102 protein-coding genes and 1 pseudogene (2 of these 103 cut by a window edge) are annotated in these 115,343 nt (G+C 39.3%); 43 read left to right on the top strand and 60 right to left on the bottom strand.

All coding sequences use genetic code 11. The features are described from left to right. Positions 1 to 367: the 3' portion of a carboxypeptidase-like regulatory domain-containing protein gene (locus OM33_RS20370; RefSeq protein WP_040136339.1), read on the top strand. The gene continues 2,078 nt to the left of window position 1, outside the view; the window shows 367 of its 2,445 coding nt (coding positions 2,079-2,445); its start codon lies off the left edge, out of view; its stop codon occupies positions 365 to 367. A 337-nt stretch (positions 368 to 704) separates the two neighbouring features. Next, on the top strand, positions 705 to 845 hold the full coding sequence (locus OM33_RS22665; RefSeq protein WP_199922570.1) for a hypothetical protein: 141 nt from the start codon (positions 705 to 707) through the stop codon (positions 843 to 845). A 188-nt stretch (positions 846 to 1,033) separates the two neighbouring features. Here the strand turns inward: OM33_RS22665 and OM33_RS20375 are convergent, their stop codons facing one another. The 4 genes from OM33_RS20375 to OM33_RS20390 form a co-directional block, all read right to left on the bottom strand. Then, entirely contained in the window at positions 1,034 to 2,494 is a 1,461-nt protein-coding gene (locus OM33_RS20375; protein WP_040136341.1) for an aerolysin family beta-barrel pore-forming toxin, read from the bottom strand. Positions 2,495 to 2,681: 187 nt separating this feature from the next. Beyond that, positions 2,682 to 3,563: a LysR family transcriptional regulator gene (locus OM33_RS20380; RefSeq protein WP_040136342.1), complete on the bottom strand. Its 882-nt coding sequence runs from the start codon at positions 3,561 to 3,563 to the stop codon at positions 2,682 to 2,684. A gap of 401 nt (positions 3,564 to 3,964) precedes the next feature. After that, positions 3,965 to 5,053 (bottom strand): S41 family peptidase, encoded by a 1,089-nt coding sequence (locus OM33_RS20385; protein ID WP_052141217.1) that lies wholly within the window; start codon positions 5,051 to 5,053, stop codon positions 3,965 to 3,967. Between the two features lie 14 nt (positions 5,054 to 5,067). After that, positions 5,068 to 5,532 (bottom strand): MarR family winged helix-turn-helix transcriptional regulator, encoded by a 465-nt coding sequence (locus tag OM33_RS20390; protein WP_040136344.1) that lies wholly within the window; start codon positions 5,530 to 5,532, stop codon positions 5,068 to 5,070. A gap of 410 nt (positions 5,533 to 5,942) precedes the next feature. Between OM33_RS20390 and OM33_RS20395 the strand changes: the two genes are divergently transcribed. Together OM33_RS20395 and OM33_RS20400 are read left to right on the top strand one after the other, a co-directional pair. Further along, positions 5,943 to 7,007: a hypothetical protein gene (locus OM33_RS20395; RefSeq protein ID WP_040136346.1), complete on the top strand. Its 1,065-nt coding sequence runs from the start codon at positions 5,943 to 5,945 to the stop codon at positions 7,005 to 7,007. A gap of 55 nt (positions 7,008 to 7,062) precedes the next feature. Continuing rightward, positions 7,063 to 8,121: a hypothetical protein gene (locus tag OM33_RS20400; RefSeq protein WP_040136347.1), complete on the top strand. Its 1,059-nt coding sequence runs from the start codon at positions 7,063 to 7,065 to the stop codon at positions 8,119 to 8,121. A 93-nt stretch (positions 8,122 to 8,214) separates the two neighbouring features. Here OM33_RS20400 and OM33_RS20405 read toward each other — a convergent pair whose 3' ends face one another. Then, complete coding sequence (locus OM33_RS20405; RefSeq protein ID WP_040136349.1) at positions 8,215 to 9,957, bottom strand: amidohydrolase; 1,743 nt, start codon at positions 9,955 to 9,957, stop codon at positions 8,215 to 8,217. A 110-nt stretch (positions 9,958 to 10,067) separates the two neighbouring features. Beyond that, positions 10,068 to 10,961: a LysR family transcriptional regulator gene (locus OM33_RS20410; RefSeq protein WP_040136350.1), complete on the bottom strand. Its 894-nt coding sequence runs from the start codon at positions 10,959 to 10,961 to the stop codon at positions 10,068 to 10,070. 112 nt (positions 10,962 to 11,073) lie between these two features. Between OM33_RS20410 and OM33_RS20415 the strand changes: the two genes are divergently transcribed. The 7 genes from OM33_RS20415 (at position 11,074) to OM33_RS20445 (ending at position 15,300) form a co-directional block, all read left to right on the top strand. Next, positions 11,074 to 11,595, top strand: coding sequence for an NADPH-dependent FMN reductase (locus tag OM33_RS20415; RefSeq protein ID WP_040136352.1), 522 nt, complete (start codon positions 11,074 to 11,076; stop codon positions 11,593 to 11,595). A 204-nt stretch (positions 11,596 to 11,799) separates the two neighbouring features. Next, the gene (locus OM33_RS20420; protein WP_040136354.1) at positions 11,800 to 12,135 is read left to right on the top strand and encodes a PadR family transcriptional regulator; all 336 of its coding nucleotides are present in this window, start codon (positions 11,800 to 11,802) and stop codon (positions 12,133 to 12,135) included. A 12-nt stretch (positions 12,136 to 12,147) separates the two neighbouring features. After that, on the top strand, positions 12,148 to 12,882 hold the full coding sequence (locus OM33_RS20425; protein ID WP_040136356.1) for a hypothetical protein: 735 nt from the start codon (positions 12,148 to 12,150) through the stop codon (positions 12,880 to 12,882). A gap of 19 nt (positions 12,883 to 12,901) precedes the next feature. Next, positions 12,902 to 13,726 carry a MotB family protein gene (locus OM33_RS20430; protein WP_040136357.1) on the top strand — a complete coding sequence of 275 codons (825 nt, stop codon included), beginning with the start codon at positions 12,902 to 12,904 and terminating at the stop codon, positions 13,724 to 13,726. A gap of 8 nt (positions 13,727 to 13,734) precedes the next feature. Further along, on the top strand, positions 13,735 to 14,523 hold the full coding sequence (locus OM33_RS20435) for a motility protein A (protein ID WP_040136359.1): 789 nt from the start codon (positions 13,735 to 13,737) through the stop codon (positions 14,521 to 14,523). 53 nt (positions 14,524 to 14,576) lie between these two features. Further along, the gene (gene fos, locus OM33_RS20440) at positions 14,577 to 14,975 is read left to right on the top strand and encodes a fosfomycin resistance glutathione transferase (RefSeq protein ID WP_040136360.1); all 399 of its coding nucleotides are present in this window, start codon (positions 14,577 to 14,579) and stop codon (positions 14,973 to 14,975) included. Positions 14,976 to 15,000: 25 nt separating this feature from the next. Beyond that, positions 15,001 to 15,300, top strand: coding sequence for a DUF3088 family protein (locus OM33_RS20445; protein ID WP_040136362.1), 300 nt, complete (start codon positions 15,001 to 15,003; stop codon positions 15,298 to 15,300). Positions 15,301 to 15,364: 64 nt separating this feature from the next. Here OM33_RS20445 and OM33_RS20450 read toward each other — a convergent pair whose 3' ends face one another. From OM33_RS20450 to OM33_RS20465, 4 genes are all read right to left on the bottom strand, one after another. Then, a complete protein-coding gene (locus OM33_RS20450) occupies positions 15,365 to 15,715 on the bottom strand; it encodes a VOC family protein (RefSeq protein ID WP_040136363.1) in 351 nt (116 codons plus the stop codon). Between the two features lie 154 nt (positions 15,716 to 15,869). Next, entirely contained in the window at positions 15,870 to 16,907 is a 1,038-nt protein-coding gene (locus OM33_RS20455) for a hypothetical protein (protein ID WP_199922571.1), read from the bottom strand. A gap of 49 nt (positions 16,908 to 16,956) precedes the next feature. Then, on the bottom strand, positions 16,957 to 18,315 hold the full coding sequence (locus OM33_RS20460; protein WP_040136367.1) for a Na+/H+ antiporter NhaC family protein: 1,359 nt from the start codon (positions 18,313 to 18,315) through the stop codon (positions 16,957 to 16,959). 67 nt (positions 18,316 to 18,382) lie between these two features. Further along, positions 18,383 to 19,426 carry a PLP-dependent cysteine synthase family protein gene (locus tag OM33_RS20465; RefSeq protein ID WP_040136369.1) on the bottom strand — a complete coding sequence of 348 codons (1,044 nt, stop codon included), beginning with the start codon at positions 19,424 to 19,426 and terminating at the stop codon, positions 18,383 to 18,385. A 132-nt stretch (positions 19,427 to 19,558) separates the two neighbouring features. Between OM33_RS20465 and OM33_RS20470 the strand changes: the two genes are divergently transcribed. Beyond that, positions 19,559 to 20,122 carry a DUF4136 domain-containing protein gene (locus tag OM33_RS20470; protein ID WP_040136370.1) on the top strand — a complete coding sequence of 188 codons (564 nt, stop codon included), beginning with the start codon at positions 19,559 to 19,561 and terminating at the stop codon, positions 20,120 to 20,122. 68 nt (positions 20,123 to 20,190) lie between these two features. Here OM33_RS20470 and OM33_RS20475 read toward each other — a convergent pair whose 3' ends face one another. After that, on the bottom strand, positions 20,191 to 20,439 hold the full coding sequence (locus OM33_RS20475; protein WP_040136372.1) for a YkgJ family cysteine cluster protein: 249 nt from the start codon (positions 20,437 to 20,439) through the stop codon (positions 20,191 to 20,193). A 277-nt stretch (positions 20,440 to 20,716) separates the two neighbouring features. On the opposite strand from OM33_RS20475, the gene OM33_RS20480 reads away from it, so the two are divergent. Both OM33_RS20480 and OM33_RS20485 read left to right on the top strand, forming a co-directional pair. After that, on the top strand, positions 20,717 to 21,916 hold the full coding sequence (locus OM33_RS20480; protein ID WP_040136374.1) for an efflux RND transporter periplasmic adaptor subunit: 1,200 nt from the start codon (positions 20,717 to 20,719) through the stop codon (positions 21,914 to 21,916). A 3-nt stretch (positions 21,917 to 21,919) separates the two neighbouring features. Then, positions 21,920 to 25,078, top strand: coding sequence for an efflux RND transporter permease subunit (locus tag OM33_RS20485; protein WP_040136376.1), 3,159 nt, complete (start codon positions 21,920 to 21,922; stop codon positions 25,076 to 25,078). Between the two features lie 276 nt (positions 25,079 to 25,354). On the opposite strand, the pseudogene OM33_RS22850 reads toward OM33_RS20485, so the two are convergent. The 5 genes and pseudogenes from OM33_RS22850 to OM33_RS20505 all read right to left on the bottom strand — a co-directional run. Next, positions 25,355 to 25,598, bottom strand: a pseudogene (locus OM33_RS22850) (transposase); the annotation flags it as partial. 162 nt (positions 25,599 to 25,760) lie between these two features. Further along, positions 25,761 to 28,919 (bottom strand): hypothetical protein, encoded by a 3,159-nt coding sequence (locus tag OM33_RS20490; protein WP_040136378.1) that lies wholly within the window; start codon positions 28,917 to 28,919, stop codon positions 25,761 to 25,763. A 1-nt stretch (position 28,920) separates the two neighbouring features. Further along, positions 28,921 to 29,262 (bottom strand): hypothetical protein, encoded by a 342-nt coding sequence (locus OM33_RS20495; protein ID WP_040136379.1) that lies wholly within the window; start codon positions 29,260 to 29,262, stop codon positions 28,921 to 28,923. 4 nt (positions 29,263 to 29,266) lie between these two features. Next, positions 29,267 to 30,040, bottom strand: coding sequence for a hypothetical protein (locus OM33_RS20500; RefSeq protein ID WP_040136381.1), 774 nt, complete (start codon positions 30,038 to 30,040; stop codon positions 29,267 to 29,269). A gap of 22 nt (positions 30,041 to 30,062) precedes the next feature. Then, positions 30,063 to 30,851 carry a hypothetical protein gene (locus tag OM33_RS20505; RefSeq protein WP_040136383.1) on the bottom strand — a complete coding sequence of 263 codons (789 nt, stop codon included), beginning with the start codon at positions 30,849 to 30,851 and terminating at the stop codon, positions 30,063 to 30,065. A 707-nt stretch (positions 30,852 to 31,558) separates the two neighbouring features. Between OM33_RS20505 and OM33_RS20515 the strand changes: the two genes are divergently transcribed. Further along, on the top strand, positions 31,559 to 31,861 hold the full coding sequence (locus OM33_RS20515; RefSeq protein ID WP_040136387.1) for a PPC domain-containing protein: 303 nt from the start codon (positions 31,559 to 31,561) through the stop codon (positions 31,859 to 31,861). 109 nt (positions 31,862 to 31,970) lie between these two features. Here the strand turns inward: OM33_RS20515 and OM33_RS20520 are convergent, their stop codons facing one another. Both OM33_RS20520 and OM33_RS20525 read right to left on the bottom strand, forming a co-directional pair. After that, a complete protein-coding gene (locus OM33_RS20520; RefSeq protein ID WP_040136388.1) occupies positions 31,971 to 32,597 on the bottom strand; it encodes an outer membrane protein in 627 nt (208 codons plus the stop codon). A 176-nt stretch (positions 32,598 to 32,773) separates the two neighbouring features. Beyond that, positions 32,774 to 33,757 carry a hypothetical protein gene (locus tag OM33_RS20525; RefSeq protein WP_040136390.1) on the bottom strand — a complete coding sequence of 328 codons (984 nt, stop codon included), beginning with the start codon at positions 33,755 to 33,757 and terminating at the stop codon, positions 32,774 to 32,776. 225 nt (positions 33,758 to 33,982) lie between these two features. Here OM33_RS20525 and OM33_RS20530 point away from each other — a divergent pair, with 225 nt between their 5' ends. From OM33_RS20530 to OM33_RS20540, 3 genes are all read left to right on the top strand, one after another. After that, the gene (locus tag OM33_RS20530) at positions 33,983 to 34,684 is read left to right on the top strand and encodes a transposase (RefSeq protein ID WP_040136392.1); all 702 of its coding nucleotides are present in this window, start codon (positions 33,983 to 33,985) and stop codon (positions 34,682 to 34,684) included. Between the two features lie 337 nt (positions 34,685 to 35,021). Next, complete coding sequence (locus tag OM33_RS22855) at positions 35,022 to 35,198, top strand: hypothetical protein (RefSeq protein ID WP_234402746.1); 177 nt, start codon at positions 35,022 to 35,024, stop codon at positions 35,196 to 35,198. Positions 35,199 to 35,203: 5 nt separating this feature from the next. Continuing rightward, complete coding sequence (locus OM33_RS20540; protein ID WP_040136397.1) at positions 35,204 to 36,202, top strand: pPIWI-associating nuclease domain-containing protein; 999 nt, start codon at positions 35,204 to 35,206, stop codon at positions 36,200 to 36,202. A gap of 93 nt (positions 36,203 to 36,295) precedes the next feature. Here the strand turns inward: OM33_RS20540 and OM33_RS20545 are convergent, their stop codons facing one another. Genes OM33_RS20545 through OM33_RS20560 form a run of 4 tightly spaced genes read right to left on the bottom strand, consistent with a single transcriptional unit; the run spans position 36,296 to position 45,742 of the window. Further along, a complete protein-coding gene (locus OM33_RS20545) occupies positions 36,296 to 36,619 on the bottom strand; it encodes a hypothetical protein (protein ID WP_040136399.1) in 324 nt (107 codons plus the stop codon). Between the two features lie 7 nt (positions 36,620 to 36,626). After that, positions 36,627 to 36,908 carry a hypothetical protein gene (locus tag OM33_RS20550; RefSeq protein WP_040136401.1) on the bottom strand — a complete coding sequence of 94 codons (282 nt, stop codon included), beginning with the start codon at positions 36,906 to 36,908 and terminating at the stop codon, positions 36,627 to 36,629. Between the two features lies 1 nt (position 36,909). Further along, positions 36,910 to 41,625, bottom strand: a complete 4,716-nt coding sequence (locus OM33_RS22860; protein ID WP_040136403.1) for an RHS repeat domain-containing protein — start codon at positions 41,623 to 41,625, stop codon at positions 36,910 to 36,912. A 4-nt stretch (positions 41,626 to 41,629) separates the two neighbouring features. After that, complete coding sequence (locus OM33_RS20560) at positions 41,630 to 45,742, bottom strand: fibronectin type III domain-containing protein (RefSeq protein ID WP_040136405.1); 4,113 nt, start codon at positions 45,740 to 45,742, stop codon at positions 41,630 to 41,632. Positions 45,743 to 46,134: 392 nt separating this feature from the next. Here OM33_RS20560 and OM33_RS20565 point away from each other — a divergent pair, with 392 nt between their 5' ends. Further along, positions 46,135 to 47,910 carry a hypothetical protein gene (locus OM33_RS20565; protein ID WP_040136407.1) on the top strand — a complete coding sequence of 592 codons (1,776 nt, stop codon included), beginning with the start codon at positions 46,135 to 46,137 and terminating at the stop codon, positions 47,908 to 47,910. Positions 47,911 to 47,922: 12 nt separating this feature from the next. Here OM33_RS20565 and OM33_RS20570 read toward each other — a convergent pair whose 3' ends face one another. From OM33_RS20570 to dapB, 6 genes are all read right to left on the bottom strand, one after another. After that, the gene (locus OM33_RS20570; RefSeq protein ID WP_052141220.1) at positions 47,923 to 48,618 is read right to left on the bottom strand and encodes a potassium channel family protein; all 696 of its coding nucleotides are present in this window, start codon (positions 48,616 to 48,618) and stop codon (positions 47,923 to 47,925) included. A 111-nt stretch (positions 48,619 to 48,729) separates the two neighbouring features. Next, positions 48,730 to 49,896, bottom strand: coding sequence for an SPOR domain-containing protein (locus OM33_RS20575; RefSeq protein ID WP_040136408.1), 1,167 nt, complete (start codon positions 49,894 to 49,896; stop codon positions 48,730 to 48,732). A 44-nt stretch (positions 49,897 to 49,940) separates the two neighbouring features. Beyond that, positions 49,941 to 50,417, bottom strand: a complete 477-nt coding sequence (gene greA / locus OM33_RS20580) for a transcription elongation factor GreA (RefSeq protein WP_040136409.1) — start codon at positions 50,415 to 50,417, stop codon at positions 49,941 to 49,943. Between the two features lie 103 nt (positions 50,418 to 50,520). Continuing rightward, on the bottom strand, positions 50,521 to 53,739 hold the full coding sequence (carB, locus tag OM33_RS20585) for a carbamoyl-phosphate synthase large subunit (protein WP_040136411.1): 3,219 nt from the start codon (positions 53,737 to 53,739) through the stop codon (positions 50,521 to 50,523). Positions 53,740 to 53,756: 17 nt separating this feature from the next. Continuing rightward, positions 53,757 to 54,887: a glutamine-hydrolyzing carbamoyl-phosphate synthase small subunit gene (carA, locus tag OM33_RS20590; protein WP_040136413.1), complete on the bottom strand. Its 1,131-nt coding sequence runs from the start codon at positions 54,885 to 54,887 to the stop codon at positions 53,757 to 53,759. A gap of 217 nt (positions 54,888 to 55,104) precedes the next feature. Further along, entirely contained in the window at positions 55,105 to 55,905 is an 801-nt protein-coding gene (dapB, locus tag OM33_RS20595) for a 4-hydroxy-tetrahydrodipicolinate reductase (protein ID WP_040136415.1), read from the bottom strand. Between the two features lie 338 nt (positions 55,906 to 56,243). Here dapB and OM33_RS20600 point away from each other — a divergent pair, with 338 nt between their 5' ends. From OM33_RS20600 to OM33_RS20610, 3 genes are all read left to right on the top strand, one after another. Continuing rightward, on the top strand, positions 56,244 to 57,560 hold the full coding sequence (locus OM33_RS20600; RefSeq protein WP_040137055.1) for a Na+/H+ antiporter NhaC family protein: 1,317 nt from the start codon (positions 56,244 to 56,246) through the stop codon (positions 57,558 to 57,560). A gap of 118 nt (positions 57,561 to 57,678) precedes the next feature. Next, positions 57,679 to 58,062, top strand: coding sequence for a hypothetical protein (locus tag OM33_RS20605; RefSeq protein ID WP_040136418.1), 384 nt, complete (start codon positions 57,679 to 57,681; stop codon positions 58,060 to 58,062). Positions 58,063 to 58,264: 202 nt separating this feature from the next. Continuing rightward, a complete protein-coding gene (locus tag OM33_RS20610; RefSeq protein WP_052141221.1) occupies positions 58,265 to 59,548 on the top strand; it encodes a hypothetical protein in 1,284 nt (427 codons plus the stop codon). 127 nt (positions 59,549 to 59,675) lie between these two features. Here OM33_RS20610 and OM33_RS20615 read toward each other — a convergent pair whose 3' ends face one another. Next, positions 59,676 to 61,019 carry an FG-GAP repeat domain-containing protein gene (locus OM33_RS20615; protein ID WP_052141222.1) on the bottom strand — a complete coding sequence of 448 codons (1,344 nt, stop codon included), beginning with the start codon at positions 61,017 to 61,019 and terminating at the stop codon, positions 59,676 to 59,678. 117 nt (positions 61,020 to 61,136) lie between these two features. On the opposite strand from OM33_RS20615, the gene OM33_RS20620 reads away from it, so the two are divergent. Further along, a complete protein-coding gene (locus OM33_RS20620) occupies positions 61,137 to 63,116 on the top strand; it encodes a winged helix-turn-helix domain-containing protein (protein WP_040136420.1) in 1,980 nt (659 codons plus the stop codon). Positions 63,117 to 63,154: 38 nt separating this feature from the next. Here the strand turns inward: OM33_RS20620 and OM33_RS20625 are convergent, their stop codons facing one another. Then, complete coding sequence (locus OM33_RS20625; protein WP_040136422.1) at positions 63,155 to 63,673, bottom strand: GrpB family protein; 519 nt, start codon at positions 63,671 to 63,673, stop codon at positions 63,155 to 63,157. A 278-nt stretch (positions 63,674 to 63,951) separates the two neighbouring features. After that, the gene (locus OM33_RS20630; protein ID WP_040136423.1) at positions 63,952 to 64,824 is read right to left on the bottom strand and encodes an AraC family transcriptional regulator; all 873 of its coding nucleotides are present in this window, start codon (positions 64,822 to 64,824) and stop codon (positions 63,952 to 63,954) included. A 418-nt stretch (positions 64,825 to 65,242) separates the two neighbouring features. Here OM33_RS20630 and OM33_RS20635 point away from each other — a divergent pair, with 418 nt between their 5' ends. From OM33_RS20635 to OM33_RS20650, 4 genes are all read left to right on the top strand, one after another. Beyond that, entirely contained in the window at positions 65,243 to 66,487 is a 1,245-nt protein-coding gene (locus tag OM33_RS20635) for an MFS transporter (RefSeq protein ID WP_040136425.1), read from the top strand. A gap of 8 nt (positions 66,488 to 66,495) precedes the next feature. After that, the gene (locus tag OM33_RS20640) at positions 66,496 to 67,362 is read left to right on the top strand and encodes an ROK family protein (RefSeq protein WP_040136427.1); all 867 of its coding nucleotides are present in this window, start codon (positions 66,496 to 66,498) and stop codon (positions 67,360 to 67,362) included. Then, positions 67,355 to 69,898 carry a family 20 glycosylhydrolase gene (locus OM33_RS20645; RefSeq protein ID WP_052141223.1) on the top strand — a complete coding sequence of 848 codons (2,544 nt, stop codon included), beginning with the start codon at positions 67,355 to 67,357 and terminating at the stop codon, positions 69,896 to 69,898. Before OM33_RS20640 ends, OM33_RS20645 begins: the two co-directional genes overlap by 8 nt. A 330-nt stretch (positions 69,899 to 70,228) precedes the next feature. Next, positions 70,229 to 70,669 (top strand): energy transducer TonB, encoded by a 441-nt coding sequence (locus OM33_RS20650; RefSeq protein WP_040136429.1) that lies wholly within the window; start codon positions 70,229 to 70,231, stop codon positions 70,667 to 70,669. 46 nt (positions 70,670 to 70,715) lie between these two features. On the opposite strand, the gene OM33_RS20655 is transcribed toward OM33_RS20650, so the two are convergent. The 3 genes from OM33_RS20655 to OM33_RS20665 all read right to left on the bottom strand — a co-directional run bounded on the left by OM33_RS20655 (position 70,716) and on the right by OM33_RS20665 (position 72,508). After that, positions 70,716 to 71,015, bottom strand: a complete 300-nt coding sequence (locus tag OM33_RS20655) for a hypothetical protein (protein ID WP_052141224.1) — start codon at positions 71,013 to 71,015, stop codon at positions 70,716 to 70,718. A gap of 56 nt (positions 71,016 to 71,071) precedes the next feature. Continuing rightward, the gene (locus OM33_RS20660; RefSeq protein WP_040136430.1) at positions 71,072 to 71,836 is read right to left on the bottom strand and encodes a type 2 periplasmic-binding domain-containing protein; all 765 of its coding nucleotides are present in this window, start codon (positions 71,834 to 71,836) and stop codon (positions 71,072 to 71,074) included. Between the two features lie 69 nt (positions 71,837 to 71,905). Next, positions 71,906 to 72,508 carry a TetR/AcrR family transcriptional regulator gene (locus tag OM33_RS20665; RefSeq protein ID WP_040136432.1) on the bottom strand — a complete coding sequence of 201 codons (603 nt, stop codon included), beginning with the start codon at positions 72,506 to 72,508 and terminating at the stop codon, positions 71,906 to 71,908. 178 nt (positions 72,509 to 72,686) lie between these two features. Here OM33_RS20665 and OM33_RS20670 point away from each other — a divergent pair, with 178 nt between their 5' ends. Next, positions 72,687 to 73,751 carry an MBL fold metallo-hydrolase gene (locus tag OM33_RS20670; RefSeq protein ID WP_234402747.1) on the top strand — a complete coding sequence of 355 codons (1,065 nt, stop codon included), beginning with the start codon at positions 72,687 to 72,689 and terminating at the stop codon, positions 73,749 to 73,751. Positions 73,752 to 73,963: 212 nt separating this feature from the next. On the opposite strand, the gene OM33_RS20675 is transcribed toward OM33_RS20670, so the two are convergent. The 3 genes from OM33_RS20675 to OM33_RS20685 form a co-directional block, all read right to left on the bottom strand. Beyond that, positions 73,964 to 74,392 carry an acyl-CoA thioesterase gene (locus OM33_RS20675; protein ID WP_040136436.1) on the bottom strand — a complete coding sequence of 143 codons (429 nt, stop codon included), beginning with the start codon at positions 74,390 to 74,392 and terminating at the stop codon, positions 73,964 to 73,966. Positions 74,393 to 74,505: 113 nt separating this feature from the next. Then, the gene (locus OM33_RS20680) at positions 74,506 to 74,910 is read right to left on the bottom strand and encodes a TspO/MBR family protein (protein WP_040136438.1); all 405 of its coding nucleotides are present in this window, start codon (positions 74,908 to 74,910) and stop codon (positions 74,506 to 74,508) included. Between the two features lie 133 nt (positions 74,911 to 75,043). Next, positions 75,044 to 75,445 (bottom strand): hypothetical protein, encoded by a 402-nt coding sequence (locus tag OM33_RS20685; protein WP_040136440.1) that lies wholly within the window; start codon positions 75,443 to 75,445, stop codon positions 75,044 to 75,046. Positions 75,446 to 75,911: 466 nt separating this feature from the next. Between OM33_RS20685 and OM33_RS20690 the strand changes: the two genes are divergently transcribed. Then, on the top strand, positions 75,912 to 76,724 hold the full coding sequence (locus OM33_RS20690) for a hypothetical protein (RefSeq protein WP_040136442.1): 813 nt from the start codon (positions 75,912 to 75,914) through the stop codon (positions 76,722 to 76,724). A 120-nt stretch (positions 76,725 to 76,844) separates the two neighbouring features. Here the strand turns inward: OM33_RS20690 and OM33_RS20695 are convergent, their stop codons facing one another. The 5 genes from OM33_RS20695 to OM33_RS22225 all read right to left on the bottom strand — a co-directional run bounded on the left by OM33_RS20695 (position 76,845) and on the right by OM33_RS22225 (position 81,867). Beyond that, positions 76,845 to 77,900, bottom strand: a complete 1,056-nt coding sequence (locus OM33_RS20695; RefSeq protein WP_040136444.1) for a hemin-degrading factor — start codon at positions 77,898 to 77,900, stop codon at positions 76,845 to 76,847. A gap of 10 nt (positions 77,901 to 77,910) precedes the next feature. Continuing rightward, positions 77,911 to 80,013 (bottom strand): TonB-dependent receptor domain-containing protein, encoded by a 2,103-nt coding sequence (locus tag OM33_RS20700; protein WP_040136446.1) that lies wholly within the window; start codon positions 80,011 to 80,013, stop codon positions 77,911 to 77,913. Between the two features lie 194 nt (positions 80,014 to 80,207). Further along, positions 80,208 to 80,615, bottom strand: coding sequence for a biopolymer transporter ExbD (locus tag OM33_RS20705; protein WP_040136448.1), 408 nt, complete (start codon positions 80,613 to 80,615; stop codon positions 80,208 to 80,210). Next, positions 80,608 to 81,117: a MotA/TolQ/ExbB proton channel family protein gene (locus OM33_RS20710; RefSeq protein WP_040136450.1), complete on the bottom strand. Its 510-nt coding sequence runs from the start codon at positions 81,115 to 81,117 to the stop codon at positions 80,608 to 80,610. The genes OM33_RS20705 and OM33_RS20710 overlap by 8 nt, the downstream gene beginning before the upstream one ends. 15 nt (positions 81,118 to 81,132) lie before the next feature. Further along, the gene (locus OM33_RS22225; protein ID WP_052141225.1) at positions 81,133 to 81,867 is read right to left on the bottom strand and encodes an energy transducer TonB; all 735 of its coding nucleotides are present in this window, start codon (positions 81,865 to 81,867) and stop codon (positions 81,133 to 81,135) included. Positions 81,868 to 81,929: 62 nt separating this feature from the next. Here OM33_RS22225 and OM33_RS20720 point away from each other — a divergent pair, with 62 nt between their 5' ends. Genes OM33_RS20720 through OM33_RS20730 form a run of 3 tightly spaced genes read left to right on the top strand, consistent with a single transcriptional unit; the run spans position 81,930 to position 84,696 of the window. Next, complete coding sequence (locus OM33_RS20720; RefSeq protein WP_040136451.1) at positions 81,930 to 82,847, top strand: heme/hemin ABC transporter substrate-binding protein; 918 nt, start codon at positions 81,930 to 81,932, stop codon at positions 82,845 to 82,847. Then, positions 82,848 to 83,903 (top strand): FecCD family ABC transporter permease, encoded by a 1,056-nt coding sequence (locus tag OM33_RS20725; protein ID WP_040136453.1) that lies wholly within the window; start codon positions 82,848 to 82,850, stop codon positions 83,901 to 83,903. A gap of 1 nt (position 83,904) precedes the next feature. Next, positions 83,905 to 84,696 (top strand): heme ABC transporter ATP-binding protein, encoded by a 792-nt coding sequence (locus OM33_RS20730; protein ID WP_040136455.1) that lies wholly within the window; start codon positions 83,905 to 83,907, stop codon positions 84,694 to 84,696. Positions 84,697 to 84,739: 43 nt separating this feature from the next. On the opposite strand, the gene OM33_RS20735 is transcribed toward OM33_RS20730, so the two are convergent. Further along, on the bottom strand, positions 84,740 to 85,762 hold the full coding sequence (locus tag OM33_RS20735; RefSeq protein ID WP_040136457.1) for a metal-dependent hydrolase: 1,023 nt from the start codon (positions 85,760 to 85,762) through the stop codon (positions 84,740 to 84,742). Between the two features lie 98 nt (positions 85,763 to 85,860). After that, positions 85,861 to 86,139, bottom strand: a complete 279-nt coding sequence (gene ppiC / locus OM33_RS20740) for a peptidylprolyl isomerase PpiC (protein WP_040136459.1) — start codon at positions 86,137 to 86,139, stop codon at positions 85,861 to 85,863. A 119-nt stretch (positions 86,140 to 86,258) separates the two neighbouring features. Between ppiC and OM33_RS20745 the strand changes: the two genes are divergently transcribed. Next, a complete protein-coding gene (locus OM33_RS20745) occupies positions 86,259 to 87,026 on the top strand; it encodes a substrate-binding periplasmic protein (RefSeq protein WP_234402748.1) in 768 nt (255 codons plus the stop codon). Positions 87,027 to 87,141: 115 nt separating this feature from the next. On the opposite strand, the gene OM33_RS20750 is transcribed toward OM33_RS20745, so the two are convergent. The 4 genes from OM33_RS20750 to OM33_RS20765 form a co-directional block, all read right to left on the bottom strand. Next, complete coding sequence (locus OM33_RS20750) at positions 87,142 to 87,783, bottom strand: hypothetical protein (RefSeq protein WP_040136461.1); 642 nt, start codon at positions 87,781 to 87,783, stop codon at positions 87,142 to 87,144. After that, positions 87,780 to 88,382: a sigma-70 family RNA polymerase sigma factor gene (locus OM33_RS20755; RefSeq protein WP_040137069.1), complete on the bottom strand. Its 603-nt coding sequence runs from the start codon at positions 88,380 to 88,382 to the stop codon at positions 87,780 to 87,782. The genes OM33_RS20750 and OM33_RS20755 overlap by 4 nt, the downstream gene beginning before the upstream one ends. Positions 88,383 to 88,425: 43 nt before the next feature. Next, positions 88,426 to 90,141, bottom strand: coding sequence for a vWA domain-containing protein (locus OM33_RS20760; protein WP_040136463.1), 1,716 nt, complete (start codon positions 90,139 to 90,141; stop codon positions 88,426 to 88,428). Between the two features lie 214 nt (positions 90,142 to 90,355). After that, positions 90,356 to 91,213 carry a chitodextrinase gene (locus OM33_RS20765; RefSeq protein WP_040136465.1) on the bottom strand — a complete coding sequence of 286 codons (858 nt, stop codon included), beginning with the start codon at positions 91,211 to 91,213 and terminating at the stop codon, positions 90,356 to 90,358. A 268-nt stretch (positions 91,214 to 91,481) separates the two neighbouring features. Between OM33_RS20765 and OM33_RS20770 the strand changes: the two genes are divergently transcribed. Beyond that, positions 91,482 to 92,474, top strand: a complete 993-nt coding sequence (locus OM33_RS20770) for a tetratricopeptide repeat protein (RefSeq protein ID WP_199922574.1) — start codon at positions 91,482 to 91,484, stop codon at positions 92,472 to 92,474. A gap of 157 nt (positions 92,475 to 92,631) precedes the next feature. Here the strand turns inward: OM33_RS20770 and OM33_RS20775 are convergent, their stop codons facing one another. Further along, positions 92,632 to 93,390, bottom strand: coding sequence for a MipA/OmpV family protein (locus OM33_RS20775; RefSeq protein WP_052141227.1), 759 nt, complete (start codon positions 93,388 to 93,390; stop codon positions 92,632 to 92,634). Positions 93,391 to 93,641: 251 nt separating this feature from the next. Here OM33_RS20775 and OM33_RS20780 point away from each other — a divergent pair, with 251 nt between their 5' ends. Beyond that, positions 93,642 to 94,241, top strand: coding sequence for a M23 family metallopeptidase (locus OM33_RS20780; protein WP_040136471.1), 600 nt, complete (start codon positions 93,642 to 93,644; stop codon positions 94,239 to 94,241). An 87-nt stretch (positions 94,242 to 94,328) separates the two neighbouring features. Here OM33_RS20780 and OM33_RS20785 read toward each other — a convergent pair whose 3' ends face one another. Continuing rightward, positions 94,329 to 94,658: a DMT family transporter gene (locus OM33_RS20785; protein ID WP_040136473.1), complete on the bottom strand. Its 330-nt coding sequence runs from the start codon at positions 94,656 to 94,658 to the stop codon at positions 94,329 to 94,331. 351 nt (positions 94,659 to 95,009) lie between these two features. On the opposite strand from OM33_RS20785, the gene OM33_RS22415 reads away from it, so the two are divergent. Next, positions 95,010 to 95,189, top strand: a complete 180-nt coding sequence (locus OM33_RS22415; protein ID WP_081991240.1) for a hypothetical protein — start codon at positions 95,010 to 95,012, stop codon at positions 95,187 to 95,189. A 201-nt stretch (positions 95,190 to 95,390) separates the two neighbouring features. Here the strand turns inward: OM33_RS22415 and OM33_RS20790 are convergent, their stop codons facing one another. Continuing rightward, on the bottom strand, positions 95,391 to 96,197 hold the full coding sequence (locus OM33_RS20790) for a DUF5694 domain-containing protein (protein WP_040136475.1): 807 nt from the start codon (positions 96,195 to 96,197) through the stop codon (positions 95,391 to 95,393). Positions 96,198 to 96,377: 180 nt separating this feature from the next. Continuing rightward, positions 96,378 to 97,250 carry a LysR family transcriptional regulator gene (locus OM33_RS20795; protein ID WP_040136477.1) on the bottom strand — a complete coding sequence of 291 codons (873 nt, stop codon included), beginning with the start codon at positions 97,248 to 97,250 and terminating at the stop codon, positions 96,378 to 96,380. 104 nt (positions 97,251 to 97,354) lie between these two features. Between OM33_RS20795 and OM33_RS20800 the strand changes: the two genes are divergently transcribed. Beyond that, positions 97,355 to 97,729: a YybH family protein gene (locus OM33_RS20800; RefSeq protein ID WP_040136479.1), complete on the top strand. Its 375-nt coding sequence runs from the start codon at positions 97,355 to 97,357 to the stop codon at positions 97,727 to 97,729. Positions 97,730 to 97,878: 149 nt separating this feature from the next. Here OM33_RS20800 and OM33_RS20805 read toward each other — a convergent pair whose 3' ends face one another. After that, positions 97,879 to 98,763 carry an ATP-grasp domain-containing protein gene (locus OM33_RS20805; protein WP_040136481.1) on the bottom strand — a complete coding sequence of 295 codons (885 nt, stop codon included), beginning with the start codon at positions 98,761 to 98,763 and terminating at the stop codon, positions 97,879 to 97,881. Between the two features lie 171 nt (positions 98,764 to 98,934). Between OM33_RS20805 and OM33_RS20810 the strand changes: the two genes are divergently transcribed. After that, positions 98,935 to 100,128 (top strand): DUF418 domain-containing protein, encoded by a 1,194-nt coding sequence (locus OM33_RS20810; protein ID WP_040136486.1) that lies wholly within the window; start codon positions 98,935 to 98,937, stop codon positions 100,126 to 100,128. A 135-nt stretch (positions 100,129 to 100,263) separates the two neighbouring features. Here the strand turns inward: OM33_RS20810 and OM33_RS20815 are convergent, their stop codons facing one another. Both OM33_RS20815 and OM33_RS20820 read right to left on the bottom strand, forming a co-directional pair. After that, a complete protein-coding gene (locus tag OM33_RS20815; protein ID WP_040136487.1) occupies positions 100,264 to 101,223 on the bottom strand; it encodes a hypothetical protein in 960 nt (319 codons plus the stop codon). A gap of 342 nt (positions 101,224 to 101,565) precedes the next feature. Beyond that, positions 101,566 to 102,975, bottom strand: a complete 1,410-nt coding sequence (locus OM33_RS20820; protein WP_040136488.1) for an ATP-binding protein — start codon at positions 102,973 to 102,975, stop codon at positions 101,566 to 101,568. Positions 102,976 to 103,455: 480 nt separating this feature from the next. Here OM33_RS20820 and OM33_RS20825 point away from each other — a divergent pair, with 480 nt between their 5' ends. Together OM33_RS20825 and OM33_RS20830 are read left to right on the top strand one after the other, a co-directional pair. Further along, positions 103,456 to 104,094, top strand: coding sequence for a dioxygenase family protein (locus tag OM33_RS20825; RefSeq protein ID WP_040136490.1), 639 nt, complete (start codon positions 103,456 to 103,458; stop codon positions 104,092 to 104,094). Positions 104,095 to 104,326: 232 nt separating this feature from the next. Then, on the top strand, positions 104,327 to 104,812 hold the full coding sequence (locus tag OM33_RS20830) for a hypothetical protein (protein ID WP_052141228.1): 486 nt from the start codon (positions 104,327 to 104,329) through the stop codon (positions 104,810 to 104,812). A gap of 88 nt (positions 104,813 to 104,900) precedes the next feature. Here OM33_RS20830 and phaC read toward each other — a convergent pair whose 3' ends face one another. The 3 genes from phaC to OM33_RS20845 all read right to left on the bottom strand — a co-directional run bounded on the left by phaC (position 104,901) and on the right by OM33_RS20845 (position 107,943). Next, positions 104,901 to 106,664 carry a class I poly(R)-hydroxyalkanoic acid synthase gene (gene phaC, locus OM33_RS20835; protein WP_040136491.1) on the bottom strand — a complete coding sequence of 588 codons (1,764 nt, stop codon included), beginning with the start codon at positions 106,662 to 106,664 and terminating at the stop codon, positions 104,901 to 104,903. 119 nt (positions 106,665 to 106,783) lie between these two features. Then, positions 106,784 to 107,128, bottom strand: coding sequence for a phasin family protein (locus OM33_RS20840; RefSeq protein WP_040136493.1), 345 nt, complete (start codon positions 107,126 to 107,128; stop codon positions 106,784 to 106,786). A 65-nt stretch (positions 107,129 to 107,193) separates the two neighbouring features. Beyond that, the gene (locus OM33_RS20845) at positions 107,194 to 107,943 is read right to left on the bottom strand and encodes an SDR family oxidoreductase (protein ID WP_040136494.1); all 750 of its coding nucleotides are present in this window, start codon (positions 107,941 to 107,943) and stop codon (positions 107,194 to 107,196) included. 428 nt (positions 107,944 to 108,371) lie between these two features. Here OM33_RS20845 and OM33_RS20850 point away from each other — a divergent pair, with 428 nt between their 5' ends. After that, a complete protein-coding gene (locus OM33_RS20850) occupies positions 108,372 to 109,490 on the top strand; it encodes a serine hydrolase domain-containing protein (RefSeq protein WP_040136496.1) in 1,119 nt (372 codons plus the stop codon). Between the two features lie 197 nt (positions 109,491 to 109,687). Here OM33_RS20850 and OM33_RS20855 read toward each other — a convergent pair whose 3' ends face one another. Further along, on the bottom strand, positions 109,688 to 112,720 hold the full coding sequence (locus OM33_RS20855; protein ID WP_040136498.1) for an FG-GAP-like repeat-containing protein: 3,033 nt from the start codon (positions 112,718 to 112,720) through the stop codon (positions 109,688 to 109,690). Between the two features lie 259 nt (positions 112,721 to 112,979). Here OM33_RS20855 and OM33_RS20860 point away from each other — a divergent pair, with 259 nt between their 5' ends. After that, positions 112,980 to 113,162 carry a hypothetical protein gene (locus OM33_RS20860; RefSeq protein ID WP_040136500.1) on the top strand — a complete coding sequence of 61 codons (183 nt, stop codon included), beginning with the start codon at positions 112,980 to 112,982 and terminating at the stop codon, positions 113,160 to 113,162. 110 nt (positions 113,163 to 113,272) lie between these two features. Here the strand turns inward: OM33_RS20860 and OM33_RS22230 are convergent, their stop codons facing one another. Continuing rightward, positions 113,273 to 114,352, bottom strand: coding sequence for a hypothetical protein (locus tag OM33_RS22230; RefSeq protein WP_052141229.1), 1,080 nt, complete (start codon positions 114,350 to 114,352; stop codon positions 113,273 to 113,275). Between the two features lie 273 nt (positions 114,353 to 114,625). Between OM33_RS22230 and OM33_RS20870 the strand changes: the two genes are divergently transcribed. Further along, positions 114,626 to 115,343, top strand: the 5' portion of a protein-coding gene (locus OM33_RS20870) for a helix-turn-helix domain-containing protein (protein ID WP_040136501.1). Its footprint extends 305 nt past the window's final position; only the first 718 of its 1,023 coding nucleotides appear in the window; its start codon is at positions 114,626 to 114,628; its stop codon lies off the right edge, out of view.

A 115,343-nucleotide genomic window follows, 5' to 3' on the forward strand; every position in this document is an offset into this window, starting at 1 on the left:
CGCTCATTGTCATTCAGAAAGCTGGGAAACAAATGCTAATAGTGAATGTATTTTGTATATTGAACGCCGTTGGCAAAATGTACAATTAACGGCTCAGCCAGACAATCAGCATGTTGTATTGCAAAAAACGCATTATTACATGGATTTTCAACGCTCGTACTTAGATCCTGACAATGAAATACCCGCAAATGAGCATATTTACTGGGATATTTCACAGCGCGTAACTGAGTTTACTAGATCCAATGAAAGGCCTGTTCAATTACCTGAGGATTATATTCCTATAAAAGATCGTACTAGCAGTAAAGCGACATCAGTCAAAACTAACGATCCTCTATTCAATGATAAGTTAGAACTTGGTTTAAATTAAGACGTTTTGAGCAGCTGAATAAATCAGCTGCTCAGCTTTTCTAAAACGGTACGCATTTCTAACTAAATTCCAATACTCGCTCATCGCTAAAAAAACAAAACTCTCTAACTCAACTATCTAGCTAATTTCAATCTTTGCTAACTTAGCGCAAAAAACTTTTTGTTATATTAAAATTTAAGCCATTGTTTTATCAGTGTTTAAATATCGTCATTTCACAGTTCAATGTAACAAATTCAAAATTTTTTGTTTCTTTTTTAAACCTTTTTAAGCCTTGCTTCGACTTAATAAATAACCTAAGCGAAAAATGCTTTACTTAACACACAATAGGAATAGAGATATGAACACTTCAAACGCATTTGATTTATTATTTACAGCGGGTTTAACCACTTTTGTTGTAGCAAGCCTGATTACGGCAGGTATGACAATGGCACTTGTAACTGGAACATTAATTGGCGCTACTTACCTAGTGTTTAAATAACCAAATAAAGAGATAACCCAAGAAAACAAGGAATTGCTTATGCACAAAAGTATACGTTATTAAAAAGGCACTGAGTTTAAAACTGAGTGCCTTTTTATTTAAGAGTTTTCAAAAGTATTATTCGGGGATGGATTTAATTTATTCTTAATAAATAAAACTTAACAACACCACTCCCAAAGACCTTTTGATTAAATGTCTTTCATTTCAATTTTAACCACCACATTTGTAAAGCCTGCTTCTTCTAGTTGCTGCTTTAAAAGTGCCTGATGGGTGCGAGCATCGTAAGCACGCGATGTATTAAAAGTACGTGCGCCATTATTAAGAGGTGCCTCGTCTCCAAAGTAAACATTACCGGCAAATTGGCTTTGCGCATAGAAGTGCCCTGTTAGTGTGGTTTTCTTTGGTCTTAATACACGGCTTAACCAGTATTGCATGGTTGTTAAACTTGTTTGTTCTATCATCCAAGGCCAATCCCACTTTTTGTTTTCTCCTGGAATATTTCGGTGCTCCCACTGATAAGGGATACTTTTCTCTTGCCCTGCCCATCGACCAATAACAAAGTTAGCTGTTTCATTTGGACGGTTATCAGGGTGCGTTAATAAACCATTGCCACTCCATCGCATAAACCCATTAATTGTTAGGTCATAGGTAATGTCAGTATCAAATTCATAGGGATATGAGATAGAAGACTTAAAGAGATCTACTTTGGCATTTAAACGTGTGAATGGTGGCACATTCGTACGCGCCTGCACAACAACACGTTCGCTCTCAGAACCACCATTACTTTCACCCCAAGCTTGGTTTGCCGAGATTGTGACCGACAGCGAAGTATCCGATCCCCCTGTCACCGATGGTGATTTCCAAGTATTTGATAATGTCACCGATTCAGAAATGCTATAGTCGTTGGTCTTAGACCAATTTGTTGACGTATCGTACTCTATGGTTACAACCGACATCTGATCTGCTGAAGTATTGTTAATTGCTGGCACAGAGACCGTTCTAATTAACTCTTTCTCAGTCGCAATCACATCACCAGTAATCTTATAAGAATCGGTATCCATTACGTATTCGAAGTTAGATACATTAATGGTACTTTTCTCACCACAGCGATAACCAGAACAACTGCCCCCATTATAACCTCGGATATTCCAGCCATCACCTGCCCGCGTAACCTCCATATCCTCACCAACATAACTAGAACGATTACCTCCCACCCAAGCAAAACCCATATAATGAGCAAGATAGGAAAGCGGCTTAATAAAAGCTTCTTTTTGGTTTACCAATTGCCATTCAATTTGACTTTGGCTGCCCGGAGTAACATTAATAGCGCTTAATGTTGGGATTTCAGTCATCGGATTTTTCGGGTAACACCATGAGTTTGACGCTGTACCGCGTTTAATTTCACCTGAATATCCCGGCCCCATAATTACCCAACCATCATCAAGACCTGTGATTTGCCATTTACCCATTTTTTTAACAATATCATTTCGGTAAATCTCAGCTTCACTTTTGGTGATCAGCCTATTTTGAGCAGAGCAAACACCTTCGCCTAGCGCTTCATATTGAATTTGATCGAGATAAATAACCGAAGAGTTTGCATGGGTAAGACCTGCTTGGCCAATGAGCATTAACGCGAATAATTTTTTCATTTACTACTTCCTTTTTAGTCATATATAAATTCAGTCCATGTATTTATAAACATCAGAAATAATGGACTGTTTGGAATAGTAAAAATGGCTAAAGCAGATTAATAGAGGCATCAATGAAAGTTAAATTTTCAAAAATGTTAGTTGTAATTTAGCTTTTTGGTTGGCAAATCAAACCTGGCTGACGACGTTAAATATCTATGCCACTCAAAGAACAGGTCAAAAAATCAATTAAATAACGCGTACTTTTAGGGATTAATTTATCAGGCCAAATTAAATTAATGTCACGCTTAATAGGCTTAACATCGTCAAGGACATTTATGAGACGATTAGTGTTTAAGAATGGCTTTACACAATAAGCGGGACCGTAATAAATTCCGCGCCCTTCAACTGCAGCTAATGCGCACATTTCAATGTCATTTGAGACAAAATCTGGATGAGGTTGGAACACATGGCGTTCACCTGTGAGCGTGATAAAACCCCAATTCTCAAAAGGTGAGCAACAAATATGTGGAAAATGAGCCAGGTCATCAAAGTTTGCAGGCTTGCCATATTTCTCAATAAGAGTGGATGAGCATGCCATGACAAAATGCATCTGATTTATCACCTTACACATATACTGCGAATTTTCGAGCTGGCCAATTCTAATAGCCAAATCGAACTCGGTGGCTTTTAAATCTAATCGCTCATCAGACAGTAGCATATGTATCTTTATATTGGGGTGTAAGGTATTGAATCGGCTTATCAAACCTGTGAAGTAAACACTTTTAATAAAGTTCTGTGGTGCAATCAGTTTAATTGTACTTACCTTATCTTCACCAATATTCTTAAAATCACACAGAATACTTTGTAAATCTTCAACATGATTCAAACAATGCGCGTAAAAACTTTTACCCGGCTCAGTTAACCTTAAACTACCTCGCTCACGATAAAACAGGGCTAGAGATAAATCGTCTTCAAGTTTTTTAATGCGTCTTTGTAACGTTGGCAATGGGATATTAAGTTTAACTGAAGCTTCATGAAAAGTTTTAAATTGGTTTGTTTTGATGAACAATGCCACGATATCTAGCAAGGTATACCTCCTGTAACGATTGAAGATAACTGCTCAGTCATATCTAAAATAAACAATTTATTTAGCGCAAATGTAAAACTGAGTTTTTATTCAAACTACTTAAGCGTACCTATTTAGGCAACAACTTTTTATTACTGTCATTAGTCAAACCGAAAGAAGAGCAGAAAATTCAAGGGCAGCGACATTGTGAAGAAATGAAAATGGCGGCTGATCTTTCCTGCAAGTATGACTATGGCTCATGTTGCAGGAACCTAATTTGGCGAAACTTGTTTAGTGGTTAAATAACCTAATAAACAGATAGCACCAGAAAACAAAGAATTGCTGATGCACAAAAGTACATCCTATAAAAAAGGCACTGAGTTTAAAACTCAGTGCCTTTTTTATTTACTATTTAGCATTGCTTATAACGCTAATCGCTCTATGCGCTTTTGCATTCTGTCGGCACGGGCAAGGTTTGTTTCGTTAGCTTTTAACTTCATTAATATGTGTTGTTGCGCAGCATTAAGCGCCTTATCAGCAGCTGTTTTGATATTTGGTTGCACACCGACACCTTCCCAATTAGTTTTTGTAATTGGATTAATCGAACGACCATTTGGTATAAAACTTTCAAAGTGACTTGTTAGCTTGATCATATCGCCTGGGTGGGCGCCGCCCCCCGTGACTTCACCAATAATGACAGCACGATTCAAATGCTTTAGCGTGTAGGCTAAATCCTCAGCTGCCGAAAACGTATCTTGACTAGTTAATATATAAACGGGGCGCTGTTGTCCATAGTGCTTACCACTCACTTGGTTGACAGTAAAACGTTTTTCCAGACGGTCTTCTTTACGGTAATAAATATCGCTGGTATTAGTACGCTCGTCCATAAAGTAGCTGGTAATTAAATCCACCATAGCCGGTTCGCCACCGCGACTTTCTCTTAAATCAAGAATAAGCGCATTAGTATAGCTAAGTAAATTCATGGCTGACGCAAGTTGAGGCCCGCCTTGGGCTGTTTCAGCAAATAACAACAAGTTGATATAACCAATATTAAACGGTAAACGCTGTACTTTTTCAAAACCATAATTTAGCGACTTCATAAATTCAGCTTCATGCGCGGCAAATGCAGCTTTAGATTCTGGTGTTTCATCTGGGATCGGATGTGGGCTATACACAACATGTAAATGTTTATCATCCGTAATTTTCATCAATTGCTCATTAATAATATTTGCGAAACTATCGCAATCATTGATTTTTGCAAATGCCTTTTGTGCTTGCTGCGCCTTTATATGAATCGCGAATTGCTCAGCCTTTTTAGGAAAAATATACCCATTCGTTAGCTGCTGTTGCAATGCATCTAATACGTTCTGCTGCACTTGGTGTGATGCGCAATTTATTTCTGCTGCTTCAGCATCTGATTGTGCTTTGGCTACACCGCTAAAAGTCAGTAACGATAGTAGTAATGAGGCTAAAAAGCCCGGTTTTCTTGCATAATTGATTGTGCGTTCCATAGTGTTCCCCTTGGTTACTTTAGTTTTTGATGTGCTTGTTTTATTCGTTCTAGGAATGAGTGCCTTTCTAATGCTTCAATCGCTTGTTCAGCAATAACACTCAGTGGTATTTGTAGTTCATTGTCGAGTGATTCAGCAGCAATGGCCGTTGCTCGCCAACACTTTTCAAGCTGCGTCATCATCGACTGGCCCTTTGTCGATAAGCTTATTTGCTTTTGCCGACTGTCTTTTTTGCTCACAGATATAGTTACAAGGCCCTTTTTTGCCATTGCTTGTACCGTTTGTGTAGCTGCTGGCTGCGTTATACCCACTTCTTTTGCTAGCTCACTTACCGAAGCAAGTTCATTTTTTGCAAGCATGCGCATAATAGGTGTGAAACGCGGCTTATAATCTAGTTCAAAGTCACGGTAGACCTGCTCTACCGAACCATCTAACAGTTCTATAAGGTGTCTAAGTGTCGTGCCTAATGTTCGTTTCATTTGTTGCCTCAAAATAATACATAAGTGCTTATGCAAATAAATATATAAGTGCTTATGAAATATTAAAAGAGCTAGATTGTTACTAAATGTAATACATGCTCGGTTTTATCATCTGCAATACGTTTAAAGCTAGGTTCGAGCATTTTTTATGTTCACTACCCCATACTAAATCATCAACAAAACACAACTCATTTACATCTATTAACAAATAAACAGCAAAATACATCTCAATGAAATAATTGAAATAATTACTCTAAAATCACCTTCGACTGTGCTTACTGCTGTTTTTTAAACCACTTTTTGGACAAAAAACATTGAATTGTTAATTTTTAGTAACAATACTGAGTTGACCTCTGAGGTCTGACAACCCAGAAAAACACACAATGACAACAATTAGCTTGGAAGTTGATATGAATAAAAATAAAAGCAGTATCACGTTAAGCAGTATCTTTGCATGCGCAGCAGCGCTTTCAACAAGCTTTGCAGCAGCAAGTAAAGAATATAAAACAATCCTGATCCATGGATTTCAACCCGCACAATTACTTAATGCAGCAGGCACTGATGTGACAGCTGATGGTGCTAACTATTGGTCATCTTACTGGGATCAACTGGCAGATGAACGTATAGACTGGCCGTCTTATGAACGTGTTGAAGGTAAAATTGCATCAGATTGGGTTTGGCCCAAACTAAAACAATTTTCCCAATCAGGGTTATGTGACGCAGGCTGCGTTTTTGTCACCCACTCAACTGGAGACTTAGTTGCTCGTTATATTATCGACAACCAAGCAAATTGGTTGCAAAATGCCGGATTAAAGCCGTTGAATATTGTTGCAACCTTTGATATAGCTGGCGCCGGTGGTGGTAGTGAGTTGGCAGATATTGCTGTCAGTGCATTATCAGGGGCAGCCTCTTGGAACCCACTTGTTGATGCTGCGCTCGAGTGGTGGCTAGGCAGCAATATTAATGAGGCAGTGGGTGTATTACACGACTTAAAAGTAAACAACGCACGTAACCTTGCGCCTATGCCCGATAGCAGAGCCCCCCGCTTACGCTTTGTTGCCGATGGTGATGACTTTTTTGGCGCAACTTCGTTATTTATTCGTGGCAATGATGATGGCGTTGTAGCCACTCATTCCGCATGTGGTGCAAGTAGTGTTGCAGCTTATGGTAGCTGCAGTACAGATGTTGACACAAACGGCCGAATCAAAACTCAAAACGACGCTGTATCTGGTTTTATGCCTTATCACTATCCAATGTTAATGTCTGACAATTACAGTCATAATAATATTCGTGATGGCAGACATCGTGGTGATGTAACTGTTGCGATTAATCGTGTTGGGATTGCTGCAAATACAGTGTCATTTGATAGCTATGAAAAAACAACCGGCGCGTGGTTTTGGAAAAAAGAGTATCGCCTTGTTAATCAATCCGATCAGCTAAGCGCATCAGAATTAATTTATAACGCGATTCCCTAACCCCTGGGCCCTGTTAACTTGCGGTTGGCAGGGCTATTTCTAGATGTGATATTTTATGAAAAAACCTATTATTGCACTTGCACTTACTACGGTATTCGGTCTTTTAATATGGCTGTTTTTCTCTGATAAAAGCGTTGCACAACCTAATACATTTAAAACATTACCGGCAAAAGCATCTGTTATAACACCAGCTGTTCAACCAAAAGCTTCAAACGTTACCCAACAAAATTTGACGATTGCACAAGCAAAAAAGCACTTTGATGAATCCATTAAATCTGCGGCAAAACAGGTATCCCACCAATATGCTGCCGCACTGAATTTTCCTCCTTATTCGCAACCACTTACTTCGCTTGATACAGACCGGCTAGAACCCAACAAGTTTAACCCTGTCGCCGTACCTATTAACAACGATGGCGCTGACTTGGTATTAAGTTTAAGTAAATATCGCTTTGTATACCCAGAGCCAATAGTTGTGCGTATTGAAGGCGAAAATATCGGCGCGGTGACATTAAGTTTAATGGACGTCGACAGCAAAAAAGTGTTGGCATCACAACGAATTAATAATGCTAAACAGAGCTATGACTTTTCATTTTCGGCCCGCGAAGATTACCCGAGAAATTTGCAAATCTTAGCTGAGGCACAAATTAATGCGGAGCAAGTACCGATTGTTGCGCACTTACAATATATGAATCCGAGCGCTGTGTTGATGGGGTTTGATAACGCTTGGCCTAACAGGGATAAAATGACCATTCCCGCCAAGCTAAAAGTTTACAAAGCAGGTATGTACCGCATTAGGGCCAACTTGTATATCGGTGAGCAACCCATTGCGCATTTAGTCTCGCGAGAACGCTTAGAAACTGGCAGCCAAACTATTGCATTAGATGCTCATTGGTCAGTGTTGAAAGCCACTGATCAACCTATGCATCTGCATGGTTTTGTCATTGAATTAATGTCACCCGCACCTGGAGAGCCAAGTGTTTTTGGCCATAGCGAAATAAAATCGTTCACGATTAGTGAGTTTCCAGTTGATAGTTTAAATAAAACCCCATATCACCCCACAAATGCTGAGCGCCAAAGTTTACAGTTTCTAAAAAGCTTAGGCACAACCAGTTAGTAGGGCTATTAAACGATTAGATGAAATAAAAATAGGGATCACAATCGATCCCTATTTTCTTGTAGAAACATTTATTATGCATTTTCCCACAATTTAACGGGAATAAACTGTTTTTCCTCGACTAATTGTTTGCTCTACGTATAAATCTTTTAATGTTTCAGGCGCTACTTTTAATGGGTTTTTATTCAAAATAATCAAATCCGCTTGTTTACCCACTTTCAAACTGCCTTTAATATTTTCTTCAAAATGTTGATAGGCAGGCCATAGCGTCATTGACTTTAAACCTGTATAGGCATCAACGCGCTGCTCAGGTCCAAGCACTTTATTTGTGCGCGTGGTGCGATTAACCGTTGCATCAAGCACTCTAAAAGAGCTTGGCAATGCCACTGGCGCGTCATGATGACTGCTGAAAATCAGTCCCGCATCAAGCATGGCTTTGGTTGGTGAGATAAAATCGGCACGTGGTTCACCTAGCACCGAATCTCGGTGCCAATCTCCCCAATAAAAGGTATGCATAGGGAAAAGCGCCGGGAAGATCCCCGCATCTTTTAATCGTGCAATTTGATCTTGGCGAATGGTTTGGCCGTGAATAAGCACTGGGCGTCTATCTTTCTTGCCAAGTTTTGTATTCGCCTTTTCTACCGCAGTGATAAATTGCTCAATTGCCGCATCACCATTGGCATGGGTTAATACCTGCCAATCGTTTTTAAATGCAGTTTCAACATAATTGTAGGCTGTCTCATCTTTAAATGTTGAATAACCTGCATACTCTTTATCCTGGCCATGAGGGGGATGAAAATACGGCTCAGTCAGCCATGCCGTTTTGCCCTGTGGTGAACCATCAAAGTTCAGTTTGACACCACCAATACGAAAATGATTAGTATAAGTCGGCCCATGATAAGGTGAATTCATAAAGTCACTGCTCGATACCATATCAGCGTAGGCGACCACATCAATCAGTAATTCACCTTTAGTAGATGCACGCTTGAGCGCTTCATAACCATCGGTCGTTGCACGCCCTTCTTGTGCCGTTGTATATCCGAATTTGGCATACATCTTTTGCGCAGCCTCAAGCATCGTATCTTGCAAGGTTTGATCAATTAATTTATTAAGCCCAAATAACACCGCAAAATGGGCATTTTCTTCAAGCACACCATTTGGTTCTTGGCTGCCTTCGATACGACGAATAACACCGCCTGCTGGGTTTTTTGAATCTGCATTAATGCCGCTTAATTCTAGTGCTTTGCTATTTGCCACACTTAAATGGCCGGAAGTATGCACAATAAGTACTGGTTTTTCTGTACTCACCTTATCAAGGTCGTCTTTAGTTGGGTAGCGGTCAAGCTCGGCATCGTCATAACCAAAACCCAAAATCCAGCCTGTTTTTTCAATAAATAAACGCTGTGTCTCATCTTGGTCAGCAGCTTTTAGGATTTCAACAATGCTATCAACAGTATTCGCATTACCGTCAGGTGGCGGTAAAACATTGGCAACGACTGCTTGTAAGCCCACACCATATACATGGCTGTGTGGGTCAACAAAGCCAGGTAAGAGTGCTTTACCCTTTAAATCAACTAACTCTGTTTTACCAAATTTATGGGACAGGGCGCTTTGTTTGTCGCCGACATAAATAATCTTTTCACCAAGGGTAGCAATTGCTTCTACATATTCAGGCGCATCACCGTCCAGTGTTAATATATCACCACCGAAATAGATTTTATCAGCCGCAGTTACAGCAAGCGGTTTAGTAGTAGCATCGCTTTGTGTTGGTTTTTCTGAGAAGCACCCAGTCAACGACAGTCCTACCACACTCGCCATCATCCAATGCCATTTCATACTGTATTCTCCTTTACACAATTTTGACTAATTTACACCCAGTAAAACGCATCTCAAGCAAAAAAGGAACAGCTTTATTAAGCGCTTGTTATTCCATATCAAAAAAGCGTTTATGTCAGCTTGTTTTGCAATAACTCAACGAACTTTCTTACCTTGGGCGATAAGTGTTTTCGGCTAGGATAAACCGCGTAGACATGCACTTCTTTTGCAGGAAAATCTGCAAATAGTACTTCAATATCCTTGTTTTCTAATGCCTCAGCTAAAAAGAACTCAGGTAACCGAACAATGCCATGGCCATCTAACGCCATTGCTAATTCCATATGGCCGTTATTGCAGCGAATGCGTTCTTTTACGGGCACTGTAAATTCACTGCCATTTTTATCAATAAACTCCCATTTATCAGCCTTTTTCAAGTTGCTATAGCAAATGCAATGATGATTAGAAAGTTCCCGTGGATGATGGGGTTTACCATACCGTTCAATATATTTTTTACTAATAACGGTATAGGTCGGCACACTGGTCAGTCGTTTACAAATTAAGGTTGAGTCATCAAGTGCTGGTGTAGCACGAATGGCTAAATCGTAACCTTCGTTTATTAGGTCGACTTTTTCATCGCTAATGTTCCATTCCAAACTGACATTGGGATAAAGCGATAAATACTCCGACAATGCAGGTTGTAACAGCCCCTTACTTAAGCCGAGTGGGCAACTCACCTTTAAGCTTCCTTTGGGTTTTTCATCACTTGGCGAGATCGATTGTAATGCTTGCTCAGTATCATTAACCAATTGTTCACAGTGATTAAAAAACACTTGTCCCTCTGGCGTAAGTGAAATTGAGCGCGTTGTACGATTTAGTAAACGAACGCCAACACGTTCTTCTAACTTACTAATGACTTTACTGACATGAGAGTTAGAATGATTCATTGCTTCGGCCGCTGCGCCAAAACCACCGAGTTTTACTACTTGCACAAAGATGGGAATACCATCAAATATATTATTAGCCATATGGAAACAGTATTTTAATTTTAGAGATATTAATGTCGTTAAGGAATTAATATAACCTTATATTCAACAAGTCAAGGTAACTACTTATTTAGAATTCGTGTCGGAGAGCATTATGAAACTTTTAGCATTTGCAGCAACAAACAACAGTCAGTCTATTAACAAGCAATTAGTACAATACGCAGCATCATTAGTGAATGCAGACGTTGAAATTTTAGATTTAAACGACTTTGAGATGCCAATTTACAGCCAAGATCGTGAACAACAAGGCGGTATTCCCGAGCAAGCACAAACCTTTTACAAAAAAATCGGTGATGCAGATGCGGTTGTAATTTCATTTGCTGAGCATAACGGCTCTTACACAGCGGCTTACAAAAACTTATTCGATTGGACATCTCGCATTAATATGAAAGTTTACCAAGATAAACCTGTGGTATTAATGGCAACATCACCGGGTCCAGGTGGTGCGCAAAGTGTCTTAGGTGCAGCAACAGGTTCCGCTGGTTTCTTTGCGATGGATGTTAAAGGCAGTTTTTCACTACCAAGCTTTTTCGATAACTTTGATGTAGAAAAAGGCCAAATCACTAACAGCGAATTTACCGATAAATTATCAACCATTATGGCGCAACTTGGTTAATAAATAATATTAAACACCCCTCCCTTTAACAGGTGCATTGCACCTGTTTTTTATTTTTACTGCTCGTTATTTCATTGATAGCTAGCTAATACCTTTTACTCATTTTTCAGTTTTTACTACAAAATAGTAAAAACTATTTGCATCTTTTATTTTAAAAACCTATTTTGTAGTAAATTAAGCATTAATGGCTTTTATAGGTGGTTTGTGGGTAAAAGTGATAAATTTTTAGGTGAGTTTGAGCAAATGGTATTGCTCGCTTTATTGCAGCTAAAAGATAACGCGTATGGCGCAGCTATTCGCCAACTGTTAGACCAACAAATTGCACGCACGGTTGCCCTAGGCGCACTTTACGCCACCCTTGAACGTCTTGAAAAGAAAGGCTTAGTGTCATCAAAACTAGGGGAAGCAACCCCCGAACGCGGCGGTCGTCCAAAACGTTTTTTTAAAGTGACCAATGATGGATTAAATGCGTTACAGCGGGCAAAAGACGCCATGGATACCCTTTGGCAAAACGTTCCAAATCAACCTTTTGAAGTATAAACGGTAAGTATCATGGCTAATAATAACTCTACCCCGCCAAAATTCGCTGCATGGTTAATCGAGCGTTTCACCCCGAAGCACCATCAAGATGCGTTGTTAGGCGATTTATATGAAGAGTATTTTGTACTAAAAGAACAAAACCTTTCTATTGCTAACCGCTGGTTTTGGCTGCAAACCTACCTTAGTGGCAAGGCCGCCTTTAATCGCCTGTTAACGAATGCACATGTTATTAAAGCCTTTATCTTTAGTATCGGACTTAGTGTTTTTACCATTATAGCCCTACTAGTAATGTGGCTAAGCAGCATGGATAACGTTGATGGCTTTAGTGACGGATTTTGGCAATCACTTTTAAATGGCAATATTCACCTCGCCCTGTTGGAAGGTGCATTTTGGTCAGGCACACCCGAATACATTATGAAAAGTACCAATGAAGGTATTTGGCAGTTTATTGGACTGTTTATTCACCTACCAGCACTGATCCTAGCATCAGCTTCACTTCTTGCTATTCACTATTTAAGTAAAACAGCCAAGCTCAAATCACTTATTTTAAGCAGTGTGGCACTGGTTTTAATGCCTTACCTTTATGGGATGTTTTTGCTTAATAACTATGATTATGCCGCAACCCAAACTGGGCCTATTCTCGCAAGCATGCTGCTGAGTGTGCTCTATTTAGTGCTGCCAAGCTGCTATGTTATTGCCAAACGATTCCGTTCAGAGCACACCAATATCTGGCAATCTGATAGTTAACAAAAGCAGAAGTATCATCATGGAAAATCACGACTTTATTGATGAAAAAGCTAAAGGTGCGCCGAATTGGATGACGACGTTTGCCGATTTAATGTCACTGCTCATGTGTTTTTTTGTTTTGCTGTTATCTTATTCCGTAATGGATGTTGAAAAGTTTAAACACATTGCAGGTTCAATGAAAAAAGCCTTTGGTGTGCAATCTGATGTGATATTAGAAGACATACCAAAAGGTACATCAGTTATCGCCACTGAGTTTTCACCAGGAGAACCAAAACCTACCCCCATTGAGTCTGTAAAACAGCTCACAACTGACAGTGAACAGCGTAATTTACAAACGCAAAAAGCGGAGAATGAAGCATCTAAAATCAATCTTAAACTAAAAGAAACACTCGAACACTTACTAAAAAGCGAGATTGAAAACGAGTTAATTGAACTTGAAATGCTTGGACAGCAACTGATTATTCGATTAAACGAGCGTGGTAGTTTTCCCTCTGGTTCCAGCTTTTTACAGCCACGATTCAAACCTGTTTTAACAACCATTGCCGAACAACTTGGACGTATTCCGGGGCAAATTTCGGTTTCGGGTCACAGTGATGATTTGCAGGTAAGTAACGAGCTGCATGGCAACAATTGGGAATTATCTTCAAAACGCGCTAATGCGGTGCTGCAAACTTTACTTGGTACAAACCAACTGGAGAGTCACCGTATGCATATTGCAGCTTATGCTGACACAAAGCCCTTGCTACCAAATACATCGCAGCAAAACAGAGCTAAAAATCGCCGCGTTGAAATCGCAATTTCACAAGGCAATGCCTTCGAACTTCAACCTTCTCACTCTTTTTAGGAGTTTCTATGGATTCAGCAAGTGGCTTTGGCCTATCAACTATTATTTTGGCACTGATATTTGGTATTTTTGCCAGCGGCGCTGCACCTGAAGCTTACGCGAATTTATCATCCATTTGTATTGTGCTTGGCGGCACCTTAGGTGCGGTGATGCTAAGTTACCGTTTATCCAAATTCGTTGCTGCCATCAAACACATTAAATGGGTGTTTAGTAAATCCACGCCCGATTTATTTAGTACCATGGATGAATTGGTAGAACTGGCCGAGGTTTCACGTAAAAGCGGCTTTTTGGGCTTAGAAGAAAAACCCATTAACGACCCATTTATGGCCAAAGCAATTAATTTATTAGTGGATGGCCACAGCCCTGAAGCCATTGAGTTTACAATGAATCGCGATATTTTACATACGCGACAGAACAATAACGATGCCATTAAAGTGATGAATAGCTTTACTGAACTTGCCCCCGCTATGGGTATGATAGGCACATTAATTGGCTTAGTTGCCATGCTAATCGCCATGGATGACCCAAAAACCATCGGCCCACAAATGTCTGTTGCGCTATTAACGACCCTGTATGGTGCACTGATTGCCAATGGCATTACAGGACCTTTTGCGAACAAACTTGGTGAGCGCGCAGAAGAAATAAAACACCATATGTGCTTAGTGCGTGATGGAATAATGCATATTGCTAAAGGCGATAATCCAAAAACCATGATGAATTTATTAGCCGGCTATTTAGGCGAAGACTTAACGTCAAACTCAGGATTGCTCGATGAAAAAACAGAGGTTAGCCAGTAATCATTTTGTTATAGTAACGACTTGATAAAAAACCAATTACGGGTTGGCCAACAATGATTTTAGGGCTCAATCATATTACTATTGCGGTGAGCGATTTACCTCGCTCCCTAGCGTTTTATATCGACATCCTCGGTTTTAAAGGCCATGTTAAATGGCTGAACGGCGCCTATTTGTCTGTTGGTGATTTATGGTTTTGCCTGAATGTTGATAAACCGTCAACTCAAGCTGATTATTCACATATCGCGTTTGATATCGCTAAAGCTGACTTTGACGCCTTTAAAACACGAATAGCGCAGCACAATATTCCCCTTTGGAAAAACAACAAAAGCGAAGGCGATTCTCTGTACTTTTTAGACCCAGATGGTCATCAATTAGAAGTGCATGTAGGCTCGCTGGCTACCCGCTTGCAAGCACTTAAACACTCCCCTTACAAAAACCTTGAATGGTTATAAACACTCAGATTGAATGGAATAAACAATGAAACCAATTTTATTTATTTTAAACATGCCATTTGAAGATGGACCAGGAAAGATGTGGGTATGCTCTCATTGCGCCATGATCGAGGGTGCATTGCAATTTAACCTGCATTGGCAAGAGCATGTGGATATTCGCCGTATTGATTTTGCTAAACCAAGAGAGCAAGTGGTTGAATTATTGGGTGAAGATAATCAGTGGTTGCCAGTGCTTATTTTAAAAGACAAACGCACAATTACCGATCCAGTGGCAATTATTAATCACCTAGCAAATGAATTCGGTGGTGCTGCAGCACATCCATAATCCAATACTCAATAAAAGAAGGCATGCTACTTATTGCATGCCCTTTTGCAACAAATGCTTGTTTTTATTTATCACTCCACACAGCAAACTCATTGCCACAGGGGTCACTAAAGTGAAAACGTTTACCACCTGGAAATTCAAACGTTTCAACCACCACTTTACCACCAGCAGCGATAATTTTATCTTGTGTTTCAGCTAAATTTTCACTGTAAAACACCACCAGTGCAGAGCCCTTAGTTGTTGCCATCACATTCTTTGAGTAGTAAAAGCCGCCATCAATACCTGCGTTATTAAACGCCGTATACTCCGGGCCATAATCGGTAAATTCAAAAGCAAACACTGTTTCAAAGAAGCCTTTTACTTTAGCTAAATCGCTGGCTGGAAACTCAAGATAATTAATTTTTTCGTGTTGCATATCGCATCCTTGTTATTGTTATGTTCAATTCACTAAAACCATTGTCAAGCCTCAGGTACAGCCATCTAAATAAGCATCGATTTATAAAACAATGGCATACCATCAATAAAATAATCAACAACACTTTTCTTTCAACTAGTTAAACAACATACACTCAAATAATGGGTGCTGTCTCAGCCAATGTTGACAAATTTCTCTCTAAACAACTAAGTTTGTTGAATGAAAACTCATCTGATACATTAAACTGTTCAACTTTTTTAAACTCTTCAGGGGAAATCTTTTTCATAATTGCGACATTAAACTCAAATTCTTTAACTGCAACGTTTGGTGGCTGCTGAACGTCTATCCCTTTGGACTCTCTTTGAAAAGACACCAACTCCTTAATCTTTGATAATTTTAATCGTATGTTTTCATTATGCTCACGATTGTGCTCGTCCAAATTGATAAACGATAAGAACGGTTCCTTTGAAGTAATCGCCCCAAAAGCAATTAGCCCACTTTCATTTACGTTTTCTAACCCCCACAACACAAATGCTAACGCATTTTCAATGTGATGTTTGGCTTTATCTCTCGATTTAGTTTGTTTATATATAGTTTTAGCTATTACTAACTCATCTCTTACAAAATAACTTAAAGCGTAATATGACATTCCTTCAACAAGTAACTCTTTAGCTATTTCAAGTTTTTCTTGCCGATATTTTGGATTAGTTGTCTGTTGTACATAAGCCACTTTAGCCCATTTATTATCCTTCAACGCCAAAGATAATAATTCCTCAGTATTTAAATGTTCATACGGCGCCACTAAGGCATTGAGTGGATACCAATCTTCATCAGCATAAGCAGAAGGATTTTCGTTTAGTCTTGATTTTCCTATAACTTCATACCAATTGTTTAACTCACTTTTATACAATTGATAGTCTTCTTCACTCAGTTGCTTTTTTGCGTGGCACCAATTTCCTTCCAATGGGACTTTACTCGTATTTTTGTTCGTATCCTGATCATCGTTGTTACTTGTTCTATTACTTGTCAAAAGCTTCACTGGAGCGTTTTGAATACTGTTATAACTTTCCTGAGTTTCAGTAACAGTTTCAAACTCAAACCCAATATCTAAGCTATTGCTATATATAAAAATCTCTAAGATCAACAGTGTTACAACAACGCACAATAAAATAATTATTTTACTACTTTTCATTACATGTTTTTTAAGGCTGTGGCATTTAAACACAGCCCTGTTCATTCACTTAAATAATAACGCTGCCAACCACAACGTAAAGCACTAAGCTCACTAGAGCAATCGCCATACAATACGGTAACTGTGTTTTAACGTGTTCAATATGATCGCACCCACTGGCGATTGACGCGACGATTGTAGAGTCTGAAATTGGTGAAGCATGATCGCCAAATACTCCCCCACCAAGCACCGCGGCGAGTAAAAACGCTGGTTCAATGCCTGTTTGTAACGCAATTGGTAAGGCTATTGGGAATAAAATTGCAAAGGTTCCCCAAGAAGTACCGGTAGCAAATGCCATGATCCCAGCAGTAATAAACAGTAGCGGCGCAATCCAAAGTAGAGACACCTCAGAGCTCATCAAACCACTAACATAGGTGCCTGTACCAAAGGCTTTTACTGCATCGCCGAAGGCAAACGAAAGCACTAAAACCATCACGGCTGGCACCAAATTTTTAATGCCCTTAATACTGTGCGTTAACAGCTCTTTACTAGAAAATACCTTATCTTTTAATAGCATTAAAATTAAGATTAGGTAGCTCGTTACAACCGCCCAAAGTACTGAAAACGAACCACTGCCACGGCGTAAGTCGCCATCACCAGTGTAATAAAGTAAGCCTAAAGTAATAAAAATAATGCCCATCATAGGTACCACTAGGTAACTTGCTTTGCCTCTGGTATCGCTCTTTTCGAACTTTGATTCAACCATGCTGTTGGCGTCTTTCAGCGGGCCAAATACACGGCCACTGAGCGCGGTATAGTAAACCACACACACCACAATAATCGGGTAAAAGTTATAGCCAATCGTACTTATCAATACACCGACTTCATCTGATAGGTTATAGCCATCAAGCAAACCTAAAATATACGCACCCCAACCATTTATTAGCAGTAAAATACTGATAGGCGAACAGGTAGAATCGAGAATAAATGCAAGGCGTGCTCGCGATAGTTTGTATTTATCAAAAATGCTTTGTGATGCAAGGCCCGCGGTAAACATACTTAAGTTGGTATCAGTAAAAATCGATGAACCAATCAAGGTCGGAACCATCGCCGCTTTTCTGTCGTTATCAACCCAGTGCTTTTTATTAAGGGCATGTATAAAGCCGGTTACACCACCACTGGCATTCACTAATGCCAGCACAGCGCCAATTAATAAACTAAATATAATAATACGTTGGTTATAGGTGGATGTTGCCACATCAATTACACCCGTTGTCATCGCTGAAATACTAGTGAGTGGTGCAAAACTAGACGACATAAAGTAGGTAAGTACTAACCCCACCAATAACGCTTGAATCGCGCTTTTACGCCAAATGGCAACTAATATGGCCACGATCGGCGGGATAATGGTATAAATTGAATCGTTCATTATTATTCTCAGGACGCAATAAGCGGCTTATTTTGAACAGTTAAAATTATAATTGCAAAAAAATGCTTTAAACTAAGCTACAAAGCCATTTCTGATATTCAGAATCAATTGGAATATGTGCTTGCTGCCAGTTTAAATCATAATAGGTATTTAAATAGCGCTCACCGCTATCGCAAATTAAACTGACAATCGAGCCCGACTCGCCAGCTTCTTGCATTTGATTAGCTAGGTGTAACATACCTACTAAATTAGTGCCTGTTGATGGCCCCACTTTGCGTCCGAGTAAACTGCTTAACCACTGCATTGCCGCAATACTTTGCCCATCTGGTACTTTTAGCATGTCGTCAATCACACCCGGAATAAATGAGGGCTCTACCCGCGGTCGTCCAATACCTTCAATGCGGCTACCGGTTTGGTTTGTTAAAGTGTTATCACCGTTTTTATAAAAATCATAAAAAACGGAATTATCTGGGTCGACCACCAATAATTGCGTATCAACACCTTGATAACGCACGTAACGACCGATAGTGGCCGAAGTACCACCGGTACCAGGGCTCATTACAATCCATTTTGGAATTGGATTGGGTTCGTTTGCCATTTGAGTATAAATACTCTCAGCAATATTATTATTTCCACGCCAATCGGTTGCTCGCTCAGCATAGGTGAATTGATCCATATAATGACCGCCGAGTTCATCGGCTAAGCGTTCAGACTCTGCGTAGATTTGCGTTGTGTTTTCAACTAAATGACATTTTCCGCCATAAAATTCAATTTGTTTTATTTTCTCTTTCGCTGTGGTTTTTGCCATAACAGCAATAAAAGGCAAGCCCAATAACTTAGCAAAATAGGCCTCAGAGACGGCGGTTGAACCACTCGAAGATTCAATTATTGGGGTACTTTCATTGATCCAACCATTACTTAGCGCATATAAAAAAAGTGAACGTGCTAAACGGTGCTTTAACGAACCGGTAGGATGGGTACTTTCATCTTTAAAATAAAAATCAATATTGGGGTAGGCATTTAAACTAAACGATATTAAATGGGTATCAGCTGAACGAGTGTAGTCTGCAGCAATTTTAGCAAATGCTTGTTTTGTCCAATTGTTATTCATTATTTCCCCGTTCATTCTCTATTAATTTAAAAGCTGTAATCTTTACCTTAGGATAGAGATTACAGTTTTTAATTTCTATGTTATCTTTCCTTAGCAAAACACAAATTTGTTAGCTAGCCAAGGAGCTTGATTATGAAAAACCTTTTTTTAGCATGTGGCATATTACTTTTAGCTGCCTGTGCCAAAACCCCTGATTGGGATTATGACCGCACAGCCAATTTTGCAAGTTATAAAACCTTTGCATTTGTTGATAATGCAAATCTTGCAAAAAATACAACCAATTACCAAATTAGCCCGCTTATGGAACAGCGCGTTCGTGAAGCGGTAACACGCGAACTAAAAGCGAAAGGTTTTTCACAAGTTGCATCGACTCAAGCTGACGTTTTAATCAATTACCATGCATCAGTCGAAAAGAAAATTGACGTTGATACTATTTCATACAATGCTGGCATGGGACACCCTTACAGCGCACGCTGGGGTTATTGGGGTGTAGGTTATGAAACTCATACATCAACGCGTGAGTATGAAGTGGGTACGCTAGTGCTTGATGTGATTGATCGCAACGAAAAAGCCTTAGTGTGGCGTGGTGCGAAAGGCGGCAAACTTAAAAAGAACCAATCACCTGAACAGCGCACTCAAGTTGCGAATGAGCTTATTGCTGAAATTTTATCAAACTTCCCACCAGAACTTATGTAAGTCAGTTCAGGTATGATAAAAAAGCCATCATTTAGATGGCTTTTTTGTATCTTTTCTTATTTGGTGTATCAAGTAGCACCTTCTAAATAACTAATAATCTTCATGGCTTCATCATTCGTTTTACCACACACATCTTCGGTTGGTTTGAAGTCTAAGCACACTTTTGGTCGAGTTTTATCACCAAACAACCGGCATAGATTGTTTTCGTCTAATTGCACACAGCGTACACCTGCAGGTTTGCCAAGTGGCATACCTGGAATTGAAGATGAGATACTTGGTGCAATGCAACATGCGCCACACCCTAAACGACACTCCACGTTTTAACCCCTTTAATTTCTCGCTGCTAGTATAAAACATTCTGTGCGCGCTTGCGATAATTCAACAATATCTTCAGTTAAACGAGTTAATTGTAAAAAAATATGTATTTATGCAATCTTTAAATTAAGTTTAGAAATTATATATTTCATATAGTTATGAGCTTATTAGTAATCATTATCATGTAATAAACACAGTTTGTTACATCTGGGTCATCTCTATAAACATTCTCTTTTCTATAGTAAGCGCGTCATCAATAGAAAAATGTAGGGATTTACAATGGCGAGCAAACTAAAACTGACCGGGATCACCCTAGCCGTTTTGCTAGGCTCTGTGGGCATTGCAGCTGGTTTAGGTGCGATGAAAAAGCCACCGGAAAAGAAAGAAGAAAAAGAGTCAATTCCAGTTGTGGTAGTTGAAGATAATAGCGTTGAGACAATTACACTTAACGTTAATTCTTACGGACTGGTTAACCCGAAATACCACACATCACTTACTGCACAAGTTACAGGGCAAGTTACTGAAATCTCAGAAGCCTTTGTTAAAGGTGGGTTTGTAAAAGAAGGCGATGTGTTAGCGCGTATTGATCCAAATGATTACGAAGCGGCACTGACAGAAGCTGAAGCAAGTCTTGCGCAAGCACGCGCAGCGCTCGAACTAGAGCGCGCACAAAAACGCGTTGCTGAATCAGAATGGGAACGCATCAAAGAAAGTGCTAAAAACGAATTTGTGCCAACTGAGCTTTATCTACGTAAACCACAGTTAGCTGAAAAAGTTGCGCGTTTTCGCGCTGCAGAAGCAGGTGTTAAACGTGCTAAACGCAATTTAGAGCGCACGTACATCAAAGCCCCTTATGACGCAATCATTACTGCTCGTACAGTGGCACTGGGTTCGGTAGTTAACTTTGGCAGCCCTATTGGCGAATTAAGTAACACTGATTATGCCGAAGTTCGCTTACCGGTAGCTGACAAAGAATTACAATTCTTAATGCAAGGCGGTATTGATGCTGATGTTGACTTGGTAACAAATTTCCAAGGTAAATTACATCACTGGCAAGCAAAAGTAGTACGCAGCGAAGGTCAAGTAGATAACAAGAGCCGTATGTCGTACTTAGTTGCTGAAATTAAAGACCCTTACGGCCTAGTGTCAAATAATACCCCACTTCGTTACGGTTCGTATGTTAATGCTGCTATTTCAGGTTTATCTGTTGAAGGCGTTAGCCGCGTTAAGTCTCACCTTGTAAAGGATGGCAAAATTGCTGTGCTAGAAGATGGGGTGTTAGCCTACCGTGCCGTTGAAGTGCTGCGAGAAGAAGGCCGCGACTTCATTGTAAAAGGTGATCTTGCTAATAACGAACAAATCATTGCATCTAATATTAAGCGCCCTAAAGCTGGTATGAAATTGTCTAATGCGGCGTTATCAGAGGCTGCAAAACCTGCACAACCGGTTGCAGAATTGGCGATGAAAAAAGAGGACTAAACCATGATCGATACAAATAAAGGTATCATTGCATGGTTTACTCGCAACCCTGTTGCTGCAAACCTGTTAATGATCATCATTTTGGTGGGCGGTTTATTTACTGCCATGACCATTCGCAAACAAATGTTTCCGCAATTTGAAAACAGCTGGATGTCAATTCAAGTTGCATACCCTGGCGCTGCCCCACAAGAGGTAGAAGAAGGGATAACCATGAAGATTGAAGAGGCATTAGAGGGGATGCAAGGCTTAGAGCGCTTGATCACTTACTCTAATCGCGGCTTTTCACAAACATGGATCCGCATCGATGAAAGCTACGACACCAAAGAAGTGCTAGATGAAGTTAAAATGCAAATTGACTCCATCTCAACGTTTCCTGATGGTATGGAGCGCCCAATTGTTGCGAAGGAAAAATACCGCCAAGAAGTGATGTTTTTATCGCTGCACGGACCGTTATCACAACGCGATTTAAAAGATTTAGGCTCTAAAGTACACGATGAGTTACTTGCCTTACCAGGAATTAATATTGCCGAATACTACAGTGGCTTACGCTATGAAATCGGCATCGAAATCAGCCCTGATAAATTACGTGAATATGGCTTAACATTTAGAGATGTGGCCAATGCGGTACGTGCATCCTCAGCAAATATGTCAGCGGGTCAAATTCGCGCTGAAAATGGCTATATTTCAATGCGTGTTGAAAACCAGGCTTACCGTGGTAATGAGTTTGAAAAACTACCGTTACTTAGCTTACCTGATGGTAGCCAGATCTTATTAGGTGACGTAGCCACGATTAACGATGGCTTCCAAGAAGGCATTCAATTCTCTAAATTTAATGGTGATAACTCGCGCACCTTCTTTATCGGTGCATCAGAAGATCAAGATATCACTAAAGTAGCGGATACAATTAACACCTACCTTGATAAAAAAGCAAAAGAACTTCCTGAGGGTGTGACGCTAGAATCGTTTGTTGATATGACCTACTACCTTGAAGGTCGATTAAATATGATGATTGAAAACATGGCATGGGGTGGCTTATTAGTTATTCTCAGCTTAGCGCTATTCTTACGCATCAAACTCGCGTTTTGGGTAATGATGGGTTTACCTGTGTCGTTCCTGGGTGCATTGCTATTTATGCCTTTAGGCGGCTTAGATATCACCATTAACATTATGTCGCTATTTGCCTTTATATTGGTACTGGGTATTGTGGTGGATGATGCCATCGTCATCGGTGAGTCGGCCCATAGTGAAATTGAAAAGCACGGCCACTCAACCGAAAATGTGATTCGTGGTGTAAAACGCGTTGCCGTACCTGCAACCTTTGGTGTGTTAACCACTATTGCAGCTTTCTTACCAATGATGCTAGATACTGGTCCTGAAGCCGCTGTATCCAAATCAATTGGTGGCGTAATTATTTTATGTTTAATTTTCTCACTCATTGAATCTAAACTGATTTTGCCTGCGCACTTAGCGAAGATGAAGTTAAAACCGCACAACCCTAAAAATCCACTTCACCGTATGCGTGAGGGTTTAGATGGCGGGTTAAAACGCTTTATTGATAACTACTACCGTCCAATGATTGTTAAATTCATTGAGTTCCGTTACCCAGTTATCTTCGCATTTATTGGCTTAATGATTATCAGTGGCGGATTATTCGCAGGTGGTTTCGTTAAATTTGTTGCCAACCCAAAAATCCCCCATGACTTTGCCAATATTAATATTGATATGGAGCAAGCAACCGCAGAACGCACTACCCTTGAAACCGCACTGCAAGTTGAACAGCTTATCTTGAACGAAGACAAACTAATCGAACAAGAGTTTGGTCAAAAGATGGTTGAAGATATTTCGGTTCGCCTACAAGGCCGCACCGGTGCACGTATTATGGCTAAACTAGTCGACCCAGATCTGCGCCCTATGGATACCTTTGAACTAGCTGATCGCTGGCGTAGCAAAATGCCAGAGTTCTCAGCAGTAAAAACACTTAATATTCGTGACAGCATTGGTGGCAATGACCGTGATGATGGCGATATTAGCTTCCGCTTGGAAGGCAAAGACATGGCTGAACTACGTTTAGCTGCTGCTGAATTAAAAGCTCACCTCAATACCATTAAAGGTGTGGGGGATGTGAACGATTCAATGCAAACAGCGACCGATGAAGTGCAGTTTGAACTAAAACCTGTAGCCTATAGTTTAGGCCTAACGCTCGCGGATGTTGCATCACAAGTGAGCTTTAGTTTTTACGGCCTTGAAGCGCAACGTATTTTACGTGACGGTGAAGAAGTACGCGTAATGATCCGTTACCCAGAAGAAGAGCGTAACGCGGTGAGCCGAATTCATGATGTACGCATTATCACCCCTCAAGGTGCTGAAGTGCTACTTTCTGAAGTTGCTGAAGTGAAACTGGTTGATGGCGTAAGCAGCATTCGCCGTGAAAATGCGCGCCGTACAATTAACGTGTGGGCGAGTATTGACGCTGAACAAGTAGAACCCTTCAAAGTGGCTGAAGATATTCGTGAAGAATACATTCCAACATTACTTGAGAAATACCCAAGTATCACTACGAACTTAACAGGTCGTGTACAAGAAGAAATGGATTCTATCTGGGAGCAAATGAAAAACTTCATTATCTCGTTAATGGTTATTTATAGCTTACTGGCAATTCCACTTCGCTCGTACTCGCAACCACTGCTGATTATGTCGGTTATTCCATTTGGTATTATTGGCGCCATGTTTGGCCACATGTTCTTAGGCATGACAATGAGTGCACTATCGATGTTCGGTATCATTGCTGCGGCGGGTGTAGTTGTAAATGACTCATTAGTTATGGTGGACTTTGTGAACCGTGCGCGAAAAGAAGGTGTAGCACTTAAAGACGCTGTGGTAGAAGCCGGTTGTAAACGTTTCCGCGCTATTTTACTAACATCAGCAACGACGTTTATTGGTTTAATTCCAATTTTAAGTGAAACCAGCTTACAAGCTCAGCTTGTAGTGCCAATGGCGGTATCGCTGGCATTTGGGGTACTGTTTGCAACGGTGATTACACTAGTATTAATTCCATGTCAGTACGTGGCATTGGAAGATATCAAAGGTCTTATTAGACGAGGCAAAGAGAAAAAGGAGCTTTCTCAATCAGACATTGATGACGACGCTACTGTAAAAATCTGATTACTTGTCTAACCTACCAAAGCCCACACTCTGTTGTGGGCTTTTTATTGGGAATAATCATTAGAAAGAGTGAAAAAAGCAAAACATTACTAACTGAGTTCAAAATATGCTTCAGCGAATGGCTTAATGGATATTTCATTTAAAGAGGTGTTTTAGTAACAACTTATGCAACGAATAATAACGGCTTTTGATTGAGACGGTATGCTATTTTCTCATCAACGCATAATATAATATGAGTATACTTCAGGCATCCTGCCTTTCGCTCTATAGGGCCAGCTTGCGCTGTTGTAAAACATTCCCGATGTTTTGCTGGTTACTCATCACTGCATAGGCGCCTAAATCAATGCAAAGTACTTTACCGAGTGCGAGTAATTTGTCTTTCACCCACCCCTTAGGTAATCATAACTCTTGCATAATACTTTATCTTCGCCACATAAAAACGCTCTGCGTACACAACGAGGAATACAATGTTAATATGGTGTGTCAACAAGCTCTCCTGCTGTTTTCTAGGAAACGCCATACATGAGCACAAATGAAGTAAAAAAGAACTCCTCGATAAATAAAAAAACACCCAAACTAAATCAAATTAGAGTGGGAGTCTTTGTTATTTGTTGGTGTTCCGATATTTAAACGCGACATTTTTATTTTGATCAAAATATTGAAAAAAGAGTAATGTAACCAACTATAGTGTTTCGGCAACTGGACTACCTAACAAATCCGTGTGGATATAGATAATTTTCTTTTTAGATAATGGTTCCCAAACATTACTCCATGCAGTACAACTTTCATCGGCAAAACAGGCTTTAACACGGTAGGCTCGTTTTACTTCATCGGCCGGTAAAATATATGAAGTTGCTGTGTCAGACTGCGCAGGTTGCGCAGGTTGCCAATTAATTTCAATATAGTTGCCACAACTTTCACCACATGCGTAATACTGAAGTTCATAACTTTCTGCATTAGCGATGATTGACCAGGTTAATGTACCTTCAGTTTTTTCAAGTAATGGAATCGTGACGCCGTCAGGTTCAGTAATTACAAAATCACCATCACTATTTTGAATTAGCACAAGATCGTTACTGCCATCGGATAAGGTTATATCCACTAGACCGTCTTGGCTCAAATCTGTAACCGTTACAGAATAACTACTCAAACTAAAATTGCTATAAGCATCCAAGGCATGCCATGCATCTTCAGTTAATGAGTTAATTTGCCATTCATCATTGACTTGAATTAATGACAAATAACGCACGCCAGCTTCAGTGGCAATCACTACATAATGGGTATTACCGCTTTGCATCACCCCTGAAACATAAACATTGAGTTTGGCTTTGTCATTGCCACAGCCTTTATCAGCATTGCAAGCTTCAAGATAAAACTGATGTTTACCTGGCATGTTAATTTGACGATTGTGCTTTGTCGCCTCACTATTTTGCAAAAAGACAAAATCATTACCGTTAGGCTTAAGCACCCCAAGATTAAAAGTCACTGCTTCTTGGTAATTTGGACTCATAGTCCAAGTAAAACTAACAATATCTCGAACAGTAATATTAGCGTTATCAACGGTAAACGTATGCGGTGCAGGTGGTGGCCCTTGCACTGTCACTTCTACTTGCTGAAGTTGCTCGCTACAGCCATGTGCATTACATGCTCGAATATCGATAGTTTGAGTGCCGATGCGTTGAATACCAGTATCTCTTCCACGACTAATGGCATGAACCTTAACGTTATCTTCCCATAAAAATCTTGGCACAGTAGGATACCCATCACCACTTGGCTTAGTGACATGAAGTTGATAGTAAAAATCTTTGCTGTAGTTATCAGGTCGCTCCCAAAATAATTGAATCGACTCACCTGGCTCAATGGAGGTTTTATCTACAAAAAAATTATTTACCGTTAATGGCTTTTCCGTGAATGAGTAAATGCCGTTCGATACCCGAAAACGCCCTTTACAACCTGCCCAGCGGCACGCTTTAACACGGTATTTAGTCCCAGCTGTTGCTACGCCAGTAAAAGCTAATGCAGTTGTATCAAAAACTGTTAATGTGGTTAAAGTTTCACCATCATTTGCAGTATAGGTGCGTTGAGGATCGCCGCTTTGTGGCGTAACTGGCTGCCAACTTACCCCGTTATCGGTACTTTTATCTAACAAATATCCTAGTGCAGATGCAGTTTCCGACCAATCGAGATAAGTCTTATTGTCATCAACTTTTACAGTTAAATGATATGGTTCACGAACGATCACAGTTGTCGCGGTAACATAGCCAGGCTCTGGACAATTACCTATCCCTGAACAGGCAATACGAAAATCATAAATCCCCGTTTCTAAAGGCACATCGCTTTCAAACTCAGTATTAACGCCTTTATAAAACGTTTGCCACGCGGACTGCTTACGTTCCTTATACTCAAGATGGTATACGGCATTGGGTTGATAAAATTGACTCCAGCCCGTTTTCACTAAACCCGAATAGTTAGAATAATACGACGTTAATGTTGGGTCTGTTTGTGCTAAGCCACCACCTTCGTAAAGCTGCACATCATCTAAGGTGATATTAGCGCTCCCTTCGTCCATTAAACGCACTGAAAAATATAAACGCTTAATTTTATTTTCAGGCTTATCTTCACTGTCTAACCACACAGCGCCTTTAAGTTGAATATTTCGCCCGATATCACTGGCGTCAAACTCAAGTTTTTGCCCTTCAACACGATGGTTATAACCATCGTAATAAGCAATCGGTAAAATGCTAATGCGGCTGTCTTTATCAATACTGTTAATGCGTAAACGGCCAGTGATAGTTGCACCGTTTAAAATAGGATAATCTTCTTCTGCATATCGATGAATATACTGTACTAAACCGTAATTTTTTAAATCAATGGTTAAGCTTTTTTGTTGGTTGATTGGTGCGCTACTATCAATAGCGAGCGTTGCCCCGACATCAGCCTCAAATTGCACTTGCCCTTGCTCAAAGCCAGGATCTGAAATTAATCCATTCAAGTTAACAATGGGTAATACTTTCGAGTATTCATCTTCGCCACATTGCTGTGTTGCACAGGCGCGCACTCGGTATTGTAATTCTGAGCCCACTTCATAAGCGCTATTAGTGCTGGTTGCTGAACTCGTCATTTGGCGGGTGTTATCTGCCCCAGAAGCTTGGGTTTTCTTGGCGTTAACCCATTGTTTGTGTAATGCTTTTGCCGCTTGAATACCTTGAGTAACCACCTCGTTAGATAATACCACGTGGTTTTGGGTATGAATTTGCCCAGAATAGTTATCACCCTGATATTCAACTCCTGTTCCCTGCTCAGGGTTCATCGCTTGCCAGCTTTGGCCATTATCTGCGGTTTGCTCAACGGTGTAACCAGCAACTTGGGCTAAATCACTCCAATAAACGTGAACGCTTTGTTGTTGGTGATCAAATTCTGCATTGACAAAACTGGGTTTTTGTACAATGTCGATAGTACTAGTGATATAGCCTTCGGCTGGACAACCTTGCACCCCATCACAGCTTAAGCGAAATGTATAGGTGCCCGACGCTAAGGTGTTAGCCGTAGCAAAATAACTTTGCTCACCTTGATATAGCTCTACCCACTCATTGCTACCTGCCAACTGAAAAGACAAGGTATAGATATACCCTTCGCCGCCAAAGTTATGCCAATCAATCAATGAACTTTCTTGAAAGTTATTGCTTATTAGTGCTATTTCAGGTTGCGGTGCCGACAGCGGGGTATCTGCGTTAATGTAGTGAACAACATTTGGTAGCCACCCCATCGACGCGTAACCTGAAAAACTAAACACAAGTAAATTGGCCAAGCCTAACAGCTTTAGTAATTTATTCCTTGTCATGTTACGGCTCCTGATCTGCAATTAACGCCACAGATCGTGGTCGTTCAATACCGGGCGCGTGCTTGCAATCTCCCGCAGTTTTTACCTCGACCGATAACTGGTTTGCTACCGCAGTAAGTAAAGTCGCATACATCATTTGACCTGAGCGAGTACTGAGCGCCACCGCCCAACGGTTATTCGTTGCAACAGAAACGCATTCAGGGCTAGCTTCTGTTTTTGAAGAATTGATAGAAAAATACAAGACATCCGCTTCAACATTGATGTAATCAACGGTACTGGCATGAAGACTAAATACTGGCAATGCCACTAATGCAGTGCAAGCCAAAGTTAACAATCGCTTCATCAGGTTATTCTTCCTTGAATATGCATGGGCCATTGCCGCAGATAGGATCTTGGTGAGGTGTGGCTATTGTTGCCCGCTGATTAGGATAATTATATGAAACACATTCACCACTATTATTCTTAATGCTTTTAAAGTTATAATAGGAGCTGCTACCTGTAGCCGAAAGCAAATTCCCATCGTTATAGCCAATATTTTTGACATATCTTGGAGTATTCGCTCCATGATATTGAACTAAAGCAGCTCCCTGACATTCCGTTTCGCTAAAATATAGCTGGTGTTGAGGGCTGTAATATATCGTCCAAATTGTATTTCTATATTCTCTTAGTTTTGTATTATCATCTAACGGGAAGTAATAGAAATGATTAATATTCTCAGAGTTATAAATACGCCCAAGCTTTGTGACACCATCGCTTTTGTATAAGTACATGGCTTTGGCTGAGCCTCCAGCGGCACTAACATCTGGCATTAAACTAATACTCTGTGCTCGTTCAACCCCAGCAACATCGTTACAGTCATTGCCACTCACGACACTTACCGCTTGTTTGCTCGACATCGCAGTGATTAACAGCGAATACATTGCTCGGCCTGCTTCAGTTAACAAAGAAACGCCATAGTGCTGATTGGTTTCAGCGATTGCACAACTGGGGATTGTATGCGTTTTATCGGCTGCTAACGTAAAATGGACATTGTTGCCATCAACATTTAAGTAAGAAATTTTAGCATTTGCCTGAGCAATTATTGGCGCAAATAGTATTGCCAGAGATAAAAGAAGTTTCATGAGAATCCTTGTCAATGACTTATCATTTAACACACGAAATTTTTAAAGAACTGCTGCAACTTTCTATAACTAACTTACCCACTGCGGTTAAAGAAATACCCTTTGCACCGTTAGAGTTACTTTCCCAATCACTACACGAAGCATTTGCTCGAAGAGACCAGTAGCTAAAATTTCGACTAGATCCAGAGGATTCATAAATGAGGGTTTCGCTCGATTTCAATACTAACGTTTCTTGAATACCATAATGGCCTGAATTAGCAACGCCGATCGTTTGAATGGCATCAAGTAACCATACGCTTTCACTATGTGGGTACTGATTAATAACATTAATATAGTCATCCCAAAGCATGACTCGTGAACCTTCATACTGTGCAGCACACATTTCTGATGCTGTTCTTATTGCACCACTTCCTGTACTTCGATTAAAAGCACCATTAACTGGAGTGGTATAACCAACCCACCGTAACTTAGCACTTTCTGTTGACTCGACTTGAGGCGTTAAAATAACACTCTTTGCACGCTCAACCCCTTCAACATCACTACAATCGTTACCACTAACTACACTAACTGCTTGTTTGCTTGACATGGCAGTGATCAACAGCGAGTACATCGCGCGCCCCGCTTCAGTTAACAATGAAACGCCATAATGCTGATTGGTTTCAGCGATTGCACAACTGGGGATGGTATGGGTTTTATCGCTTGCCAAGGCAAAATGGACATTGTTGCCATCGACATTTAAGTAAGAAATTTTGGCATTTGCTTGAGCGATAAATGGCGCACATAGGATGGCCAGCGATAAAATAGTTTTCATGATGTCCTTTAAAAATATTTTGATGATTTTTTACAGAAAAAAGGGGGCAAAATTTATTGGCTACGCCTGTTATAAATCATTCCACAACCAAGGCTTTCGCTTCTATTACAACGACAGAAACATACCCAATGAATTGAAACCAATAGTTGGATTACACGCACTTATGTAAAAGCTGTGGACTCCATTTTTATTAATAAAGCGATTAAAAGAGTTTGAAGTATAACCTCGCCTAAATGTTAACCAATGAGATGCTCCTGGTTTTAAAACATTTAGATCATAATATGTGGCATTTTGTGGTGTGTTCCACGACAGCGTGACTGTATTTCCACGATAGATACTAGTTTTATCAATTGTAAAGTTAACAGAGCCAATACTAGCTTGAGCCTGGAAAACCGTTAAGAATAAAACCCAATAAAAAAAAGCTTTCAAACCTATGACTTTAAACACAAATTTCCCTTTACTTATAAGCTTTCAAAATTTTCGCTATGATAGAGCACGTTAAATACTTGTCAATTTTTTATTTACAAAAATGTAAGCAAATGTAAAAGGTGTCGCTTTAAACTTAAAGAAGCTGTGGAAGAAGCAAGTTGTAAACGTTTACGCGCTCTTATTAACATCAGTAACGACTTTTATTGGCTTAATTCCAATTTTAGGCAGTTGTTTTTGTTATTTCTTAAAATTGTAGTTTTAGAAACCCTGCGGCTAGTATGAGTTTTGAAAGACTAAGATGTTACCCGGCATACTCAAATGCAAATCTTGTTGCCTCCTACCATCAAAGCGCTGGGTGTACAGATTGTTTAGATAATGGCGTACCTGTTACAGATTTATCTGGTGCAGCAAATAGCCAAACAATCTACAAGATTGAAGTACCAGCCAATCAAACACTCACAGTATCTACTGCTAATGGTTCTGGTGATGTTGACTTATATGTTAAAAAGGGAAGTCAGCCTACGACATCTGATTACGATTGTAGACCTTATCGCTGGGTAATAATGAAACTTGCAGCTTAACTTACTACATTATGCTCAATGTTTACAGTACGCTTGCTGGTGTTACACTTACGGCAAGCTATTAAAAAGGTAATGCCGGCAAACTAATTTGCCGGCATTATTTCATTTATTAAAAACTATAACGTGCAGAAATACCGATATCATTAAACTCATCTGCATCTTTGTACGACAAACCAACACTAAATTGATTAGTAAAGTAATACTGCGCACCTACTCGATACACAAAATTATTTTCACTTTCATCGTCATGCAAACGCTCATAACCAACCAGTGCGTTCACTTCAAATTGGTCGCTTAAGAGGTGGCGAATTTGAGCATGTGTAAAAAATGTATCTGTAGTGTCTGAATCAGAGCCCATATCATTATAACTTGATTTAACTTTAAACTGGCCTAGCTGCGCGCTGAAATCCAACGTTGTACTCTCATTAATTGGGTAAATATAACCACCACCAAATGAATAACGTGAAAAGTCAAAATCAACTGTGAAAGTTTCTGAGTAATCTCCGTATGTAAACGTCTCTCTCATTTCATCTTGTTGGTTAGCGTATGAGCCTGTGATGTACCAGTTTTCAAATTGTTTACTAGCGACTAGGTTAAAACCTTTAGGTTCAACAAAACCTGAAATGTCAAAATCTGTTTGTAGGTAACCCACTTCAACGTGATTAAAATTTAATGTATTTGCAAAAGAAGAAAAAGATAAAATTGATACTGCAATACCTGAAAAAATATATTTCATAAAATCCCTGAAATCGTATATTAAAAGCGGCGTAGAGTTTAATGATGTTTCTATTTAAGGTAAACAAAACAAGTGTAAGTTATTGTAAAAATTAAAATAAGCTTGAGAGAAGCGTTTAGAATTGAAAATGGGCTGATAGCCCATTCAAATTCATATTCATTTTTCCGATTCAAAACTTATTTATAAATGGCAGGTAATGCCGAAAAGTAACGATTTGAATGTATTTCATCAATGAATAAAGTTATATCTGAACTTGCGCTGCCATAAATACCAAATTCCAATGAGTGTGATACATGTCCATCGGGTCTAACTTTACCCCCTAGCACAGCGCTAATATCATGAGTAAAAGTAGAAAAGGTTGGGCGCTTTCCACCTTTTGTATCTAAACCATGATACCAAAACATCTGCCAACCCTCGTTCTCTTGCTTAATTGCTGCCGATAAACTGCCTGAAGCAACCTCGTTCTGATATTCAGAATTGTTAGGCCAATCAGCTCGAATATTGTATCGAATATGATTCCATTTACCGACGGTAAAAGGTACACGCTTAAATGCAACGGTTACTTTTTCAGATGTCTGTATTGGACATAATTTATCACCATCTGCGTTTACTAAAGAATCCCAATTATTATCTCGACAATTTGCTAAATATGCGAAATTAACATAATTGATGCCATCTACAACAGTCAAATAAAAGTGTATTTTAGGCCCATTTGATGGGGCGCTGTAAAGCTGATGGATAATAAGTGGCATACCTGGTGTTAACTGGCTGTCTAACTTAAAACTAAATGCATTCCAACGTGACTGCCCTTTTTCGAGATCAACGAATGAGTTTTGTGTTCCATCGCAGTAGCTATTTTTGTAGCCCATAAACTCTGAAGCAAATACTTCGACTCTACTGCCACCTTTAGGCAGATGAAATTTTAACCCTGGACCATTATTCACACCATAATTATCTCCCCACTTCACAAAGCTAGATGAAGAGTTCCATACTTTTGCTACAAATGGTCCCTCAGGGTTTCTTGTGTGGGGTGCCGCATTAAATGCGTTACAGGTAGTAATTTCGACAGGGTTATTAAAATTACCGTTATATACAAATTCGTTTGCATGTGTGTTGAATGCACTAAACACTAACAGTGTTGAGAAGATCGTTTTTTTCATTTTATATCCATATAACAAAAATAGGTTTTTAAACCGGGCACCCAGATGGGCGATAACTTTAAATAGCATGTCAAACGGTACAAAAAAAACTTACACAAGTAAATAAAAACATATTTAAATCATATAATTAAATAATTTAATAGCGTTCGAAATGAATAAAACCTCATATATGACTTTTACACTACACTTATAATTTTAATGCAGTCTGTTTCGAGGGATTATGAAATGGCAAGATTAAAACGGATTTGCCCTCCAAACATTTCACAACATATTATTCAGCGCGGCAATAATCGACAAATATGTTTTGCGTGCGAACAAGACTTTGAAGCCTACATCGCTTGGTTAAAGCAGTATAGCGAAGAATACAATGTACAGGTACATGCATGGGTTTTGATGACAAATCATGTCCACTTATTGTGTACACCTACTTCTCAAGAGGGAATTAGTAAGTTGATGCAGTCTCTTGGCCGACAATATGTCAGGTACTTTAACAACACTTATAAGCGCACTGGTACACTTTGGGAAGGCCGCTTCAAATCATGCCTAGTCGATAGTGACAACTACTTGCTCACACTTTATCGATATATAGAACTAAACCCTGTTCGCGCCCATATGGTCAATCACCCAGCCGAATACAAATGGTCGAGTTATCAAATAAATGCTATCGGGAAACCAAGTTCACTTTGCACAGCACATGCTGCTTATGAATCTTTAAGTAGAACCAAAATTCAATGGCTCAAAGTTTATACGCTGCTTGTAAATGAGCCATTGTCACACAGTCAGATCGAGCAGATTAGAATTCAAACTAACAAAGGAATGGCGATTGGAAGTGAGAAATTTAAGGAACAAATTACCGCTTTAACTGGACAACGCGTACAACCCTCCAAGTTAGGCAGGCCAGCAAAAAGTAACATGGCGACAGACTAAATCAAAATCAGCTAGAGCTAACTATTTTGATTAAGTTTACTCTGGCCCTAGTTTTTAAGTTTACTCTGACCCTAGTTTTTATGAAGCAATCTTTTCTTCTGTCGTTGGATTAAAAATACAGGTAGTCCCGGTCAAGCAGACCAACAAAAAGAATCAAGGTGGCAGAGTAAATCAAAATCAGCAATAGATTACTATTTCAATTAAGTTTACTCTGACCCTAGTTTTTAATCTAGTTTTTAATCAATCAGATCTTGTCGGAAAAGTTTTATGGGGCATTGTTATTGATGACCCTACTTGCCGATTCGCTGGAGAAGATTATGTTTGTACATCTCAGATTATGAAGGTCTATATCGACAAGCAAGTTATTGAAACCGCATCAGGTAGTTTTTACAAAGCTATTGGCAAAGGCCAAGAGGCAATAGTAGAATTTGAAGATTTTGAACTATTGAGAAACGGCTTTAGTCCAAAACAAATTTGGCAAATGAACCGTAACTCTGGTGGTAAACTTCATTAGCGAACTTGCTTAAAGCTAATCGCAAACCACCAAAAGTAGAAAGCAAAGAATTGAGTTCTGCCAGCCATTTAGCGAAAAAATTTATTGGTAAGTACTATCCCAAGATACTCTTCGTTAATATAACAGCAATTGAAATAACACCGAAATTAACCAATCAAAGGAAGGATATGATACACATCAAAGACAAATACCAAAGTTCAATCTCTAGCATTTTACTCAATGGGTTCGAAGTTGAACTTTTAGACTCAGCATTTATAAATCTATTAACCCCGAACCCATTAAGGTTGAATAACTTTGCATATGCGCTGCGAGAGTTGACTCGCCACATACTGCATCGACTTGCTCCAGATGAACAGCTAGAAAAGTGCTGTTGGTTTAAACCTGATAGCACATCTTCAAATGGAATCACTCGTAAACAAAGAATCAAGTTTTGTATTCAAGGTGGCTTATCAGATTTCTATGTAGAAAAGAAATTACAAATAGATGAGATAGACATAGTTGCAACTGATTTAGTTCAAACAATCTCTCAACTAAGTAACTATACGCACATAGAGCGAGCAACATTCAATACTGATGAAGCTGAGGTTGAGAGAGTTGCTATTGAATGTCTAGAAACCACATTAGCTTTTGTAAATAAAATATATGAGCTTAGAGAATTAGTTGCAGAAAAACTATTTGGTGATGTTTCAGACAAGCTAATGAATCGGATTAATAGCGAATCTGTTGTTGAATTGATGGAGATTTCAACTCATCAATTTGTTGAAGATATTGCCCCTGAAACTATCTCGAATATTTCCATAAATTCGGGTTCACTAGAAATGGAGGTAGTGGGAACCATTCATGCTCAACTCATATATGGATCAGCTTCTGATAGACGAAAAGGTGACGGTGCGGAGATACCTGTTAGCTTTCCTGTAAAAAGCAAAATGGAAGTACTATTTAAGCAGCCCTTAGGAAGCGAAATCACCCTCCATAGTTTTGCTGTAGATATCTCCAGTTGGTAAGAATAAGTTATTAAGCCTTTTTTCATACAAGTTAACACTTAAAACAAAGCCCCGCGAGTGCGAGGCTTTGGATTCAAAAAGTAACTGATGCCATTATTCAGAGTCTAAATTTAACACTTCATCTACTGACAAGTTGTACACCCCAGCTTCCCCTTCAATGAATAGTTCTTTCCAATATTCATAGCCTTCTACAAAGTCTGCTATATCAATATTTGACTGAACCAAGTCCAATACAGAGTCTTCAATTGCTTGTTGAGAAAAAGGCATAAAAGGAGAATCTCCCATTTCTGAGTCAACGACAGCTACGCCTACAATTTTTTGATCGTCAAGTTCCTCAGCGCTGACCACTAACAAATTATGCAGTTTTTCGTTATCAGCAGCCTTACAAGTCCATAACTGACCTACTTCGAAATTCATACTTTATCTAATCTCCAGTGTAACTAATCCATAGCTTATTATTATAACTATACTGAAGCAGTTCTTTGAAACTAATACAGTTAGAAGCTTTTGGAAGCGAAATATGCTCATCTATAAAGTCATTCAATATACCAGCATGGTCTGGGCTTATTTTTCCGTCTGAATACTCATCAACCCTAATTCCTGTTTTTGATCTAAGAGCTTCAAAAGCCGCATAGAAAACCTCAAAATCTTTATGATTAAGAGACACCTTTTCCGATTTTGAGTCAACTTTGAATTCAACACTCATATTACGGTTCCTTCTTTGTCGGGAATTGAGTAACTCTCTTACCCGAACTCTTATCAATTACAGTGACATTTGTTTTTTCACCATTTGTGCCGATCTCGCGTTTAAAGTCCTTTTCGACTCTTACTCTATCACCTTGATCTTGCACCCGATCAGGCTTTTTGACTGTTTTTTCGCTTAACTTATCCATTTGATTTGGCTTTTTAAATTTGCTCTTATCTGGATATTTATTTCTATCAACATGACGGTTATCGGTATGCTTAGTCTTTCTTCCACCACCTCTAATTTTATCCGCAACTTTTTTACCAGCTTTTATTACAGCTCCACGACATGCTGCATTTGTAGCGCATCTTCCAGCTACAACCAAAGGAACTACGGGTAGCTTTCCATCGGGATCTACATATTTATAAGGGTTGTTATTTGCGTATGCGTACCTATTGAACCCATGTATTGGATTTCCTTTTTCTGCATGGCCTAAATAACCCACCGGATCATTTGAGTAGAAACGACCTATGACTGGATCATAGTATCGTGCCTGCATATAGCTTAACCCAAGCGCTTTATCAAACTTGTGGCCTGTATAGCCTATATCGTCCTTTGCATCTGCTAATGTTTCACCATAAGGACGATAATGCTGGCGAGATTCATCAATCGATGCAGCTGGTTCTACATCACCGTATTTCGCAATCAGCTTTTTACCCAAGTAAATATAACTCACTCCGTTACCGGTAATTGTCTCACCTTTCTCACGATAAATCAGCGTGCCATCTTGTGTATAAACAGAATAGCTGCCGCCATTATCTGATTGATACACCCGACGATTATGGCCATCGTATTTATACGTGAAACCATTAGCTGATTTAACTTGGTTAGCATCGTTAAAGGTTAAGCCAAACTGACCATTATTCGTGATATTGCCTTTGATATCGTAACCAAAACTGGAGTATTTACCCGCTACACCCGTTACTTTAGTTAAACGGTTAGTTGTATAGTTGTAGGTATATTCGAGTGAACGGTCTTTGCTGGTATAAGACGTGATATTACCAAAACCATCGTATTTAATGGTACTGTTGCCAATGCCTGAGTTACCATAAACATTAGTTAAACGATCGAGCCTATCATATTGCAAGTCAGTAAGACTGAAATCAGAATTAACACCATCGATAATTGACGTGACGTTGGCATTATTATCAAAGGCATACGTTAAGCTCACTACATTGCCAGATGTATGAGTATCAATCAGCGCTTCAGGTAGTTGGCTAGTCGGATCCAATGTCAGAGAATGAGTAACACCATTGCCATAGGTGAAGCTCTTTAACATACCATTCGGGTAATATTTAGCATTAGAGGCAAAATCGTGTGTTATTTCATTATCGTTGTAAACTCGCGCCTCTGTGGGTTCACCAAACGCATTCGGGTTGTAACGAACCAAAATGTCTGAAACATCCGGATACGCCATCCAACTACGTTGCATGAGTGCATTATATCCATAATCTGTGAACAACGCATTTTGACCACTAATGATGAGTGTTTCATCTTCCAATAAGTTCTGATTGTTATAAGTATAAGAGTGGGTCACATCGCCCGCTTCTAAAGTTAAAACATTGCCATTATTATCTCGCGTATAAGTTACATCACCTGAATCATCTGGGTAATCGACCTTATATAAGTCACCCAGATTGTCATAGGTATAATTTATCGCACCAGTTGGTTTAGTGGTGGTGCAGGCCGTGTTGCTGACGCCTGCTTTAGACCACGTCATTTCACCAAGGGCATTACGGCCATAAATTGTATTACCCACATCGGGGCGGGTAACCAAACATAGCTGTTTGGCATTATTGTAATAACGATTCTCTGTGAGTGTTATACTGTTTCCGTCTTTGTCTAACCCCGTTTGTGCAATGCTGCGCACTAAACCTAAGACGTCTACATTAATATCTGTTGTTATATCTTCTGGTGATACTATCTTTGTTGCAACTTCATAGCTCGGTTCGCCAAATGCTTGATAAGTCGTCGTTGTCACATTATTTTCAGCATCAGTCACCTTAATTTTATTACCCTGAAGATAATCATAGTCAATGGTGCCACGCCCTGAGGTAGTCACTGATTTAACGCGGCCGAGTGCGTCATATTTCGTGGTAGTGCCTAACCCATTATCAATAGCAGAATCAGTTAAAAACGATTTGTAGGTCAGTTGGTTGTTATGGTTATACGAAAAGTGCTGATAGCGTTTAATATCATTAAGCTCATCACTCATCTCTTTTTTAATTAGGCGGTAGAGTGGATCAAAGTATTCAATGGTTTTAAAACTCGTTGACCCATTGCACTTTGTTCTATGCTCGTCAAGCACACATCGCGATAAAGTACGGGTATTGTTTGCGTCATTCCAGGTGATTAGCGTGTCTAGCCAATCAACTCCAGATGGTACGTCATTTTCTAAATCAATTGCCTTTAAACGGCCTATGCTATCGTATACGTAGTAACTTGATACATTATTAAAATCATTAGTTTCTTTTACCTTTCCGTTATTATTTACTAGTGTTTGTCTATTCAACTTTTTATCGGCATTATAACGGTTAGGCACATTAATAGCTTGGGGCACTCCTCTTTTATAATTTGTAAACTCAATCTCTCTTTTCTCTTTAGCGTTTGAGTAGAGTGATGCATTATATTCCACATGTTCAACATTTCCTTCTCTTGAGAAGGTTTTATAGTACTTTTTTTCTACTCCTAAGCTGGCTTCTTTCGTTACCATTTGAACATCAACGTTAAATTTTTTTGCTGCGAAAGTATTTGTCAGAATATTAAATTCATCAGCGGTATCGCTTGATTTTACGTCTACTGTTTGGGTTTGATTTAAATGATTATTCTCCAAATCATGTTTAAACCCTGTTTTAATTCTTTTGTAGGTCGTTGAGTTTGGCTTGTAGTAACGAACCAATTGTGCTTTGTTAAATTCATTAAATTCGGAATAATCTGTTTTATATATTGTTTCCTGGCTACTATCCATTCGAGTTGTTTTGACAATTCGCTGTCTTTTCGTTTTCCCGGCCGCTGGAGATTGCAGAGGAAGTGTATCTAATTCATCCTCTGTCACTCTAATATTATGATATCTATTATTAGTTCCTACTGATTCGCTAAAATCATATATGTATTTTTTTGTTTCTAACAAAGTATTTTCAGAATCTAAAATTCTTTCTAACAGTAAATGTAAGTATGTTTCACCAAAGCGCCTATCAAAAATATATACTTTTTTAGTGTTGTTCGGCTCTATTTCAATAGTATAAGAAAGGTCACTAAGTGAATAATTTTCTACTGCATATTTTTCATCGACCTTTTGGTTTTGCACTATTTCATCACCTGAAAATGCGCCTAAATTTGAAGAATATTCATAATTCCATCTATAAGTGTGTTCGCCAACAGTTATGTTTTTCTTCGTTACTGAGTAAACATTATATTGCAAAGGGATCCAGTACTTTTCAACTTGATCTTGTTGTGGATTAGGCAATCTGAATTTAGGGACTTCTGATCTCGTTTGGCATCTTCCCGTCACATAAAAATCAGCTTGTACCCCTTGCGGTGAGGTAATGTGAATAAATGGAATGTCGCCAGAATGTGCCAAACAAACATCTGTTTTAAATGAAACCGAAGGCGTTTGATTAAATAATGGGTAATTCCAAAATATGCCACTTTTATTATGTGTGTAAACCCATTCTTTATCGTTTTCAAATTTTACTTTGTTTAACGTTATTATTTCTGTCTCATCGTATTCATATTTGACAGTTTGAGTACCGTCAGTTGCTGAGGCCACCCTTCCTTTATCCGAATCCAAATAAATATTAATTGTACGTTGATCACTGCTGCTTATTGTAATTTTTTCATCTGTATAACTGTAAGTAACATAATTGCCAAACTTATCCTCGATACGAGTTACCATCAAAAAAATATAATACATTGGCAATCTTGCTGCATCAGGGGCATCACCAATTGGCTGAGCTACAGGTGGAGCCTCACATGGAAGCTGACAACTTGATTGAGGAGTGGTAGACATATTGTAGTCTTTAATAGACCGAACTATTTTTTTGTGTGAGAAAGTATACTTATTGCCACGATCATCAGTAACTATAATCACCTCTTTCTCATCGACTTCACCACAATCAATCTTCCATCCATTTTTTAATACGCGTTCTTCCTTTGTGTTTGAAAGAATGTCGTAATTTTCATTTCTTGAAATGAAGAGTTTCTCACCTATCCAGTATTCCTTACTAAATGCAAAATACCAACTTCCTTCAACTATTGTGTCAAAATCAGGATTGATATTTTGTTTTTTACTGCAATACTCTCCAAGTGCCCAAGCACTTGTTCTAACATCACCATTTTTTTCAGTAAGATAGTTTGTTTTAATATGCGGGATTTCAAGGCTCCAATTAGAAAATTCTCGCGTGCCGGTAGCCCAATCTTCACCACCGTTCAACATCCGTGTAACCGAAACCGGTATATTAAAATTCCCCGGTAGGTTCAAATCAGTTACGCTAAAATTTAAACTACCTGAAGTCACATCTATTTTGTCCCCCAAGACTTCTGTTGTAAAAGAGGTGATGTTTTCTCTCACTGGTTTGGAATCGTTGTAGTTGTATGCATAATCTTTAAGCTGACTTGATACACTAAAGTTTGAAAAACTTAAAAACAACGTGATTAATAAGAATCTATAAAACTTCATAATATTATTCCTTTGTCTCAGCCACTGGACTTCCTAACAAATCCGTATGTATAAAAATAATTTTTTTCTTCTGTATAGGTTGCCACACATTACTCCACGCACTGCACCGGTCATCAGCAAAACAGGCTTTAACACGATAGGCGCGCTTAGTATCATCATTTGGAAGTGCAAAGCTTGTAGATGCGCTCTTTTGAATAAGTTGCCAATTGGCTTCAGTATAGTTGCCACAAGTTTCACCACATGCGTAATGCTGAAGTTCATAACTCTCAGCATTAGCGATGGTTGACCAAATTAATGTACCTTCAGTTTTTTCAAGTAATGGAATCGAAATACCGTCAGGCTTACCCAAAACTTTCAATGGTGCGCTGATAAATAGAGAAGAGTCAGATGGATATCTAGTTGTTAAATCATTGATATCTTTAAAGCACTCCCAAATAGTGTTTCTTTCAATTGGATTTTCATAAATTTGTAATCCATTATTCCCTTCTGTGCCACGCCATCCCTTTTTATCATCCGGGTCTGCTCTACGACAGTTTTCAACACCCGATATGTCCCAATAAAAAGTTGTCGGCTGACCAGCCAGAACTACATTTGGTACCCATTCAAAACGATTGACATTAACTGTGTCGTTAGTCGTTACTGTTATGCTATTACTATGCGCGCCACACTCTTGCTGCGCATTACAAGCCTGGATACGATAAACTTTATTCTCAACTATTTCAGGCAATAAATAACTTTGCTCTGTTACATAGCCTTCCAACTGCCATGCTGTGTAAGGGATCTCTGTACAACTCGCCCCGCACTTTGCTACCTCTAATTTGTAATTGTCAGCGGACGAATTATAAGTCCATATTAAACTGTCTGAGTTTTTACTGAGGATTGGCATATTTACACCATCAGCTTCTTGCAAAACATCAAGCTGCGCTGTAATAAATTTAGAATTATCAAATGGATATCTTACTCCTGATTTAGTAAAACATTCCCACTTCGTTTGCTTTTGCTGAACTTCAGTAAATATTTGAACACCGTTATTACCAACATTAGTTCTCGGCCCTTTCGGGTCGACTTCAACATCTGCTCTTTGACATGTTTCAACACCCGAAATGTTCCAGTAGAAAGTTGATGGTTGGCCCACTACAACTTTATTCGGAGTCCATTCAAATCGATTAACCGTAACTGGGTCGACAACCTCAACTTCAGTTACAACTCCCGTAGTACAAAGGGTTTCATCATTACAACTTAATACTTTAAATGTATGTTTACCTTTTTCATTGAGTATTGGGCTAGCTATCAGGTGATTTTCAACAAAAGCTTTTTGAACTACCTTTGGTTTATACGTTGTATTAAGCGTGCCATTTGGTAACGTATGTACAACTGTGTAATAACCATCTACGCGAATACCACTTGCCCACTTCCAACTGATAGTCACATTATTACCTGCGTTGACATATGTTTTGTCTACTGTAACTGCTGTTGCTTCTCCTGATTTACCGTAAACATGTATGCGTAACTCTGGACCATATTCACTGCATACACCGTTACTACAATGGGCATACGATAAGAAATAATAGCCTGTCGATTGAGGTGTGAACTTGGCTATATTCCCTTGATATGTGATTGATTCGGTTGCTGGTTGCTTATTTGTGCCTTCAAGGTTTCCAGTTTGCAACTTTAATTTATAACTTTGCGCACCCGATATTATCGGCATAGTTACTGAAACACTACTATTCACACGCTGATAGTTGCCACCTGCGACATCTGGCATTTCTTCAGGTTTTGCAGGAAACACATCAACCGTAATATTGACATCACCACTACAATGGGAATCGTCATTACACGAATCGATTTTAAAGGTGTGTGGGCCAGCTAATGTTAGTGACTCTGTTGTTTGCTCAAAATCAAAAACACCTGTTGGTTGCGTAATATTTGCATATTGTTTGGTGGTACCATCTGGTCTCATTTGTTTCAGTTTATAATGACCGCCAACACGAACACCATTAAATGCCCATTTAATATTTGCGCTACTACCAACACTTGTTGAAACAGGATCTGCCACCACGTTTTTGGCATACCCCGGCCTACCATATACAACAATTCTCTGTGTTGGGCCAAATTCACTACAGTAATTACCTTTACATTGTGCATATGATACAAAATGATAACCTGTTTTAGATGAGGAAAAACTGGTGTTAGAGCCGGTAAAGTTTTTAGTAAGTAGAGGTTGTTTATTGACCCCTTCAATCGGTCCAGTCTCAACTTTTAAACGATAGCTTGTTGCACCATCTATCGCTGATATATTCACATTAATAGTTGAATTAAGTGGATAATAGTGGCCGCCCACAACTGATGGTATTGCTGTTGGCGCAGTAATTGGGGTACCTTCAATACTGACATTTCGTGCACTACCGCATCCAACGTTTTCTGGATTACATGCAACAATCGAAAAAATATTTTGTGAGCTTGTTACAGTTACATCCATATACTGGTTGCTCGTACGGCTTAGTTCAGTCCCTTCTTTTGAAATAACATATGAAATCCCAGGTACATTTCCACCAGGTAAATCCCAAGTAAGTTTACTATTACCGCCAACTTCCACACTCGATGGAGTTGCTTTAAAATTATTTACGCCACCAGGTGCAGTATAAAAATAAATTGGTAAAGAGGTTGAATATGGTCCACACCCAATTTCATTACATGCACGTACCTTGTAGTATCGTCTGCCGTAATTTGCGTGGGAAACAGAGTCTGTTAGCGACTTATAATCATGTATTTTTGAACTATCTTCAAATAATTCATAACGATTTGCACCACTAATGCTCGACCATTTTATTTCTTTCGAACTATTTACGGGGTGGTACGCATAACCAATATCTAAGTTTGGCGCTTGGGTGATAGCTTCAGCTACATTGACATTTGCACTGCCCCACGGCCCACACGGAAGACTTGGATTACATGCCCTCACCTTAAAGATATAAGTGCCGGTTTGGCTAAGCGCAGAGGAGGTGAAACTTGTTGAAGTTGCCCCTGACGTATGATTTAAACTTGGTAAGTTTTCAATATGACCCGACGGTGCTACAACTTGCCTTTCATAATATGAACCAGAATAAATAATGTGCTGTGGATTAGGCCAACTAATATCAACAGTGTTATGTTTAATGACTGTTGTGTTACTCGCACTTGGGGAAGCTTGTTTAGGCGAACCATAAGAGTGTGTTCTACGCCAAGAACTTAATCCACTACAACCTGCATTATTACAAGCACGATATTTAATATAGTTATAACCCCAGTCACTCCTCAAAGTTACTTGGTTAGCACTTGATTGTAATTGATAATTACTGTCAGTTGTGCTCATAAAAACTTGGTAATATGTGGCATTCGCTACTGTCGGTAAACTCAGTTGAACTGATGTACCATACGGGTGATAACTGCCGCCAACTACATCAGGAATGGAGCTAGGTGTTGACGGTTTGTCGTAAAAGCTGACATATCGAGTGCTCGATAAAGGACCACAACCACCATCGTTACAAGCATTGACACGGTAACTATTAGTGCCACTCGTGCTGCTGGAAATCGTTGTAGATGTGCGATTCCCCTGATAATAAAGACTGCCGTTCTGGTAAAGGTTAAAATAATCAGCACCACTTGTGGATGACCATGAAATAGTCTGATTACTATTAATCGGTGCATTACTTGGTGCACTCGGGGTGCTTAACCTTCCTGGCGCCGGCGGTAAAACTCTAACATTTGCTGTCAAGTATATTCTATCACCACTGCTGTCTTGACAATACCAGCTAGTTGTTCTGTTTACTGGGCTTGAAAAAAGTTGGCGCCCATTATTTCCAACAGCTGTGCGGCGCTTGTTATTACCAAAACAAAACTCTGCTCCTTCAATATTCCAATAAAAGGTTGTCGGAGTGCCAAGCGTAACAACAGAGGGTGACCATTCAAATCTATGCACTTTCATTGCTGCAAAAGAACTAAATGAAGCAAACAACAAAATAAAGATGAAAAAGCAAACAAAAGGACTTTTTAGCTTTGCGTAAAATTGACTAGATAAACTAGTAAGTAACGTCGACGATGAGAATTCGCCATTTTTAAGAACAGGCATTGATTTCACACAATCATCCTTGATTTATTTTCCATTTTAAAAACAGGGCATTATATTGAGGAGAACTTTATTTTCAAGAATAACTGTAACTAAATGTAAAAAATTAAGTGATAGAACATACTTTTTAGTAACAACACTTGAGTGATACAGTTTATAGAATTGAAGATTAAATAAATTTGTTTGAATTACTTCTCAATCAGACATTAATGACGACGCTACTGTAAAAATCTGATTACTTGTCAAACCTACCAAAGCCCACACTCTGTTGTGGGCTTTTTATTGGCTGAATACGTTAGATTACATGCCAAAAAAGCAAAAATTTCATATAATTAAAAATCTAACTGAAAAGTAGAATAGCCATCTTAAATTGATTTTTATTTTGTTTTGCTCATGGAATTGGTGTGACTAAGAAGTTTTTAATATTTTCTGTTCTTGTATTATTACTCGTACCACTTATTTGGTTTGCTAACTTCTACTCCCCAGCTGACATTGACGTAAACACAACTCAAGTACTTGTTCACTCAGATAGCCCGTTACCTCAATACCCAACAGATAGCACGCCTCAAATACAAACTAAAAACGAAGAGAAACCGTTATCAGTAGATGATAAAACGCCGAGCTATTGTAAAGATCAACCGCGTTATTTCGCTAGGTTTGAGCGTGATAAAATTAACTATCTGAGCCAAATTGCCATTGCCTGGCATATGCAAGGTGAATCATTATTTAAAATAAAGCATGCATTAGAACATACCGTATCGAAAGACGCTGCAGACCGTTTCTTACAAAATGTTAAGCTTGTTTCTTCATATAATGAAGCAAATCAGCGTAAAAGCGTACAATTTATCAATGAAGGTATTCGTTTTGCCGATTATGTAAAAGAAAAGCATCGTTATCGTTTTGAAAAATGGCGAAAAACTAGTTCTAAAAAACCGTTTATTGAAAATTATCGCGAGCAAATAGCACGCTACCCTGATATCGCTGTCGATATTTTACAAACAGCCTTTGTCCAAGCTGTTAATCGTGATAACCCTAAGCCTAATTTTGACGACTTGTTATTACTTTACGATAGCTATTTTTCGCTTAACCCATCTCCCAATAAGTTTATTCTATCTGCGCAATTACCCTATGTACTCAACGGCCTCACTGGCGAAAAAGCGCTTTTGGCCCTTTCTCGTTTGTTATTAATCGAACAATTACATTCAAGCGAAAGTCAGTCTCTGTTGCTATCGCGCATTGGTGGGCTCAACACACAATTTGCAGATATTATAAAAGGCGCTTCGATAACCAACCCGGCAGACATCGACAGTAATGCCCTGCAGTTACAAATTAAGCAAATCATCAAGCAACAACAGCTTTCTTTAAAGGAACAAAATGTTTGCCAATTATATGGTGTTGACGCAATACAAAGTGACATAAAAGTTAGCTATGTCGACGCGAAGGATCTGCCATACCCTCATCCTAGTTGTGATAGATTACTCTCTGTAAAAGCAAAAGAAGTGGGAATGCTCGCACTCTTTACTGAGTTATCTGCACAGTTTTTAGCGCTTGATATTGATCTCAATAACTTATCCGATGCAGCCCAAATCAAGCGTGCAGATTTAATGCAAGTTTACGAATATCTTGAGAAAAAATCGCCATTTGAACGCGAGCTTGCATACTTGTTATTGTATTCTAGGCCAATGCAAAATAAGCGCCTTGAAATCATTGACGCACTCGTGAGTCAGGGGCTTTATCCAAAAAATACCAATGCGGTTGCAGTAATTCAACGGCTTAAAAATGACGAAGCATTAAAAATACTCGCGCGCATGGAAAACATTGACCTGCCCAATCAGCGCGGTGAAAGTATCATTTACAATTTAATGTTTATGAACCCGACATTGACCAGTGAACTTATAAATCGTGGATTTACACAAAAGCATACAGAACAGAGCCCTGATCCACTGCTAAAAATGTTGCATTATTTACGTGAAAATCGTGAATCTGAAAAATGGATCGCTGTTATTACTGCACTCATCAATAACGGTGCAAAGATTGAATCACAGCATTTAAATGAAGTGTATCGATTGCAACTCACGCTACCGGAACTTTATTCGCAATTAGTTGGCCGCCACCCAGAGCTAAAACCATCGGAGCCTTCAGAACTTAAAGTCGTTCAATGTCATAGCTCTGAGAAATAATAGCCCTAGCAGTTATTCGCTTTTTTGCTTAGCTGATGTGTTATTACCGACATGATTTTGCTGCAAAATGTTGAGTCTCGCCCCCACCAAGCTGGCCACTAAAATTGTTAAATAAAGCTGCCCAACCACTGCTTCAAAATAAACAAAAACACGTGACAAAGGGATATTAGGAGAAATATCGCCAAAACCTAAGGTGGTGAGTGTGACAAAAGAAAAGTAAATGAACTCAGGAAAGAGTGCATACCATTTTGTTGTTACAACAACGTTGTTAAAGGCAGGCGCAAAATTGATATGGATAAGGCAATAAATAAGCGCCCATATCACCCCCATCATAAAATACAGGCAAATGGCACCCAGAATTTTATTACTGTCAATAATGCCTGAGAAAAGCACTTGCTTGGCAGTTTTAAACGCGGTGAATAAAAAGAATACTAACATTAACGCTAGAGTCACGTTATCACCCATGCTGTTATCGATAAAAAGGGTAAACCAAGACATTGCGATAATTACAAAGGGGAATAGCATCTTATACTTGAAAAATGGGCTTTTAGAATCAATTCCCCAAACAGAAAGCAACAGGGTAAACATGGTGCTAGCCTGCATAACATGCTGTAATTTTGCACTAAAAAACTGATGACAAAGTGCTGTGCCGAACAAAAGGAGTGTTAGTGCAATGGTAAGATAGCGAAAGTTATCCCGATGGCTCATGCTTTCATCCAGAAAAATTTATTATTATAAACACGTTATTCTACGTACAGCTTTAATAAAAGCTAGCCAAAGACAGTGAAATAAATTTTAGGCCGCTGGAAAAGACCGGTTTTATTGAGCGATATTAACAGCAAGATTAAAGTCGCTTGCCACACGAATGTAAGGCATGGCGATATCATGTTTTGCAACCAGCATTTCGGCATGTTGTTTGGCCAAGTGATATGACTCAAAATCAAAGGCAACGCTATAGTAGGCCCCATTCATTTCAACAATACTCGCCCCCACTTTTTCCGCTAGAAACAACGCATTTTCACGCACACTAAATTTGCCAAACTGTAAAACAAATCCACTTAAATTTTTTGCTTTGGGTGTAGTTTCAACAGTTGCAACTGCGAGCGCAACAGGCTTAGCGGTACGTTGTTTTGGTGCGCTAGGTTTTTCCGTTTCAAGTAAAAATAATTCTGCCTGAGGCACACCATTTGCCACAGCAATCTGAGCGTAGGAATGCGCTTTATTGCTATTTTGTGAAACATGCTCACCTTTAAAATAAAGCGATGCAAGATTATGTGCAGCAAAGCCATTCCCTTTTTCGGCAGCTAATTCGTAGTAATTAATGGCTTGCTCTGGGTTATTTTTGAAAATAAGCGTGGCGTAAATAAATTGCGCTTTATCATAGCCACTCTCAGCAGATTGTTTTATTAAACTTAGGCCATGACTTTGGTCGCGAACAACGCCTTCACCTTTTAGATAAAGTGCGCCTAATTCCAGTTTGGCTTTGTCATCTCCGTTTTCAACAGCAGTTGTTAACCACTCTACAGCCTTTTGCGGTTCATACACTAAGCTTGCATCATCGCTGTATCGACTTGCGAGTTTGCGTTGTGCGTTTGTCGAACCATTTCGTGCCGCTTTTAAATAGTGTTCAAATGCCAAACGTTTTCTTTTTTCAACATCAACACCGACCACTTTGCCAAGCTCATAGGCTAATGCAAGATTAAATGACCCTTCGCCATGTCCTTGCTCATCTGCCAAAATCAGATACTCAAGGGCTTTTCGTTTGTTTTTAACAACACCTTGCCCTTTGGCATAAAGGGTTGCCAAAATGAAACTCGCTTCACCATTATTTTCTTCAGATAACTCGGCACACTCATAACGCGCATTAACAAAATCAGCGCTATTAAATGCTGTTGTACAATCGTTATCTAATTCTGTCACATACTGTGCATGTGCACTTATAAAAGGTGCTAGCAGTGTTAAAAATAAAAGAGAGCGTATTTTCATAATTTACAAACAAAAAAGCTCGGTAATAACCGAGCTTTTGTAGATTAAATGTATTCTACTTCAGTGATTTCGTACTCAACCGCACCATTTGGGGTTTTGATTGTTACTGCATCGTCGATTTCTTTACCAATCAAACCGCGAGCAATTGGTGAGTTAAATGAAATCAGATTATTTTTAATGTCAGCTTCATCGTCACCTACGATGCGATAAGTCGTTTCTTCGTCGGTATCTACGTTAACGATAGTAACAGTTGCACCAAAAATTACTTTGCCGTTATTTTGCATTTTAGTAACGTCGATGATTTGCACTGTTGAAAGTTTTGCTTCAATTTCTTGAATACGGCCTTCACAAAAACCTTGTTCTTCACGCGCTGCATGATATTCCGCGTTTTCTTTTAAGTCACCGTGTTCACGTGCTTCAGCAATATCAGCGACAATTTTTGGACGGCGTACCGTTTTTAATTCATTTAACTCTTCACGCAGTAGTTGTTCACCACGAACTGTCATAGGTGTTTGTTGCATTCTTCTTCCTAGAACTTTTCAGAATCAAAAGCCCGGCATAACCGGGCTTTTTCGTTTCTATTTTAATTGTCTTAGTCTATATCAAAAAATATAGACGGGGCAATTAATTTACACGTTTGTGTAGCTCTTGCACTGAAGAAACCGTTGAACGGTCATCAGCAGCATGTGCTTTACAGTTTGCAAATGCAGCATTAAGCGTTGTTGTGTAGTTCACTTTACCTTGCAGTGCGCCACGACGAAGTACTTTTGAGTCTTCAATCGCTTGGCGACCTTCTGTGGTATTTACAATGTAGCTGTACTCGCCATTCTTGATGCGGTCAAGAATATGAGGACGACCTTCGTAAACTTTATTTACGCGGCGTGCTTCAATGCCAGCATCTTCTAAAGCCTTAGCAGTACCGCCAGTAGCGTCTAGTTCAAAGCCTAAATCACGCATGGTGCGTGCAAGCTCAACAATACGTTTCTTATCGCTGTTACGAACAGAAAGTAGTGCGCGACCACCACGAGGCATTACATTACCTGCACCAAGCTGTGCTTTAGCAAATGCTTCAGCGAATGTTTCACCCACACCCATTACTTCACCTGTAGAGCGCATTTCAGGACCACGCATTGGGTCAACACCAGGGAATTTAGCGAATGGAAGTACCACTTCTTTTACGCTGTAGTAAGGAGGAATGATTTCTTTTGTTACACCTTGGCTTGCAAGTGACTGACCCGCCATACAACGTGCAGCTACTTTTGCAAGTGCAACACCTGTTGCTTTTGAAACAAAAGGTACAGTACGCGCAGCACGCGGGTTAACCTCGATTAGGTATACTTCGCCATCTTTAACAGCAAACTGTGTATTCATTAGACCTACAACACCAAGTTCTAACGCCATGCGTGTTACTTGGTCACGCATACGGTCTTGGATTTCAGGGCTTAGTGAGTATGCTGGTAGTGAACATGCTGAGTCACCTGAGTGAACACCTGCTTGCTCGATGTGCTCCATGATACCGCCGATGATCACTTGCTCACCATCACAGATTGCATCTACGTCGATTTCAATTGCGTCATCTAGGAAGCGGTCAAGTAGAACTGGCGCTTCGTTAGACGCTTGTACCGCTTCTGTCATGTAACGACGTAAATCGTCTTCGTCGTATACGATTTCCATCGCTCGACCGCCCAATACGTATGAAGGGCGTACAACTAGTGGGAAGCCGATTTCAGCTGATTTAGCAATTGCTTCTTCTAGTGAAGTTACTGTTGCGTTTTCAGGCTGAAGTAGATCTAAACGCTCAACCATTTGCTGGAAGCGCTCACGGTCTTCAGCACGGTCGATTGCATCTGGTGAAGTACCAATGATTGGCACACCGTTCGCTTCAAGTTCACGTGCTAGTTTAAGTGGCGTTTGACCACCGTACTGCACGATAACGCCTTTTGGCTTTTCAACACGTACGATTTCTAATACGTCTTCTAGCGTGATTGGCTCGAAGAATAAACGGTCTGACGTGTCGTAGTCAGTTGAAACTGTCTCAGGGTTACAGTTAACCATGATAGTCTCGTAGCCGTCTTCACGCATTGCAAGGGCAGCATGTACACAACAGTAATCAAATTCAATACCTTGACCGATACGGTTAGGACCACCGCCGATAACCATGATCTTATCTTTGTCAGATGGGTTTGCTTCACACTCTTCATCGTATGATGAGTACATGTACGCTGTGTCTGAGCTAAATTCTGCCGCACACGTATCTACGCGCTTGTACACTGGTAATACTTCTAACGTATGACGCTTCTTACGTACTTCTGACTCGCTCACACCTAATAGTTCAGCGATACGTGCATCCGCAAAACCTTTACGCTTTAAGCGGCGAAGGAAATCTTTGTTAAGGCCAGCCATGCCGCCTTCAACGATTTTTGCTTCGTCTTTGATGATGTCTTCGATTTGAACTAAGTACCAACGGTCAATCTTAGTCAGCTCAAATACATCTTCAACACTCATACCGTGACGCATTGCATCAGCAACATACCAAATACGCTCTGCACCTGGCTCGCGTAATTCGCGTACGATTTTTTCATTCGCGTTAGGGTCATCCAGTGCAACAACTGGGTTGAAACCAGTCGCGCCAACTTCTAGCCCACGTAATGCTTTCTGTAGTGATTCTTGTTGGTTACGGCCAATCGCCATCACTTCACCTACCGACTTCATCTGTGTTGTTAGACGGTCGTTAGAACCTGCGAATTTTTCGAAGTTGAAACGAGGGATCTTAGTAACAACGTAGTCGATTGACGGCTCAAATGATGCTGGTGTTGCGCCACCTGTGATGTCATTTTGTAGCTCATCAAGGGTGTAACCTACTGCTAATTTTGCAGCGATTTTTGCAATTGGGAAACCTGTTGCTTTTGATGCAAGTGCAGATGAACGTGATACACGTGGGTTCATTTCGATGATAACCATACGGCCGTCAGCTGGGTTTACACCAAACTGAACGTTTGAACCACCTGTTTCAACACCGATTTCACGAAGAACCGCCATCGATGCATTACGCATTAGCTGGTATTCTTTGTCAGTTAGCGTTTGTGCTGGTGCAACTGTGATTGAGTCACCTGTGTGAACACCCATTGGGTCGAAGTTCTCGATAGAACATACGATGATACAGTTGTCGTTTTTGTCACGAACAACTTCCATCTCGTACTCTTTCCAGCCTAGTAAGCTTTCATCGATAAGAAGTTCGCTTGTTGGAGAAAGGTCAAGACCACGCGTACAAATCTCTTCGAACTCTTCCATGTTGTAAGCAACACCACCACCGGTACCACCCATAGTGAAAGAAGGACGAATGATACATGGAAAGCCGATACGCGTTAACGTGTCACGTGCTTCATCCATTGAGTGTGCGATTTCTGCACGAGGACACTCAAGGCCAATCGCCTTCATTGCCGCATCAAAACGCTCACGGTTTTCTGCTTTGTCGATTGCATCAGCAGTTGCACCGATTAACTCAACGCCGTGCTTTGCAAGTACGCCGTGCTTGTCTAAATCGAGTGCACAGTTAAGTGCAGTTTGACCACCCATAGTAGGTAGTACTGCATCTGGCTTTTCTTTTTCGATGATACGCTCAACCACTTCCCAGTGAATTGGCTCGATGTAAGTTGCATCAGCCATTTCTGGGTCGGTCATAATCGTAGCTGGGTTAGAGTTAACTAAGATTACGCGGTAACCTTCTTCTCTAAGTGCTTTACACGCCTGCGCGCCAGAATAGTCGAATTCACATGCCTGACCGATAACAATCGGGCCGGCACCTAAAATCAAAATACTTTTTATGTCATTACGTTTTGGCATTTTAGTCTCAGTCCTAATTATTTACGTTCTTGCATTAAGTCGATGAAATGGTCAAATAATGGCGCCGCATCGTGAGGACCAGGGCTTGCTTCAGGGTGACCTTGGAAGCTAAACGCTGGCTTATCAGTACGGTGAATACCTTGTAATGTACCATCGAATAATGAAACGTGCGTTGCACGTAAATTGTCAGGAAGTGTGTCTTGATCGGCAGCAAAACCATGGTTTTGCGCTGTAATCATAACCACATTTCTGTCTAAATCTTTAACTGGGTGGTTACCGCCGTGGTGACCAAATTTCATTTTTACTGTCTGCGCGCCTGAAGCAAGAGCAAGTAACTGGTGACCTAAACAAATACCAAAAATTGGCGTATCTGTTTCAAGGAAAGTTTTAATTGCTTCAATCGCATAGGTACATGGCGCCGGGTCACCAGGACCATTTGATAGGAAGATACCGTCGGGGTTTAACGCCAATACATCTGCTGCAGGAGTTTCAGCAGGTACTACAGTTAATTTACAACCGCGGTCTACTAACATACGTAAAATGTTACGTTTTACACCGAAGTCATAAGCAACTACGTGGAATTTTGCATCTTCATCGCTCAGAGTCTTAAACCCTTCGCCTAACGTCCAACTTGTTTCATTCCATGTGTACTGCTCTTTAGTACACACTACTTTAGCAAGGTCCATACCTTTAAGACCTGGGAATGCTTTTGCCGCTTCAAGCGCTTTCGCTTCGTCAACATCACCGGCAATGATACAGCCGTTTTGTGCACCTTTGTCACGTAAAATACGGGTTAACTTACGTGTATCGATATCTGCAATACCTAAGATATTGCGAGATTTTAGGTACTCATCAAGTGATTGTTCATTTCGGAAGTTACTTGCCAGTAATGGCAGGTCACGAATTACTAGGCCTTTCGCCCAGATTTTATTCGCTTCTTCATCTTCGCTGTTGGTACCTGTGTTACCAATGTGTGGGTAAGTTAAAGTAACAATTTGTTCAGCATAAGATGGATCAGTTAAAATTTCTTGATACCCAGTCATTGAAGTATTAAAAACTACTTCACCAACTGAGATACCCTCAGCACCAATGGCAGTACCGCGAAATACCGTGCCGTCTTCTAGGACTAACAAAGCGGATTTAGACAAGTTGACCTCCTAACAGTAAAAAACGGGCGAAATTTGCGTAAATTTCAACCCGTTCAATCGATCTAACGCCCTAGAGAAAGCGCTAGATTATAAAATTTTGGCAAATTCCAAGTATTTTAGATGAAATCTGAAAAAAGGTCTAATAAAAATTGAGAAAAAATTAAAAATAACGCTTTTAACAGAAATTTTACTTAAAACAGCCAAAAAATTCAGTTTTCTACCTAAAACCGAGCACATCTTGCATAGTATAAAGTCCAACCGGTTTATTATGTAACCACGCCGCAGCCCTTACAGCACCTTTAGCAAAGGTCATTCGAGAGCTTGCTTTGTGAGTAAGTTCAAGCCTTTCGCCTTCAGCTGCAAAGTAAGCCGTATGTTCACCAACTATATCGCCACCTCGCATCACCGAATAGCCAATTTCTTTTTGACTTTTAGCCTGCTCATCTTTTGAACGGTCAAAAACTGCAACGTCATCATGTTGCCAGCCTTTCGCTTCTGCAATGGCCTCACCAATCATTAAAGCAGTGCCAGAAGGCGCATCAATTTTATGTTTGTGGTGCAATTCAAAAATTTCGATATCAATATCATCAGCTAAGGTTTTTGCCGCTGTTTTTACCAAGTTTTCAAGCAAATTTATGCCAACAGAATAATTACGCGAAAAAACGATAGGGATTTCTTTTGCAGCTAACTCAAGCTCTGCCATATCAGTAGGTGTTAATCCTGTTGTGCCAATTACCATAGGTATTTTATGTGCAACTGCGTATGCCAAATGCTTTTTCATACCCACTGGTAACGTGAAATCAATTATCACATCGGGCTGACTCTCTAAGGTATGTTCACTTGAAAAGCGTACTTGTGTATCGCCCTTTGCAATAAAGTGCTTTACTGCTTGGCCTAGTAGCTCGTTATTATCTCGCACCGCTGCACAGACAAGATCGGTTGTTTCGCTATTAATACTGGCTTCACAAAGCGCGCGGCCCATTCTGCCATTGGCGCCATACACAGCAATTTTAGTCATACTTTTCTCTACTTTTGTTCGTTTAAATGCGTTAAACCTGACGCTTTCATAATTTAGGATAAAGTTTGTTTGATATTACCCTTTTAAGAAAGCCGACCTTAGCATTTTTTCGCGATTAATTTTATTCCTTTGCCGATTATAGCAAGTTCAATTTGACAAAACATCTAGACATCTATACATTCGCACATCCATTTTTATTCATGCGGTTTTTTCACGTTATTTGCTTAAAACTTGCGCTCAAGTGCAAAACGTGGAACTAATAGTGCTGAATAAGAAGAAGAAATTTCAGTTTCGTGCACTTATGCATGCAACATGTAAAGTTTCCGTTTGAGGTTTATATGGATACTCATATCAATAAAACAGCAGCAAAATTATCATTGCTACCACTACTAACATTTGTTGGACTATTTTTAGGCGCCGGCCTTTACTTGCAATCGCAAGGGGTAGACTATGCGTTTTATCAGTTGCCAGCTCCTGTTGCGATTTTGCCGGCAATCCTTTTGGCATTTCTACTCAATAAGAAATCCATAAACGAATCAGTTGAAACCTTTATTAAAGGTGCAGGCCATAGCAATATCATTACCATGTGTTTGATTTACTTGCTAGCAGGTGCATTTTCAACGGTAGCAGGTGCTACAGGTGGGGTTGATGCCGTTGTAAATGCAGGTCTTGACCTTGTACCACCGGCATTTTTATTACCTGGATTATTTTTAATTTCGGCTGTTGTTTCGACAGCCATGGGCACTTCAATGGGTACCATAGGTGCAATTGGCCCAATTGCTTATGCCCTTTCAGTCAAAACAGGCCTTGATCCAGCATTGGTTGCCGGTACGGTTGTTTCTGGTGCCATGTTTGGTGATAACTTATCAATTATTTCAGACACCACCATTGCCGCAACGCGCACACAAGGCTGTGAAATGAAAGATAAGTTCCGTGAAAATTTAAAAATCGCTTTACCAGCAGCGGCATTAACCGTGCTGCTTTTGGCGTTTTTAACACCGGAGCCAGAACTTATCGATGTTAACGATTACGACTTACTTTTAGTCCTTCCTTATGCCTTTATTTTAGTACTTGCGGTTGCTGGCTTTAATGTGTTTGTGGTGCTGTTTAGCGGTATTGTGTTTGCCGGTTTAATGGGCTTTACCGGTGACTATCAAGGTGGACAGTTTGTAAAAGACATTTATGAAGGCTTTAAAGGCATGCAAGAAATTTTCTTGTTATCAATGTTTATTGGCGGCTTGTCTGAATTTATTCGTATTAATGGTGGCCTCGATTATATCGCTGATAAAATTCAAAAGGCTACTAAAGTTATTGCGAAATGGAACCGCAAAGTAGCCGACCAATTTGGCATTGCTGCGTTAGTGCTTACTTCAAACTTATGTATTGCCAATAATACAGTGTCAATTATTGTTGCAGGACCAATTGCAAAAAAGCTTGCAGAAGATGGCAATATTCCTGCGAAACGTTCAGCGAGCTTACTCGATATTTTTGCCTGTGTGATGCAAGGTAGCTTGCCATATGGCGCGCAAGCATTGTTACTTGGTGCAACCTTCCACATTACACCTTGGGATGTTGCAACTAGCTCTTACTACTGCTTTATTCTCGCGTTTGTCGCATTAGCAATAATTGCATTTTATAAACGAAACGAAGCCTAATTTTAGCTTGTAACGATTCCGTGTTTGGCGCTCATATGAGCGCCTTTTTTCTTGAAAAATTTGTGTTAAACTCAAAGAACACTAGAGGTAACGTGCTTATTTTAAAAGGATTTAACTAATGCGTTTATTCGTTATTTTTTCACTTATCACTTTTCTTGTGAGCTGTTCATCTGCGTCTTTCAAGGTGTCGACAAATGCCAACGAAGCCATTTTGTCATCTATTTCACGCAGTGCAGCTTCAAATCATGTGCTTGATTTAAGCTATCAAGACCTTCATCAATATAACTTTGTCGCTCTGGGTATGATTGAATCAATAGGCTGCACCAGTGATTACAATAATTTTTTGCCCTCTGACTCACAAATGCGACAAAAGTTAGCAATTGAAACTGCACAAAATGGTGGTAATGCGATGGTTTTCAGCCATTGCCGTTCCGCAACAGGGTATAACGATTGTAAAAAAGCAAAAGTATGTAAAGCTGAAAGTTTTCGTGTTGAGCTATAAATCGCTGACAAAAAACAGTACTAATACTCGAAAATTTGATAAGAGTTTCCCTTCTACTTCCTTTGTGAAATCAATGGACATCATTTTTTTTATGTCCATTTAGAATTTCTCATTGTTAATAAATAAAATAAACCTTGCTTTTAATTGTTATATTATAACATAATTAAAATGTTACTTTATAACATAACAAGGATTTTAAATAATGATTCGTAAAGCGCTAGCGAGTGCTATTTTAGTTTCCCTTTTAAGTGCCTGTGGTTCTGAAAAACATACTGTTATTGACAACACACCCGTTATTGATACACCTTCTACTCCTGAAGAACCGATTACCTTACCTGCAGGTCGATTAGCATTTAGCTCGCCAGACTCAAACATGGTTAACATTTTTGATTTATCACAAAATGAGATAATCGACAGTTTTGCATTAACCCACCCAGCTTCTGCACTTTATGCAAGTCCTAACGGACGTTATGCTGTTGCTATTCAACGTAGTGAAAGCCTTGTTGAATTCATTGATGGCGGTATATATTTGGAAGAACATGGTGATCATCACGATCTCCACGAAGACGCTCCTGCAGCTAATTCATTTGAATTACTAGACGTAAAACCAACCCATTACGTCCCTGTAGGCGAACATGCATTGGTATTTTTTGATGGTGATAAAGAAGCTTCAGCAGATGCTGGCTTTGCCATTATTTCTGACGAAAGTATTAATGAAACCCGCGTGATTGCTGAGCATCATTATGAGACATATCAGCACGGTACTGGCCAAATCCGCGATAACTTTGTACTTGCCACAATTCGAGATGTAAACAGTGAAAGTTCTCTTCCCGAAACAATTGGGTTATTTGAACTGCATAACGATCATTTTCACCAAGAGCAAACATTTGAGCACCTTTGCCCAGCTCTTCACGGCAGTTTCCAAACTGAAGACTACATTGCCTTTGCTTGTAGTGATGGTGTTGTGAAAATTAAACAAGATGGTGAACTGTTTACATCAAACAAAATAGCTAACCCTTCAAGCATGCCTGAAGGCGTAAGAATTGGTAAATTTATTGGCAGCGAAGAAAACAACACCATTATTGGCCTATCACGAGGTGGCGTATTTACTGTCAACCTTGAGACAGACGAGATCGCGCCATTTGCATGGCAATCTGAAGGTGTTACTAACTATTTGGCTTACAGCGTGAGCGGTGATAATGAAGCTGTGTTAGTACTTGATGATGCTGGCTTTATCAATGTCTTCGATCAACATGAACAATGGCAACTAACAACTCGTTTTCAGGTTATAGATCAACTTGATGAAGAAAAAAGCGCTAAATTAATCGCTAATAAAGCACATGATATTAGTTACCTTGTTTACGGTAACACAGTGTATCAAATCAACTTTGAGAACCAGAGCGTAAACGAGTTAATCACTGTTGAACAAGGAATTGCAAACCTAACTTGGTTAGGTGCCTTTGAAGAAGAAGCGCACGAACATTAACCCCTTTTTCAAAAATCACTTTGGTTTCCCATTAAAGTGAACTTAATGCCGGAAACGCTACATTGCCGGCATTTTTCTAGGTTTTCATTAGTGTCGCTAAATTTGAGGGCGACAAGCAGCAGTTACATCACTCAGTTTTAAACGTTGCTCTGCGACGAAGAAAACTTATCGCCAGTAAAGACATCACCATAAAAGAGAATGTCCCGCCACTGCTCTCACTTTGTTTATCCTCGGTAGGCTGGCCTGATGATGTATCTGTATTTGCACTGAAATTTGCAGTCAATTCAATGTTTGAACCTTTCGCAACACCACATTCAATATAACTACTTGCTGCATGATAGAAAAAGCTATGATTATTAAATTCACCCGTAGCGATATCTTGATAGCCATCCATGTTAAAGTCAGCAACTTGCACTGCCGTTAACCCTTCTTCACCGGTAGCAATTTCTATAGCCGTATCATAGCTGCCCGCATTATTATAAATAGTACGCAAGCTATATGGTCCATAGTGTGCAGTAACAATGTCCATATCACCATCATCATCAAGATCGGCAAATCCGACACCGTAAGGTGCTGTGCTTTGATCAATAACCATGCCTGCGAACCCGTCAGATTGACGGTACACAGACACATTACCCGTATCAATTTCAGCGGAAACAATCACCAGTCCATGATCACTATCTACATAACTGTCTAATGTTACCGCTGCAGTATTTGCAATACTCTGGCTTTTTATATAACCATCTGCGGTTTTTTCATAGATTGCAACCTCTTGATTCTTAATTGAATTGACGAGTTTAAACAAATCACCAGAGCGATCAGCTGAAAAGCTCGAAATAATTAATTCCGCCGTACCATCGTTATTTAGGTCTGCCGCACTAATGGCATAAGGAATGATGCTTGGAATGTTAATCACCTCTGATTCAGTTAATTGTCCTGACCCATCATTACTATAAACGCGCACTTGCTTCGCGCCATACTCTGCCACTAATAAATCAGAAAACCCATCATCATTCATATCATGGCTTGCCAATGCTGAAGGGTAATTTAATTGTGAAAACAAACTGCTTGACGTGAAGGTGCCATTCCCTTGATTTTGATACTTAATAATTTGTCCCCTAAAAAGGCTAATGCCCAACAAATCACTATCGCCATCATTATCAATGTCAACGGTTGCAAGTGTTTTAGCACCGCCGCCAGCCCTACCAATCGATGAACGTTCCAAGTTAGTTTTAACTCCCTGGCCAAAGTCACATTGCTGCCCACTCCAATGTGAAAAGCTGCCGCCCGAGTGTGCATTTGGTAAAAGCATTACGCTATTATTTTCGGTACTGATGGTGCAGCTATCACTACATGTTTCATCGCCATACTTAACGTTACCATTACCGGCAACATCTAAAGTAATCTGGTTCGCAAGTGCACTAAAAGGCATGCTAACTAACATTGCAATCACACTGATTTTTTTGTTCATTTTATTCTCCTAAACATTCAACGCTCAATAAAATGCCTATTCCATCTAATCAATTGCAATTGAGAAGTTATCTCGATAATATTTAAAAGTTATCTTATTAATTTTCAGAAGGTTACAGTGGGCATTTTTTACATAGGGAAGTTTAAAATTGAACCGGAAAAGAATAAGGTAAGTTTACCCAAGGCTGAATTTCGACTAGAACCTCGTGTAATGTCTATATTATGCTACCTGGTCAAACACCCAGGTCAGGTGCTCAGTAAAGAGATGATTTTGAGTGTACTATGGCCGAATCAAACCCTCGAGCCTGAGCTAGTGACAAAAGCCGTTTTTGAAATTCGAAAAATACTTAATGATAATCCTAAGTCGCCTCAGTTTATCGAAACCATCCCTCGTAAAGGTTATGTGTTTATAGGCAAAGTAGAATCTAAAGCCACCAAACTAAACATCACCAGTCTCTTACTATTAGGGATTTCTACGTGTGCATTGATTTTCTTATTTTTTATCAAAAATACGCAGCAAAATGAGATTCAATTAGTTAACTTAACCACTAAAAAGACAATACGACACAGTAGCGATGGTGAAATCGATTCAATAAGCGTTAATAACCGAAACCAACTTTTGTTTACTCGCAAAGAGCACGCTTTGTCTGAGCTTTACCTACACGATAACAAAACGCTTAAAAACACCTTGCTTGACACACAACAATCTAAAATAAAAGACATATTTTCAACGAATGAGAGCGATTACATTATTAGTTGTGATGACGCTTGCTCAATTGTTAAGCGCAGCAAGAACAGGGTTATGCCTGTAATAACCTTAAATGAGAGAGTTGTTGAGTTGAGCGTTTCTCCGAATGAAAAGTGGCTAGCATTGCAAACCAGCAAACACAATAGACATAATGTTGTGCTAGTTTCGCTCGAAGATCAGGACGCTAAGCTTTTTTATCTCCCTCATGATGGCAGTGAAAAACACCCAGTATTTGCCAACAATGAAACCCTATATTACATTTCACAATCAGCAGACAGAACAACCTATTTAGCCAATTACAATCTCGATACACGTCAAACACTGACACAACCTTTACCAATTGATAGGGTGGGTAGCTTATCGCATTACTCCGGCGAAGAGTTCGTAATTGCTGGGCGCTATAATGGACAATATGCGTTGTGGCTATTGGCTTTAGAACCCATGTCACTGTCTGTGTTAGCAAACATTGATCCGCAGCAAAAAGTGGTTGGGGTCGCGATTGAAGCAAAAAACAAGGCGATTCATTATGCTGTACAAAATCGTCCCATCACGATTCAAAGCAAAGGCGCATTATCATTAAAAATCGAACATCCTAGCCTCAATCTTGATGGTGTATATCTCGCCCAAAGTAATAATCTCATTTTTAGTTCAAATCGTTCAGGAAGCTATGAAGTTTGGATAGAGTCAGATGGTCAACAATCAAAACTTACTGATATTAATGCAAGCTATATTCATGCGATTAAAGTAGATAACAAAGAAAAGTTGATTGCCTTTAGCTATACCAAAGACAAAACCAAACATATTGCAATTTACTCTTTATTAAATAATGCACTGATATCGGACTTTTCAATAAAGAACGATAGTTATTTACTCAATTTTGATCACACCTCTACGCATTTATTTATTAGTCAGCGAGCGGCTCAAAACTATGATTTAGTAAGCTTAAATATCGAAAGCCAAACACACGCTAAAATTGCAATTAATGTCGGTATTACAGCAATGAGTGATGAAAATGGGGTTTATTTCTATTCATTCAATGATCACACCCTACAGTATCAGGCTAATATTGGAAAAACTAATAAGCTGTATGACTTTAAAGATAAAGCACTGAGTATTAGAGCGAGTAGTATAAAACTAACAAAAGAGGGCTTCTTTTATTTAAGTAAGATCGAAAATCAGCAAGTTATCAGCTTTTTCGAGCTGACAACCCAAACAACTAAGCCATTATTTATGCTGAACGCGAATCAGTTTGTTACTGATTTTGGTTTTATCAACCAAGAACCTTATGTTATCTATGATGAAGACGGCAGCGTTACCAGTCAGATAATCAGTTTAGAGGTAGTCGATTAACCCGAACGAACACTTAAATTCGGGTTCATCAAGGCAATTTAAAGCGCATTGAGAATATTTTTAACAAAGGGTGATTTAGCTTTGCCATAGTCATCTTGCACTGTTGTACCACGCGCGATCACTTCCCGTTTTTTTGCTTCATAAGCCGCCCTATCCGCAGGATTATTGAGCATATGCTGTTTATATTTCACTTGTTTTAAATGCTCTTCACTGTTTTTTTCAATCACATGCATGTGCACATTAAACGTTTCATTTTCAAAAATTACAGCAATGTCTTTACGTGGCCTTGAATCAGGAAAAGGATTGTCACTATGCTGATCAACAAAGCCGAAGTGTTTAAGGTGAGCAACAGCTTCTTCTAACTTTCCTGGTGGGTACAAAATAGAAATATCAATAATCCCCTTGCCCGCTACTTGAAACGAAGAAGAGCCGAAGTGAAGAAAGTCGAATCGCTTTTCTTCAAGTTTATTAATTACTGCTGCTGCGACATCTAAATAAATTGCGCGCCATGGATTGAAACTGGCAGGAACGAGACTGTATTTGCAAAAAGAGAGCATTTAAAAACATCCATAAAAATATTCACTCATAATAACATGTGTTTAACCACAATCATTATGCTTGCGTGAATAATAAAAACCGCAAAACCGTATTGCGAATGATTATCACTTGATATAATATCACCTGAGTTGGCTTAATGGTTATCTCTGATTAAAGCTGATATTTCTACAAGGCTTATTTTTCAATAAAACGAGTTCCCTGAGATTTAGTAACTGTTCACCTATTTAGGTAGCTCCCCTACTAAGTTAACACACCCAAGGGCACCTAAGTGCCCTTTTTAATTTATAAGATCATGATTAAGTAATTGCTGACGGAATTTGCGCGGAGTACAGCCTTTAATTGCTAAAAAACGGCGATTAAAGTTAGATACATTATTGAAGCCACATTGATCACTGATTACTGAAATAGGTGAAGAGCTACTGATTAATAATTTACACGCTTTACCAATACGTAATCTGTTTATAAACTCTGTGAGCGTGTACTCTGTTCGTTGTTTGAAGTAACGATGGAAATGATTTGTTGACATATGAGCAAGCTCTGCAAGCTGCTCGGCATATAAGCTTTCAGTATAATTTTCGTAAATAAATTCAATTACTTGATTAAGTTTTCCATTGTTTTTTTCTAATTGTTTACCAAAAGCAAACATGGGTGAAGACAAAGTATGCTGCTGCGTATCATCTAACATGATGGTAAGTAACTCTAACAGAAGAATAAACCGTTGAGCGCCACTTGCCTCATCCATTTTTTCAAATAAGTGCTTGGCTGAGAGTGCGCAGGCAGTGGAAAATTTAATGCCTTTTAGAGAACGGGTTAACAATGACATCATTCCTTGCAATTCTTTGTGGTCTCGCACGAGTTTATCAAGCCAATTAACGGGCACTTGAGCGACATAAACAATTTGCTCTGAGCCATCACTATTACTTTCAGATTGCCAGGTATGGGGTAAATTAGGCCCCATAAAAACTAAATCATAGTCACCATATTCAGCGATGTGGTCACCGATATGGCGCACTCCTTTACTATTTAAGGTTAAACAGATTTCGTATTCAGGATGGTAATGCCAACTAAATGGCAGATAAGGCATTTGATATTTATGATAACGCCATGATGCGTCCGTTGGCGTGATAATTTTTTCGCAAAAGGCGCGCATTTATTATAATTCCCGACGTGAAGTTACATAATATTTCACCAAAATTACAAACCCGCTTTAATACTATTCTAACAAGTAACAATACTTTTCTATTTTATTTTAGGGCTTACTTCTGTGCTATTAGATAAAAGTCGCACGCACTGAGAGTTGGCTACTAAAAAACCCCAAACAAACTGCATGATGATTGAATAGTATTACTAGTAAATAGAAAAATACCGCTTACACGTGAGATTCATTGGCAGACTAAATAACGTTTACTGTCGGATCTGGTATTTCCCCCTAAGAAATGGCTAAACAGACATGTAAACACGAGGTGGTAGTAATCCCCTTGATTTTGTCTGCCCGCCATAAATCATATTTTTGCTACCACCTCATTATTTGAACAACTTACCAATATAACAATAATTAGGATTAAACTATGAAAGCCTATCCGGTCGTGCTTTTGGTACTCATCACATTCTTTGTGATTTCGTTTGTCACAAACTTACTGGGTCCCATTTTCCCAGCCTTAATTGACAGTTATCAAATTGGGTTATTGCTTGCAGGCTTCTTTCCTTTTGCTTTTTTTGCTGCCTACGGCTTAATGTCTATTCCTGCAGGTTTACTGGCTCAGGAAAAAGGTGAGAAATTCGTTATTGTGTTTGCTTTTGCATTAGCAACATTGGGCGCAATTTTATTTGTTGTATTACCCACTTTTGCCATGGCAATGTTTGCTTTATTTACCATCGGCAGTGCGATGGCCCTGTTGCAAGTTGCCATCAATCCACTACTTAGACGCGCTGGCGGTGAGCAACATTTCGCGGCATTTTCAGTGGCAGCACAACTGCTGTTTGGTGCAGCTGCAACCCTATCGCCAATTGTATACAGCAGCCTAGTCTCGCATATTCAAACTGGTAGCGAATTAGGTCAACAATTAAGTACCTTTACTCAGCCAAATAAAGACTGGTTAATTATGTATGCCTTGTTTGCTGTTATCAGTATCATCATGCTGATTATTACTCTTTTTACCGTCATTCCCAAAGCGCAACAGGGCTCAACTACAATTCGCTTTAGCGAGTCCTTAGCACTGTTTAAAGACAAAACGGTATTGTTATTTTTTATTGCCATTGCCTGTTATGTTGGTTTAGAACAAGGTATCGCTAACTCAATTTCAGTATTTTTAGCCACTTACCACGACGTTGATCCAAATACCCAAGGTACAGAAGTGGTCAGTCAATTTTGGCTACTGCTTACCATTGGGTGCATTTTAGGCTTAGCACTATTGAAAATCATGGATGCAAAACAAGTACTCAAACTGTTTTCTATTGGTGCGGCATGCTCGCTCATGTTTGCTATTTTTGGCACAAAAGAAATAGCATTAATTGCATTCCCTGCCTCGGGCTTCTTTTTGTCAATTATGTGGTCGGTGATTTTCTCTCTCGGTTTAAACTCTGTTGCCAAAGGACACAGTGCAGTTTCTGGCATTTTATGTACGGGTATTGTGGGTGGCGCACTCGCATCGCCTATTATTGGCTTTTTCGCGGAGCTCTCAGGCGACCTTCGTTTTTCACTTCTGGTGCTATTAATACCATTAGGCTTTATTTTTAGTGTCAGTGTGTGGGCCAAGCCACTTATTAAAAACCACACAATTCAACTCGTTAAAAAACGCACAGCAATGGATTAAAAACGATTATGACGAACCAAGTTTCCCCTTACATTACCTGTGTCGACCTCGGTGGCACTAAACTCGCGATAGCAAATATATGTAATGGTCGCATAATCTCATCAAAGCGACAGCCGATAAACAGCACCCTAAATGCAGCTGATTTTAATGCCTTTTTAATCGAACAACTTAGTCCTTTTATAACAGAAAGTTGCCAAGGCATTTGTATTGGTGTTCCCGGTTTAGTTGAAACACACTCTGGCTTTGTAATCGAAGTACTCAACATTCCTAAATGGCACAACGTGGCTTTAAAAACACTATTTGAAAAACACTTTAAAGTACCAACACTGGTTCATAACGATGCCAACTGTTTTACCTATGGCATTTTTAAACACGCTAATTATCAACATTTTGATAATGTGGTGGGTGTTACATTAGGCACCGGGCTCGGTGCAGGACTCATTTTAAATAATCAGCTTTATACAGGAAAACAATCAGCAGCCGGGGAGTTTGGCAGTTTTCCTTACTTAGATGGCATTATTGAGCACTATTGTTCTGGACAATTTTTTAAACGACAAGGCCTTGATGGGTTAACCACTTTTGAACAAGCGCAGGCTGGAGAAACAAAAGCCCTTAACTTATTTAGTGAACTGGGTACGCACTTGGGCAGCGCAATCGTTCAGGTTGTTCAAGCCTTTAACCCAGACGCTATCGTATTTGGCGGCTCAGTTGCCAAAAGTGCGCCTTTCTTTCTCCCTAACCTGCAGCAAACATTAAAAAGCACACTGCCACCAAGCGTATTTAGCGCGCTGCAAGTTCATTACACACAAGACGCCAATACTGCTTTATTTGGTGCCTATCACCTTTTTACTTCTGAGGTTATGACACGTGATTAAACGTTTTTCACTCTCTTTTTTATTTTGTGTTACTCCCCTGTTTGCTAATCAAGCTGCGATTGATGATCTCGCAGCTAATTTACAGGTTAAATACACTTTAATAGATGCCATGCCAGTGAGCTGTCCTGAAAAGCTAAAAAAATGCTACTTATCTGAGCTGGTACTAACTGTACCAAGTGATGCAAGGTACAACGACTTTTCTATCTTTTTTAGCCAGTTAATGCCTATTTATTCGGTTGAATCAGAGCACTTTTCTATCAGCCATATTAATGGCGACTTACACAAAATCACCCCAAAAGCGGAGTTTACTGGATTTAATAAAGCAAAAGCTGAATCAATTCGCTTTTATACCAAAGATTCTCAAATTACACGCTCTGAATTTATGCCAAATTACATCTTAACCAACAAAGATGCGTCCACAGATATCAGGGCTAGAGTGATAAAAAGTACACAAACTACACTCGATGAAGACACTGGGCTCGAACAACAACCTTACCTTGCCCCGTTTAAATCACTTAACCAACTAAGAGTGAGCAAGCATGATAAAACGCCTTGGATGGGAGCGCAGTATCTTTATCAAACACAAGTCAAACCAACATTGACAAAACCGCCGGTGAGTTTAATTCCAAAACCAACTCATTTAGAGATACACACTCCCAGTAAAAACGTTGATTTAGCCAAAGGTCTAGCGATTGCGCCAGAACTGGCAAATAATCATGCCCTATCGGCAGCTTTTGCGCGGCTCAGTGCACTCGGTATAAAAGCAAATGACACAGGTATTAAAACGACGCTAATAATTGATACCTCTCTTGCCAATGAAGCTTATTCGTTGGACATAACCCCTCAATCGATCATTATAACCGCAAGCAATAACACCGGAGCTTTTTATGGCTTAATGTCAATTGCAGGACTTGTCAGCCTCGATAATTTAGTCGTGCCGAGTCTTAAAATAAATGATGCCCCGCATTTCGAATTTCGCGGTTTACATCTGGATGTAGCACGAAACTTTCGCTCTAAAGCGTTTATCTTAAACACCTTGTCGCAAATGGCAGTTTACAAACTTAATAAGCTGCATTTACATCTCGCTGATGATGAAGGGTGGCGGTTAGCAATTGATGACTTACCCGAACTAACCCAAGTCGGGGGTCATCGTTGTTTTGATTTGACCGAAACTGAATGCTTATTACCCCAATTAGGCGCTGGCATAGACAAAACTTCGTCAATAAATGGCTTTTACAGTAAAAAAGATTACCAAGAAATCTTAAAGTTTGCTGCGCTCAATCATATTGAGGTGATCCCATCGCTTGACATGCCCGGGCACTCTCGCGCCGCGGTAAAAGCCATGGATGCGCGCTATCAAAAATACATAACACTAGGCAATAAAGCAAAAGCCGAGGAATACTGGTTAAGTGAACCAAATGACGATACTGTTTATAGCTCTATACAACACTACAATGACAATACACTGAATGTATGTTTGCCGAGTACCTATCGCTTTATTGAAAAAGTAATTGATGAGTTGATAGCAATGCACCAAGAGGTGGGGGTTGAGCTTACAACCTACCATATCGGCGCGGATGAAACTGCAGGTGCATGGTTGCAAAGTCCAGCCTGTAATGCACTCAAATCCCAGCAACCTGGTTTAACTTCGTTTAATGGTTACTTTATTGAAAAGGTGGCAAAAGTCATTGAAAATAAGGGTGTTAAAGTTGCCGCTTGGAATGACGGACTTGGCGATACCAAAGCGACAAATATGCCAACAGCTGTGCAGTCTAATGGCTGGTCTATGATCACCGAAGGCGGTCATCAAGAAATACATAAACAAGCAAACTTAGGCTGGGATATGGTGTTATCTATTCCAGAAGTATCTTATTTCGATTTTCCTTACCAAAGTCACCCTGAAGAGCGCGGTAATCACTGGGCTGCACGGGCAATTGATGGTTATAAAGTATTTAGTTTTATGCCAGAAAATTTACCGGCACATGCCGAAATTTGGCGAACCAAAGAAAATACCAATTTCAATGCGGATGATACGCAACACCGCTTAGCATCAAATGTTAAATTTAAAGGGATACAAGCGCACCTTTGGAGTGAAATGATACGCTCAGACAAACAAGCAGAATACATGCTTTACCCTCGACTATTGGCGCTCGCTGAGCGGGCATGGCACCGCGCTGACTGGCAATTACCTTACGCTGAAAAAGGCCGTGTTTATAATCAATCTAGTGAAACGTTTACTGAGCAAGCTCAGCAAGAAAGAACGCAAGATTGGCAACGCTTCGCAGCATTAGTTGGCTTTAAAGAAATTCCCAAATTAGCGTCAGAAGGCGTGTTTTATCGTATTCCCACAGTGGCAGCACAAATAAAAAATGGCAAATTAGATGCGTTCACGCCCTACCCAGGTTTTGCTATTGAAGCAATGACCAATGAAGGCAAATGGCTACCAATAGATCAAATTCAACATGGCAACGAGATTCAATCTGTTAGAGCAAAAAGCGCTGAGCGTGTTGGCCGGAGTTTACCCCTGACAGAATAATCACAGGATTGCAGAGTGAGCCTTAAAGCTCACTCTGTATGTGCATAAATCTCAGGCAGCAATTGCCATTTAAGTTAATCTCATAAGTCATATTCTTCGAAAAAAGTCCTTTAGTAAACAACACACCCAAGTGTTTATCCTTGTTACAACCGTCATACTTATGTGCATAAAGGTATTTAATACTCCAGCATGAAAAAATAAGTCCATTTTTATCATAAATTTTCACAGCAAATAAATATTGACAGCAATGATTACAGGTGTAATCATTAATTGAAATTACATTTGTAATCTTAATGTTTAGTATTTTAAGCTCAATTAAAAGGAATTGTTATGTCACGCTTTTTCAATATTCGACAAAATAGACCGCAATCGTTATTTCATATTGGGATGATTTCATTTTTTATTTTGTATGTAGCTTTGCTTTCACCATCACTGTCAGCAAAGGAAGATAACAGTCAAGCTAGTGCGTCAGTGATTAAACGCGCACTTCCCATATACCCCAAATATGCAATAAAACATAAACTCGAAGGCAGTGTATTAATTAATTTTAGTATCGAAAAAGACGGAAACGTGTCAGATATCGAGGTAGTTGCATCCGATTTAGATGGCTTATTTGACGGTAATGCCGTGTTAGCAGTTCAAAAATGGCTTTACACACAACCCAAAAACAAAATCCGAAATAACTATGTTGCGCTTGAATTTGCATTAACAGACATTCCTAACTTATCTCAATTTAGTCACGTTGAGCGCATTCAAGTAAGGCCTAATTAATGCGTTTGTGGGTGAAATTGTGTTGGCTTTCACCCCAATGTAAAAACTAATCTAATACACCTTTAAAAATTAATGGGTATCTGCGGATCCGGATACCTATATAGTCATCCGCTAAAATTTGCTGACAAAATTCATCAATGGTTAGATTGGCTTCAAATAACCACTCCATACGCTCCAATGCCAGTAAAAAGCCTTTTTTCAGATATTGTTGATCTTGGTAATCGGCAACATTGGTTTTTACAATGTTTAGTTTTTCAGGGTTAGCTTTTAATGCTTCAATCACTGACTGTAAGTATTGTTGGTTTTGTGGGTGATGTTTCTCTTTGCGCTGACGGCGTGCTCTCACATTCGTTTTCTCAATAAGGCTGATGTTTTGTTATAGGGATGAAACAACTAAACAGTTTACTCATTGTCGCTTTTTTCTGAAAATAAACTTGAGAAGTTTGCATGATCATAATAATCACCATAAATACGCTTGAGTGTTTGCCTTTTATATAATTGTTCAAAAGACGATTCAAAGTGTGCCTTTAATCGATTGCCTTTTTCCGTATTTTGAAACGCCAACCAAATTGGCATGCTGCCCATTAATTCAACCGTTTTAAAGATTTTAAGCTGCCTTTCATCCAAGTTGTAAATATGGTCAACAACAACATCAATTTTACCTGATTCGAGTAAATCCAAGGCTTTTATGATGTCAGTGAAACGGTATGTTTGACCATGTAATGGTACATAGCGATCATACGCATACTCTTCATACCAACCTACTGTTAGCGTTTTAAAATCTTCGCGGTGGCGCAGTTTAGTTGCTCGCGGGTTATAAATTGCAACAACCGGAAATTCGAGGTCAAGATAGTATTTGGGGTAAACAGTGTTCGCATGTAGAGATTGGTCATCTTTATAGACTCCCACTAATACATCGGCTTTACGATTTAAAAACAAACGCTTAGCACGGGCATAACTACCAACATCAAATTCAAGCTGATGTCCGTCAAAACTACGTTTAATTACATCTAGGTAAATCCCAGTGCCATTTGGCTCAGAGAACTCTCGCCAGTGTGCCGACGCAACTTTTATTGATTCCCCAAAACAGAGAAATGATATGTTTAGTAAAACAGCATACACCAATAAACGAACTAAACGCATACTCACTTCTGCCACTTTGTTCAAAACACTCTTAGCAAGTATAGATAACGTTTTCTATTTTACCGTGCAACACGTTTACACATACCAAGCCTTTTATATTGATTTGGCTTGATAACGGGCTAAAAACAAGTCGACTGTTTGTGCAATTAAATAGCTTTCTTGCGCTTCACTTGGCACATCAAAACCATATAAACGCGGATAAAAAATATGAGATTTTAACTGATAAACAAATTGTTTTGAGGCAAGTTCTTTATCTTCAACAACCAACTGTTTAGCACTTTGTGCATCTGTTAGAAACTGTTCAAAATAGACAGCACAACCCACTTTATGAGTACCTATTTGCTTAGCAAAATCGGGCTGTGACATCATGTGCATAAAAGCTATTTTAGCTACTTTTAAAAAAGGAGCTGATTTAAATAATTCGCACTCTTGCTGCGCGATTGTCATCAATTGTTCTTTTATTGGCTTATCTGTATTAAAAGCAATGTGTTGTGTGCTATTAAGCAACATCATCATGCGTTCAATAATGGCTGAGAAGAGCGCGTCTTTGGTATCAAAATGATTGTAAACTGTGCGCTTAGATACGCCGGCTGTTTTCGCCACTTCATCCATGCTGGTATGCGCAACACCTTTGTCATAAAAAAGTTGTTCCGCAGCATCCAAAATATGTAGCCGTTTTTGCTCAGATAATTTCATAGCGTCCTCATTGTTTACTTTGCATATTTTAAACTGAATCAAAAAAAAGTGCACTAATCAGTTTACTTTTTTAAATTTAGATGCAAAACTACACCGTGTAGTTTACTTTTTAGAGTGTATAAAAGTGATTAAGTGGATTTGTCTAATAATCGTTATTTTATTTATCGGAGCTTGTACTGTGAATAACTCGTTAGCAACTGTCGGCACAACCAAGGTACCGACGCAGAGCCATTTTGAAAATGGTAAGTTTTACAATGCTGAACCAATGGAAGCAAATAGTTTTAGTAAAGTCGCTGGTATTTTTGTCAGATTCCTAATGGAAAAAAAAGTGGATGCAGCCCCAGAACAAGCACTTCCTATGAACACCCTAACTCGCGAGCAACTTATTGATTTAAACAATGACACTATTCATGTTATCAAGCTCGGTCACTCATCTATTTTGCTTAAAGTTTATGGCGAATTTTGGTTGTTAGATCCTGTATTTGCAGAAAGGGCATCCCCTTTCCAATTTATGGGCCCCAAACGATTTCACCCAACACCAATCACTATTGAACAGCTTCCCCCTATCGATAAAGTGCTTATTTCACATAACCATTATGACCATCTTGATAAACACAGTATCAAGCTGCTCGCCAATAAAACAAAGCAGTTTTTAGTACCTTTGGGTGTTGCAAGCGACCTAGAAAAGTGGGGAATACAACCAAATAAAATTAATGAATTTGATTGGTGGCAAGAACAATTAACCCCGTTTGGATTTATTGCTTTTACACCCACTAAACATTTTTCAGGAAGAGCAATTAGCGATGGCAATAAAAGCTTATGGGGATCTTGGGTTATCTCAGCTAAAGAACACTCTCTCTATTTTAGTGGTGATTCCGGTTACTTCACTGGTTTTAAAGAAATTGGCGAGCGTTACGGGCCGTTTGATATGACATTCATCGAAACTGGCGCTTACGATAAAGATTGGCCAGATGTACATATGACGCCAGAGCAAAGTGTTCAAGCGCATATTGATTTAAAAGGCAAAATAATGACCCCTGTTCATAATGGTACTTTCGATTTGGCATTCCATGCATGGTATGAACCTCTCGAACACGTACAGTCAATATCTAACGAACAATGGATCCAGCTACATACCCCAATCGTGGGAGAAATCTGGCAACTTGGGCAACCCCATCAAACTCAACGTTGGTGGCAAGCATATATGCCAAAGTACACCAGCACGATTATTACTGCAGAATAATGAGTTTTTTGGTTTAAATTAAAAACGCTTTTCCAAACCCACTGAAAAAAGAATACTCAGTTACAAATAATGTGGTGATGACCACTCTGACATCACCACACCTCTTTGTTGTTTAACTATTTATCTTGTCACGAAAGTGAACGAAATGAAGGGTATCGTTATGAACCAAGCTAACGTCAGCCTCCAAGCGTTTTAAATTGATTCGTGTCAGTTTAGTCCATACTGTATTGCTTAAGAATGGCTAACATCTCTTCTGGAATAGGTGATTTTTGACCGGTTTTCATATTAAACATTACAACATTAGCATAACCCGTTGTACAAATTGCCTGCTGTGATTCACTAAATGCCTCATAACGCATAGTAAATCGGTCACTTTTAATGTCAGTAATATACGAGCCAATATACAAGGTGTCTGGGAAGGTGACTGGGCGCTTGTACTGTGCGTAAGTATCTCGCAATACTGGGCTGTGAGTAGGCTCAGATAAGATTGAAAGCAACCCAGTTTGCTTTAGAAAATCGATACGCGCAGTTTCGAAATAACGAAAATAAGAAACGTTGTTAACATGTCCCAATGCATCCATCTCACCCCAGACGACATTAATTTTGGTGTGTATTGGAAATTTTTCGAAAAATGACTGCATTATGATGCCTTTATTGTTTAATGTTCTTCGAGCTTACCAACTCATTGTACCAGTCACAAGTCATAACTGATAAAGCGCGTAAGGCGCTTATTTTAAACGTTATAATTTTATTATTACCAGTTCATAACCGTAATTGAGAGCTGCAAAGTGGTGGCAACTGATACCCAAATAAAATAAGGAACCTGCAATAAGGCAATTAATTTGTAATGCGGCCAGATTTTATAACTTAGCCAAATAATACTTGCCCAAACAATCACAATATCAATGGCAGCAAGCGTCAAATTTCTAAGGCCGAACTGAATAGGGGTAAACGCAATGTTAGCAACTAGATTAACAATAAACGGAATAACTAAAATCCGTGGGATTTTGCCTCTAAGTGCCTGTACAAATACAAATGAAAAGGTTACTAGAATGATCGGGTAAAGGGTTTGCCACACAAGCCCGATAAACTGCGGGCTTGGTGTCCAACCAGGTTTTGCTAGTGCGTTATACCAGTCAATAAAATTGCCATATTCCATAAAAGTTATCTTGTTGTTATATATACGAGATACCTTTACGTATGGCACGTTTATTGTGATCACCAACAAAACCTAGTGTTCAGGTGCTATCTAACCTTAACAAATAAGAGTTAATGTTTAATGATCGCTACAATTACTTATTCTTGTTCGGTAACTGAAGAATTAAGCAAATCATCCCAACAATTGCAGTAAGTGCAAACCCAGAAAGTAAAAATGGGTCAATAAAAATATTGTCGTTAAACTGAAATTTTCCTGAAGAAATCTTTTTCCACCCCATAAAGTGTTGATTACAGGCAACAACAATTCCAAAAATACCAATCACCAGTGAGATGTATTTAACTATCCAGTGATAGGCAAAGGGCAACAATAATACCCCACCTAAAATACCAATTACGGTTCGTTGAACACGACAATAAGGACAAATATAGACATTACCTGAAATCTCTAGTGCCCATGCAATTATGCAAAGTGCTATTGCAAATAAACCAATCCAAACGCGTTTGCCAATTAAATAATTAATATCAATGTGCTTCATAATCTGTCTAAAGTGAAAAAATTTCCGTGATAATATCACAAAATAAAACTTTAGTTATATATTATTACGTTAAGGAATATAAAGTCAGACTGAAACCTAATATTTACTTTAAAGTAATGGGCATTGCTAAACCGTTTATGTGTATCTTTACACCTCCCTAGCAATGCGCTAAACGGTGTTTGCGAGTAGGTAATAGTAATTTGTTGCCACTAAATGGTGCTATTGCATAGTAGTCTCAATGATTTAAAACATATTTCTTTAATGACCTTCGAAGAGATATGCAGGTTGGCGGTTAATTTACGGCATAAAAGCGTTGCCATTTTGTGAGCAACGTAGAAAGTGACAAGGTGGATCTTTGACTGTGCGAAACATTGTTGCCTTTTTAACATTAATCGCGTTTGCCCCATGTTAAAACAGCAAACCAAACTATACTCATAACCAGTAAATCGAGTGTGTGTTTTGTATTATGCGATATATTATTTGTTGTTTTTTTCTTTTATCAAGTGCACTCAACGCCAGTCCACTGCCTGTGAAGATTGTGTCAGATGTTTTGCAACCTGAAGAAGCAGACGAACTGGATATGGGGTTTCGTATACTACTCGACCTGACAAATCAGCTCGAAAGCAAAGGGCACATTTCTGCGGAATTAATCCCGGCAAGCCGACTTAGAGAATGGCGAGAGCTTACTAGCCAACCAGATGTTTGCTTATACAACAAAGTTAAAACACCTGAGCGAGAACGCTTTGCTGAATTTACTGCCAAGCCAATTGTCGCTTTTCCACCTAACAGATTCGTTGTTCATAAAACCACCGCGTTGCCAAATAGCGTTTCATTAGCGCAAATATTAAAAGAAAACTCATTACGCATCGGCGCCGTAAGCGGGCGCGCATATGGCAAACATATCGATGCGCTTTTTAAAGCCCACAACAAACAACTTATGTGGATATCTGGTAAAGATGCAGCAAAACGATTACGTCTTATGTTTGCAAAAGAAAAATTTGATGCGGTTATTGAGTACAATGCGACCTTTATTAGTGAACCAGAAATCGATTTAAACAAGCTGAGTTTTCATAAACTAGATGAAGGTGGTCATGTCGTATTTGGCTATATTGCATGTGCAAACTCTGAGCTTGGCAAAGCCGTTATTAGAATGTACAACGAATTACTTAGACAGCCGAATAATCAAAAAATGATAGCAGAATCGCATTACGTGGAATTTTTTGGTCAAGAAGCATATTTTGTACAAGAAGCCATAACACAAAAATTAAAAGAACCTTAATCGGAGGAATTATTGCTTTCTCAATGCAGTTAGTTGATGAGATAGGTTAGCTTGAAGCCAGCTTTCAAAGCTAGCTTCAAGCTATTCAAACATACATTCTTAGTTAAACGTTAAATAAAGTTAACTAATCATTGCGAGTTTTTCTTCGGTCAAATTCTGACAAATAGATTGCCATTCTTTCGTTTGCTTTTTACCTTCAGTTCTTCGGCCAAACAATGTCAATACAGTGTCACCTTGCGCATCGAAAAACTCAATTGATGTCACCACTGTTTCGCCATTGTCCGTTGGTTTTCTAACTACAAACGCACGATTAAATTGTTCGGCTTTTGCATGTAAATTAAACATTGGGTCAAGTACATTAAACCATTCCCCAACCTGCTTTAAGGTATTCACTGGACCTGAGTATATTTGCACTGCCCCCTGATTTCCTACAAATACCATGATTTCCTGCGCTTGCGCTTTCACTGTTTCAAGCACCTCAGGTAATACATTATGAGGGATCTCATAACTCCATGGCGAACCAACTAATTCAAGTGCCTGAACACGCCCTAAGTTAAATGTATCAAGTAATTTAGGGAACAAGTGAACATCTTCAAGCTTTGCCCATGCTTCTCTAAACTCAGTAAGTTCTTTTTCACTCGGTGTATGCTCATTCTTTGCAGTCTGAATTTCTGATGTCACTGCAAGCTGATATGCAGGCACTTCAAAGCGCGCTTTTATATTTGCAAATTCAGTAAGGTCTGATTGTGGTGTAGTAAACACTTTATGTACTGCTTTTCCTTCTTTATCAAAAAATTGCACACTTGAATGGCGCTCAGACTCAACTAAAAATACACTCTGCCATTTATGTAAAAACAGCCTCAAATCAATACCGCCTGGATTAATAGCCACCCCCATCAAGGAATCATTACGCTCTGAAATATAGAGTTTTTCATACACCCCCTTAATTTCATTAACAACATCATTATTACGCGTTAACGCCATAACTCGGCCAAGCTTTTTAAATGATTTCAATATCTCTGGGATCTTGGTTGGATCCAAACACGTTACATTTACCCCAACCAGAGCATTAAGCAGTTCAGCTTCACTCACACCTAATTTTTCTGCAGCGTCAACAGCTCTTAGTCGCGGCTCTTCAGTTTGCAGTTTTTGATAGTTTTCAAGCAATGTATTCATCTGATTTCTCCTAGAATCGCCAGCTAACTTGCGTTTTAATATTACGCCCTAAACCATAATCTCCGATGCCGCCACCAGTACCTGCCATCAGCTTGTACTCTTTGTTAAACACGTTATCGACAGCAACTCGCAAGTTCACTTTTTCTGAGAGTGACCAATTTGCATATAAGTCTACTAATGCATAGCTATCTTGTGTTTGCTTGGTATACGTTCGTGTTGTACGGTCGTACACTTGAACATCGCGCGCAGCATTTTGGGTTATTTGAGTACCAATACGAAGCGCGTTATCAAGTACAAATACACCCGCATTTAAGGCCAGTTTATCCGCAGGTAAATACCATAGCGGTTCACCTAAATGATCTTCGCCATCAATATTGCTGTAGGCTAAATTGGTGTATAGCATGGTGGTTGCAAAGTTAAGTTCAAACTCGATACCATCGCGGTCATTGCTAGCACGGTTGGCGTATCTTGGTGCCGGCAACGGATTTGCTGCTTCACTTGTCACGGACGTAATTTCATCATCCACATTGATATCAAAATAGATAAAGCGTGCAGTAAGTGAATCGTTGTCGGTAATCAGGTTTTTCGCATCAAAGGTCACACCTACTTCAGTGTTATCACTGTATTCAAGACCTAAATCTAATGCTGGTTGACGTCCACCATATTGATCGTATAACTCATCCAGTAATGGTGCACGAAAACCTGATTGGCGGTTGGCAAACACTGCAAAGTTTGAATTTACCCGATAATTCAAACTGATGGCAGGCGCCCAATCACTGTGCGATACCTCTGTTTTTAGGGTGTCAAACTGCTGTGCAAATTGGGCTGTCGGGGAACTCTTGTAATGTTCATATCGAACACCCGCAATAATGGTCAAATCAGCTAGCTTAAATTCATCTTGCAGATACACGCCTGTGCGCTTTTGTGAGCCACCTGGGTGCGATGTCATTTCTGACTTACGCGGTGTGTCACCGTACTTCACACAACGATATGTTTCATAATCTACCTGCTCGCAAGGTAATGCTGTTTTTTCCCCAACACGTTCTTGGTCTGTGTATTGCAAACCGTAGGTTAAGGTGTGTCCGCTCAAGCGTGAATTATTCATTACATCTAAAGTAGTGATGTTGTATTCGTAATTGGACTCTATGCCAACAAAATCAGCTAGCATGCCTTCACCGTCAGATTCAGTTACTTGACTGTTTGAAAAACCTAGCTTCATGGTTAAATCTATCAGCGCATTGTTTTCAGGCACAAATTCATAACTCACGTTTGCACTGGTCTGATCAACATCGCGATAAAGGGTACCCCAAGCACCCGGATCTGTTGTATTGAATTCAGTGCGTTGGCCATCTGAAGTTTGCGAAAAACTCGCGCCAATGACGGATTCTTCAGATAAGAAATATTCGCCCTTGAATAACAAAGATGTATTTTTAAGCGCTGAATTATCTAATGTTTCATCATTTGAAAGTTCAAAATCATCGCCATCCCGCTTGATCACTGCAGCAAGTAAATCGAGTGACTCGGTTGGCCTTGCAAACGCATACACACTGCCATTTTTTTGTTCGTTATTAGAGTCGTAACCCAATTTAACAATGGCACCAGCTGTTTCATCTTCAGTTAAAAAATCGGCCGCATCTTTAAGCTCAAGTTGCACCACGCCACCTAACGCGCCACCGCCATGTAATACTGTGCTTGTACCGCGTTTAATACTAATCGTGCGATATAAATCAGGGTCGGTAAATAAACTACCCATTCGGTATTTTTCGAAAGTTTGCACCATGCCATCCACGGTAACGAGTACATCTTCCGCATCACTGAAACCACGAATATTAAACTTATGCCCTGCCGCACGAGGCCCGCCGCTGGCACTCACATTTGGGATCATATCAAGGGTATCAAAAAGGTTTCTGTCTAGTTTTTTCTCAACATCTTCTGCTGAAATGACATTAACCGCTTGTGCAGATTGCAACACTGACTTTTCTGTTCGAGTGGCTGTTACGGTTACCGCATCAAGCGACGTTTCAACTAAGTCGGTGTCTTTTTTAAGTGCATCTGCATATGACATGGTTGGCAATATTGCAGCAATAGAAAGACAGATAAGAGACAAACGCATGAGTTACTCCAGAGTATATTTTTTCTTCAGCTGTATACTTATAAATCCCTTTAAAATTCAATACAGGCTTTGCTAATCGCATCGTTGTTGTAAGTGCAAAATCCTTGCTACTGAAAGCAAAACACAATTTAAATATGCTTTAACTTCTGTACGGATGAGGACTATAACACATCAAATATAAATGATAACTATTTTTATTTGCGTTCAGTTAAAATATTTGCAATCGTAATGTTTTGCTTACTTAACGCAGCAAGGGTTTGTACTAAATATTCACTGGGAACCTGTTTATCCACCGCAATAAAAGTGGGTGCAGAATTAAGGTCATGCTCGAGCGCAGCTATAACATGCTCTAGTGTGCTAAATGGTTGATCGTTCAAAGCAAACTTCACTTTATTTTGCTCGTAAATTAGGCTTATCACTTTTGGCTGCTGTTCAATCACTGGAGCATTATTATCACCAACCGTAGGTAAGCTGACCTCCATCACATTCACTTTTACAGCAACACTTAGCAATAAAAACACCAGTACGATAAACAACACATCCAATAACGCGGTAAGATCAGCCGCCATACTTTGTGTTTTCACTTTAGGTAACTCAAGCATTGGCAGAGCCCTTTTCATGCCATGTGCGGTTAATGAAAATGATGAGTTCGCCTTGCATTCTTTCGACGACTGCTTGCGCAAGTCCGTAGAGCAATAAACACGGCATCGCAATGGCTAATCCAGCCATGGTTGAATACATTGCCTCCCATAAGCCATCAGCCAGTAGAGCCGGTGTAACCGCTTGATCACTTTGTGCAATACTTTGAAACATCACCACTAAGCCCCACACAGTGCCAAAGAGCCCCATTAATGGACTTAACGTGCCAACTAAACTTAAAAAGGCTAAGCGTGTTCGCCACGCCATCACTTTTTGTTGCAACGATATTTGCGCAAGCTCAAGTAATGAAAAGTGGTAATCTCGCTTATTTGTTAAAATTGCGCGTACTTCAAACCAGGCAAAGGTTAATACCACCGCACGCTCTAAAATGACTGCCGTAGCAAAAATTGAAATAACAATAAATGGCCAAAGCATTGGGCCTAGCTGCTCTAAATAGGTAAACATTGTTTCCTCGATAAATTAAGAAAGTTTGAATTCGATGGGTACGGTAAACCTTGCTCTAACGGCCTGTTTGCCTTGTTTAAAAGGATGAAATTGCCATTGTTTTACATTGTTTATTGCCGCGTTATCTAAACTTTTGTAACCGCTGCTTTTGACCACTGACAATTTTACGATGTTGCCTTTTTTATCGAGCTCTATCGCTAACACACTGACACCTTGGAGTCCTCGCCGCTTTGCTTTTAATGGGTATTTGAGTTGCGGTCTTGGGCTTTTAAATAGCGCGGGTTTGTCTAACTCAACAATCGCATCCACTTGATTATCAAGTTGCGATTTGTGCTTGGCACTTGCGAGCTGCTGTGTTTGCAACTGTTTGGCCGGTGAGATTTTGTTAGGAGCAATCTTTTGTGGTTTATTTACCTTCTGCTTCACAGTATTGGTCGGGGGCGTATCAAGCGGCTTAATCAGTGCTTTAGCTCTGGTGGTGTCAAGTATCTCTGGCTTGCTGACAGCATTTGGTGTCTTCGCAATCCGCAAAGATTTACCGTTAAAGTCAGTTTTAAAACTATTTTTCTTTACGGTTTTTACGGGTGATTCAACTACAGGTTGAGTTAATGACAGTTGCATCACTTTTACTTTACGATCTGATACTTGTGCCTTTACGCCTGACACTGAAACCAAAGGTTGTTCTGGGTTTACAAGCCATGCTGCAAGATGCAAAAGCGCCGAAAATATCACACAAGCAAGAAACTTCATTTGATTAATCTAAATACTAACTGTTATCATTTGCATTAGATATTACTGTTTTTGGAATTACAATGAAAGTATCTATACAACGATTTTTAAAACTGAACATCTGGTTACTACTGTTAGTGCCACTCTTAGGTAAGGCAGCACAAGACATTGAGCGAATAGTTGTTTCTGGTGGTTCTATCACCGAAATCATATACGCATTTAATGAACAGCAACGTATTGTCGGGGTTGATAGCACCAGTGTTTTCCCAAGCGATGCAACAAACAAACCTCAGGTAGGTTATGTTCGTCGTATTAATGTTGAGGGCATTTTGTCGCTCAACCCTGAGTTGTTACTCGGCGAAGCCGACACCGGCCCTGAAAAAGTGCTCAAACAGCTGCAAAACACAGGATTAAAAACCCATATTTTTTCTGAAAATGACAATTTAGCTGGTGTAGAAAATAAAATTAAAAAAGTTGCCCAGTTACTCAATGTTGAAGAAAAAGGAAAGCAACTTGTTAATCATATTGCTAAAGATCGAAATGCCTTAACGCACCTATTATCGCAAGTAACTAGCACACCTAACGTGTTATTTGTTTTAAACTTGCGTAGTGGACAGCCGATTGTTTCAGGTGCGGGTACTTCTGCTCATGAAATTATCACAGCTGCTGGCGCGACTAATATTGCTGCTACACATTTCAATGGGTGGAAGCCACTTTCAACCGAAGCGGCAATGGCGATGAACCCAGATTTTATTATTGCCATGGGCAGACATGGACAAGATAAAGTAGCTGATCTGGCAAGCATTCCCCATTTTAAATTCTCAAACGCGGTTAAAAAGAATCAGGTGCTTATTTTCGATGGTTCTTATTTGTTGGGCATGGGACCACGAACACCGCAAGCAGTTGCAGAGCTCGCATCAAAACTGCACCCCAATGCAAAACTCCCTAATGACTACCAATTTAGCGCCTTACAAAGTGCAACAAAAGTTGAGTCGTTATAAATGCTGGTGCTTAATCAGTCGCTTATCCCTGAACAAACTGCGCGCAAGCTTTTAATTAGCCTCCTTGTTGTGTGCTCGGTATCCGTTGCTGTTATTGCGCTCGCGCTTGGTGGCGTAGACATTAAGTTAACGCGTCTATTTAGAATTTTGTTTAACCCTGAAGTAACGAGTTTGGAGCACGCTGTAATTTGGCAAATTCGATTACCGCGCTTGGTATTAGCCATGTTTGTCGGGGCTGGTTTGGCAGCATGTGGCGCTGCAATGCAAGCAATATTTAGAAATCCACTTGCCGACCCTGGCTTAATTGGCATTTCAAGCGGCGCTGCACTGGGTGCCATTGCGACTATTGTACTTGGTTCAACACTGCTCAGTGGTTTTGTTGAAAACTATGGTATTTATGCCGTGCCAATGGGTGCATTTATTGGTTGCCTTGCTATATGTGCGATTATTTATCGTCTATCAAGTAATGGTAACCGTTTTACTATCGTAAGCCTGTTACTTGCAGGCATTGCAGTAAATGCCATAGTTGGCGCAGTGATCGGTATTTTGACAATGATCAGCTCCGATGAACAACTACGGGATCTGACATTTTGGAGTATGGGTTCGCTTGCTGGTAATAGCTTTAAGATGATCGTTCCTGCTTTATGTTTAATTGTGCTGTGTTGTATTGGTATTGCTAGATTAGCACAACCATTAAATCTCTATTTACTCGGAGAACAACAAGCTAAACATTTAGGAATAAATGTTATCTCTCTGAAAAAAAAGGTTTTTGTATATACCGCACTGTGTACAGGCGCTGCCGTGGCAATTACTGGCATTATTGGCTTTGTTGGCTTTATTGTACCGCATATTGTGCGCTTGCTATTAGGCCCTGATCATCGCTATTTATTGCCTATTTCAATGTTAGGCGGTGCTATGCTACTGAGCCTCGCCGACATATTAGCGCGAACTCTAATACTGCCATCAGAGTTACCAATAGGCCTAATTACCAGTGCCATTGGCGGCCCATTTTTTCTAATAATGCTATTTAAAACTTACCGCATTAAGGAGCTATGAGATGCTAAAAGGCACAAACATTTCAATACAGGTAGGCAACAAAACCTTGCTAAGTAATGCAACTATTGAAGTGAAACAAAGCGAATTAGCCGTAGTGTTAGGGCCAAACGGCGCGGGTAAATCAACTCTGCTCAAAGCCTTATCTGGTGATATTGCTATTAATAAAGGGGCGGTAAGCTACCAAGGTAAGGCATTAGAAAACTACAGCAGCGATAACTTGGCAAAAATACGTGCTGTATTGACGCAAAATTATGACTGCGAGTTTCCCTTTAGTGTGCAAGAAATTGTCGATATGGCGCACTATGTCCATCAAGAGGATTACAGTAAATCAGAGCTTGCAGCGTTCTCACAACAGGCTATGGCAAAATTGCATGTTGAACATTTGGCAAAGCAAGCTTTTCCAAGACTCTCAGGCGGGGAAAAACAGCGTGTGCAATTTGCACGTGTGTTGTGTCAATTATTGCCAATTTTAGCGCAGCAAAAACCCTGTTATTTGCTAATTGACGAACCAACAGCGAGCCTTGATCTCTATCATCAGTATCAAGTGATGCATTTGGCAAAAGAGGTAGCGAAGATGGGCGCAGGCGTTGTTGCAGTCGTGCACGATTTAGCGTTAGCAGCGAGTTTTGCTAACACCGCTTACTTACTCGAAAAAGGTAAAATTGTTGCTTGTGGTATTCCTAAAGATGTACTCAATGAATCCCAGTTAAAAAATACTTATGGTATTGCGGCGCATTTAGCTGCCAGCGACGGTTTTTTACCTAACTTACGCGTTGCCGCGCACTTTGGCTAAGGTTTAGTTATGTGGGGCAAGTTTAAAACTCTGCCCCATTCACCTACTTAGACTCATTTAATCGAAAGAGGTCTACAGCAGGATCGCTTATCCTGTCAAAAATTAAATGAACCCCATCAATGGGTGGACGGTTCGCTAATTGATTAAAATCGCCTTTTACAAAACCCTTGCCAGTGTTAGTGCCAGCAACAAAAGAAAACACATAATAACCTTCAAGTCCCATCCGCAAATCGCTTATTACAATTTGATCTTGATGAAAATAAACGCCGTACAGCCCTTTCGTGAAAGTTTTTAACATATTTACTCTGATATCGTTTTCAATATGAAGTAATAAGTCATTACGTGTTGGGACAAAGCGTAAATTGACGTCATCAGGGTTATCGAACACGGACGCATAAATTTCATAATGCCCCGTGTTGGTTGTAGCTACGGCTCGCCATAATAGTGTATTGAATGGTGCGGGCGTACTCACGTAAGCCAAGGGAGATATTCCATTTTTTGTTAGCACAAGGTGAACCTTATTGTCGATATGCCACTTTGCAGCTAATCCCCACGCTAGATAAATACTACTCAGTATTAGTGCACTAACATTAATCTTATGTGCATGCGCATTTAACCATTTAAAACTAGTCAGCAACAAAGCAAATAATAGAGGTAGGCTATAAACTGGATCGATAATAAATATACTGGATAAGCCAAACGGGTGGTGAGTTAATGGCCAAAGCAATTGGGTGCCATATACGGTAAAGCTATCAAGTAATGCATGTGTACTTAATATAGCGAATATTGCAAAGCTCCATTGCAAAATAGACAGTGACTTTGCCCACCTAAACTGTAATAAACACCAAGCAAAAAACGGGGAAAGTGGTGCCTGTATTAAAAGTGAATGACTAAAACTACGATGAAATACAAAGTTTTCAACTGCACCACCAAAATCAATTAATACATCTAAGTCTGGTAATGTGCCGAAAGCTGCACCCACAATGAGTGCCCGACGCCCTATTTTTCCACCAAGCAATGCGTAACCAACACTGCTTCCTAATGCGATTTGTGTGACTGAGTCCACTTTGTTCTTATTAATTTACCTAGCTATAAAATTCAGCCTACTTGAAAGACCCTTAGGCATCAAACTTTAACCCATCAATTACAAAAAAGTGATAACTCTTAGGTGCGATATAGTACTTTAATAATATGCCAACCGAATTTGGTTTTAACTAATTGCGGCGTTAAAATTTCGCAAGAGAAACAGACTTTATCAAATTGCGGGACCATAGTGCCGCGCCTAAACTCCCCTAGGTCGCCGCCTTTTTTGCCCGAAGGACAATTAGAGTATTTCTTTGCTAAAGTTTGAAATTTAGCCCCTTTTTCAAGTTGCTTAAGAATATCTTCTGCTTTTTCTTTGTGCTTAACCAAAATGTGTAACGCATGTGCGGTGTTTGCCATGTTACGCAACTCTCACTATTTAAAACCATCTTTTACAATGGCTTAATAATACACGAATGCATAGCGAAAGATGAGGTTTTAACCTAATCTAAATCTAAATGTATAAAAAGGGTAAATATGTGACTAAAGAGTTTATAAAGCGCCACCAGCATTATTCTATATGGTTTTACATACTCGTCATTTTAATAATTGCTTTTCCCAATCATGCTATCGCGCAAACACTTTCAATTTCAGTTGGTTGGAACAAACCTCCTTATGTAATTGAAGAAACCAACTCTGGGTTTGAGCTTGACATGGTTTCAGCTATTTTTGCTTCGATGGGTTATTCTGTCAGTTATGTTTATGTACCATTTGGTCGCTCAAATACGCTGATCAAAGTAGGTAAGGTTGATGCAGCATTAACAATGAATCAACGAATGGACATCAACAACCTAGTGCTCAGTCAGCCGTATATTTCCTATCAAAATGCCGTCATTAGTTTGAAAGGACGCAGTATCAAAATTAACTCAGTATCCGACTTAAAATCATACTCAATTGTGGCTTTTCAAAACGCATCTGTTGTATTAGGTAGAGAGTATCAGCAGGTTGCCAATATGAGTCCGCTCTATTTGGAATTACCTGATCAACGAAAACAGGTCGAAATGTTATTGAAAGGCAAAGTCGATTTGGTAGTGATGGACATTAATATTTTTAACTACTTCAGTAGAGAATTAGTTGGGAGTTCTCATATTTCGAATGTAGATATCCACCGCCTTTTTCCTAAAACTCATTACAACATTGCTTTTACCAAGCAAACATTAATGCTCGAATTTAATAAAGCAATGAAAGCATACAAGCAATCAGATGATTACACTCACCTAGTTGCGAAGTATGAGTTTTTGTATTGAAGAAAAGATTTCAAGTCTCTAATTCATTTATTAGAATCATAAGTTGTTAAATAGTAGAGCTAAGCATTGCAAGAGCATAGCTAACCGCGTTCTTCATAAAATCAAAGCATGCCAACTACTTAGGTTTAGTCAGCTTGCCATTTTCAAGGAGCGCTTGGTATAAACCCTTCAGAGGTTCAGGGATCTTATCGTGAAGCTTTGGTTTTGCTTTTAGTAATTCAATTAGCGCTTGTTCTGCACCATTTTTATCATTTTTTTCAAGTTTAGCTAAAACACCTTTGAACTCAGAAAGTGGTTCAGCGCCTTTTAAATTCAGCATTGCAGGCGGGGGCGCCTGAACAGTTCGCGTTTCTTGCTCTTGGGCTGCGTGTTCAATTTTTGAGGCCGTTACTTCTATTTTTTCTAACTGCACGTCATCTGCTAATAGTTCCATCATTTCAACTTGCGGTTCACGTTTGGCTGTTTTCTTGGCTTGCTGTGACGCTGGTTTATCAATTGATTCTACTGATTTTAATTCTGATTCAAAATCTGGTTCTTGATAATACTGCCAAGGTGCAAACACGGCGATAGCAACCATTGCAGCAGCAATACCAGAATATTGCCACCAGCGGTTTGGCTTTATGATAACGGGCTGCTCTTTGCTAATTGCATCGGACGCGTGGGCCAAAATGGCGTCATCGAGGGCTTTTGGCGGCATCTCGTCATTATCTTGTTGATAAAGCTTAATGATCTCTTCATCGTTAAATTGCTTACTCATACCGACCTTTCGCCTCCTAATTCAGTTGCACCCGCTTTACGCTGCAAACATTCGCGAAGTTGCGACATAGCATAGCGTAACCGAGTTTTAACGGTTTCAGGTTTTGCCTCAACAATGTCACAAACTTGTCCGGGTTCAAACCCTGCTTCGTGGCGCAGTAAAAACGCTTCGCGTTGCTGTGGTACAAGTAGCTCAACACAATGCTTAATGGCCTTTTGTAAATAATCATTATGCAAAGTGTTTTCCTGATGTGTTTGGTTTGAGGCAAGAGTAATGTTTTCGCCTTCACCTTGTTCATCATTCACCAAAGACAGGTGCTCACCTCGTGCTGTTAACTTTCGCTGTTCATCAACCAACAAGTTATGGGCGATACGATAAAGCCAAGTACTAAATTTAGCCTCAACTTTATAACGGGTGCGATTATCGATTACCCGCAGCCACACTTCTTGAAATAATTCTTGTGCTTTATTTTGATGCTTTGTGCCTAATTGGCGACACACATAACGATACAACGGCCCTTTGTGTCTGGCATAAAGGGCACGAAAGGCAGCTTGATCACCTTTTCCATAATCAAGCATAAGTGCCTCGTCCGTTTCCATGTGTGGTTCAATGTTTGTAGTCATATAGGCTATGGTGATTCAACTATAAAGCACTGGCAAGTTCAACCAAGTTAACAAATTCACCGCGATAGTTAAATGGGTCATCTCCCCTATTTGCTCGTGCAATTGTGGCGATATCTTGGTAATTCATACTGCCTAAGTACTGACTCTGCTTTAACTTTTGCGCAAATGCCGCGACTGAAGTCGCAAATTTAAAATCCAAACTGGCACTATCGAAATCATTTAACACCTGTTGTTTATTAACTACTTGGCTAATTAGTTTACTCTCCGTTTCGCCCGGTAATTTATAGCGAATTTTCACCTGTAACAGTTCTTCACTGGCACTTACCACTTGTTTTTGTTGGTAGCGCAGTGCATCAACTTGCCCTTTATTGCCAGCAAGCGTTAATTCATAAAGCGCAGTCACAGTATGACCTGCGCCAATTTCGCCGGCATCGACCTTATCGTTATTAAAGTCTTCGTCTTTCAGTAAGCGATTTTGATAGCCAATCAAGCGATACTCTTTAACATGTGCTGGGTTAAATTCGAGCTGAATTTTGACATCATTCGCAATACTTTGCAGTGTGCCGCTCATTTGCCTTAAAAGTACTTTTTGCGCCTCGTGCAGGGTATCAATATAGGCATGATTGCCATCACCAATATTAGCTAACTGTTCCATCATGGCATCGTTGTAGTTACCGCGACCAAAGCCAAGTGTGGTTAAGGAAATGCCTTGCTTGCGCTTGTCAGCAATCATCTCTTTGAGTGCATCAATATTAGTTGTGCCAACATTAAAGTCACCATCAGTGGCTAAAATTATGCGGTTCACTCCGCCTTTAATAAACGCTTTTTTCGCCGCATGGTAAGCCATTTTGATACCACTTTCACCATGTGTACCGCCACCTGCTTGTAGTTTTTGTAGCGCATTAATAATAGTTTGCTTTTCATTGCCTTTAGTGGGACTTAGTACTAATTCAGTATTGCCTGCATAGGTAACCAAACTCACCGTATCGCGTGCCGATAACTGTTTCACCATCATGGTTAGGCTTTGCACTAGTAAAGGCAGCTTGTTTTTATCATGCATCGAACCCGATACATCCAATAAAAACACCAAATTAGACGGCTTGCGTTCACTCACTGGTAAATCAAAACCTTGCAAACCAATTCGCAAAATATGGCGCTCATCACTCCAAGGCGCTGGTGCTAATTCAGTAAAAGTAGCAAACGGCTGTGATTTGTCTTCTGGTACGCGGTAGTTGTAGTCAAAATAATTAATAAAGGCTTCTTCGCGTACGGCATCTTGTGGGGGCTTTTGCCCCATGCTTAAATAACTACGCACATTGGCATAACTTCCGGTATCAACATCAACCGAAAACGTAGAAAGCGGTGTGGTCGCAGCTTGAAATACCCCATTACTATCACTCGGCAGGTAGTTATCTTGGTTTTGAGGCTGCGTAAAATATTCAGGTGGTGGCGGTGGCGCAATACGCTTTCTTATTGCAGGTGCTGCCATTAAGACTTGTGGCTGACTGGCTTTCATGTACTCCACAGCTCCCCCATCAGTTTGCACATCAGCTAATCGGCTACCTGTTACGACAATTTTTTCAACCTCCGCAATCTCTTTATTTTCTTTAGTAGTTTGGGCTTGTTTTTCATTTTCAGGCTGCTTTGCAATTGTTGTTTCCGACTCTTTATTCGAACAACCAGAAATAAATAGCGTGCCGATTGTTAAAGCGGTTAAGGTTTTATTTGTTTTCATAATCTGTCTCTTTTATAGATGGTTTAACGCTATAAACGGACGACGATAAGTTTGGGGGTGAATTATTTTTAAGATTTTTTTGTGAGGCCATTCCTGATCGCTATCAGCAAACAGTTAGATTCAATATCCCAATTCTCAAATAATGTAACAAGATCAATTCAAATCTGCTCAAATATAGCTTTCGCGTTTAAACGCTCACTCTATAAAAGTTGGATCAGGGCGCTCCCCCAGTGAGTGCGCCGCAGTCTTTATCAGCTGAATAATGAAATTCATCATCCCAAGGAATGAGGCGACGCATTTTATTTTGCCCTGTTCGATTAGCAAACGCTCTCTGTAAAGTATTGAAATAGAGTAATTTGGGGTTTCTAAAGTGTGGGAAATTATTCTGTAATACTCTGGTACACATACTAATATTCACAAAATCCAAGATAATTTTTTTGCCTATATCTTCATCTAAATGAGAGAATCTATTTTGTTCAACATCAATGACTAATTGCAAGGTTGGTGCAGCAGCTAAACTAAAAGTGATAAGCTCGGGTGAGTCAAATTTTTCATAAACAATTCGCTCATAATCATCTCGAATACCGTTTGCGTTTTGATCGACGCCGTCTAATGTTTTGTAGTCATCACGGTGCGCTGGCGGTAAATTAGGATAAACATAAAAAAGATCGCGTATACGCTGCCAACTATGATGAGATTTAGGTTCGTTATTTTCATTCCAATAACGGGCGAGAAAATACTCAGTTCCATACTTTACTAAATCACCGCCTTTATAAACCTTAGTGGGTAGCCATTTTTCAATGACAGGGCCTTGCACCCAAATCCACCCATCCCAATTAATATTATTTTTAACTGGTTCGATGCCTTTAACCCAGTGCATTGCAACAAATAGATTTTCGTTATGAGAAACCACATCACCTGCAATATATACTGAGCTTGCACTCCATGGGTTATGCTCAGGCGCGATGTTAGCTAAATCAATGTTTTCCTTCTCAGAAGCTAACCGTAATAAATTCGTAGCATGGGTGTGAGCACAAAAAAACAAACACGCTAAAAGTAGTACCCTAACCATTTCAAGTTCCTTTTGAATTAATCGGTTGTACTGTTAAATCAAGTTCAACTCTGACCTAAAAGCAACATGAAGCGTTTAAATTACGAATAAACTACTAAAACATCTAATCACCAACTATTTAGAAATTATACTCTAAGTTAAAGAAAAATAATGAATATATGGCTTATCTGCCACCAATATTAGATAAAAGACGTTTTAGTTCTGACTTGTTTGTAAACACATCTAAAGTTTGTTTAAATTCTCTATGATGATTTAGAAAAGGGACTTTATGATGTCAAAACAATTAAATGCTATTTATAGTTTCTGCTTAGTAGTCGCACTTTGCCTAAGCACAAAACCTAATGCCTCCGAACAGCTAGCTCAAACTCCCTCTGATAAACTAAATCAACTGATTGAAAGCCGAACGAAAACTTGCCTTTCCGAAGAGTGCAGCAAAAAGATAAAACAACTTCGCAAATACGCGCGTTGGAATGAAGCAAAAGCGCAGTTGGTACTTGGCATTGCCTATTTATATGGTGATGGTGTTGAGCAAAACACAAATGAAGCACTAAAGTGGTTGATTAGAACATCTCGCAATAAACAACCTGATGCTAAGCGGTATGCTCTTAAAACAATGCATATTTTAGAGATGTTATATCGCCAAGGGATTGGAGTTGAAGTTAACCAAAGGCAAGCGGACTATTACCAAAAGCGTTTGTTGAAACATAGTTATGGGCCAACTTTGCACCAAGTTGCTCTCAATGCACTTGCTGATAACCCCGCCAAAGCCCTTGATTACTTAAGACTTGCAGATAAACAAAAGCACTCACCTTCAACATATCTGCTTGCACAGCTTTATCACACAGGCAATGCTGTAGAACTGAATTTACTTACAGCAGCAAATTATTACGAAGCCCTCGCCATATCTAACTACAAAGATAGTCGTAAACAACTATCATCAATTACCAAACAATTGAGTAAATTAAATAGCAGTGACTTCCAACAAAATATCACCAAATTTGAACGCACACTTGGTATGGAAGTAATTACTGTCAACCCAAATAATATGGGCTCACAAGACAAATTAACTAGCATGCTTTCTATGTTTAAAGAGGGTGATGGCAAAGGAATAAATAAATATAAATCTACTGGCTCACATTTAAGAGGCCAAAGATGTGGTTCGACGTCTTACATGTGTACAAGTTCTGACGGGTGGGATGATCTTGAAGGGACAGGCATTTTAGGAAGGGCAGCAATCCCTAGTGCACCTTCAGGGCTTTGATTTACTAAATAAATTAGCAGAGCAGTAACTATTGAAGCCCTTAAAGTTTACTGCTCAATTTATAATCCTTGCTTTTATTCATTACTAGTGTTCAGCGAAACAATATCAACCAAGCACCATTAAAGTTGCTAGTTCTTGCATACAACACACATCTCAATTAAAAGAACTTACTGAATAATAATCTGAAACTGATATTCGTATCGTCCTCAACAAGTGGACTATCTGTAATGCTGTCGTCAAACCAATTGTAATCAATGGCTAGTTGTGTGAAACCCCCAAAGAAAATAGGTGTTGAAATAGCGATACCGACAGCTGAGTTTAAGGCACTGTCACCTGTGAATTGCGGCCTAAAGTTAGCGGCTTCATGTGCACCAACACCATAATAATAATCAACATGCTTGCTGTCTAAGTAACTGACTGAAATATTAGGTTCAAAAAAGACTGGGCCACTTTTAAATGCCCTGCCTAACTGCGCAGATAGCTCGTAGCCGTTTGATTTATTTAAAATATCATGCATTGCCGACAAATTAATTTTCCAGTTTTGGCGCTCATACTTAGCACTTAACCCCGCATCCATGGAAAACTTACGCTCATCCATACCAATAAATATGTCACTATCAGACTCATCAAACCCCTGAAAGCGAGGAGATAATTGAACTTGAAATTCAATATCTTTTAACTCAAGCATTTCATAGCTAACAAAAGGGCCATAAACAGTGAGGTCTTCACTTCTATATCCAATAATTGGTAAGGGTATTACACGTCTGTCATAACCTTTATAAATCTCTTTGTTAACACCTAGGCCAAACCCGTATAAAAAACCAATTGGTTCTAATTGCGCTCTTATTGCACCACGCTCATCAGCAAAAACCGCATTCGATATTAAACATGCCAGCATTAAAACTATTTTTTTCATTTTTATTTCTTTTCTAAGTTAAAGGTAACGATACGTAAAGTCATAGAAATTCGTTCACAGCATAATGGTCTAACAATGTGCTTATCGGTAATAGCCCTATCAAACCTGCTCTCAGAGCTTACCTTTGCAAAGTAAAAGTAGAGCAGATTTATATTACTAATGAGTGACGCTTGCCGTAGAAAAATTTTTTAAAATTGTTTAAACCTTTTTGCGTATTGGATACGACAAACAAGTATCAAAAGGAGAACAAAATGAATAAATTAGGAACAGCACTTTTACTTATCGCCTCGTTATCGGCATGTGCAGAGCAACCACTTGATTGCAGTGTATTTAATGAGCAAAACAGTGCCGATTACATTTTACCTTTTCAAACAGGGGCATCTTTTAAAGTAGAAGTATCAACTGGGCACTACCGAAAAAGTAATGGTGGCGTAGGACTTTATGCCGTCGATTTTAACATGCCAATTGGCACAACGATTGTCGCCGCTCGAGCAGGTAAAGTTGTCGCTGTACGTGATGAATTTGAAGATTGGAATGGCAAAGATCTTGCTGAAAATTATGTATTTATTGAACATCAAGATGGCACAATCGCCCGCTATTTTCATTTAACGCATAACGGCGCACTTGTCAGCGAAGGCGAGCACGTAACGCAAGGCCAAGTAATCGCAAAAAGTGGGAATACAGGTCAATCCGGTGGGCCGCATTTACATTTTGATGTGCAAAAGTGCGGGCCAAATTTATCACCAAATTATAACAAGATGCCATGCGGTCAAACTCTGCCAGTCATGTTCAAAAACACAAGCTCGCATCAATGTGGATTAGAAGCGGGTAAAACCTATAAAGCGTTATAAGCCAATAGCATCGCCTCTAAATCGGCCGTAAAAGGTTAGCGATATTACGTTAACCTTTTACATAGTTACTTAAATATTTGAGAATGATTACTGCAAAACCACAGATGATTTAGCGGTGATCAACACGGTACCAATAGCAATCAAAGCAATACCAGCAATTGCGTATACATCGAATTTTTGCTGCCAAAGCAATACTGACGCAACACACACCATTGAAATTCCCACTCCGGACCAAATCGTGTAGGTCAATCCAACACTCATATGTTTTAAAACGATGCCGAGAAAAATACCTGCTAAAGAGTAGAAAAAAATCGAGCCCATACCAAACCACCATTTTTCCCACCCATTAGATGCTTTAAGCAATAGTGTTGCTGTCACTTCCGTTACAATAGCCAACACCAAAAATACATATGACATAACGCCTCCCAATTAAACGATATTTCAATGGTTACAAACATGTGATTTTGAATAACAGAGAGTATTGAATTTTATTTACTTGATAAGTAGAGCGATTTGTCACAAGTTTTCACTGACAATTGTCATAACATTAACATTAAAGGCTGGCTCAAATTGCTATATAAAGAGTAATCTGCAAGCACTTCCTATAAGCTATTTGGGTGTAATAAGGACCTATTTTCACTTGAGTCTTATTATGGCAGTTATAAAACTACGGACAAAATCAAGCTAGGTGCTCTGATATGCCCCTGTTTATTGGTTGATCTCATAAGCATTATCTTCGTACTTAAAAGAAAACTGTAGAAATATAATGTGAGAATTCGTCAAAAGGCATGTGCACAATGCCAACAAAGCAAAGCGGTTTTGTATCGCTGTCGATTTGCAACTAATAAAGACTGGTTATTTGTATGTGGCCCATGTTTGCAAACAATCAAACAGCACCATATTAATACTTACCAATACGGTGGCACTTGGAAAGCGCGTAAGCGCTAAAAAAACAATGCGCCATTGCATACGCCATTACACATTGTTCTCCCTTTGTACCAAAACGTTATATAACCTGGGCTAGGGTTAAGAAGTTAGTCAACTAATCGAATATATAAACTTATATTCTGTTAGTGTTTTAGTTTGACAATTTTTCTTACTAAAAGGCAAATTGGCTGTTAGAAAGCAATTTGCCATCCCGAGTTGAGATTATTTAATATACTGAATTACATCAACAGCTTCGCGCTGTGAATCAAGATTTAAAAAGTCTCTAAAAATAGATGTATGACCCTGCCCACCAATTACTAGCACACGCTCACCTGGCTGTGCATAGTGTTGAATATTTGCATACATCCTAAAGTTTCTATGCCACCAACTTGCGGCTGCATCGGCACCTTCAAAACCATTACCTGCACCTACATGATTAGTTCTAAAGTACAAAGATTTATTTAAGTTATCCCATTCAGGACTATTGCTCATAAGTAACAGCTCTTTTAATGATTTTGTCAGCTGGTTTTGCTCCATATCTTGAGTCAGTTTGGCAATAAACGTGTTAAATGCTTTTTCGGTTTCGCTGTCGTGTTTGGCCATGTACTCAAACAAAGGCTTTGCTTGCCAATGCACTTCTTGTTCGTCGTATAAATGTACTTCACTTAATCCAGCCTGTTTTGCAACTCTGAATCCCAATTGATAAATCTCGTTGCTTTTAAGGTCAAATTGCCCCTTTAAATACTGAGCGTATTCTTGCTGCGTTTGTTGTTGGTATTTTTTATTGTATTCGAGCAACACCACTGTCGGTTTAAACTCGCTGAGTCGTTTGGTCAAAGACGTTAAATACGCTTGATTTTCAGCAGTCATTACATTTATTTGCTTCGTTTTCACTTTATCTGCTTGAGGGTTTGCAAAATGAAACACTCCCATCAGCATCACTTTTGCAGGGTCATTATGTGTTTGCTCTTCAGCGAGCAGTGAGAAAGGTGTGGCAATGGCCAATAAAACTAACAGTATTTTATTCATTATTATTCCTCTAAATGAATCTCTCCTTTATCACCAGAAGTGCATTAAGAAGATTCAATCAATGTCCATGTCAATTTTGGGTACAACCGCTCATTGAGTGTAAAGGAATTGTTGGTGAATTTATATACTGTTCATATTGAAATAATGTTCATGATTCTCCTCCGTGTATTATCGATAAAATTAGCTATCCCCTACTAAATTCTGCAAATGTTGTGTGATTGCTTCAATGCATACTTTGACGTTGAGTGGTTGGTTTTTACCAAAAGGATGAATCGCAAAAACAGGGGTGCTTGGCAACATTAAGTGTGGGTCTACTGGTACTAGTTCACTGGTAAATCGCGATAAATAAAAGTCAGGTACAATGCCAATACCTGCACCTGCTTTAAGTAATGCCACACAAGCGTAAAATGAGTTAGTCGTACACTGCGCTTCGGCTTCGAAATGACGCTCTGAACCATCTTTACTGATAAAAATGTGCTTAATTTTATTGCCTTGCCAAACATTTGCAATATAGGGCAATGTGTTGATATTTTGCTTCTCAAATACCGCTGTACCACACAGTACATCTTTAAACGCACCAATACGCTTTTGCGTTAAATTACTATCCGATGAGCGACCGACCCTAATCGCCAGATCAATATCGTTCGCCATAAAATCAAGCTGTTCATCCGCGCTTATCAACTCTGGTTTTAACGCTGGATAGTCTTTCATAAGCCTTGCAATTACCGGTGTCACTAACGTTTCCATTAAAGCATTTGGCGCAGTAATGCGTACACGCCCTTTCGGTTCAGCTAAATAGCTTTGTGCTTGCTCCCACGCATTTTCCGCAATTGAGTTAATTGCCTTACATTGGGAATAAAAACGCTCCCCTGCATCAGTGAGTGATAGTCTTCGAGTAGTGCGCTTAAGTAACACCACGCCCAGTGAGTATTCCAACTGCTTCAAGTTTTGGCTGATCACTGATTTAGATAAATTTAGCGCTTCACCAGCGGATGATATTGATCCCGCCTCAACAATATGGGCAAAAATCATCATTTGTTTAAGTCGATTCATTTTTATTGTTCTGTATAGCAAAACAGTTATTTCTATTATATCTGTTTTTAAACACTTAGCAGCTCGTTAATCTAGCCACTCCTTACTAATTAAGAGACAACAAGATGACTGAACAACAGATTTTAGATGCCTGTAAGGCAGGTATCGCGGCATGGCAACACGCTTTTAACAACCAAGATGCTGCAGGCTGTGCAGCACAATACAGCAAAAATGCCGTAATGCATGCCCGCCCTTTTGGTACATTTGAAGGCACTTCCGAGATAGAGTCTTTCTGGCAAGGGATCATTGAACAAGGGTTTAAAGACGTTGACTACACAGATGTTACTTGGACTAAGTTTGATGATATGAGCTTTATTCTCACTTCGAAGTGGACAATGAATAAAGCGTATGGTGTTGTACATCGCGAATTATGGCGCGTTGAAGAAGACGGTAAAGCGCGTTTAATTGAAGACGAATTTGAAGTGCAGGGTGAACGTTAATTAGAATTTACTTAAGCTAATAAATAATCACATAACAAAAGCGCTTTACCAGTAAAATTTGAACAAAAGGTTAACGTATAACTCGTTAACCTTGTCTTCGAATTGACTCGTTCAAAATAGCATTATTGTCTGTTAATGCTTTGATAGATTTACTTCAAGCGTGCGATCATTGCATTTGCAAACCGCTCGGGGGATTTTGCATCCATATTAAAATATAAAGAAGGCTCTATAAGCTCAGCCTCCATTAGGCAATACTCACCGTTAAACTTAACTAAATCTAGGCGTGCATAAAGGGGCATAGCGTGCACACTCTGAACTGCTTGCATGCATTTATTCGCCGCATCAACTAGTGATGTATCTGGTGAGACACGATTCAAACTCCCGCCGTGTTCTTCTTGCACTCTAAAGTCATCTTTCTTAGGGGTTTTTAGTATGGCATGGCTATATTCACCATTAAAATAGAAAAGTGAGTACTCACCATTTTCCACAACTTCTGGCACAAATGGCTGTACCATAAAGTCGCGTTGGCTAAATGTCGTATTTAAACCATCAAGGTCAACATCTTGCTTAGCTTTTAACCAGAAAGTGTTATCGGCATTGGCACTAATACGGGGTTTAAGAATAATTTCTTGCGTATCAAATGCACTAAAGAACGCGTCTATTTGCGCTTTTGTTATCTTAATATCGCTAAGTCTATTTTGCCATTGAGTAGGAATTAAGCGCACTCCCAACTGTTCTAATTCTCGCAGATAAATTTTATCGATATTCCAGCGAACAATGTCCAATGAATTTTGCAGTTCAGCACGACTATGTTCGATTTGTTCCAATACAGCTAAAAAAGCCTCTGGCGCATCTTGGTAGTCCCAGGGGGTACGTATAACCACCATTTCATACTGGTCCCAGTCAACCACCTTATTTCGCCACGAAACGGTATCCACTGAGAAACCCTGTTGATTTAAATAGGGTTCGACCAAATCGTCGTAAACTTCAAACTCATCCAAACAATCCATTGATAAAAAAGCGCACTTTCTCATAGTTTTCTCTTTATTACGTTTTGATACTACTCATAAATATTGTATACAACTTACAAACTTAATCGCCGAAAATCAAAATTAAAACGCAAGGCAGTAATCAAAATAGCTTTGTTTATGCTGGTATAAAGCGTCTCACCATGACATCATTGTTAAAAAAAAAACAAAAACACAATGCACACACTTCAACGCGATCCACTATTGGATATTTTTCGTGGCTTTGCCATTTTTGGTATCTTTTTTATTAATATCACCATAATGCATTGCTTATTCATAAACCAAGATAGCTTTGCTACCCAGTTTCAAGATGCCACCAGCGATCTTATTAATCGTGTTTTACAATTGTTTTTCTACAATAAGTTCTTCCCTATTTTTTCCTTCTTATTCGGTTTAGGCATCACCCTTCAAATCCTTAAAAAACAGCAAAATAATCGGCCTTATATTGGCTTTTTTACGCGTCGAATGGGCGCTTTGTTTGCCATTGGCATACTGCATATTCTGCTGCTGTGGTCGGGGGATGTTTTGCACCTTTACGCACTGCTAGGATTAGTAAGTTTAATAATGGTAAGGCTAAGCGCAAAAGTGACCACGTTTATAGGAATTGGATTATTAGTCTTCCCATTTTACGATCATTTAGCAGGGTTTATTCTAGAAAATTCGCAGTTGCAACTCGATCGCGGGCTACTTGCCTACGGCGAGCAAGGTATTATCACAACACAAAGAGAAGGTAGCTACCTTGATACGATTTTATTGCGGCAATCGGACTATATGGCAAACCTTCCGATGCTGCTTTTCTACCTCGCTCCTATGGCGTTTGCGATGTTTTCATTAGGCATGGCCGCCAGTAAAAGCGAATTAAAGTTTGGCTCAAAGCAGTGGCTGAACTACTTCCAAAAAACAGCCATTGTAACCGCTGTGTTGTCTTGTATTTATCGCATTGTATTTCTTTTTTGGTTGCCTGAAAGCGATCTTTATCGTCACGAATTACTGCGACCACTTTGGTTTAAGTTAATGTTCTTAAGCGACGTTACATTTGGTTTGTGTTACTTGTGGGGTATTGCTTGGTTGTGGCATAAGGGGATTTTAAAAAAGCCGCTTATTTACTTTAGCTATGTTGGTCGTTTAGCATTAAGTAATTACATTTTGCACAGTGTGATTGGCTTATTACTGTTCACAAGTGTTGGCTTTTCCCTTTATCAAACTCTCAGCCCATTGGCCTGTTTTACTATCGCACTGGTTAGCTTTATTGGCCAAGTCCAACTCAGCAAAATCTGGTTATCACACTTCCAATATGGCCCATTAGAATGGCTATGGCGTTGCGTCACATATCGACAAAAAATGCCCTTTAAACGAGTTGTCGTGGAGTAACATATTTTTTAGTAATAAAACATTTGGGTCGTTGATAACCTTAATGGAAAAAAGGTTAACCAAACCTCTGTTAACCTTTTTTCAATTAGTATAACGCGCCTAAATGGTTATAGCGGTTACTTATTGATCCTTCGTTTAGTTATTGCCAACAAACGAAAAGTTACTCACATCAAATGAAACAAGCGAACCATTACTGCTACAACCAAAATCTGACGCAATATTTTGACCATTGAGGGCAAAGCCAATTACCGCTCCGCTTTGCACATCAAAACTTGCTGAACCATTGCCTTCTTGCAGCATCGTAGTCACGCCATCATTTACATAACCTGCCGGGCAAGCAGCTGTTGAATTCGTCACTGTATAGTCAAAGCTGACTGTGCCATTACTTGGCGCAGCAATGTAAAACGTTGAACCACTTACATTCCACTGCGGATAGTTAGTCAATGTTACTGAGTTTGGCGCATTTGAAGTATTCACTAAATTTGTCGGAGCATTGGAGCCTGCAGACCAATTATTGACATCAAACGCGCCTTCAAAATTATTAACCACCAAATGTGTCACAGGATTTGCAATAATCTCAACATTATCGACGTATACAGTCGCATCCCCCGCTACAACTTGTCTAAACGTAAGGATATGAATAAGTGTGGGCAAGCCTTGAGTAATAAATTCATGGCGCTCAAAAACATTGCCATTAGGCGTAAAGCTCGCGAGTAGTTTATTATCCCAATATACTGCTAATTCACCTTGCGAGAACGACCCCCTTTGCGCTGTATCAAATGCTATTTTGTAGGTGTTAGCATTTGACGTTACAACTTGAGAAACAGAGCCTTCATCACCCTGCAAAAATGCCAATGCATGGGCGCTTGCTTCACCACCCCATACACTGCTGTGGTTGGCGATGCCTGTGCCCGTGGTGAAAATCCAATTTGGCGCAGAAAAGTTTTCATCTGTTGCATATAAAAATGAGCCATTGGCAATACTACTGGTCTCAAATCCCGCGTTAGGTGACAAATTCGGTGTCTCGCTCGCATTAGTTTGCAAAGTCATAAAAAGTGCACTGAAACCGATTGCAAAAGAAAGTTTTTTATCCATTTTAAACTCCAATATTCAATAGTCTTTTGTTAAGTAAGCGTGGCCAACAGCAAGGTGAGCACTGACGCCCACTAAGCATAGGTGAGCGCTTAGTTTTTCTTATGACAAGCTATTACAGCGCTGATTTTCACTAGGCAACCGCTATGAATTCCGTTTTAGAACAAAGTTTTACTTGAATTGATAAACTAGCCGGTATTAACGGGAACTTTTGGCAACGATGTGTTTTAGTTATTAAAACATTACACATCAGCAGACAGTCTAACTTTATTGAGCAGCAAGCTCTCTGGGGTGTTTATATGGATATGAAGCCAGCTAAGTTAAAGGCTAAAGAATACTAGATGGCTAACTTGCAACAGGTAATTCAATAGTGAAAACAGTGCCTTTCCCTATGCCGCTGCTAACAGATATTACCCCATTATGTGATTCAATTATTTTATGTGAAATAGATAACCCAAGCCCGGTACCCGTGCCCACTTCTTTGGTTGTAAAAAATGGATCAAACAATTTGTTTATTGTGTTATCACTCATACCGCACCCATCATCTTTAACAACTATGGTAATTTTATCGTTTTGCTGGCTTGTGTTAATTTCAATGGTGCCAGCTTTACTAATTGCATCATTGGCGTTCATTAAAAGATTAACAAGGACCTGACTAAGTTCTATGGGCATTACTGTTGATTTTGTTAACTCTCCTGGCAAAAAGTTAATTTCAATATCTGGTTTAATTTCAGAACAAACCATATTGATTGCCAGCTGAATAACATCCTCATTGATGTCCACATTGCTCACTGCTAGTTTTTCCATTTGAGAAAAATGCCCTAAGTCACCAGAAATACTTTTGATGCGCTTTAACCCTGAAGCAATGCTCGCACATAGCGAATTTATATCCTCATTAATAAATGCTAAATCATGCTTATCAGAAATCGTTTTTGCAGCGTCAGGCGCCGCTTTTGAAATTGCTTGCCATGCACAATTATAATCATCAAAATAATCGCATAAGGTTTCAACATTACTGCTGACATAACCCAATGGCGTATTAATCTCATGGGCAACACCTGCAGCCAGCTGACCTATAGAAGCCAATTTTTCTGAATGAATTAGCTGCTGCTGTTGCTCTAATAGTTGCTGCTTCGTACTTTTTAGTTCCGCAAGTGCCTGTTCCAGGGTTTCGTTTTTTTCCTTTAATTGCGCGGTGCGTTTGGCAATTTTATGCTCTAGTTTATCGTTAAACCCTGCAAGTTGATGTTGCATTGTTTCTAACTGAACTAAATGTTGGTAGGTTCTAATTGCGGCTGTTATGGAAGTAAATAATCGTTGTTTTGTTAACTCTGTTTTGGATTTGTAATCATTAATATCATAGTTGAACATAACTTCTTGTTCAGGGTGCGTTCCGGCTTGCCCTGTGCGTAAAATTATTCTCACTAAACTGTTATTAAGTTCCTGACGAATCGCCTTTACGCACTCTAACCCTTCATCATCACTGCTCATAACAACATCAAGCAAAATCACACAAATATCTGGGTTATCACGTAAAATCGATAACGCCTCTTCTTTTCCGTAAGCATGAAAGAGTGTTAGCGGCCTTGATTGATATTGATAACCACTAAGCACCAATCGTGTTAATTGGTGAATTTGGTCATCATCATCAACAACCAATAATGGCCAACATGCTTGTTGGCAAAAATCGTCCAATTTACTTTCTTGAGTGTTCTCTTCACTAAATAAAAACGAATCATTTTGTTTATCTGACATACACACTCTTAAAACGATATTTCTGTGGTTTGCTATTACTTGCTCAATATTAGTGTTGCTTGAATTTTTAAAAACTGCAAACAGAACCATCAAACGCATTTACATTCATGCAGTTAAATAAGCAGTAAGATTCAGATAAGTTGCCTAATTTATTTACTTAAAAATCTATAATTTTTCTATTTTGTTAAGATCTAATTTCCTTTTTGGTTATTTATTGCCTTAACAACTTAGCTTATACGCGGCTCGAGTCTTAACAATGAAGTGCCAATGCAAATGACGAAATAAGTAGTCTTACTTGTCGCTTAGAATCCTTATTTAAGCAACTAAAGGTCATTTTCCCACCTAGATTAAAGCGCCTACTCCTTCCGCTCAATTCAAAATAAATACCCGCCCCTAAATAAAATAGATTTTTTATAGGACAATGCATTATTTTTGCTATTAACCTTCAAAGCGAAAGTTAAACAAAAAAGGGAAGTCGTTATGACGTTGAATAATCGCCGCGCATTTTTAAAAAATAGTGTTTTAGGAACAGCAGGGCTGGTATTTACAAGTAAAGTCAGAGCTCAAATAAGCACTCCCAGAGATGCCGAAGGGCCTTTTTATCCCATTACCCCACAAAAAGATAAAGATGCAGACTTAACAAAGGTCGCCGGAAAATTGGGCACCGCAAAAGGCACGATAATAAACATTTTTGGTCAAGTATTCGACACAAATTCAAACCCCATTGAAGATGCCACAATCGATTTATGGCAAGCTAACAGCTTTGGCAAATACCATCACCCTCATGACACAAGCGATGCGCCAATCGATGAGAATTTTCAATCTTGGGCTATCATTCAAAGTGGGAAAAATGGTGCATTTCGATTCAAAACTGTTATGCCGGGTGCTTACCCTTACCAAGCAAAAGCAGAGGATCAACGAACGCCTCATATTCATATGAAAATTGGCAAACATGGTTATGAGCCTGTACTCACACAAATGTACTTTCCCGATCAAGAACAGAACAAAACCGATGGGTTATATCAACGAAAGACAAAGACACAACAAGCTATGATGACAGCTCAATACACTGAAAAACCCAATGAGTTTCTCTACAACATCTTTTTAGAAAAAATCTAGCCGAATAAAATGCTTTCGGGTTACGCAACTTTATTACCCGTATGTTTAAAATTAATTACTTTTAAACATAAATCTTAAGAAGGCTAGATGAATGTGCTGCTTGATATTTAGCAGCATCATTTACTGCTATTTACAGTTTTATTGTGTAAAAAGTATCTAATCACTGCATTTATCAGTAAGCCTATGACACAATGCAAATGTGTTTTATTGTTTATGATTTAAAAGGTTTACTATGCGATTTTTCAATACGTTACTGCTATTTATTACCCTTAGTTTCTCTGTTTTATCTGTTGCTAATGAGCAAGTTAAAGTCATTGCTGTCGGGGATACACTTACGTTACCGAAACTGAATGATCAATTTGAAAAACCACATACACTTTTACCTGAAACAAAGTGGGTATTATTTAGCCATGATATGGATAGCAGCAAGATAGTACGCGAGGCGTTTGGTGATCAGACCCATGAGACAATGCAAAAAGCTAAGATCCAGTATTATGCAGACATCAGTGCTATGCCAAGCTTAATCAGTAAGTTCATTGCAATACCAAAAATGAAAAAGCTTAAGTACACCATTGTTATGGACAAAGAAGGTGGTGCGCTAGATATCATGCCGAAAGAAGAAGATAAGCTCACAGTGTTAAAAATTGAAAATGGTAAAGTGGTTGATTTAGTGATCACGGCTGACGCAAAAGAGTTAAGAGACATTGTTTTAAAATAAGTGCCTAACACCTTAAAGCTTCAATATTTTTAAGCACAAAAGGCGAGATTACACCTCGCCTTTTTGCGAAAACTAACACCATTTTAAGTTAGATTTTTTCTTTTACATACTCACCTGGGGCATCGTAAATGCCAGGGAAAGCTTCAATTTGCGTCGCCCTTGCAGGTACTTTTTTACCATGTAACTCAGTTACCCAACTTTGCCAATGAGGCCACCAAGAACCTTGATGATGTGTCGCATTTTCAAGCCACTCACTGTCAGTGCTGTTCAATTCTCCACCGCAATAATAGCCATATTTATTCGCTTGGGGCGGGTTAATAACACCAGCAATATGACCTGATTCACCCAGTACATACGTTACAGGGCTACTTGTATTGGTTACTCCTTTAAACGTACCTTGCCAAAGTGCAATATGATCGTCCCGTGTTGAAAGCATATAAATAGGCTGTTTTACTTTAGCTAAATCAATTTTAGTGCCGCGTATACTTAACGCTTTTGCTTCAATTAACTTATTTTCTAAGTATAAGTTACGTAACATAAAATTATGGCAAGATGCGGTTAAGTTAGTGCTGTCACCATTCCAATAAAGTAAATCCATGTTCATTGGGTTTTGCCCTTTAAGGTAATTATTTACAAAATAATTCCAATAAAGGCTATTTTCGCGCAGCATACTAAATGATGTGCCTAAACTGTGGCCATTCATAATACCATTTTGCGTATTATAGGCTTCAAGTGCGGCAATGGTTGGTTCATTAATAAAGACTCCGAGTTCACCCGGTTGAGAGAAATCGAGCAATGTAGTCAACAAAGTTGCTGACTTAATTCGTTGCTTACTTCGTTTTGCTGCAAAATAGGCCATAGTTGTTGTTAGCAGTGTGCCGCCAATACAATATCCCATCGCATTCACATCTGATTGACCCGTTATTTTTTCAATATGCTCAAGTGCACTCACTACACCATCGACAACATAATCTTCAAACCCGATATGTGCCATCGATGATGTCGGGTTTTTCCAAGACATCATGTACACAGTATGACCTTGGTCTACCGCCCACTTCACCAAAGAATTATGCGCTTGCAGGTCAAGAATATAGTATTTATTGACAAATGGCGGAACAATTAACAACGGCCTTTCTAACACGTCGTCTGTTGTTGCACAGTACTGTATTAACTCAAATAAGTGATTTTGAAAAACCACTCGGCCGGGTGTTGTTGCAAGTTCTTCACCTAACTTAAATGCGTTTTCTTCTGTCATGCTAATACGCAACATATCCTGCGAATTTTCCATGTCTTTTTTAAACAGCTCAAAGCCTTTAAGTAAGTTTTCGCCCTTTGAATCAAGCGTTAATTTTAATAATTCAGGATTTGTACTAATAAAGTTAGAGGGCGAAAGAGAATTGATGGTTTGTCTTGCAAAAAAAGCCAGGCGTTCTTTTTGTTTATCATCAAGCCCTTCCGTTTCTTCAATACTTTTAAGCAATGACTGACCCAACAGCAGGTAACTTTGTTTTATGTAGTTAAACCACGGGTTCTCTTGCCATTGCTCATCTTTAAAACGTCTATCACCACGCTCTTCTTTTACTACAGGTTCAAGGTTTTTGAGATCTGTTTGAAAAGCCTGCTGCAAAATTTGAATTTGACTTTGCCACCAATCAGATTGGTTTTTGATCATTGTTTCTGGGTGCTGACTCAAGGTTTCAAGCCATTTTGAAACATCTTTTCCTTGCTGCTCATATAACGCTTTTTGCACCGGCGAGGGGTCTGTCAGTTGTTGACCAAATTGATTCATAAGATCTTGGCTATACTGCCAATATTTTTGCATTGAGGTATAAAAATCGGTTTCCATATTCATTGGGATATCCTAAAACAGCATTACAGAAAAGGGATTTAATGGGGAAAAAAGTTTAGCCTCCGTTAAAAATAGGATCTGTGTTGGCGCTTTGTATACAGATCCTATTCTGGGCAGAAAGCTTATGCTTTTTCTTGCTGTAACTGTTCCTTCGCGAGTGTTTCAAGATTTTGTTTAAATTCTTGACCTAACTGGCTCAGCTTTTGACCATCATCAATCATTTGCTGACTTAACTTCGTCAAAGCCGAAAACTGACTGACATTAAAATCGATCGCGGTTTGTGCATCTTTGATTTCAGATGCTGCCTTTAATTGTGCAAGCGATGTTTCAGAAAAGCTTTTAACGGCATCCAGTTGCACAGTTGTTAATTGCTCAATATTTTTAGCAACTAATTGATTAAACTTAATTGTTGGTTCAAAAAATTTCTTATTTTGCTCTGTTAGTGTATTTAGAAAATCTGTGTACATATTGGTATTCCTTTATTTAAAAGTTAAGCGGCTAAGTCACTTACATCCTACTCAGCACACATGATTTAATTCATATAGAGGCCGCCATTTAAGGCAAGGGTTTCACCCGTGATATAAGCTGCGTCATCTGACGCTAAATAACATACTGCTTTAGCGATTTCTTCAGGCATTGCTAAGCGCTGCATCGGTACTTGTCCCTTTATGTTTTCAAGTACTTCTTCTTTCATTGCTGCCACCATAGGCGTTTCGGTATAGCCTGGCGCTACCACATTGACAGTCACATTGCTGCGCGCCCCTTCATAGGCAAGTGATTTACTAAAGCCAATCATGCCAGCCTTTGCCGCCGCATAATTGGTTTGGCCAAATTGTCCTTTTTGACCGTTAACACTGGAAATATTGACAATACGACCCTGTTTACGCTGACACATTTGCGCAAAGAGCGGTTGCGTCATGTTAAACAGAGAATTTAAGTTGGTATTGATCACTGCTTGCCATTGCTCAAGTGTCATTCGTTTGAAGCTTGTATCTCGCGTTATCCCTGCATTATTCACCAATAAATCAATATGCTGGTAGCGCTCTGTCATCTCTTCAATTGCAGTAGCACATGCGTTTGTGTCCGTAACATCTAAAAACAAGGCTTCAACACAATTTGGGTTGATTTGCTCGCTGTTAAGCCACTGATCAAAATCTTGCGCATTGCGGTTATGGCTTGCAACAGCAATAACAAAGTAGTTTTCTGCGATTAAACTTTTGGTGATGGCTGTGCCGATTCCGCCCAGTGCGCCAGTGACAAGTGCTATTTTGGTTTTTTCCATGATGAATTCCCTACATCTATTCAACCGTACTGCAAATGGTTGGTCTGTTTACAAAAACAAATCCGTTAATTGGCTTGTTCAAAAATTTTCAAGTACAGCCTAATCTTGATGGGGAAAGATGATAGATTTTTAAACAATTTATGTCGTTTTAAATACAATCACGTTTATCTTTTATTCAAGTCAAAAAAAGAGAAAATACATTATTCAAATACGTGATTTTCGTTATTATTGTCAGTTATCTTGATAGTGTTAATAAGCAGCAAAGGTTATCAGCCATCAAATTGGCCCCCATCTATTCGCCAAATTAGAACGTATAAAAATGTTGGTTTTAATATTTAAATCAATGCTTTGTTACAAACTATCAATTGCCCAATTAGAAATAACAGGTACATTAGGTGCCATTAAATTTATAAACGCTCAGGGTAATTATGAAGAATAAAACACTTACTGCATTATTGTTATCAGGATTAGTAACAAGTGCTTTGGTACATGCAGCCTCACCAAATAATACAAAATTTGACACTGTATTTGCCGAGATAAAAACGCAAAACCCAGGCTGTAGTGTTGGTGTTATAAAAAATGGCAAGCTCATTCATCAAGCGGGCTATGGCTTAGCAAATATGGAGCTTAATGTGCCACTTGATGGCACACATGTTCACCGTATTGCTTCGGTGTCGAAGCAGTTTACGGGGTTTGCTGTGCTGCTTCTTGCCGATGAAGGGAAAATTGACTTAAACCAAGATATTCGCACCTACTTACCAGAATTAAGAGATTACAAGGTGCCAGTGACTATTAATGCTATGTTAGGCCATTATTCTGGCATGGGTGATTATGACTTTGTAAACACTGAGTTCGATAAAGATACACTGAAACTTAAATCCTCCATGGCAGGCGACTTTCGTTTAGGTAATGAAGACTATTTAACAATTCAAGAATTCTTCGATTACGTTAAAACAGTGCCGTTAAGAAACCAACCTAACGAACGTTTTAGCTATAGTAACTATGCTTATTTCTTATTGTCGATGCTCGTTGAACGTGTTTCGGGAGAAAGTCTTCGCGAATACAGTGATAAACGCATATTTAAGCCATTAGGTATGACTAATACCTTTTTCAGTGATGAGCCGACTGAAATCGTTAAAAATCGTGCAGATGGTTACAGCAAAGATAAAGAAGGCAACTACTTCACTAATATGACCAACTTATTTTGGGTAGGCGATGGCGGTTTGCATACCACTGTTGAAGATATGGCTAAATGGGATACCTATTTCTACAACCCAACCTTAGGTAAAAAGCCAAAGCAATTACTTAGCCAGTTTATGCGCCCAAACAACCCAGCAATTACAGCCGAAGGTAAATACTACGCCAATGGCCAATTTATTACTGAAAAAGACGGTGTAAAAATCATTTATCATAGCGGTGGCTGGCTTGGCACTATCACCAATTATGAGCGCATTCCTGAAAAGCAGTATTCATCGATTGTATTTTGTAACGATACATCATTGGATATTGCAAAATTGGTCACAGAGTTGCGTAAGCAAGTTTTGTAGGGTCTAAAATGAGCTGTGGAGATAGCCCAAAAAATAAAGTGAGATCAACCAGATCCCATTTATTCCTTTATCAACTATGAAGAAAAGATTTTATTTCCCCAACAATATCCATCACATTTTCAGCCAACTATGTTAGTAATAAAAACTAACATAGTTGGCTGTCGAACATTGCCCGAGACTTATCTTTAGATACTCAGTTAGTGAACTGATTTTCGTTTTGTTCTCATTAATAAAATGAACAATAATGGCAATAAAAAATACCTGCCACTTCCACCTGAAGATTTTTCTTTTTGGATTATTGGAGCAGGTTCACCTACCACTTTAATAATCACAGTTTGAGTCTCAGAATAATCAACCCCATCGAAGGCTCTATAGGTAAAAGTTGTTGTATAGCTGTCTTGACCATGCGGTTGGTATTCAAACAATCCGCTTTCAATGTCTAGTGTTAATTCACCTGTTGCAGGTTGAGATATTAATTCAAAGGTTAATGTATCTGAATTTTCATCAGTAGCTGATACTTGACTATGCAATTTCGTAGCATAATAAGTTTCAACTGTTAAGTCGTTTGCTATCGGTGCAGCGTTCGAAAAACTAATAATCATAGTTACAACGTCACTGGTGGCAAGTGTGTCAGATACTGTAAAACTAAAGCTGACTGGTGATATATCGTTTCCTTCGTTAGTATATTCGAATAGCCCTGTATTAATATTCACAGGGGTTAGCATTCCTTTATTTACATCCTTAACGATGCGATAGAAAAGTTGGTCATTATCTGCGTCGGACGCATTAAGTTGTACTTGATGTGTACCTTGCCAATGAAGCGATATAGTTTGATCAACTACTTCCGGGCTGTTGTTTGTCAAATCAATAGTAATTGTTGCTATATTAGACTCACTCGCTCCAGCTAAAGCAATGAAACTAAAACTATCTTCACCAACAATATTACCATTAGGGATATATTTGTATTCACCAGTTACACGATCGATAAACTCTACTTCACCATATTCTGGCGCATCAATAATAATAAATTGGAGATTTTCTACACTCTGCTCAACAGTTAACTGGCCATTTAAAATTTGTTTCGCATGAGTCTGCTCAAATGCATTAAGTGCAGTAAGCTCTAATTTATCCGAAGCTTCCTGGAAAACAGCTAATGAGCTACCGCCAACTAGGTACTCATATCCATTTGCAGTTTCTAACGCGCTAACTTTCCAAAATTGGCCAATACCTGAATACTTCGCTGTTACCTCAGTTGTTGATAGATCCACAAAACCAAAATCATTTTGGCAAGTATACCCTAACTTACCGTAGCTAATCCGCGAAAGCGTGATTGGATTACTATTACAAACAGATAGAAATTGGTTTTCTTTTAAATCCTCATCATAACTATAAATAGCCCCATCTTGGTGAAGGGCAATAAGTTGTATGTTTTCATCAAAAATACCAAAAGAAATATCAACAACACTCGAAGTAAAAGAAGAAGTTATTTTATCGTTAGCGACATCATATACTTTTATAACACCATTACTAACAGCAACAACATCTAGCAAGCCATCCTTTGTCTGATCAAAAACCTCAATATGTTTTATATCATCCCAGCCAGTTGACAAAATTGGTGATTTTTTTTCTAGTTCACCATCCTTACCATTTAGTATGTAGATATACTTGCCCGGTGAACCGGTGTGTTCCTTTCCACCTGCTGCAATAATTTCAACTTCACCATCGTTGTCAATATCAGCTGTGGTAACAGAATATATTGGAGAACCACTATCCAGAACCTTTGAATATTCAACCGACCCTTTTTCACCATCAATAACGTAAACAACACCATCATATAATCGGTCAGTACCAACAATAATTTCATTTTTACCGTCGTTATCAACATCTGCAACAGTTAAGTCGTGAACACCTGTCCAAGCATTTCCATTAAATAGGTTTTCTGCAGATTGCCATTCTAGCGCTTTTGTCTTGGCGTCAAATATATAAATCACTCCATCGTCGTAGCCACTGTTAGATTCAAAAGACACAGCAACAATTTCTGTTTCGCCATCATTGTCAACATCTGCATAAGTGTGACCATGGAACGGTCCTGATATATCGGAACTAATCCATTCTTGCTCAAGAGAGTTTAAATCATGAATCATCAAATGATCGGAACCTGTTGATGAGTATCCGTTACCCCATATAAGCTCATGTTCAGCATCATTATCTATATCAGCAACAAAAATTTGAGTAACACCATGGTTTGGATTGTTAACTTTCCACAAACGTTCACCAGTTTTAGCTGATAATGCATGTACACTTCCCCATTGACCGTCGCCATAAAGAATTTCATCAATACCATCATTATTGACATCGAAAAGATACATAGCATCAATATCAAGATCGCTGCGGTGAGACCAAAGCATTGCCTGCTCCGAAACGTCAAAAGACTCTAATGAGTACCAACTTTTTGCACCAATCAATTCTTCAATACCATCACTATCACTATCAACCTTGCCCAAATATGAGCCAAAACTTCCAGTCGTAGAATAGTCCCAAATTAACTCTGCTTCAGTATCTTTTAACGTATATACCTTTCCACTTCCAAGAGCAATATCGACACTGTTTGATGACATAAAATGCCCCACAACTGCGTTATTATCACCAAATTCATATGTAGATAACGCAGTCGTACCAGATAAGCTAAAGACTGATGTGCTGTAAGAACCAATTGCAATTAACTCTTCACCCTTGCTAGAGTTTACATCTGCGATGATTAATTTATTCGCAGAAAAGGATAATGAATCATCTAGCCAGCGTTTTGATGTTAAATTGTAGGTATAGACTTTACCATTGCTACCAGCGACGAAAAGTAAATGGTTATCAGAAGTATCATCGAAAAAGCCGACTAAACTATTAACAGATGAAGCATCAGGTAATGTGAATTGGTCAACAATTTCATAGTTATCCTTTTTTTCTAAGACAGAAATTGCCGTATTACTACCAAAGCCTGCACCGCTTGAAAATACTATTGAATTGGAGCCATCTTGATTAAAATCGGCAGCATAAAATCCTGTATAACCTATACCTGTACCAAAAGTATATAACCCCCAAATCTTAGTCAATTGTTCATTGCTATCAAATACTTGTGATTGTTTAATACGAGTATCAATCATTTCTGAAGGTGATCTAACAGGTAATTGTTTTTTAGAATAAACAATGGGTGATTTGGCAGTTCCAATATTCATGCTTAATTGATTATTGAATCTATTTGGCTTATCCGTAGCACTTACCGTGCACATAATCCATATTAACGAAGACGCAAAGAGTGTGCTAAGTCGCATTTACTTCCCTCAAAAATATCAAAATTTACATAGGGAACTACAGAAATGATAAAGGACTCTATTTAAGAGTTCTTTATAGTTTGTTATCCCTAACCTATTTAAATTCTAACGCTTTTTTATAGAGTGAACAATTTCATTCGTAGTTAACATATAGATAAAAAAGTTGAATCAATTTATTACTGAAAAAGACGGTGTAAAAATCATTCATCATAGCGGTGGCTGGCTTGGCACTATCACCAATTATGAGCGCATTCCTGAAAAGCAGTATTCATCGATTGTATTTTGTAACGATACATCATTAGATATTGCAAAATTGGTCACAGAGTTGCGTAAGCAAGTTTTGTAGACTCGAAAAGAAATAATAAATAAGGTAGTCCATTACTCCTTAAAAGCTCCCGACAAATAAAAAAGGTTAGCAAATATAGCTAACCTTTTAAGTATCAGTACCATTAGCGGCTAGTTACTTGCCGTATTGTATATAAACGTGCCAAATAATAAGGCAAGATCGAACTGACTAAAATTCGAGTTATTATTGCTTTCTTGCTCACGCTGATAAATATTGGTCGATGCAATGTTTTTTCCAACAGGTGAAAACGACACGTTGCGTATCCAAACTTGTCCATTCCCCGAAAGTAAACCACCAAATGCAATATGCTTAGACTTTTCATCCGTGATATCCAATACCACTGTGTGAGTTTGCCAATCGGTAGTACCTTTCATACCCCTGTCTTTCATATTGTCGTATTGCAGTTTTTTCAACTTGCCATCTACTCGCATCCAAATACCTGCGTAACCTTTAGTGACATTTTCAGTTTTAACTTCAGCACTAAATTGAACCCGTTTGCCAATGAATTGACTGGTCTCAAAATATTCGAACCAAGTGGCAAACGACTCATCGTTGTAGGTATCACTGATACGCTTAATCGTCGCTATACCATTTTCTGACCAGGCTTTGAATTTCCCAACATCAGAAAAGTTCATCCTCCATTCGTCTAGATTTAGGCTGTAATCGCTTTTAAAAATATAATTTGCCGTGCTTTCTTCATCTGTTACTGAAAACGAAATATTGCGCGCCGACATAGACCCTTTCGCGCCTTGAATTAAACCGGCGTAAATATGCTCTGCACCAGGGTTCACCGGCAGTACAACTTGAAAATTTGTCCAGTCTTTTGTGCCAATAAGGCTGCGGTCGGTAGCATTATCAAACGCAATCACTTTTTCCGAATCATTCACCCTTAGCCAAATTGAAGAATATTCAGAATTTTGCGATTTGATTTCGGCGGAAAACTTCAGCTTTTTACCAATAAATGGCGCAGCGTCAAAGTCTGTACCTGCAGCCCCAAAACTTTTTAGCCCGGCTTCGCCTTGATAAGCCAAATGTGCTTCTCCATTGGCTACATGAAAGGCATAATCTTTGATATTAGCGCTTTTTACTTTGCCCTCCATATGCCCCCAAGTAGATATATCTTCAGGGTTGGAAGCAAAACAATTTAGTGAAAAAATAAGGCCCAAAGTAAGCCATAACACCATTTTCATACAATACATTCTCTAATTTCTTTCCATGTTTTGTGACAATTATTATTTAAACAGCCAATAGCTAGGAAAGAGTTTCTAAACGCGGCACAGGGTAATAAAAAAAGGCTTTAATATCCAGATAATTAGACCATAAATAAGCATCAAAATAGGGCTTACTGGCTCATCCATTGATTTGAGGATTTTTCCTTATTATCATTTCCTTAATGCTATTTCTTGTGTCATTTGATTAGATTTGGGATAGTGACTGCATTTATTACTCAGTGTAGTTTTTTCATGAGCGCCACCTCTTATTTATTATTTTTCTTTTCCGCCTTAGGGGTGTTCAATGGCCTACTTTTAGCTTCTTGGTTAGTCTTTCGTCAAAATAAGCAAGTGGGTGATAATTGGCTGGCAATGTTGTTGTTGTTACTTTGTATACGTATCGGCAAGTCGGTAGCATTTTACTTTACCCCAAGTTTAGATAAAAACATTCTACAACTCGGGCTAACAGCCTGTTTTCTTATTGGTCCGTGTATTTACGTTTATATTACTCATCAAACTAGGCTAGGTATGCTCAACGCCATAGCAAAGTGGACTTTTGCTAGTTTAGCGATGTTTATTGTTGTGTTGGGTATTGTGTACCCTTATAAAACCCATTTAGAGCTCTGGCAATATTGGGTTTATCGCGGTTCAAGCTACCTATGGCTGGTGTGTTTGCTCTTGAGCTTCTTTCATTACAGAGAAAAAATCCAACAGTTTAAAGGCCAATGGCAAGCGTTAATCACCGACAAGCCACTCATTGTGTTGATGGGCGGTTCTTTAATCTGGTTAGCTTACTTTACTGCCTCTTACACCTCTTACATTATGGGCGCGTTAAGTTTTTCACTCACCTTGTATTTATCAGTATTAACCTTATTTAAAGCACCTAAAGAGCCGCCATTAAAAAACAATAAATACGCCAATAACAAGTTAACCGACGATCAAGTCAACGCCTATTCAAATGCGCTTGAAC

This window comes from Pseudoalteromonas piratica (assembly GCF_000788395.1).
Classification (GTDB): domain Bacteria; phylum Pseudomonadota; class Gammaproteobacteria; order Enterobacterales; family Alteromonadaceae; genus Pseudoalteromonas; species Pseudoalteromonas piratica.

Coding starts and splice junctions, on each gene's coding strand:
- OM33_RS22665 (WP_199922570.1), top strand. CDS start 705: ATGAACACTTCAAACGCATTTGATTTATTATTTACAGCGGGTTTAACC.
- OM33_RS20375 (WP_040136341.1), bottom strand. CDS start 2,494: ATGAAAAAATTATTCGCGTTAATGCTCATTGGCCAAGCAGGTCTTACC.
- OM33_RS20385 (WP_052141217.1), bottom strand. CDS start 5,053: ATGGAACGCACAATCAATTATGCAAGAAAACCGGGCTTTTTAGCCTCA.
- OM33_RS20390 (WP_040136344.1), bottom strand. CDS start 5,532: ATGAAACGAACATTAGGCACGACACTTAGACACCTTATAGAACTGTTA.
- OM33_RS20395 (WP_040136346.1), top strand. CDS start 5,943: ATGAATAAAAATAAAAGCAGTATCACGTTAAGCAGTATCTTTGCATGC.
- OM33_RS20400 (WP_040136347.1), top strand. CDS start 7,063: ATGAAAAAACCTATTATTGCACTTGCACTTACTACGGTATTCGGTCTT.
- OM33_RS20405 (WP_040136349.1), bottom strand. CDS start 9,957: ATGAAATGGCATTGGATGATGGCGAGTGTGGTAGGACTGTCGTTGACT.
- OM33_RS20410 (WP_040136350.1), bottom strand. CDS start 10,961: ATGGCTAATAATATATTTGATGGTATTCCCATCTTTGTGCAAGTAGTA.
- OM33_RS20415 (WP_040136352.1), top strand. CDS start 11,074: ATGAAACTTTTAGCATTTGCAGCAACAAACAACAGTCAGTCTATTAAC.
- OM33_RS20425 (WP_040136356.1), top strand. CDS start 12,148: ATGGCTAATAATAACTCTACCCCGCCAAAATTCGCTGCATGGTTAATC.
- OM33_RS20430 (WP_040136357.1), top strand. CDS start 12,902: ATGGAAAATCACGACTTTATTGATGAAAAAGCTAAAGGTGCGCCGAAT.
- OM33_RS20435 (WP_040136359.1), top strand. CDS start 13,735: ATGGATTCAGCAAGTGGCTTTGGCCTATCAACTATTATTTTGGCACTG.
- fos (WP_040136360.1), top strand. CDS start 14,577: ATGATTTTAGGGCTCAATCATATTACTATTGCGGTGAGCGATTTACCT.
- OM33_RS20445 (WP_040136362.1), top strand. CDS start 15,001: ATGAAACCAATTTTATTTATTTTAAACATGCCATTTGAAGATGGACCA.
- OM33_RS20450 (WP_040136363.1), bottom strand. CDS start 15,715: ATGCAACACGAAAAAATTAATTATCTTGAGTTTCCAGCCAGCGATTTA.
- OM33_RS20455 (WP_199922571.1), bottom strand. CDS start 16,907: ATGAAAAGTAGTAAAATAATTATTTTATTGTGCGTTGTTGTAACACTG.
- OM33_RS20460 (WP_040136367.1), bottom strand. CDS start 18,315: ATGAACGATTCAATTTATACCATTATCCCGCCGATCGTGGCCATATTA.
- OM33_RS20465 (WP_040136369.1), bottom strand. CDS start 19,426: ATGAATAACAATTGGACAAAACAAGCATTTGCTAAAATTGCTGCAGAC.
- OM33_RS20470 (WP_040136370.1), top strand. CDS start 19,559: ATGAAAAACCTTTTTTTAGCATGTGGCATATTACTTTTAGCTGCCTGT.
- OM33_RS20480 (WP_040136374.1), top strand. CDS start 20,717: ATGGCGAGCAAACTAAAACTGACCGGGATCACCCTAGCCGTTTTGCTA.
- OM33_RS20485 (WP_040136376.1), top strand. CDS start 21,920: ATGATCGATACAAATAAAGGTATCATTGCATGGTTTACTCGCAACCCT.
- OM33_RS20490 (WP_040136378.1), bottom strand. CDS start 28,919: ATGACAAGGAATAAATTACTAAAGCTGTTAGGCTTGGCCAATTTACTT.
- OM33_RS20495 (WP_040136379.1), bottom strand. CDS start 29,262: ATGAAGCGATTGTTAACTTTGGCTTGCACTGCATTAGTGGCATTGCCA.
- OM33_RS20500 (WP_040136381.1), bottom strand. CDS start 30,040: ATGAAACTTCTTTTATCTCTGGCAATACTATTTGCGCCAATAATTGCT.
- OM33_RS20505 (WP_040136383.1), bottom strand. CDS start 30,851: ATGAAAACTATTTTATCGCTGGCCATCCTATGTGCGCCATTTATCGCT.
- OM33_RS20515 (WP_040136387.1), top strand. CDS start 31,559: ATGAGTTTTGAAAGACTAAGATGTTACCCGGCATACTCAAATGCAAAT.
- OM33_RS20520 (WP_040136388.1), bottom strand. CDS start 32,597: ATGAAATATATTTTTTCAGGTATTGCAGTATCAATTTTATCTTTTTCT.
- OM33_RS20525 (WP_040136390.1), bottom strand. CDS start 33,757: ATGAAAAAAACGATCTTCTCAACACTGTTAGTGTTTAGTGCATTCAAC.
- OM33_RS20530 (WP_040136392.1), top strand. CDS start 33,983: ATGGCAAGATTAAAACGGATTTGCCCTCCAAACATTTCACAACATATT.
- OM33_RS22855 (WP_234402746.1), top strand. CDS start 35,022: ATGAAGGTCTATATCGACAAGCAAGTTATTGAAACCGCATCAGGTAGT.
- OM33_RS20545 (WP_040136399.1), bottom strand. CDS start 36,619: ATGAATTTCGAAGTAGGTCAGTTATGGACTTGTAAGGCTGCTGATAAC.
- OM33_RS20550 (WP_040136401.1), bottom strand. CDS start 36,908: ATGAGTGTTGAATTCAAAGTTGACTCAAAATCGGAAAAGGTGTCTCTT.
- OM33_RS22860 (WP_040136403.1), bottom strand. CDS start 41,625: ATGAAGTTTTATAGATTCTTATTAATCACGTTGTTTTTAAGTTTTTCA.
- OM33_RS20570 (WP_052141220.1), bottom strand. CDS start 48,618: ATGAGCCATCGGGATAACTTTCGCTATCTTACCATTGCACTAACACTC.
- OM33_RS20575 (WP_040136408.1), bottom strand. CDS start 49,896: ATGAAAATACGCTCTCTTTTATTTTTAACACTGCTAGCACCTTTTATA.
- greA (WP_040136409.1), bottom strand. CDS start 50,417: ATGCAACAAACACCTATGACAGTTCGTGGTGAACAACTACTGCGTGAA.
- carB (WP_040136411.1), bottom strand. CDS start 53,739: ATGCCAAAACGTAATGACATAAAAAGTATTTTGATTTTAGGTGCCGGC.
- dapB (WP_040136415.1), bottom strand. CDS start 55,905: ATGACTAAAATTGCTGTGTATGGCGCCAATGGCAGAATGGGCCGCGCG.
- OM33_RS20600 (WP_040137055.1), top strand. CDS start 56,244: ATGGATACTCATATCAATAAAACAGCAGCAAAATTATCATTGCTACCA.
- OM33_RS20605 (WP_040136418.1), top strand. CDS start 57,679: ATGCGTTTATTCGTTATTTTTTCACTTATCACTTTTCTTGTGAGCTGT.
- OM33_RS20610 (WP_052141221.1), top strand. CDS start 58,265: ATGATTCGTAAAGCGCTAGCGAGTGCTATTTTAGTTTCCCTTTTAAGT.
- OM33_RS20615 (WP_052141222.1), bottom strand. CDS start 61,019: ATGAACAAAAAAATCAGTGTGATTGCAATGTTAGTTAGCATGCCTTTT.
- OM33_RS20625 (WP_040136422.1), bottom strand. CDS start 63,673: ATGCTCTCTTTTTGCAAATACAGTCTCGTTCCTGCCAGTTTCAATCCA.
- OM33_RS20630 (WP_040136423.1), bottom strand. CDS start 64,824: ATGCGCGCCTTTTGCGAAAAAATTATCACGCCAACGGACGCATCATGG.
- OM33_RS20635 (WP_040136425.1), top strand. CDS start 65,243: ATGAAAGCCTATCCGGTCGTGCTTTTGGTACTCATCACATTCTTTGTG.
- OM33_RS20640 (WP_040136427.1), top strand. CDS start 66,496: ATGACGAACCAAGTTTCCCCTTACATTACCTGTGTCGACCTCGGTGGC.
- OM33_RS20650 (WP_040136429.1), top strand. CDS start 70,229: ATGTCACGCTTTTTCAATATTCGACAAAATAGACCGCAATCGTTATTT.
- OM33_RS20665 (WP_040136432.1), bottom strand. CDS start 72,508: ATGAAATTATCTGAGCAAAAACGGCTACATATTTTGGATGCTGCGGAA.
- OM33_RS20675 (WP_040136436.1), bottom strand. CDS start 74,392: ATGCAGTCATTTTTCGAAAAATTTCCAATACACACCAAAATTAATGTC.
- OM33_RS20680 (WP_040136438.1), bottom strand. CDS start 74,910: ATGGAATATGGCAATTTTATTGACTGGTATAACGCACTAGCAAAACCT.
- OM33_RS20685 (WP_040136440.1), bottom strand. CDS start 75,445: ATGAAGCACATTGATATTAATTATTTAATTGGCAAACGCGTTTGGATT.
- OM33_RS20690 (WP_040136442.1), top strand. CDS start 75,912: ATGCGATATATTATTTGTTGTTTTTTTCTTTTATCAAGTGCACTCAAC.
- OM33_RS20695 (WP_040136444.1), bottom strand. CDS start 77,900: ATGAATACATTGCTTGAAAACTATCAAAAACTGCAAACTGAAGAGCCG.
- OM33_RS20700 (WP_040136446.1), bottom strand. CDS start 80,013: ATGCGTTTGTCTCTTATCTGTCTTTCTATTGCTGCAATATTGCCAACC.
- OM33_RS20705 (WP_040136448.1), bottom strand. CDS start 80,615: ATGCTTGAGTTACCTAAAGTGAAAACACAAAGTATGGCGGCTGATCTT.
- OM33_RS20710 (WP_040136450.1), bottom strand. CDS start 81,117: ATGTTTACCTATTTAGAGCAGCTAGGCCCAATGCTTTGGCCATTTATT.
- OM33_RS22225 (WP_052141225.1), bottom strand. CDS start 81,867: ATGAAGTTTCTTGCTTGTGTGATATTTTCGGCGCTTTTGCATCTTGCA.
- OM33_RS20720 (WP_040136451.1), top strand. CDS start 81,930: ATGAAAGTATCTATACAACGATTTTTAAAACTGAACATCTGGTTACTA.
- OM33_RS20725 (WP_040136453.1), top strand. CDS start 82,848: ATGCTGGTGCTTAATCAGTCGCTTATCCCTGAACAAACTGCGCGCAAG.
- OM33_RS20730 (WP_040136455.1), top strand. CDS start 83,905: ATGCTAAAAGGCACAAACATTTCAATACAGGTAGGCAACAAAACCTTG.
- ppiC (WP_040136459.1), bottom strand. CDS start 86,139: ATGGCAAACACCGCACATGCGTTACACATTTTGGTTAAGCACAAAGAA.
- OM33_RS20750 (WP_040136461.1), bottom strand. CDS start 87,783: ATGAGTAAGCAATTTAACGATGAAGAGATCATTAAGCTTTATCAACAA.
- OM33_RS20755 (WP_040137069.1), bottom strand. CDS start 88,382: ATGGAAACGGACGAGGCACTTATGCTTGATTATGGAAAAGGTGATCAA.
- OM33_RS20760 (WP_040136463.1), bottom strand. CDS start 90,141: ATGAAAACAAATAAAACCTTAACCGCTTTAACAATCGGCACGCTATTT.
- OM33_RS20765 (WP_040136465.1), bottom strand. CDS start 91,213: ATGGTTAGGGTACTACTTTTAGCGTGTTTGTTTTTTTGTGCTCACACC.
- OM33_RS20770 (WP_199922574.1), top strand. CDS start 91,482: ATGATGTCAAAACAATTAAATGCTATTTATAGTTTCTGCTTAGTAGTC.
- OM33_RS20775 (WP_052141227.1), bottom strand. CDS start 93,390: ATGAAAAAAATAGTTTTAATGCTGGCATGTTTAATATCGAATGCGGTT.
- OM33_RS20780 (WP_040136471.1), top strand. CDS start 93,642: ATGAATAAATTAGGAACAGCACTTTTACTTATCGCCTCGTTATCGGCA.
- OM33_RS20785 (WP_040136473.1), bottom strand. CDS start 94,658: ATGTCATATGTATTTTTGGTGTTGGCTATTGTAACGGAAGTGACAGCA.
- OM33_RS20790 (WP_040136475.1), bottom strand. CDS start 96,197: ATGAATAAAATACTGTTAGTTTTATTGGCCATTGCCACACCTTTCTCA.
- OM33_RS20795 (WP_040136477.1), bottom strand. CDS start 97,250: ATGAATCGACTTAAACAAATGATGATTTTTGCCCATATTGTTGAGGCG.
- OM33_RS20800 (WP_040136479.1), top strand. CDS start 97,355: ATGACTGAACAACAGATTTTAGATGCCTGTAAGGCAGGTATCGCGGCA.
- OM33_RS20805 (WP_040136481.1), bottom strand. CDS start 98,763: ATGAGAAAGTGCGCTTTTTTATCAATGGATTGTTTGGATGAGTTTGAA.
- OM33_RS20810 (WP_040136486.1), top strand. CDS start 98,935: ATGCACACACTTCAACGCGATCCACTATTGGATATTTTTCGTGGCTTT.
- OM33_RS20815 (WP_040136487.1), bottom strand. CDS start 101,223: ATGGATAAAAAACTTTCTTTTGCAATCGGTTTCAGTGCACTTTTTATG.
- OM33_RS20820 (WP_040136488.1), bottom strand. CDS start 102,975: ATGTCAGATAAACAAAATGATTCGTTTTTATTTAGTGAAGAGAACACT.
- OM33_RS20825 (WP_040136490.1), top strand. CDS start 103,456: ATGACGTTGAATAATCGCCGCGCATTTTTAAAAAATAGTGTTTTAGGA.
- OM33_RS20830 (WP_052141228.1), top strand. CDS start 104,327: ATGCGATTTTTCAATACGTTACTGCTATTTATTACCCTTAGTTTCTCT.
- phaC (WP_040136491.1), bottom strand. CDS start 106,664: ATGAATATGGAAACCGATTTTTATACCTCAATGCAAAAATATTGGCAG.
- OM33_RS20840 (WP_040136493.1), bottom strand. CDS start 107,128: ATGTACACAGATTTTCTAAATACACTAACAGAGCAAAATAAGAAATTT.
- OM33_RS20845 (WP_040136494.1), bottom strand. CDS start 107,943: ATGGAAAAAACCAAAATAGCACTTGTCACTGGCGCACTGGGCGGAATC.
- OM33_RS20850 (WP_040136496.1), top strand. CDS start 108,372: ATGAAGAATAAAACACTTACTGCATTATTGTTATCAGGATTAGTAACA.
- OM33_RS20855 (WP_040136498.1), bottom strand. CDS start 112,720: ATGAATATTGGAACTGCCAAATCACCCATTGTTTATTCTAAAAAACAA.
- OM33_RS22230 (WP_052141229.1), bottom strand. CDS start 114,352: ATGAAAATGGTGTTATGGCTTACTTTGGGCCTTATTTTTTCACTAAAT.